Origin of the sequence: Tardiphaga sp. 862_B3_N4_1, assembly GCF_051811085.1 — a bacterium.
In the GTDB taxonomy this organism is placed as follows: Bacteria; Pseudomonadota; Alphaproteobacteria; order Rhizobiales; family Xanthobacteraceae; genus Tardiphaga; species Tardiphaga robiniae.
Genome location: NZ_JBPWQB010000001.1, coordinates 2,676,454 through 2,789,240 on the forward strand (window position 1 = coordinate 2,676,454; position 112,787 = coordinate 2,789,240).

At 62.3% G+C, this 112,787-nt stretch carries 112 protein-coding genes and 3 pseudogenes (1 of these 115 running past the window's edge); 41 read left to right on the forward strand and 74 right to left on the reverse strand.

Translation table 11 applies throughout. The annotated features are described in order from the left end of the window. The 4 genes from AB8B02_RS12630 to AB8B02_RS12645 form a co-directional block, all read left to right on the forward strand. On the forward strand, positions 1 to 738 hold the 3' portion of the coding sequence (locus tag AB8B02_RS12630) for a hypothetical protein (RefSeq protein WP_439064072.1). Its footprint begins 78 nt before the window's first position; the window shows 738 of its 816 coding nt (coding positions 79–816); its start codon lies beyond the left edge, outside the window; its stop codon occupies positions 736 to 738. A gap of 145 nt (positions 739 to 883) precedes the next feature. After that, entirely contained in the window at positions 884 to 1,639 is a 756-nt protein-coding gene (locus tag AB8B02_RS12635; protein WP_439064073.1) for a hypothetical protein, read from the forward strand. Positions 1,640 to 1,653: 14 nt separating this feature from the next. Next, on the forward strand, positions 1,654 to 3,498 hold the full coding sequence (locus AB8B02_RS12640; protein WP_439064640.1) for a type I secretion system permease/ATPase: 1,845 nt from the start codon (positions 1,654 to 1,656) through the stop codon (positions 3,496 to 3,498). Beyond that, positions 3,488 to 4,798: an HlyD family type I secretion periplasmic adaptor subunit gene (locus AB8B02_RS12645; RefSeq protein ID WP_439064074.1), complete on the forward strand. Its 1,311-nt coding sequence runs from the start codon at positions 3,488 to 3,490 to the stop codon at positions 4,796 to 4,798. Before AB8B02_RS12640 ends, AB8B02_RS12645 begins: the two co-directional genes overlap by 11 nt. A gap of 16 nt (positions 4,799 to 4,814) precedes the next feature. Here the strand turns inward: AB8B02_RS12645 and AB8B02_RS12650 are convergent, their stop codons facing one another. Then, complete coding sequence (locus AB8B02_RS12650) at positions 4,815 to 5,855, reverse strand: AraC family transcriptional regulator (RefSeq protein WP_439058642.1); 1,041 nt, start codon at positions 5,853 to 5,855, stop codon at positions 4,815 to 4,817. An 81-nt stretch (positions 5,856 to 5,936) separates the two neighbouring features. Between AB8B02_RS12650 and AB8B02_RS12655 the strand changes: the two genes are divergently transcribed. Next, entirely contained in the window at positions 5,937 to 6,572 is a 636-nt protein-coding gene (locus AB8B02_RS12655; RefSeq protein WP_439064075.1) for a hypothetical protein, read from the forward strand. A gap of 54 nt (positions 6,573 to 6,626) precedes the next feature. After that, positions 6,627 to 7,409: a methanethiol S-methyltransferase gene (gene mddA, locus AB8B02_RS12660; protein ID WP_439064076.1), complete on the forward strand. Its 783-nt coding sequence runs from the start codon at positions 6,627 to 6,629 to the stop codon at positions 7,407 to 7,409. A gap of 62 nt (positions 7,410 to 7,471) precedes the next feature. Here the strand turns inward: mddA and der are convergent, their stop codons facing one another. From der to AB8B02_RS12690, 6 genes are all read right to left on the reverse strand, one after another. Then, the gene (gene der / locus AB8B02_RS12665) at positions 7,472 to 8,857 is read right to left on the reverse strand and encodes a ribosome biogenesis GTPase Der (RefSeq protein WP_439058645.1); all 1,386 of its coding nucleotides are present in this window, start codon (positions 8,855 to 8,857) and stop codon (positions 7,472 to 7,474) included. Between the two features lie 53 nt (positions 8,858 to 8,910). Beyond that, positions 8,911 to 9,462, reverse strand: coding sequence for a hypothetical protein (locus tag AB8B02_RS12670; RefSeq protein ID WP_439064077.1), 552 nt, complete (start codon positions 9,460 to 9,462; stop codon positions 8,911 to 8,913). Between the two features lie 72 nt (positions 9,463 to 9,534). Continuing rightward, positions 9,535 to 10,188, reverse strand: coding sequence for a tetratricopeptide repeat protein (locus AB8B02_RS12675; protein WP_068731023.1), 654 nt, complete (start codon positions 10,186 to 10,188; stop codon positions 9,535 to 9,537). A 167-nt stretch (positions 10,189 to 10,355) separates the two neighbouring features. After that, positions 10,356 to 10,610, reverse strand: a complete 255-nt coding sequence (locus tag AB8B02_RS12680) for a hypothetical protein (RefSeq protein ID WP_147421720.1) — start codon at positions 10,608 to 10,610, stop codon at positions 10,356 to 10,358. 95 nt (positions 10,611 to 10,705) lie between these two features. After that, complete coding sequence (panB, locus tag AB8B02_RS12685; protein ID WP_439064078.1) at positions 10,706 to 11,554, reverse strand: 3-methyl-2-oxobutanoate hydroxymethyltransferase; 849 nt, start codon at positions 11,552 to 11,554, stop codon at positions 10,706 to 10,708. 4 nt (positions 11,555 to 11,558) lie between these two features. Continuing rightward, positions 11,559 to 12,143 carry an NnrU family protein gene (locus tag AB8B02_RS12690; protein ID WP_175366174.1) on the reverse strand — a complete coding sequence of 195 codons (585 nt, stop codon included), beginning with the start codon at positions 12,141 to 12,143 and terminating at the stop codon, positions 11,559 to 11,561. 150 nt (positions 12,144 to 12,293) lie between these two features. Here AB8B02_RS12690 and AB8B02_RS12695 point away from each other — a divergent pair, with 150 nt between their 5' ends. Further along, positions 12,294 to 13,289: a Bug family tripartite tricarboxylate transporter substrate binding protein gene (locus AB8B02_RS12695; RefSeq protein WP_439064079.1), complete on the forward strand. Its 996-nt coding sequence runs from the start codon at positions 12,294 to 12,296 to the stop codon at positions 13,287 to 13,289. A 216-nt stretch (positions 13,290 to 13,505) separates the two neighbouring features. Here AB8B02_RS12695 and AB8B02_RS12700 read toward each other — a convergent pair whose 3' ends face one another. Both AB8B02_RS12700 and AB8B02_RS12705 read right to left on the reverse strand, forming a co-directional pair. Next, positions 13,506 to 13,883, reverse strand: coding sequence for a hypothetical protein (locus tag AB8B02_RS12700; protein ID WP_439064080.1), 378 nt, complete (start codon positions 13,881 to 13,883; stop codon positions 13,506 to 13,508). 61 nt (positions 13,884 to 13,944) lie between these two features. Beyond that, positions 13,945 to 14,550, reverse strand: a complete 606-nt coding sequence (locus tag AB8B02_RS12705) for a hypothetical protein (RefSeq protein WP_439064081.1) — start codon at positions 14,548 to 14,550, stop codon at positions 13,945 to 13,947. A gap of 198 nt (positions 14,551 to 14,748) precedes the next feature. On the opposite strand from AB8B02_RS12705, the gene AB8B02_RS12710 reads away from it, so the two are divergent. Beyond that, entirely contained in the window at positions 14,749 to 15,414 is a 666-nt protein-coding gene (locus AB8B02_RS12710) for a VOC family protein (protein ID WP_439064082.1), read from the forward strand. A 98-nt stretch (positions 15,415 to 15,512) separates the two neighbouring features. Here the strand turns inward: AB8B02_RS12710 and AB8B02_RS12715 are convergent, their stop codons facing one another. Next, on the reverse strand, positions 15,513 to 16,790 hold the full coding sequence (locus tag AB8B02_RS12715) for a GGDEF domain-containing protein (RefSeq protein WP_439064083.1): 1,278 nt from the start codon (positions 16,788 to 16,790) through the stop codon (positions 15,513 to 15,515). 224 nt (positions 16,791 to 17,014) lie between these two features. Here AB8B02_RS12715 and AB8B02_RS12720 point away from each other — a divergent pair, with 224 nt between their 5' ends. Continuing rightward, on the forward strand, positions 17,015 to 17,473 hold the full coding sequence (locus AB8B02_RS12720; RefSeq protein WP_439064084.1) for an SRPBCC family protein: 459 nt from the start codon (positions 17,015 to 17,017) through the stop codon (positions 17,471 to 17,473). A 278-nt stretch (positions 17,474 to 17,751) separates the two neighbouring features. Here AB8B02_RS12720 and AB8B02_RS12725 read toward each other — a convergent pair whose 3' ends face one another. Next, positions 17,752 to 19,371, reverse strand: coding sequence for a peptide chain release factor 3 (locus AB8B02_RS12725; RefSeq protein WP_439064085.1), 1,620 nt, complete (start codon positions 19,369 to 19,371; stop codon positions 17,752 to 17,754). Positions 19,372 to 19,554: 183 nt separating this feature from the next. On the opposite strand from AB8B02_RS12725, the gene sugE reads away from it, so the two are divergent. Beyond that, positions 19,555 to 19,869, forward strand: coding sequence for a quaternary ammonium compound efflux SMR transporter SugE (gene sugE, locus AB8B02_RS12730; RefSeq protein WP_439064086.1), 315 nt, complete (start codon positions 19,555 to 19,557; stop codon positions 19,867 to 19,869). A gap of 6 nt (positions 19,870 to 19,875) precedes the next feature. Here sugE and AB8B02_RS12735 read toward each other — a convergent pair whose 3' ends face one another. From AB8B02_RS12735 to AB8B02_RS12775, 9 genes are all read right to left on the reverse strand, one after another. Further along, positions 19,876 to 20,892 (reverse strand): inorganic phosphate transporter, encoded by a 1,017-nt coding sequence (locus AB8B02_RS12735; RefSeq protein ID WP_175366181.1) that lies wholly within the window; start codon positions 20,890 to 20,892, stop codon positions 19,876 to 19,878. Positions 20,893 to 20,906: 14 nt separating this feature from the next. Next, positions 20,907 to 21,551 carry a DUF47 domain-containing protein gene (locus AB8B02_RS12740; protein ID WP_089264630.1) on the reverse strand — a complete coding sequence of 215 codons (645 nt, stop codon included), beginning with the start codon at positions 21,549 to 21,551 and terminating at the stop codon, positions 20,907 to 20,909. 277 nt (positions 21,552 to 21,828) lie between these two features. Next, positions 21,829 to 22,503, reverse strand: a complete 675-nt coding sequence (locus AB8B02_RS12745; RefSeq protein ID WP_439064087.1) for a class I SAM-dependent methyltransferase — start codon at positions 22,501 to 22,503, stop codon at positions 21,829 to 21,831. A 7-nt stretch (positions 22,504 to 22,510) separates the two neighbouring features. Beyond that, positions 22,511 to 23,479 (reverse strand): branched-chain amino acid ABC transporter permease, encoded by a 969-nt coding sequence (locus tag AB8B02_RS12750; RefSeq protein ID WP_439064088.1) that lies wholly within the window; start codon positions 23,477 to 23,479, stop codon positions 22,511 to 22,513. A 1-nt stretch (position 23,480) separates the two neighbouring features. Beyond that, on the reverse strand, positions 23,481 to 24,356 hold the full coding sequence (locus AB8B02_RS12755; RefSeq protein WP_089263899.1) for a branched-chain amino acid ABC transporter permease: 876 nt from the start codon (positions 24,354 to 24,356) through the stop codon (positions 23,481 to 23,483). Positions 24,357 to 24,422: 66 nt separating this feature from the next. Then, positions 24,423 to 25,643, reverse strand: coding sequence for an ABC transporter substrate-binding protein (locus AB8B02_RS12760; protein ID WP_089263898.1), 1,221 nt, complete (start codon positions 25,641 to 25,643; stop codon positions 24,423 to 24,425). A gap of 37 nt (positions 25,644 to 25,680) precedes the next feature. Continuing rightward, the gene (locus tag AB8B02_RS12765) at positions 25,681 to 26,904 is read right to left on the reverse strand and encodes an ABC transporter substrate-binding protein (protein ID WP_439064089.1); all 1,224 of its coding nucleotides are present in this window, start codon (positions 26,902 to 26,904) and stop codon (positions 25,681 to 25,683) included. A gap of 69 nt (positions 26,905 to 26,973) precedes the next feature. Further along, a complete protein-coding gene (locus tag AB8B02_RS12770) occupies positions 26,974 to 27,720 on the reverse strand; it encodes an ABC transporter ATP-binding protein (protein WP_089263896.1) in 747 nt (248 codons plus the stop codon). Continuing rightward, positions 27,713 to 28,468 (reverse strand): ABC transporter ATP-binding protein, encoded by a 756-nt coding sequence (locus AB8B02_RS12775; protein ID WP_089263895.1) that lies wholly within the window; start codon positions 28,466 to 28,468, stop codon positions 27,713 to 27,715. Before AB8B02_RS12775 ends, AB8B02_RS12770 begins: the two co-directional genes overlap by 8 nt. 404 nt (positions 28,469 to 28,872) lie before the next feature. Between AB8B02_RS12775 and AB8B02_RS12780 the strand changes: the two genes are divergently transcribed. After that, on the forward strand, positions 28,873 to 29,475 hold the full coding sequence (locus AB8B02_RS12780) for a hypothetical protein (protein ID WP_439064090.1): 603 nt from the start codon (positions 28,873 to 28,875) through the stop codon (positions 29,473 to 29,475). 3 nt (positions 29,476 to 29,478) lie between these two features. Here the strand turns inward: AB8B02_RS12780 and AB8B02_RS12785 are convergent, their stop codons facing one another. Further along, positions 29,479 to 29,826 (reverse strand): ArsC family reductase, encoded by a 348-nt coding sequence (locus AB8B02_RS12785; protein WP_120292243.1) that lies wholly within the window; start codon positions 29,824 to 29,826, stop codon positions 29,479 to 29,481. A 143-nt stretch (positions 29,827 to 29,969) separates the two neighbouring features. Beyond that, positions 29,970 to 30,545, reverse strand: coding sequence for a DUF308 domain-containing protein (locus AB8B02_RS12790; RefSeq protein WP_439064091.1), 576 nt, complete (start codon positions 30,543 to 30,545; stop codon positions 29,970 to 29,972). Between the two features lie 240 nt (positions 30,546 to 30,785). Between AB8B02_RS12790 and AB8B02_RS12795 the strand changes: the two genes are divergently transcribed. The 3 genes from AB8B02_RS12795 (at position 30,786) to AB8B02_RS12805 (ending at position 31,986) form a co-directional block, all read left to right on the forward strand. Next, entirely contained in the window at positions 30,786 to 31,199 is a 414-nt protein-coding gene (locus tag AB8B02_RS12795; RefSeq protein WP_089264628.1) for a MarR family winged helix-turn-helix transcriptional regulator, read from the forward strand. Between the two features lie 72 nt (positions 31,200 to 31,271). Continuing rightward, positions 31,272 to 31,430 (forward strand): DUF5993 family protein, encoded by a 159-nt coding sequence (locus tag AB8B02_RS12800; protein WP_175366187.1) that lies wholly within the window; start codon positions 31,272 to 31,274, stop codon positions 31,428 to 31,430. A 7-nt stretch (positions 31,431 to 31,437) separates the two neighbouring features. Next, the gene (locus AB8B02_RS12805) at positions 31,438 to 31,986 is read left to right on the forward strand and encodes a disulfide bond formation protein B (RefSeq protein ID WP_439064092.1); all 549 of its coding nucleotides are present in this window, start codon (positions 31,438 to 31,440) and stop codon (positions 31,984 to 31,986) included. Between the two features lie 54 nt (positions 31,987 to 32,040). Here AB8B02_RS12805 and AB8B02_RS12810 read toward each other — a convergent pair whose 3' ends face one another. Beyond that, entirely contained in the window at positions 32,041 to 32,955 is a 915-nt protein-coding gene (locus AB8B02_RS12810) for a hypothetical protein (RefSeq protein ID WP_439064093.1), read from the reverse strand. A gap of 140 nt (positions 32,956 to 33,095) precedes the next feature. Here AB8B02_RS12810 and AB8B02_RS12815 point away from each other — a divergent pair, with 140 nt between their 5' ends. Continuing rightward, complete coding sequence (locus AB8B02_RS12815; protein WP_439064094.1) at positions 33,096 to 33,758, forward strand: HD domain-containing protein; 663 nt, start codon at positions 33,096 to 33,098, stop codon at positions 33,756 to 33,758. A 9-nt stretch (positions 33,759 to 33,767) separates the two neighbouring features. Here the strand turns inward: AB8B02_RS12815 and AB8B02_RS12820 are convergent, their stop codons facing one another. Then, positions 33,768 to 34,274 (reverse strand): cytochrome P460 family protein, encoded by a 507-nt coding sequence (locus AB8B02_RS12820; RefSeq protein WP_439064095.1) that lies wholly within the window; start codon positions 34,272 to 34,274, stop codon positions 33,768 to 33,770. Between the two features lie 12 nt (positions 34,275 to 34,286). Next, on the reverse strand, positions 34,287 to 35,291 hold the full coding sequence (locus AB8B02_RS12825; RefSeq protein WP_439064641.1) for an alpha/beta fold hydrolase: 1,005 nt from the start codon (positions 35,289 to 35,291) through the stop codon (positions 34,287 to 34,289). Positions 35,292 to 35,545: 254 nt separating this feature from the next. Here AB8B02_RS12825 and AB8B02_RS12830 point away from each other — a divergent pair, with 254 nt between their 5' ends. Further along, the gene (locus AB8B02_RS12830; RefSeq protein WP_439064096.1) at positions 35,546 to 37,126 is read left to right on the forward strand and encodes a winged helix-turn-helix domain-containing protein; all 1,581 of its coding nucleotides are present in this window, start codon (positions 35,546 to 35,548) and stop codon (positions 37,124 to 37,126) included. Continuing rightward, entirely contained in the window at positions 37,123 to 37,614 is a 492-nt protein-coding gene (locus tag AB8B02_RS12835; RefSeq protein WP_439064097.1) for a peptide deformylase, read from the forward strand. The genes AB8B02_RS12830 and AB8B02_RS12835 overlap by 4 nt, the downstream gene beginning before the upstream one ends. A gap of 15 nt (positions 37,615 to 37,629) precedes the next feature. Here AB8B02_RS12835 and AB8B02_RS12840 read toward each other — a convergent pair whose 3' ends face one another. Both AB8B02_RS12840 and AB8B02_RS12845 read right to left on the reverse strand, forming a co-directional pair. Then, positions 37,630 to 37,923, reverse strand: coding sequence for a hypothetical protein (locus tag AB8B02_RS12840; protein WP_439064098.1), 294 nt, complete (start codon positions 37,921 to 37,923; stop codon positions 37,630 to 37,632). Next, positions 37,916 to 38,665: a DUF899 domain-containing protein gene (locus tag AB8B02_RS12845; protein ID WP_439064099.1), complete on the reverse strand. Its 750-nt coding sequence runs from the start codon at positions 38,663 to 38,665 to the stop codon at positions 37,916 to 37,918. The genes AB8B02_RS12840 and AB8B02_RS12845 overlap by 8 nt, the downstream gene beginning before the upstream one ends. 122 nt (positions 38,666 to 38,787) lie before the next feature. Here AB8B02_RS12845 and AB8B02_RS12850 point away from each other — a divergent pair, with 122 nt between their 5' ends. Together AB8B02_RS12850 and AB8B02_RS12855 are read left to right on the forward strand one after the other, a co-directional pair. Further along, entirely contained in the window at positions 38,788 to 40,008 is a 1,221-nt protein-coding gene (locus tag AB8B02_RS12850; protein WP_439064100.1) for a helix-turn-helix domain-containing protein, read from the forward strand. A gap of 30 nt (positions 40,009 to 40,038) precedes the next feature. Continuing rightward, a complete protein-coding gene (locus AB8B02_RS12855; protein WP_439058667.1) occupies positions 40,039 to 40,677 on the forward strand; it encodes a Vgb family protein in 639 nt (212 codons plus the stop codon). A gap of 30 nt (positions 40,678 to 40,707) precedes the next feature. Here the strand turns inward: AB8B02_RS12855 and AB8B02_RS12860 are convergent, their stop codons facing one another. From AB8B02_RS12860 to AB8B02_RS12895, 8 genes are all read right to left on the reverse strand, one after another. Next, positions 40,708 to 41,307, reverse strand: coding sequence for a YdeI/OmpD-associated family protein (locus AB8B02_RS12860; protein ID WP_439058668.1), 600 nt, complete (start codon positions 41,305 to 41,307; stop codon positions 40,708 to 40,710). 27 nt (positions 41,308 to 41,334) lie between these two features. Then, the gene (locus tag AB8B02_RS12865; protein ID WP_439064101.1) at positions 41,335 to 41,994 is read right to left on the reverse strand and encodes a TenA family protein; all 660 of its coding nucleotides are present in this window, start codon (positions 41,992 to 41,994) and stop codon (positions 41,335 to 41,337) included. 12 nt (positions 41,995 to 42,006) lie between these two features. Continuing rightward, complete coding sequence (locus AB8B02_RS12870) at positions 42,007 to 42,234, reverse strand: hypothetical protein (protein ID WP_439064102.1); 228 nt, start codon at positions 42,232 to 42,234, stop codon at positions 42,007 to 42,009. Between the two features lie 57 nt (positions 42,235 to 42,291). After that, on the reverse strand, positions 42,292 to 42,702 hold the full coding sequence (locus tag AB8B02_RS12875; protein WP_320444461.1) for an SRPBCC family protein: 411 nt from the start codon (positions 42,700 to 42,702) through the stop codon (positions 42,292 to 42,294). Beyond that, a complete protein-coding gene (locus tag AB8B02_RS12880) occupies positions 42,699 to 43,022 on the reverse strand; it encodes an ArsR/SmtB family transcription factor (protein WP_439064103.1) in 324 nt (107 codons plus the stop codon). The genes AB8B02_RS12875 and AB8B02_RS12880 overlap by 4 nt, the downstream gene beginning before the upstream one ends. Before the next feature lie 129 nt (positions 43,023 to 43,151). Next, positions 43,152 to 43,496: a Lin0512 family protein gene (locus AB8B02_RS12885; RefSeq protein WP_116664620.1), complete on the reverse strand. Its 345-nt coding sequence runs from the start codon at positions 43,494 to 43,496 to the stop codon at positions 43,152 to 43,154. Between the two features lie 91 nt (positions 43,497 to 43,587). Next, on the reverse strand, positions 43,588 to 44,745 hold the full coding sequence (locus AB8B02_RS12890) for a substrate-binding protein (protein ID WP_439064104.1): 1,158 nt from the start codon (positions 44,743 to 44,745) through the stop codon (positions 43,588 to 43,590). Positions 44,746 to 45,618: 873 nt separating this feature from the next. Further along, entirely contained in the window at positions 45,619 to 46,872 is a 1,254-nt protein-coding gene (locus tag AB8B02_RS12895; RefSeq protein WP_439064105.1) for a serine hydrolase domain-containing protein, read from the reverse strand. Between the two features lie 371 nt (positions 46,873 to 47,243). On the opposite strand from AB8B02_RS12895, the gene AB8B02_RS12900 reads away from it, so the two are divergent. Beyond that, positions 47,244 to 47,894, forward strand: coding sequence for a glutathione S-transferase family protein (locus AB8B02_RS12900; protein WP_439064106.1), 651 nt, complete (start codon positions 47,244 to 47,246; stop codon positions 47,892 to 47,894). An 18-nt stretch (positions 47,895 to 47,912) separates the two neighbouring features. On the opposite strand, the gene AB8B02_RS12905 is transcribed toward AB8B02_RS12900, so the two are convergent. The 5 genes and pseudogenes from AB8B02_RS12905 to AB8B02_RS12925 all read right to left on the reverse strand — a co-directional run bounded on the left by AB8B02_RS12905 (position 47,913) and on the right by AB8B02_RS12925 (position 53,596). Continuing rightward, positions 47,913 to 48,167, reverse strand: coding sequence for a hypothetical protein (locus AB8B02_RS12905; protein ID WP_439064107.1), 255 nt, complete (start codon positions 48,165 to 48,167; stop codon positions 47,913 to 47,915). Positions 48,168 to 48,247: 80 nt separating this feature from the next. Further along, a complete protein-coding gene (locus AB8B02_RS12910; RefSeq protein ID WP_439064108.1) occupies positions 48,248 to 49,120 on the reverse strand; it encodes a restriction endonuclease in 873 nt (290 codons plus the stop codon). 89 nt (positions 49,121 to 49,209) lie between these two features. Beyond that, positions 49,210 to 49,494: pseudogene (locus AB8B02_RS12915) on the reverse strand (glutamine-hydrolyzing GMP synthase); the annotation flags it as partial. A 106-nt stretch (positions 49,495 to 49,600) separates the two neighbouring features. Then, complete coding sequence (locus tag AB8B02_RS12920; protein WP_439064109.1) at positions 49,601 to 52,387, reverse strand: bifunctional aconitate hydratase 2/2-methylisocitrate dehydratase; 2,787 nt, start codon at positions 52,385 to 52,387, stop codon at positions 49,601 to 49,603. A 312-nt stretch (positions 52,388 to 52,699) separates the two neighbouring features. Then, positions 52,700 to 53,596, reverse strand: a complete 897-nt coding sequence (locus AB8B02_RS12925; protein ID WP_439064110.1) for a LysR family transcriptional regulator — start codon at positions 53,594 to 53,596, stop codon at positions 52,700 to 52,702. 262 nt (positions 53,597 to 53,858) lie between these two features. On the opposite strand from AB8B02_RS12925, the gene AB8B02_RS12930 reads away from it, so the two are divergent. Beyond that, positions 53,859 to 54,593 carry an SDR family NAD(P)-dependent oxidoreductase gene (locus tag AB8B02_RS12930; RefSeq protein ID WP_439064111.1) on the forward strand — a complete coding sequence of 245 codons (735 nt, stop codon included), beginning with the start codon at positions 53,859 to 53,861 and terminating at the stop codon, positions 54,591 to 54,593. A 109-nt stretch (positions 54,594 to 54,702) separates the two neighbouring features. Then, complete coding sequence (locus tag AB8B02_RS12935) at positions 54,703 to 55,302, forward strand: NADPH-dependent F420 reductase (RefSeq protein ID WP_439064112.1); 600 nt, start codon at positions 54,703 to 54,705, stop codon at positions 55,300 to 55,302. 261 nt (positions 55,303 to 55,563) lie between these two features. On the opposite strand, the gene AB8B02_RS12940 is transcribed toward AB8B02_RS12935, so the two are convergent. The 5 genes from AB8B02_RS12940 to AB8B02_RS12960 form a co-directional block, all read right to left on the reverse strand. Next, positions 55,564 to 55,728, reverse strand: coding sequence for a hypothetical protein (locus tag AB8B02_RS12940; RefSeq protein WP_439064113.1), 165 nt, complete (start codon positions 55,726 to 55,728; stop codon positions 55,564 to 55,566). 82 nt (positions 55,729 to 55,810) lie between these two features. Further along, positions 55,811 to 56,920 carry a Fic family protein gene (locus AB8B02_RS12945; protein WP_439064114.1) on the reverse strand — a complete coding sequence of 370 codons (1,110 nt, stop codon included), beginning with the start codon at positions 56,918 to 56,920 and terminating at the stop codon, positions 55,811 to 55,813. 196 nt (positions 56,921 to 57,116) lie between these two features. Beyond that, the gene (gene guaA / locus AB8B02_RS12950) at positions 57,117 to 58,724 is read right to left on the reverse strand and encodes a glutamine-hydrolyzing GMP synthase (RefSeq protein WP_231080413.1); all 1,608 of its coding nucleotides are present in this window, start codon (positions 58,722 to 58,724) and stop codon (positions 57,117 to 57,119) included. Positions 58,725 to 58,896: 172 nt separating this feature from the next. Then, positions 58,897 to 60,204 carry an RsmB/NOP family class I SAM-dependent RNA methyltransferase gene (locus tag AB8B02_RS12955; RefSeq protein WP_231080411.1) on the reverse strand — a complete coding sequence of 436 codons (1,308 nt, stop codon included), beginning with the start codon at positions 60,202 to 60,204 and terminating at the stop codon, positions 58,897 to 58,899. Positions 60,205 to 60,244: 40 nt separating this feature from the next. Then, complete coding sequence (locus tag AB8B02_RS12960; RefSeq protein ID WP_231080409.1) at positions 60,245 to 60,595, reverse strand: hypothetical protein; 351 nt, start codon at positions 60,593 to 60,595, stop codon at positions 60,245 to 60,247. 222 nt (positions 60,596 to 60,817) lie between these two features. On the opposite strand from AB8B02_RS12960, the gene AB8B02_RS12965 reads away from it, so the two are divergent. Further along, positions 60,818 to 61,456: an acriflavin resistance protein gene (locus AB8B02_RS12965; protein ID WP_439064115.1), complete on the forward strand. Its 639-nt coding sequence runs from the start codon at positions 60,818 to 60,820 to the stop codon at positions 61,454 to 61,456. Between the two features lie 70 nt (positions 61,457 to 61,526). Then, positions 61,527 to 62,378: a metallophosphoesterase family protein gene (locus tag AB8B02_RS12970; protein ID WP_231080407.1), complete on the forward strand. Its 852-nt coding sequence runs from the start codon at positions 61,527 to 61,529 to the stop codon at positions 62,376 to 62,378. A gap of 24 nt (positions 62,379 to 62,402) precedes the next feature. Here the strand turns inward: AB8B02_RS12970 and AB8B02_RS12975 are convergent, their stop codons facing one another. The 3 genes from AB8B02_RS12975 to guaB form a co-directional block, all read right to left on the reverse strand. Then, positions 62,403 to 63,425 carry an NADP-dependent oxidoreductase gene (locus AB8B02_RS12975; RefSeq protein WP_231080406.1) on the reverse strand — a complete coding sequence of 341 codons (1,023 nt, stop codon included), beginning with the start codon at positions 63,423 to 63,425 and terminating at the stop codon, positions 62,403 to 62,405. An 87-nt stretch (positions 63,426 to 63,512) separates the two neighbouring features. Further along, positions 63,513 to 64,139: a hypothetical protein gene (locus AB8B02_RS12980; RefSeq protein WP_089263866.1), complete on the reverse strand. Its 627-nt coding sequence runs from the start codon at positions 64,137 to 64,139 to the stop codon at positions 63,513 to 63,515. Positions 64,140 to 64,394: 255 nt separating this feature from the next. Beyond that, positions 64,395 to 65,882 carry an IMP dehydrogenase gene (guaB, locus tag AB8B02_RS12985; RefSeq protein WP_089263865.1) on the reverse strand — a complete coding sequence of 496 codons (1,488 nt, stop codon included), beginning with the start codon at positions 65,880 to 65,882 and terminating at the stop codon, positions 64,395 to 64,397. Positions 65,883 to 66,192: 310 nt separating this feature from the next. Here guaB and AB8B02_RS12990 point away from each other — a divergent pair, with 310 nt between their 5' ends. From AB8B02_RS12990 to AB8B02_RS13005, 4 genes are all read left to right on the forward strand, one after another. After that, positions 66,193 to 67,668: an MFS transporter gene (locus AB8B02_RS12990; RefSeq protein ID WP_115029190.1), complete on the forward strand. Its 1,476-nt coding sequence runs from the start codon at positions 66,193 to 66,195 to the stop codon at positions 67,666 to 67,668. Positions 67,669 to 67,671: 3 nt separating this feature from the next. Further along, a complete protein-coding gene (locus AB8B02_RS12995) occupies positions 67,672 to 67,935 on the forward strand; it encodes a hypothetical protein (RefSeq protein ID WP_231080404.1) in 264 nt (87 codons plus the stop codon). Between the two features lie 202 nt (positions 67,936 to 68,137). Continuing rightward, a complete protein-coding gene (locus AB8B02_RS13000; protein WP_439064116.1) occupies positions 68,138 to 68,674 on the forward strand; it encodes a TetR/AcrR family transcriptional regulator in 537 nt (178 codons plus the stop codon). A 66-nt stretch (positions 68,675 to 68,740) separates the two neighbouring features. After that, on the forward strand, positions 68,741 to 69,607 hold the full coding sequence (locus tag AB8B02_RS13005) for a DMT family transporter (RefSeq protein ID WP_439064117.1): 867 nt from the start codon (positions 68,741 to 68,743) through the stop codon (positions 69,605 to 69,607). A gap of 21 nt (positions 69,608 to 69,628) precedes the next feature. Here AB8B02_RS13005 and AB8B02_RS13010 read toward each other — a convergent pair whose 3' ends face one another. Beyond that, positions 69,629 to 70,339: an RlmE family RNA methyltransferase gene (locus tag AB8B02_RS13010; protein WP_068730972.1), complete on the reverse strand. Its 711-nt coding sequence runs from the start codon at positions 70,337 to 70,339 to the stop codon at positions 69,629 to 69,631. Between the two features lie 90 nt (positions 70,340 to 70,429). Beyond that, positions 70,430 to 71,494 carry a Ppx/GppA phosphatase family protein gene (locus AB8B02_RS13015; RefSeq protein ID WP_439064118.1) on the reverse strand — a complete coding sequence of 355 codons (1,065 nt, stop codon included), beginning with the start codon at positions 71,492 to 71,494 and terminating at the stop codon, positions 70,430 to 70,432. A gap of 217 nt (positions 71,495 to 71,711) precedes the next feature. Here AB8B02_RS13015 and AB8B02_RS13020 point away from each other — a divergent pair, with 217 nt between their 5' ends. Further along, positions 71,712 to 74,084, forward strand: a complete 2,373-nt coding sequence (locus AB8B02_RS13020) for a xanthine dehydrogenase family protein molybdopterin-binding subunit (RefSeq protein WP_439064119.1) — start codon at positions 71,712 to 71,714, stop codon at positions 74,082 to 74,084. Positions 74,085 to 74,172: 88 nt separating this feature from the next. On the opposite strand, the gene AB8B02_RS13025 is transcribed toward AB8B02_RS13020, so the two are convergent. Continuing rightward, positions 74,173 to 74,415 (reverse strand): hypothetical protein, encoded by a 243-nt coding sequence (locus tag AB8B02_RS13025; RefSeq protein ID WP_439064120.1) that lies wholly within the window; start codon positions 74,413 to 74,415, stop codon positions 74,173 to 74,175. Between AB8B02_RS13025 and AB8B02_RS13030 the strand changes: the two genes are divergently transcribed. After that, a complete protein-coding gene (locus AB8B02_RS13030; protein WP_244558270.1) occupies positions 74,414 to 74,674 on the forward strand; it encodes a hypothetical protein in 261 nt (86 codons plus the stop codon). The two genes, AB8B02_RS13025 and AB8B02_RS13030, sit on opposite strands and share 2 nt — an antisense overlap. Here the strand turns inward: AB8B02_RS13030 and AB8B02_RS13035 are convergent. From AB8B02_RS13035 to AB8B02_RS13085, 11 genes and pseudogenes are all read right to left on the reverse strand, one after another. After that, complete coding sequence (locus tag AB8B02_RS13035; RefSeq protein ID WP_439064121.1) at positions 74,671 to 76,791, reverse strand: sodium-translocating pyrophosphatase; 2,121 nt, start codon at positions 76,789 to 76,791, stop codon at positions 74,671 to 74,673. The two genes, AB8B02_RS13030 and AB8B02_RS13035, sit on opposite strands and share 4 nt — an antisense overlap. Before the next feature lie 358 nt (positions 76,792 to 77,149). Then, the gene (gene thiL, locus AB8B02_RS13040; RefSeq protein WP_439064122.1) at positions 77,150 to 78,148 is read right to left on the reverse strand and encodes a thiamine-phosphate kinase; all 999 of its coding nucleotides are present in this window, start codon (positions 78,146 to 78,148) and stop codon (positions 77,150 to 77,152) included. Positions 78,149 to 78,150: 2 nt separating this feature from the next. Next, the gene (gene nusB, locus AB8B02_RS13045) at positions 78,151 to 78,663 is read right to left on the reverse strand and encodes a transcription antitermination factor NusB (RefSeq protein ID WP_092144204.1); all 513 of its coding nucleotides are present in this window, start codon (positions 78,661 to 78,663) and stop codon (positions 78,151 to 78,153) included. A 19-nt stretch (positions 78,664 to 78,682) separates the two neighbouring features. Then, the gene (gene ribH, locus AB8B02_RS13050; RefSeq protein WP_089263855.1) at positions 78,683 to 79,174 is read right to left on the reverse strand and encodes a 6,7-dimethyl-8-ribityllumazine synthase; all 492 of its coding nucleotides are present in this window, start codon (positions 79,172 to 79,174) and stop codon (positions 78,683 to 78,685) included. Between the two features lie 211 nt (positions 79,175 to 79,385). Continuing rightward, positions 79,386 to 80,000, reverse strand: coding sequence for a riboflavin synthase (locus AB8B02_RS13055; protein WP_439064123.1), 615 nt, complete (start codon positions 79,998 to 80,000; stop codon positions 79,386 to 79,388). Beyond that, positions 80,000 to 81,154, reverse strand: coding sequence for a bifunctional diaminohydroxyphosphoribosylaminopyrimidine deaminase/5-amino-6-(5-phosphoribosylamino)uracil reductase RibD (gene ribD / locus AB8B02_RS13060; RefSeq protein WP_439064124.1), 1,155 nt, complete (start codon positions 81,152 to 81,154; stop codon positions 80,000 to 80,002). The genes AB8B02_RS13055 and ribD overlap by 1 nt, the downstream gene beginning before the upstream one ends. Continuing rightward, on the reverse strand, positions 81,151 to 81,633 hold the full coding sequence (nrdR, locus tag AB8B02_RS13065) for a transcriptional regulator NrdR (RefSeq protein ID WP_068732542.1): 483 nt from the start codon (positions 81,631 to 81,633) through the stop codon (positions 81,151 to 81,153). The genes ribD and nrdR overlap by 4 nt, the downstream gene beginning before the upstream one ends. A 72-nt stretch (positions 81,634 to 81,705) precedes the next feature. Continuing rightward, complete coding sequence (gene glyA, locus AB8B02_RS13070; RefSeq protein WP_184517620.1) at positions 81,706 to 83,007, reverse strand: serine hydroxymethyltransferase; 1,302 nt, start codon at positions 83,005 to 83,007, stop codon at positions 81,706 to 81,708. Between the two features lie 203 nt (positions 83,008 to 83,210). Then, positions 83,211 to 83,495 (reverse strand): BrnA antitoxin family protein, encoded by a 285-nt coding sequence (locus tag AB8B02_RS13075; RefSeq protein WP_120292169.1) that lies wholly within the window; start codon positions 83,493 to 83,495, stop codon positions 83,211 to 83,213. Next, a pseudogene (locus AB8B02_RS13080) lies at positions 83,485 to 83,743 on the reverse strand (BrnT family toxin). Before AB8B02_RS13080 ends, AB8B02_RS13075 begins: the two are co-directional and overlap by 11 nt. Positions 83,744 to 83,797: 54 nt before the next feature. Further along, the gene (locus tag AB8B02_RS13085) at positions 83,798 to 84,424 is read right to left on the reverse strand and encodes a glutathione S-transferase family protein (RefSeq protein WP_439064125.1); all 627 of its coding nucleotides are present in this window, start codon (positions 84,422 to 84,424) and stop codon (positions 83,798 to 83,800) included. A 222-nt stretch (positions 84,425 to 84,646) separates the two neighbouring features. Here AB8B02_RS13085 and AB8B02_RS13090 point away from each other — a divergent pair, with 222 nt between their 5' ends. Continuing rightward, positions 84,647 to 85,015 carry a nuclear transport factor 2 family protein gene (locus AB8B02_RS13090; RefSeq protein WP_439064126.1) on the forward strand — a complete coding sequence of 123 codons (369 nt, stop codon included), beginning with the start codon at positions 84,647 to 84,649 and terminating at the stop codon, positions 85,013 to 85,015. Positions 85,016 to 85,988: 973 nt separating this feature from the next. On the opposite strand, the gene AB8B02_RS13095 is transcribed toward AB8B02_RS13090, so the two are convergent. The 7 genes from AB8B02_RS13095 to AB8B02_RS13125 all read right to left on the reverse strand — a co-directional run bounded on the left by AB8B02_RS13095 (position 85,989) and on the right by AB8B02_RS13125 (position 90,902). Further along, entirely contained in the window at positions 85,989 to 86,210 is a 222-nt protein-coding gene (locus AB8B02_RS13095; RefSeq protein WP_068732570.1) for a hypothetical protein, read from the reverse strand. 35 nt (positions 86,211 to 86,245) lie between these two features. Next, on the reverse strand, positions 86,246 to 86,476 hold the full coding sequence (locus AB8B02_RS13100; protein ID WP_089263849.1) for a hypothetical protein: 231 nt from the start codon (positions 86,474 to 86,476) through the stop codon (positions 86,246 to 86,248). A gap of 123 nt (positions 86,477 to 86,599) precedes the next feature. Continuing rightward, complete coding sequence (locus tag AB8B02_RS13105) at positions 86,600 to 87,253, reverse strand: hypothetical protein (RefSeq protein WP_439064127.1); 654 nt, start codon at positions 87,251 to 87,253, stop codon at positions 86,600 to 86,602. Between the two features lie 136 nt (positions 87,254 to 87,389). Next, positions 87,390 to 87,749, reverse strand: coding sequence for a hypothetical protein (locus tag AB8B02_RS13110; protein WP_439064128.1), 360 nt, complete (start codon positions 87,747 to 87,749; stop codon positions 87,390 to 87,392). A gap of 200 nt (positions 87,750 to 87,949) precedes the next feature. Next, a complete protein-coding gene (gene ldtR / locus AB8B02_RS13115; RefSeq protein ID WP_068732529.1) occupies positions 87,950 to 88,462 on the reverse strand; it encodes a transcriptional regulator LdtR in 513 nt (170 codons plus the stop codon). A 339-nt stretch (positions 88,463 to 88,801) separates the two neighbouring features. Further along, positions 88,802 to 90,367, reverse strand: coding sequence for an AMP-binding protein (locus AB8B02_RS13120; protein ID WP_439064129.1), 1,566 nt, complete (start codon positions 90,365 to 90,367; stop codon positions 88,802 to 88,804). A gap of 55 nt (positions 90,368 to 90,422) precedes the next feature. Beyond that, positions 90,423 to 90,902: a DUF6163 family protein gene (locus AB8B02_RS13125; protein ID WP_231080385.1), complete on the reverse strand. Its 480-nt coding sequence runs from the start codon at positions 90,900 to 90,902 to the stop codon at positions 90,423 to 90,425. Positions 90,903 to 91,132: 230 nt separating this feature from the next. Between AB8B02_RS13125 and hemB the strand changes: the two genes are divergently transcribed. From hemB to AB8B02_RS13140, 3 genes are all read left to right on the forward strand, one after another. Continuing rightward, positions 91,133 to 92,194, forward strand: a complete 1,062-nt coding sequence (gene hemB, locus AB8B02_RS13130) for a porphobilinogen synthase (RefSeq protein WP_184517637.1) — start codon at positions 91,133 to 91,135, stop codon at positions 92,192 to 92,194. A 126-nt stretch (positions 92,195 to 92,320) separates the two neighbouring features. Continuing rightward, positions 92,321 to 92,902 carry an RDD family protein gene (locus tag AB8B02_RS13135; RefSeq protein ID WP_089263843.1) on the forward strand — a complete coding sequence of 194 codons (582 nt, stop codon included), beginning with the start codon at positions 92,321 to 92,323 and terminating at the stop codon, positions 92,900 to 92,902. Between the two features lie 99 nt (positions 92,903 to 93,001). Beyond that, positions 93,002 to 93,778, forward strand: coding sequence for an arginyltransferase (locus tag AB8B02_RS13140; protein ID WP_089263842.1), 777 nt, complete (start codon positions 93,002 to 93,004; stop codon positions 93,776 to 93,778). Positions 93,779 to 93,813: 35 nt separating this feature from the next. On the opposite strand, the pseudogene AB8B02_RS13145 reads toward AB8B02_RS13140, so the two are convergent. Next, positions 93,814 to 94,299, reverse strand: a pseudogene (locus tag AB8B02_RS13145) (divalent metal cation transporter); the annotation flags it as partial. Positions 94,300 to 94,641: 342 nt separating this feature from the next. Here AB8B02_RS13145 and AB8B02_RS13150 point away from each other — a divergent pair. Together AB8B02_RS13150 and AB8B02_RS13155 are read left to right on the forward strand one after the other, a co-directional pair. Continuing rightward, positions 94,642 to 97,968 carry an adenylate/guanylate cyclase domain-containing protein gene (locus AB8B02_RS13150; RefSeq protein WP_439064130.1) on the forward strand — a complete coding sequence of 1,109 codons (3,327 nt, stop codon included), beginning with the start codon at positions 94,642 to 94,644 and terminating at the stop codon, positions 97,966 to 97,968. A 19-nt stretch (positions 97,969 to 97,987) separates the two neighbouring features. Further along, complete coding sequence (locus tag AB8B02_RS13155; protein ID WP_371424942.1) at positions 97,988 to 98,668, forward strand: peroxiredoxin-like family protein; 681 nt, start codon at positions 97,988 to 97,990, stop codon at positions 98,666 to 98,668. Between the two features lie 347 nt (positions 98,669 to 99,015). Here the strand turns inward: AB8B02_RS13155 and AB8B02_RS13160 are convergent, their stop codons facing one another. Further along, entirely contained in the window at positions 99,016 to 100,410 is a 1,395-nt protein-coding gene (locus AB8B02_RS13160) for an Nramp family divalent metal transporter (protein WP_439064131.1), read from the reverse strand. Between the two features lie 154 nt (positions 100,411 to 100,564). Between AB8B02_RS13160 and AB8B02_RS13165 the strand changes: the two genes are divergently transcribed. The 5 genes from AB8B02_RS13165 (at position 100,565) to AB8B02_RS13185 (ending at position 107,159) form a co-directional block, all read left to right on the forward strand. Then, positions 100,565 to 101,824 carry an MFS transporter gene (locus AB8B02_RS13165; RefSeq protein WP_439064132.1) on the forward strand — a complete coding sequence of 420 codons (1,260 nt, stop codon included), beginning with the start codon at positions 100,565 to 100,567 and terminating at the stop codon, positions 101,822 to 101,824. A gap of 198 nt (positions 101,825 to 102,022) precedes the next feature. Continuing rightward, positions 102,023 to 103,156, forward strand: coding sequence for a TRAP transporter substrate-binding protein (locus AB8B02_RS13170; RefSeq protein WP_439064133.1), 1,134 nt, complete (start codon positions 102,023 to 102,025; stop codon positions 103,154 to 103,156). Positions 103,157 to 103,274: 118 nt separating this feature from the next. Next, complete coding sequence (locus AB8B02_RS13175) at positions 103,275 to 103,943, forward strand: TRAP transporter small permease subunit (RefSeq protein ID WP_120292142.1); 669 nt, start codon at positions 103,275 to 103,277, stop codon at positions 103,941 to 103,943. Further along, entirely contained in the window at positions 103,940 to 105,802 is a 1,863-nt protein-coding gene (locus AB8B02_RS13180) for a TRAP transporter large permease (protein ID WP_309945374.1), read from the forward strand. The genes AB8B02_RS13175 and AB8B02_RS13180 overlap by 4 nt, the downstream gene beginning before the upstream one ends. A 130-nt stretch (positions 105,803 to 105,932) precedes the next feature. Next, the gene (locus tag AB8B02_RS13185) at positions 105,933 to 107,159 is read left to right on the forward strand and encodes a multidrug effflux MFS transporter (protein WP_309945372.1); all 1,227 of its coding nucleotides are present in this window, start codon (positions 105,933 to 105,935) and stop codon (positions 107,157 to 107,159) included. Here the strand turns inward: AB8B02_RS13185 and AB8B02_RS13190 are convergent. From AB8B02_RS13190 to AB8B02_RS13200, 3 genes are read right to left on the reverse strand one after another with little or no spacing between them, the layout of a single operon-like run. Beyond that, positions 107,156 to 108,418 carry an adenylate/guanylate cyclase domain-containing protein gene (locus AB8B02_RS13190; protein WP_093761424.1) on the reverse strand — a complete coding sequence of 421 codons (1,263 nt, stop codon included), beginning with the start codon at positions 108,416 to 108,418 and terminating at the stop codon, positions 107,156 to 107,158. The genes AB8B02_RS13185 and AB8B02_RS13190 overlap by 4 nt on opposite strands. 51 nt (positions 108,419 to 108,469) lie before the next feature. Next, positions 108,470 to 111,637, reverse strand: a complete 3,168-nt coding sequence (locus AB8B02_RS13195; protein ID WP_439064134.1) for an efflux RND transporter permease subunit — start codon at positions 111,635 to 111,637, stop codon at positions 108,470 to 108,472. Next, positions 111,634 to 112,782 (reverse strand): efflux RND transporter periplasmic adaptor subunit, encoded by a 1,149-nt coding sequence (locus tag AB8B02_RS13200; protein ID WP_439064135.1) that lies wholly within the window; start codon positions 112,780 to 112,782, stop codon positions 111,634 to 111,636. Before AB8B02_RS13200 ends, AB8B02_RS13195 begins: the two co-directional genes overlap by 4 nt. Positions 112,783 to 112,787: the final 5 nt, after the last annotated feature.

Sequence of the window (112,787 nt, forward strand, 5' to 3'; positions counted from 1 at the left end):
TACAATGGAAACGGCTGGTTCTCCACCTCGTTCACCGGCCAGGATCAGTGGTCGGCCGGTGTCGATACCGAAGGAACCGACAATAATCTACCTTCCGTCATCATGAACATCCATGACTACAGCTATTCGCCCGGTACATTCAACGGCGACGTGGAATCGCTGACGCTCGGCCATAATCTTGAATATGTACCGGCCACGGATCTGTGGGTGCAAGATCAGGAACTGATCATCACCAATAGCAGTGGCTACATGCCCGTCACCACCACCTTCAATCAGGCGATCTATTCGCTATCGCATGGCGGGCTGGTCGATGGTGGGACGTTCTTCGGTCAGTCATTCGCGGGTCTGACCGACTACTTCGCCGAACAGGGCACGAACCAGACCGGCACGACAAACGATGACGTCCTTGTCAGTTTCGCCGGCGACGACGTTCTGACCGGCAATGGAGCTGTGCTGGTCGATACGTTCCTCTGGAACGCGAATTACTACGATACTGCCGCAGGTACAGCAGCACAGGGCTGGGGCGACGACGTCATCACGGACTTCTTCGACGGAGCCGACCAGATCCAGCTCTCCGGCTTCGGTTGGGCCAATGCCACGGCATTCCAGAGCGCCGGCGGCAGCCTGTCCGGCAATGTCATCACCTATGCCGACGCGACGAACGGGCTGACCAGCACCATCACAGTGAACTTCACTGGATCGGGCACGCTGGACTGGAGCGATATCGCCTTCGTCTAACAGGCTTCGCTGCGAACGGGCGGCCACGCGACCTGCTGACGCGACGCTGATGTCGCGTCAGCCCCTCCAATCGGGATCGCCTGCAGTGATCACGACACGCCGCTGAATCACGACGTCCCGACAACCCAAATTCTGAGGAACGACAATGGCACTGACTATCACCTATAGCGAAGCAAGCAGCAACCTGCCCGCTTATCTGGACAACTGGATCGACAATTTCGAATATCGCGGCACCGGAAATTTTAACGCCGTGAAGAACACCACCGACCAATGGTATGCCGGCACACGCATCGGCGGCGGCGTCGATAACGACAAGTCGTCGGTCATCGTGAGCGGTGATGACTTCTCCTATACGCCGGGCGTCATCGACGGCACGGTCACCAACCTGACACTCGGCAGCAATCTGGCCTATGTCGCGCCGACCGATCTGTGGGTCCAGGATCCCGGTCTGTCGATCGGATTCAGCGGCGCAACGCTGACGCCGGCCTTCGACGCCGCAATCACCGACCTCTCGCAGAACGGCAGCCTGAACGGCCTTTACGGCTACTTTGCCGAACAGGGCACCATCCAGACCGGCACGGCCGGCGACGATGTCATGCTGAGCTTCGGTGGCAATGACAGCTTCACTGGCGGTCTTGGCAACGATACGCTCGTTTTCGCCGACGGGTGGGCCAATGACGTCGTGCTGGATTTTCACGCGGCCGCAGGCGATTTCGACGTCCTCGACCTGCAGGGCGTGACCAACATCTCGAACTATGTCGACCTGTTCTTCAACCACAGCAACTGGTGGGACAATAGCAACGTGCTCACCATCACCGACGGCGCCAACTCGATCCAGCTCGATGGCTATGTCGGGACAGACATGCTTGGTCTGATCCTGGACGGCCACTTCACCGTCTGAGCAGAGCTGTCGTGGTGAAAGCTTCGCAGCGAAGTCCGTCGCAGCCATTGGCTGCGGCGGCCATCTCGCCACTCAAGCCCGCCATCGCGGGGATCGCCGTGATCAGCGGCATCGTGAACGTGCTCGCGCTGACCGCGCCGCTGTTCATGCTGCAGGTCTATGACCGTGTGCTGGCCAGCCGCAGCGTTTCGACGTTGATCGGCCTAGGTGTGCTGGCGGCCACGCTCTACGCTTTTCAGTCCCTTTTCGACATCATTCGATCGCGCATTCTGCTGCGCATCGGCGAGCGCTTCGATCATCAGTTGTCCGGCCGTGTGCATGATGCCGTTGTCGGCCTGCCGCTTGAGATGCCTTTGCCGGGCGATGGCCTGCAGCCGTTACGCGATCTCGACAATGTGCGCGGCTTCCTGTCCGGCCCCGGCCCGACCGCCTTTTTCGACCTGCCGTGGATGCCATTCTACCTCGCCATCTGCTTCGTGTTTCACTTCTGGATCGGCATCACGGCCCTCGTGGGCGCCGTCATCCTCGTATCCCTCACCCTTCTCACCAATGCCCGCTCCAGGGGACCCGCCCGCGAGACCGTGCAACACGGCATGTTTCGCAACGCGCTCATGGAGGCCAGCCGTCGCAATGCCGAAGTGGTGCGCGCGATGGGCCTCGGCGGCCGGATGGCCGCGCGCTGGCATCGTACCAATTCGGATTATCTGGCGGCCAATCGCCGGGCTGGCGATGTGGCGGGAGGCCTCGGTGGCGTCGCCCGCGCGCTGCGTGCGCTGCTGCAGTCGACCATGCTCGGTGTCGGCGCCTATCTCGTGATCAGGCAGGAAGCCAGCGCCGGTGTGATGGTGGCGAGTTCGATCATGATGGGCCGCGCGCTTGCTCCCGTGGATCTGGCCATCTCGACATGGAAGCCGTTCCTGATGGCGCGGCAGAGTTGGGCACGGCTCGACGAATTGCTGACCCGCATGCCGGAAGCCCCAAAGACGATGGCGCTGCCACGCGCGCATATCGATCTGCGCGTCGAAGCGATGACCATCGCGCCGCCCGGAGAGAAACGGCCGAGCGTCACGGGGCTGAGCTTTACCGTCTCCGCCGGAAGTGCTCTTGGCATCATCGGCCATAGTGGCAGCGGCAAGTCCACACTGGCACGCGCACTGGTCGGGGCCTGGCGACCCGCCAGCGGCAAGGTACGCATCGACGGCGCCAGCTTCGACCAGTGGGACCGCGAGATGCTCGGTCGCGATATCGGTTATCTGCCGCAGGGCGTCGAACTGTTCGATGGCACCATTGCCGAGAATATCTCCCGCTTCGAAGATGACCCGGACTCTGAGGCCATCGTCGCTGCCGCCAAGGCTGCCGGCGTGCACGATCTCATCCTGCGGCTGGAACATGGCTACCAGACGCGGATCGGCGAAGCCGGCTCCGCCCTGTCCGCCGGCCAGCGCCAGCGCGTCGGGCTGGCACGCGCGCTGTATGGCGATCCGTTCCTGGTCGTGCTCGACGAGCCCAATGCCAATCTCGACGTCGAGGGCGAAGCGGCGGTCATCCGCGCCATCGCCGCTATCCGCGAGCGCAAGGGCATTGCCATTGTCATCGCTCATCGTCCGAGCGCAATCGGCGCCGTTGACCTCGTCCTGGTGATGGAAGGGGGTCGTGCCAAGGCATTCGGTCCGCGTGCAGACGTCCTCAGCAAAGCGCTGAAGGCTCCCGCCGCCGCAGCACACGGCAGCGGCACGATGACGGGCCATGCGGCCACCGCGCGGTCTCCGGCGCCGCTACGGGTGATCGCCAATCCCGCCGACAAGTCGGGAATGAGCACACATCCTCACGACGATATGGAAGATCGCGATGTCCGATAGCAATGTCTCGGCGGTCTCCCACTCGATCCTGCGCCACCTCGGCATCGCCACGCTGGCGGGTGTTGTGCTGGTGGGCGGCATCGGCGGATGGGCAGCGGCAACCAATCTGGCCGGTGCGGTCGTCGCCGCAGGACACTTCGTCGTGGATACCAACGTCAAGAAGGTCCAGCACCCGACCGGCGGCGTGGTCGGCGAAATTCTGGTCCGCGAAGGACAGCGCGTGACTGCAGGCGACATTGTAATGCGCCTCGACGCGACGCAGACGCGCGCCAATCTCGCCATCGTTACCAAACGGCTCGACGAATTCGCGGTCCGACGGGCCCGGCTCCGCGCCGAGCGCGACGAGGTCGGCGTCATCGCCTTCCCCGACGAAATCAGATCACGCGCCGCCGATCCGGAGATCGCACAGCTCATGGCAGGCGAAAGCAGACTGTTCGAACTGCGCCGCGACGCCCGCCTCGGCCAAAAAGCGCAGCTTCGCGAACGCGCCCTTCAATACGGCAAGGAAGTGCGCGGCCTGGTGGCTCAGGAGGAAGCGAAAATTCGCGGCATCGGTCTGATCCAACGCGAACTGACAGGCGTGCGCGAACTCTGGGAGAAGGGCCTCGTGCCCATTCAGCGCATGATGGCGCTGGAGCGCGAAGCGGCAAACCTCGACGGCGAACGCGGCCGGCTCGTCGAAGCCCAGGCGCAATCCGGCGGCAAGATTTCCGAAACACAGTTGCAGATGATTCAGGTCGACCAGGACCTCCGCAGCGAAGTCGCCAGCAGCCTGCGCGACATCGAGGGCCAGACGGCGGAATATGTCGAACGGAAGGTGACTGCAGAAGATCAGCTCAAGCGGATCGATATTGTCGCGCCGCAAGGCGGACTGGTCCATGAGCTCGCGGTGCACACCGTTGGCGGCGTCATTTCGCCAGCCGATACCGTCATGCTGATCGTGCCCGACAGCGACAGGCTGGCGCTCGAAGTACAAATCAACCCGCAGGATATCGACCAGATACGGCTCGGCCAGCCTGCCGTGCTGCGCATGTCGGCCTTCAACCAGCGTACCACTCCCGAACTGAACGGCAGCGTCAGCCGCATCGCCGCCGACCTGACGCTGGATCAGAAGTCCGGGCTTTCCCATTACATCGTGCGGATCACCATCCCGCCGCAGCAACTGGCGCGCCTCGGCAAACTCGCCCTCGTTCCCGGAATGCCTGCGGAAGCCTTCATTCAGACCGGCGAGCGCACAGTCCTGTCTTTTCTGGTCAAGCCCATCGGCGACCAGATCGCACGATCATTTCGTGAGGAGTAGCTGGTTCAAGTCGAGTTCAGCCCCTGCGCATGGGGCTGGGATACGGCTTCGCCGACTTCGCGCCGTCACGCCAGCGCCCCGGCGCTATGCCGGTCACGCGCTTGAACGCGCGATTGAAGGCCGCCTCGGAATCGTAGCCGACGTCGCTGGCGATGACAGCAAGACTGTCGCCACCCGTTCGCATGCGCTCCGCTGCCAACTGCATCCGCCAGCTGGTCACATATTCGATCGGAGCCTGGCCCAACACCTCGTTGAAGCGCTCGGCGAGCACCGTTCGCGACGTGCCGCATTCGCGGGCCAGATCGTCGACCGTCCAGCGATGACCGGGATTTCCGTGGACATGCCACATGGCGCGTCCGAGCACGGGATCATTCAGCGCCGCGAACCAGCCATGTGCACTTGGCGGCAATCCCGCAGCATAGCGACGCAGCACCTCGACGAACAGCAGCTCCATCAGCCGGCCGAGCATGATCTCACTGCCGGGCGTCGCATCTTCGGTCAGTGAGAGAATTTCGCGCACCGTCGTGGCGAGAATCGCGCTCACCTTGTCGTCGCCGGCGCGATCGATCAGCATCGGCGGCAGGGTCCGAAAGACCGGAGAATGCAGCAACTCCGACGATTCGATGAAGCCGCAGACCATGCGGGTCTCCCGCCCTCCGCCGCCATGCTCGATCGTCCACATGCCGGATAGTGGACCGGCCCGCACCAGTTCCATCGCGGAACATAACTCCGCGCCGCCGCCGCTGTAGAACCTGTGCGTGTCGGCGAACGGCATCAGCAGAACGTCGCCCGCAGCAATGGTGCCTCGCTCGCCACTGGCGAGTTCGACGGTGCATTCGCCCGCCGCGATCAAATGAAAAATGCTGACATGGCGCAAATGCGCCATCGGAGTGCGTTCGTCGAAATGTTTCGGACTAATGAGGCCGAAGGGCTCGGTCAGGCTGGCGTTCAGAAATACCGATCCGCTGAGCCGGATCGACCGCAGCATATCTGCGAGCAAATCCCCGCCGCGATCAATATCCGGCGTCGCTGCAAATGATGGCGGTGTCTCGATCATGTGAGGTCCTGAACCTCCGATCATCGTCCGCAGCCCCAACCATGCGCGGCATGTGGCGCATTGTATCCGATGGAGACGATGATGATCAAGAAACGGCTGTCCAAAGCCGCCGATCGTAGCTTCCGCTTGATTGCAGCACTGTTGATGCGGCGCGCCATTGCGCGGCTAATCAGCATCGACGACAGATCGCTATCCAAGGCAGGAATATCACGCGCCGCGGTGGCCGAGTTCCTCGAGAGTCCGCTCCGAACCGACCCGCACCGCTTCTTCAGTAGCAAGCACGCGCAGCGCGATATGCAAGACGTAGATACCGCTCTTGAGTCGGGTCAAGTGTCGCTGCCCCAACCGGACCCGACTCAACATCTCGCAGATGAATCGATCGCTTTCGACGGCCACCGCGCGCAGATCGATACGCTGCACCGGGAAACCATCATGCGCGCGATCCGACAAATGGTGAGCTTCCGCATTCGGATACTTACAGCTGGCGTGCTCGTCGCCGTCGGCGCCCTGAGTGCTTGCTCTGGCATCCTGCCCGATCACCATGCGGCACAAATCCGCCGTGATCAGCCCGCGCGCTGTCAGTTGCGGCCGAATCTCATTCATCTATCGCCGATCATGCCGTCGGGCGAGCGCGTGGCCGAGGCATCTCTCCTCCCCAGCCAGCCGCGCAGCAGGCAACCCGAAGCGCGCGCCGGTCCTCCCGGACGGGCCGGCTAAGGAAACGCTTACGCTTGGTTCAAATCGACAAGACAACCAGCAAAGGATAGTTCCATGACCCGCTTCATTGCACTCATCTACGGGCTCGCGTCCTACGCGATCTTCTTCATCACGATCCTTTACGCCATCGGTTTCGTCGACGGAATGATGGTACCAAAAGACATCAACGCCGGAACGCAGGTTCCGTGGCTGGAAGCTGTGCTCGTCAATCTCGCTCTGATGTCGCTGTTTGCAATCCAGCACAGCGTCATGGCGCGGAAGTCGTTCAAGCAGTGGTGGACGCAATATGTCCCGGCGTCGGTCGAGCGCAGCACCTATGTGCTGTTCGCCAGTTTGAGCCTTCTGCTGCTGTTCTGGCAGTGGCGCCCGATGCCGGCGATCGTCTGGCAGATCGATAATCCGCAACTGGCCATGGCGATGACAGGGCTTTCCCTGTTCGGATGGGTCCTCGTCTTCACCAGCACGTTCCTGATCAACCATTTCGAGTTGTTCGGCGTGCAGCAGGTGGTGCAGAATCTGTCTGACCAGAAGCCATCTGCGCCGGTGTTTCGCACGCCGCTCTACTACAAGTTCGTGCGTCATCCGATCTATCTCGGCTTCATCATCGCCTTCTGGGCGACGCCGCTCATGACGGTCGGACATCTGTTGTTTGCGGCCGTCACCACCGCCTACATCTTCGTCGGGATCTTTCTGGAAGAACGCGATCTGGTCGAGCTGTTCGGCGACGACTATCGCCGCTACCGCGATCGGGTGTCGATGATCCTGCCGTGGCGCAAATCACAGCGTCCGCCTGCGCAGAGGCACGCCAATCCGTTCGGACTCAGCGGCGAGCGATAGCACACAAAATAGAAACGCCGGATCGCGTGCACCGCGATCCGGCGTTTTTTCTTGCTGGCTGATCAGTTCGGCCGCTTGCGCTTATGCGCGAAGGGATTAGCCTTTTCACGCAGCGTGATGCGGATTGGCGTGCCCGGCAGGTCGAACGCCTCGCGCAGCGTATTGGTGAGATAGCGCAGATAGCTCGTCGGCACCGCATCGGCGCGCGAGCAGAACACCACGAAGCTTGGCGGCCGTGCCTTGTTCTGGGTGACGTAGTTTAGTTTCAGCCGGCGACCCGATACCGACGGCGGCGGATTCTTGTCGATCGCATCCTCGAACCAGCGATTGAGGCCGGCGGTGGGAATGCGGCGATTCCAGACCGCGTAGGAATCCTGTATCGCCTTCATCAGCCGTTCCACGCCCTCGCCCATCAGGCCGGAGATCGCAACGACCGGCACCCCCCTGATCTGCGGCAACAAGTGATCGGCATCGGTGCGCAGCGCGCCAATCTGGCCGCCCTGCTTCTCGACCAGATCCCATTTGTTGACCGCAAGCACCAGCGCGCGTCCCTCACGCTCGACCAGATCGGCGATGCGCAGATCCTGTTCCTCGAATTTATTCTGCGAGTCCATCATCAGCACGACGACTTCGGCGAAGCGCACCGCGCGCAGCGTATCGGCAACGGAGAGCTTCTCCAGCTTCTCCTCGATGCGCGAACGGCGGCGTAGACCCGCGGTATCGAAGATGCGGAAGTCGCGGCCCTTGTAGTTGAGCTCGACCGAAATGCTGTCGCGCGTGGTGCCGGCTTCCGGCGAGGTCAGGAGGCGCTCTTCACCAAGCAGATAGTTGATGGTGGTCGATTTGCCGGCATTGGGGCGCCCGACGATGGCGACGCGGATCGGCCGCGTCTCGATCTCTTCTTCGGGAATGATGACGTCGTCATCGTCGAATTCTTCAGGCTCTTCGACCGGCTCCGGCATCAGCACGCGCAGCGCATCGTAGAGTTCGCCAAGGCCTTCGCCGTGTTCGGCGGAGACCTGGATCGGATCGCCGAGGCCCAGCGCATAGGATTCCATCGCGCCGACTTCGCCGTGCTTGCCCTCGCTCTTGTTGGCGAGCAGCAGCACCGGCTTGTTGGCGCGGCGCGCGAAATCCGCGAAGGCGCGGTCGTTCGGCGTTAGGCCCATGCGCGCATCGATGACGAAGAACAGCGCGTCTGCCAGCGCGATCGCCGTCTCGGTCTGTTCCTGCATGCGCGCGGTCAGTGAGCCCTTCGGGCCTTCATCGAGACCGGCGGTGTCGACCAGCGTGAATTCGAGATCGCCAAGCTTGCCCTCGCCCTCGCGGCGGTCGCGGGTGACGCCGGGGGTGTCATCGACAAGCGCGAGCTTCTGCCCGACCAGACGGTTGAACAGCGTGGACTTGCCGACATTGGGCCGGCCGATAATGGCAATCGTGAAGGACATAGGTGATCCGTGCGCCCTTTACGGACAGCCTGTCAATGAGAGGGCGCGCGAACTCAGCGCGAGAAACTACCCGACGGCACTGGTGCCGGGAATGGTGTGGTGGCCTGCTGGGCCGGCGCGGCTGCTGCCGGCTCATCCGGCGGCGGCGCGGTAGTGCTGCGGCGGCGGGCGACCTTCTTGCCTTGCGGCAGAGGCGGTGCGGCAGCCGTGCTGCCTTCCTCGGCGGCGGCGGCATCGGGATCGGCGGGCGCTGCGCCGTCCTGACGGACGGTGCCGACCTGAACGGAGCCACGGCTCTTCGCCTTGCGGCCCTTCGGCTCTGGCGTGCCCGGCGGCGGCTGCAGTGGGGCGGCTGCGACGGGCGCAGCCTCCTGCGCGCGCTGGCGCTCGACATTCTCCTTGTAGAGATCGCGCGGCACGCCCTGCTCAAGACCGGGGACGCCGTCGGGGAACACCGGCTTGCGGTCACCGGGTAGCTTCTTCTTGGTGTCCAGGAAGTCGAGCATGTCGGACGGGTCCCAGCCGGTCATGCTGCCGCAGCCCGAGAGCGCGCTGGACAGCGCGATCAGGACGGCGGCGGAAACGAGGCGTTGCATCGGGCGCATAGACGACTTCTCACTCAACTCGTGATCTGAACGATCGGCTTCAGGTCAGCTTTAATTCGGCTCTTGTCTTGCTCAGCTTTTCGCCGCGGGCGGCAGCAGCGCCTGCAGTGCTTCGGCACGGGTGCGCAGGCTCGCCGGCGTCTCCGCATCGTTGGACATCATGTCCAGCCACTGCCGCGTCGCCACGGCGTTGTTGGCCTTCCATGCCGACAGCGCCAGCAGCTCGCGCGCCGAATGGCGATAGGTGCTGGTATTGGTCGTCGCCGGCTCCAGGCGCGTCTGCATCGCCTCATAAGGCGTGGTCTCCAGCAGCAGGCTGCCGGCGCGGATGCGCGCGAGATCCTGCTCGGGTGCTGGAACGGTGCGGTCGGCGATGATGTCGTCATAGAGCTTCACGGCAGCCTGCGGGTCGCGCGAAGCAGCCTCGGCAGCGGCGCGCAGACGCGCCAGCGTACGGTAGCCGGACGGCGCCTCGGCAGCGAGCTTGGTGAAGGCGGCTTCCGCCTCGGCATGCTTGTTCTGCTCGGCCAGCTCGACCGCGCGGTCGAACGCCGCACCGGCCACGGCGGCCTTCTTGGCCTCAAGATAGCTGTAGCCACGCCAGCCGCCGACGCCGACCACGATCAGAATCGCGACTGCGATGATCAGGAGCGAATACTTCTCCCAGATCTTCTTGAGCTGCTCGCGACGCAGGTCTTCGTCGACTTCATTAAATAATTCAGACACTTAAAGGTATCCTGTCCCCGATGGGCCGCGCTCACCCCGAGCGGCGCCGGGCATATACGCTCCGGCATGGCGGCGGCGATACCCTAGCGTTATGGCGCTGGCAAGGCAAAGCCAGCGCGATCAAAGCGTTATCCCGAAATGCTTAATTTGGCTGGCGCCTGAAGGCGTCAGTTCATACCGCCGGCGCCGCCGCTGGTGCGGCCATTGGCATTGGACCCGGCGCTGTTGTCGCCGAAGGCCGAATTGGCGTTGTTGCCACCCAGCGCCGCATTGCCGCGCGTGTCGTTGAGCGGGCCGACGATCGGGCGCGGCTCCTCGACGCGATAATGGGGCTTGCGCTCCTTTTTGGCCGGATCCGCGTGCGAAACCGCGGGAAGCAGCGCCAAAACGGCGACAAAGCTCAGGAATTTCAAGGCCTTCATCATCAACATCCTTCGCATTGCCCCTGCTCTTTCAACCCCGGCCGGGCCGCAAAATTCCTGCGGAAATCCTGCGTTCGTCTTGCGTCAAACCTGCGTCAGCCCTTCGGCTTGCCGCCATAGACATGTTCCGGCCCCGGAAACGCGCGCGAACGCACATCGGTTGCGTAGCCCTCGATGGCGGCCTCGATCATCGGTCCAAGATTGCCGTAGCGCTTGACGAATTTCGGCACCCGCGCCGACAGGCCGAGCATGTCTTCGAGCACCAGCACCTGACCGTCACAAGCCGGGCTCGCGCCGATGCCGATGGTCGGGATCGGAATCGTCTCGGTGATCTTTCGCGCGAGTGGTTCGGCGACTGCTTCAATGACGACGGAGAACGCGCCGGCTTGCGCGATAGCAATCGCATCGTTCTGAATCGGACCCGGCGCGTTATCGCCCCGCGCCAGTGCCTCGGCCTCGGCCTTACCTTGCGAACGGAACGAACCGAGCGCTGCGATCGACTGCGGCGTCAGGCCGATATGCGCCATCACCGGGATGCCGCGCTCGGTGAGGAAGGCGATGGTCTCGGCCATGCGCGCTCCGCCTTCCAGCTTCACGGCGCCGCAATGGGTCTCTTTCAGGATGCGCGCGGCAGAATGAAACGCCTGCTCTTTCGAAGCTTCATAGGAGCCGAACGGCATGTCGACAACGACCAGCGACTGCTTCGAACCGCGCATCACAGCATGACCCTGCAGGATCATCATCTCCAGCGTCACCGGGATTGTCGTCTCAAAGCCATGCATCACATTGCCGAGCGAGTCGCCGACCAGGATCAGGTCGCAATAGCGATCGACCAATGAGGCCGTATGCGCATGATACGAGGTGAGCATCACGATCGGCTCGCCGTTCTTGCGCGCGAGAATATCCGGTGCGGTCTTGCGCTTGATGGCCGACTGAACTGACATGAACTTAAGCTCCGAACACTGGAACGCCGATCACCACCGGATGGAAGGCGAAACCCAAAGCGATATAGGCGACGACGCCGACCGCGACCGCAATCGCATCATTCATCGGACCGCCCACCGGGATCGGCGGACCGCCGGCGTCAGCGCGATGTTTCATCGAGATGCGATCGATCACCGCCCAGGCCAGGAAGGATCCGAACAGGATGATCGAGCCGAGATCGCCATTGGCGAGCAGATGCGCGGCGGCCCACAGCTTGATGCCGGCGAGCATCGGATGTTTCAGCGTGGTGTAGATGCGGCCGCGGATATAGGACGCAGTGACCATGATCACCGCCGGCAGCATCAGGGCGACGGTGATGTGCTTCATCGCCAGCGGCGGCGTCCAGACATTGATCCAGCCGGTCGCGCGATATTGCGCGAAGCCCCAGATGATCAGCGCGAGGCCGATAGCGGAGATCAGTGCAAAGCCGAGCTTGTAGACGCTCTCGCCCAGACGCGCGATCAACTGCGCGCGCGCCTCGCGCCTGATGATGAACAGGTGAATGCCGAGAAACAGCACGAGGCCGAGGATCATCACGATCAGTCCCATGATGTTCAGTCCTCTCGCCCGGGCGGTTGCGTGCCGGATGGGTTGCCCGCCCTGAAATTCCCACTATGGTCCCGCCCGGCCAGCGGATTTTAGCCGCCTTTGGCGCCGGTCAGACGGTTTCCGGGTATCACTTTTCAGGGGACGCACGCAATGCTGCGAAACGACACGACACCTGCCCGCTTTCGCCTTGCGCTCGCAGCGCTGTTGTTTGCGACGCAGCCCTTCGCAGCGCACGCGCAGGCGCCCGTCTGGCCGCCCAAGCTTGTTCGCATCATCGTGCCGTTCGGCGCAGGCGCGAGCCCGGACATCGTGGGTCGCGTGCTCGCCGACAGTCTGCAGACGCGGCATCCCGGCACCAATTTCGTGGTGGAGAATAAGCCCGGCGCCTCCGGCAATATCGGCACCGACGCCATCGCCAAATCCACGCCGGATGGTTCGACCATCGGCATCTCGCTCGGCGGCCCGCTCGCCATCAACACGCTGCTGTTTGCCAAGCTGCCCTACAATCCCGACACCGACATCGCACCGATCACTTTGCTGACGCAGCTCCCCAGCGTGCTCGCGGTGCCGACCAGCCTCGGCGTCAATACGGTCGCGGAATTCCTCGCCAAGGCCAAAGCCGATCCGAAGGGCCTCGGCTACGGCTCGATCGGCGTCGGCACGCTGTCGCAGCTCTGCATGGAAGCGATCGCGCAGAAGGCCGGCGCCAATATGGTGCACATCCCCTATCCGTCGTCACCCGCGGCGACCACCGCGCTGATCCGCGGCGATGTGCAGGTCGCATGCCTCCCCGCCATCGGCGTCACGCCGCAGCTCGCCACCGGCGCCGTGAAGATCCTCGCCGTCACCACCGCGAAGCGCTCGCCGTTCCTGCCGGATGTGCCGACACTCACCGAGAGCGGCATCGACGTGCAGTCCGACGCCTGGAATGCGCTGGTCGGCCCGGGCGGGCTATCGAAGGATGTGGTGGCGACGATCAATGCCGAAGTGACGCAGACGCTCGCCGAGCCTGCCGTGATCGAGAAGCTGAAGCTGCAGCTCATCACGCCCTCGCCGACCACGCCGGATCAGCTCCGCAGGCGCATGGCCGACGAGAAAGCGCTATGGGCCGAGGTGATCAAGGCGGCGAAAATCAGGATCGATTGAGGTCTAACCTCTCCCCGTTCTTTACGGGGAGAGGTCGCCGCGTCTTCGCGGCGGGTGAGGGGCATGGCTCGAGGCCTGCCACAAACACGCTCCCTCAGGTTCCGCTGACCGACCCGCGAGTCCACGCTTGCCTTAACACCGTACAAGGCCCCTCACCCGCGCGCTGAGATGCGCGCGACCTCTCCCCGCAAATGCGGGGCGAGGTAAGAAGCACCGTCACACGAACCGGCAGTTTCGCACAGTTTGCGCCATGCCGGACGACGACGAAGTCGGAATGCTGTAGCTCGCCTCGCTCGGCGTCTGGCCGCGTGCGGGGATGATCACCGTGCCATGGTCCTTCACCGAGCCCCTGGCGTTAGTTACCGTGACGTCGATGCCGCAGGCAATCTTGCGGGCGCAGTTGTTCTCGAAATCCATCTTGAACGAATACTTGCCGTTGTCCTGCCAGAAGCCGACATACTTGTCGCCGACGCAGGCCTTGGCTTCCTCGGTCCAGTTGTCGGGCTCGGGCCAGAACAACAGCGCGCTGCCGCCGGTGAGCGCACCAACAGCGCCAACAATCGTCGCAATCAACACGAACCTGCGTCCAAACATTGCCGCCTCCGGAGTGATTCCCCTTCGTCGCGGCGGGTGGCTCAGCGGTTCACGCCACACGTTACTTCCCGGACTGCTTCTGCAGCTCCCGGTTATCGACATAGCGGATCATGATCGGCCGCCCGGCGATGGCGCCGCCGAGGCCCTTGGTCAGCTTCAGCGGCAGGCAGGCATCGAGGGAGCCGTTGATGGCCTTGAGATAGGTGCCGCGCGTGTCCTGCGGCGCATCCTTGCTAGCAAAGGTCACGCGCGGCGGCGCGATGGGCGTGCCGGCCGTGTTGAACGAGAACATCACCGACATCTGCATGCCTGCACGCGCAACGTCCGGTGCGGGCGGCGACCAGCACGACCGCAAGCTGGCGAACAGGTCGCCAATCGTATCGAGATCATGATCAGGCCGGCGGTAGAGAGCCTGCTGATCACCCGGCGGCGCGCTCAGCACGGTGACCTGTAGGTTTTGCCCGATCGGATAATCGATTTCGGGAATGCACGGCCCGTGATCGAACACGCTACAGGTGGACGGCGTGCACGGCTCGCCATCAAGCACGCTGCACGGCCTGTGCGAGAAAGGCACTGCATCGCCCGCGCGCAGCCGCCGCGCCTCCGCCTGGCCAGCGAATGCCACCAGTACGCTGACGATCAACAGTAACGTGAGGTTCCGTGTCATTCGGACACCCTTGCAAATGCGCCCTCACCTGAAATGATACAGGCGTGTGGCGTCATCAAGATCGGGATGGGTCACAACTGCACGAGCAGACCAACAAACGGAACGCCGGCCAAACGACCGATTGCAGACATCGTTGCGCCTGCGCGCAGCCCGGCACCACACGTCGTCATCATCACACCCCGACCTCAGGAGACCGACATGAGCAGTCCCCAGGTGCATCGTGATACTTCCATCACTATGAAGCTCGAAATCGTCGTCATTCCCGTGTCGAATGTCGACACGGCCAAGAGTTTTTACGCAAATCTCGGCTGGAGGCTCGACGCCGACTTCGTGGTCGGCGACGACTATCGCGTGATCCAGTTCACGCCGCCGGGTTCGGATTGCTCGGTCATCTTCGGCAAGAACGTCACCGCCGCGACGCCGGGCTCGGCGCAGGGTCTGTATCTGATCGTCTCCGACATCGAGGCCGCCCGTGCAGACCTGCTCGGCCGCGGCATCAAGGTGAGCGACGCCTTCCACGCCGGAGATGTCAATGTCGGGCCGGACGAACCCTATTTGTTCGGGCGACTTCGGGTGCATGGCCCGGATCCCGCACGGGCCAGCTATCGCTCCTTCGCATCATTCAGCGACCCGGACGGCAACGGCTGGCTGTTTCAGGAGATCACCGCGCGATTGCCCGGACGTGTCGATGCCAGCGCCACGACTTTCAATTCATCTGCTGACCTTGCAGCCGCCTTGCGGCGAGCGGCGATCGCGCATGGTGAACACGAAAAGCGTACCGGCGGCCAGCATGACGAGAACTGGCCGGACTGGTATGCCGACTATATCGTGCGCGAGCAGAGCGGCGAGTCGTTGCCGACATAGCGGCCGTACTGCACAGCACATGGAATACATCACAGCTGAATCGTCTGACGCAAAGCTGGATGACTCGCGCACCCATCTTTGCGGAACCGAACTCGACGTCAGAGGCGAACGCTGTCCTGGTTCTGCAACTGCGGGAGCGCGTATCCGGATCCGGCGACAGACGCGTCGGCGGAGGCGCTCGATAGCGCATGGGAGATCGTGCGGTTGCGGCCGGTCCGCTTCGCTTCGTAAAGTCGCCCATCGACCCGCTTGTACAGGCTCGGCCAGCTATCTCCCGGCTGCAACGTCCCCACGCCGAAGCTCGCAGTGACCTGCCTCGCTCCACCCGGGACGGCAAAGCTGTTCTGCTCGATCGCGATCCTCAACCGTTCGGCATAATCAACCGCTTCCTGTTCGTCCGTATCCGGAAGGAACACCGCAAATTCCTCGCCGCCCAGCCGCCCGACAATGTCGCGTTTGCGCGACGCGTTGCGCAGCATGCGCCCCACCTCCCCAAGGACATCGTCTCCGACGTCATGACCGAGGGTGTCGTTGATGCTCTTGAAGTTGTCGATGTCGCACAAGGCGAGCGCAGCACGGCTCGGTCCGTGTTTGCGCAGATGGGCGGATACCCGTTCTTGAAAGCCGCGCCGGTTCAGGATGCCGGTCAACAGATCGAGATCGCGTTCGCGACGAAGATCGTCGATCATGTCGGACACCGCCGCGGCGAGGATGGCCAGCGCCAGGCCGGCGCCGAGCACGGCGAGCGAAAGCTGGAGTGCTTGCCAAAACATCGAATTGCTGAACGCGCTTCTGTCGACCGGCGCGGAAAATCCGACCGTGAGCAGGGTTCGCGGAAAAAAATGCAAACCAAACAGCAACAGCACCCAGAACAGAGCCCGATCGACATAGGGCCCGCGCGCCAATGCGGTGAGCCGCCCCGCTGCGATCAGCATCAGGAGGCCGTAGCCGAAATTCTGGATGTAGACCCGGGCGATGAGACTGCGATCGATATAAAAGAAATAGGCGAGCAGAAGAACGAAGCCGGCAAGGATCGCCATGTCGATGACCGGGCCGAGCCCCTTCCCCGACCGTACCAGAATGCCCTCCACGGCGGCGATAACCGCCGACGTGTAGAGCGCGCCCGAGACGATGGCATTGGGCCCCGCGCCGGGCGGCCAACTCAAAATCTGCGACATCGCACCGAGGGCAAACAGGACGCACGCGCCGGCCAGCAAGAGCAGGTAGTTGCGCTTCTTCTCGACGAGCCACGCGCAGACGAAGGCAGCTCCGAAGACAAACAATATTCCCGGCGTTATCAGTTGGAGCGTAGTCCTGACGATGACCCCATCCATCTCGCTCAAACTTTCCAATAGGCTCAGGTCGTCGTGACGCACGGCTTGGGCACCGGTACCTCGTAGCCAGAGAACACTATCAAATTTGATCGGAAATGCCTCAAATGCGAGTCGATGACGGGAACCGGGTTCGTCACGCCCGACGTTTGACCCGCGTACCCATCTTCCCCGACAAAGCCTCCACACAATACGCAGCGCCGTTGCGCACTCATCAAGAACAAGACCGTTCACAACTGCGCGAACAGACCGCGGAGGAACTGCCAGCCATGACCACACCCAAGACACCGACGCATCCGTTCGAGCGCAGCCACTCCATCGTGATCGCGGCTGCGCCCGAAGCCGTGTTCGACTACGTCACCAATCCGAAAACATGGCCGCAATGGCTGCCCTCCTCGCACGACATCGACTGCGAGGATCGCCCGATGCGGTTCGGCGACACGTTTCACGAACACTGGTCGACGCGGTCGGGCCCAGTTGCGCTGGACTGGCTGGTGATCGCCTGCGAGCGTCCGCGGCTCTGGATCGGCCTGACGCATATGAGCGTCACCGGCCCGATCGTGGTGCAGTATGTGTGCGATGTGGTGGATGGCGGGACGAAATTCACGCGGACCGTGCGTAACCCAGCGCGGCCGAAGGCACCAACGGCGGAAATGATTGCGCGGATCGACGAGGAAGCGGAGTTGGGATTAGGGAATATCAAGAGGATTGTGGAATCTCTTGCCTAAGGCTGCGGCCTGAAGGCCGCACAACTTCATATGCACTTCACGACTTAACTATGTAGGAGCGGCGGCCGATTCTCTGTTGCCTTCTGACAATAGTTGCGGACGCGCTTCGCGCGCAGGAATCTTTCTTTAAGAATTCAGCGATACGGTTCTCTCAAGCGGTTCATGTATTGCGTACCGCTAGCAGGTCAAGATCCGCCGGAGCGACCCGGCGGATCGTCCTGATTCTGTCGGGAGGCAGCTGCGTCGGCCTACGAAAGGCCGAGGTCAAACGCGTCGCCTCACCCCTGCTGCTTCACGTCCTTGATATCAGAGAACACGATCCCCTCCGCCCGTTCCTTCGTGTAGTTTAGATAGAAATCGTTCTTCGCCAGGAACACCGGATCGCCGTCGACATCATCGGCGACACCGGAATTGTTGTTGGACATGAAGGTCTCGAGCTTCTTCTTGTCATCCGACGAAATCCAGCGCGCCAGCGAGAATTCCGAGACTTCGAAACTCACAGGCAACTGATATTCCGCATCGAGCCGCGCCTTGAGCACGTCCAGCTGCAGCGGGCCGACGACGCCGACCAGGGCCGGCGCGCCGTCGCGCGGGCGAAACACCTGCACGACGCCCTCTTCCGACATCTGCTGCAAGGCTTCCTTCAGCTTCTTGGCCTTCATCGCGTCACCGAGACGCACACGTCTCACGATTTCCGGCGCGAATGACGGCACACCGATGAAGGTGATGTCCTCACCATCGGTCAGCGTGTCGCCGATCCGCAGCGTGCCGTGATTGGGAATACCGACCACGTCGCCGGCATAGGCTTCGTCCGCAATGGCGCGGTCCTGCGCGAAGAAGAACTGCGGCGACGACAGCGACATGTTCTTGCCGGTACGCACCAGTCTGGCCTTCATGCCTCTTGTCAACTTACCCGAGCACAGCCGAGCAAAGGCGATGCGGTCGCGGTGGTTGGGATCCATGTTGGCCTGGATCTTGAACACGAAGGCCGACATCCGGGGCTCGTCGGCCTCGACCTTGCGCAAATTAGATTCCTGCGCGCGCGGCGACGGCGCGAAACGGCCGAGGCCTTCCAAGAGATCGCCGACGCCGAAATTGCGCAACGCGCTGCCGAAATAGACCGGCGTCATATGGCCTTCGCGGAACGACTGCAGGTCGAACGGCTTGGAGGCTTCCTTCACCAGTTCGAGTTCGTCGGCGACCTCGCTGGCGTCGAGATTCGGATTGCGACCGGCCAGATCGGAAATCTCGATCTTCTCGGCCGCACCGGTCTTGGCGCCGCCGCCCTCTAACAGGCGGATGCCGCCGGTCTCGATGTCATAGGTGCCCATGAAATCGCGGCCGCGGCCGACCGGCCAGTTGATCGGCGTGGTGTCGAGCGCCAGCGTCTTCTCGATCTCGTCCAGGAGATCGAACACATCGCGGCTCTCGCGGTCCATCTTGTTGACGAAGGTGATGATCGGGATGTCGCGCAGACGACAAACCTCGATCAGCTTCAGCGTCCGCGCCTCGATGCCCTTCGCGGCGTCGATCACCATCACGGCAGAGTCGACCGCGGTGAGCGTGCGATAGGTGTCTTCCGAGAAGTCTTCATGGCCCGGCGTGTCGAGCAGGTTGAAGACGTGGCCCTGGAATTCGAAGGTCATCACCGAGGTGACGACGGAGATGCCGCGGTCGCGCTCGATCTTCATCCAGTCCGAGCGCGTGTTGCGGCGCTCGCCCTTGGCCTTGACCTGGCCCGCCAGGTTGATGGCGCCACCGAACAGCAGCAGCTTTTCGGTCAGCGTGGTCTTGCCGGCGTCAGGATGCGAGATGATCGCGAAAGTGCGGCGGCGGGCGACCTCAGTGGCAAGCGGGGAACGCGCGGCTGAGTCGGCGGAAAGGGCGATATCGGACATAAACGTGCCTGTGGCAGGGAAAACGGGCGCAATCAAGGGATTTTGGGCGGGAAACTGGCCGAAGTGGCGACCATCGGCCGCGTTGCGATCCGGCTGCGTGGGTCCCATATAACCCCTGCGAGGACGACCTCCAAATCATCATCATCCGCAGGGACGGCCCTGCCTGTTTACAGGGGTCATCCCATGGCTTGGCTATTGTTGTTCGTTGCGGGTCTGCTTGAAGTCGGCTGGGCCGTCGGGCTCAAATATACCGAAGGCTTCACCCGCCTCATCCCCTCCGTCCTCACCCTCATCAGCATGACCGCGTCAGTCGGCATGCTTGCCCTCGCGCTCAAGGAACTGCCGATGGGAACCGCCTATGCGGTCTGGACCGGCATCGGCGCGGTCGGTACCGCAGCGCTGGGCATGTACCTGTTCGGCGACCCGGCGACGGTGGCGCGGATCACCTGTATCGGGCTGATCGTGGCGGGCATTGCCGGGCTAAAGCTGGTGTCATGACCTGCGTCAGATAAAGCTCAGATGCAGCAGCTTCACGATCCAGTAAGTCGCGGCGGCGACGATTGCCGCGGCCGGGATCGTGATCACCCAGGCATAGACGATCGAACTCGCCACATTCCAGCGCACCGCTGATACGCGACGGGCTGCGCCGACGCCGACGATCGCACCGGTGATGGTGTGCGTGGTCGAGACGGGAACGCCGAGGAACGTCGCTGCGAATAGCGTCGCCGCACCGCCGGTCTCGGCGCAGAAGCCCTGCATCGGCGTGAGCTTGGTGATGCGCAGGCCCATGGTGCGGACGATGCGCCAGCCGCCCATCAGCGTGCCCAGCGCCATCGCCGCCTGACACGACAGCACGACCCAGAACGGCACGGAAAACTCTGTGCCGAGGTGACCCTGCGAGTACAGCAGCACCGCGATGATGCCCATGGTCTTCTGCGCATCATTGCCGCCATGGCCGAGCGAATAGAGCGAGGCCGAGACGAATTGCAGAATGCGGAAGGCGCGGTCCACGGCGAAGGGCGTCGAGCGCACCGAGGCCCATGACACGATGGCCACCAGCACCAGCGCCAGCAGGAAGCCCACCAGCGGCGACAGCACGATCGCCAGCAGCGCCTTGGACAGTCCGGTCCACAAGGCCGCAGAGAGACCTGCCTTGGCGACGCCCGCCCCGAGCAAGCCACCGATCAGCGCATGCGACGAGCTCGAGGGAATGCCGAGGCCCCAGGTGATCACGTTCCAGACGATGGCGCCCATGAGTGCTGCAAAGATCACCGCAGGATCGATGACGCTGGGCTCGATGATCCCCGTGCCGATGGTGTTGGCGACATGCAGACCGAACACCAGGAAGGCGATGAAGTTGAAGAATGCCGCCCACAGCACCGCATATTGCGGCCGCAGCACGCGCGTCGAGACGATCGTCGCGATCGAATTGGCAGCGTCATGCAAGCCGTTGAGAAAGTCGAACAGCAATGCGATGGCGATGAGGCCGATCAGCACCGGAAAGGCGAGCGTGGCGTCCACCTGATGGCCCTGCCTTATACTTGTTCGATGACGATGCTGTTGATCTCGTTCGCGACGTCGTCGAAGCGGTCGGCCACCTTTTCAAGGTGCTTGTAGATCTCGGCGCCGACCACGAAATCCATGGTGTTGGCGTCGCGATGCTTGAGAAAGAGCTCCTTGAGCCCGATGTCGTGCAGATCGTCGACGCGGCCCTCGAGCTTGCCGACTTCCTCGGTGATAGCGGTGAGCAGACCGACATTGTCGCCGATGGCGCTCATCAGCGGCACAGCGCGACCGACAAGGTTGGCACACTCCACCAGCAACGTGCCGATTTCGCGCATCGGCGGCTCGAACTGGCGTACCTCGAACAGCATCACCGCTTTCGCCGTCTGCTGCATCTGGTCGATGGAATCATCCATCGCCGTGATGAGGTTCTTGATGTCGACGCGATCGAACGGCGTGATGAAAGTGCGGCGAACGGCGGTCAGCACCTCGCGGGTGATGGCGTCGGCGTCGTTCTCGAACTGGTTGACGCGCTGGCAGTAGACCGGCGTCTCGTCGCCGCCTTCCAGCATCCCCGCAAGCGCCTTTGAGCCCTCGACCACGGTCACTGAATGGCGGGCGAACAGGTCGAAAAACCTTTCCTCCCGGGGCAGAAAGGACCGGAACCAACGCAGCATCATCTCATCCAACTGTCAGGAAAACGCAGCGACCGGACCGCCAGATGGCGGACATGGTCCCGCGGGGCCACCGCCGGGCGGCCCTGTGTCACACGGATGTCATAAAGCATTTCCGGCCAAGACGGGCAATCGCACACCTTTTAGGCCCGATCATCCACCGCTTTATGACAGCCTGCTTTTCCTAAGGCAGTGCCTGGATTTAGAGCGACCGCTTGAAGTAATGCGCGATTTCGCCATTCACGCTGCGGCGGAAAGTCGACCGCAGCCCCCTCGACAGCTACGCCCTGTAGGCGACCCAGCCCCGGAACGTGAACCCGGCATAGAAAAGGGCGATGTCGGTGAAGCCCGCGTCCCGCAGCAGGGCTTCGTCCTGCTCCGGCGACAGCAGCGGCAAGCGTTCGCCGATCGCCGAGATCGCATTCTCCGCATTGGCGGCCGGTACGCCGGATGCCGCCGCAAAAGCTGCGTAACGGGACAACCATCTGGCCTTTTCTCCGTCGTGCTGGGGAAAGCTGTGGTGGGCGACGACGAAGGGAGCACCCGGCTTGAGCCGCCGGTGCACCTCGGCCAGCGTGCGTCGACGCTCCTCCTCCGGGATGAAATGCAGGGTCAGGATGCAGGTCGCCGCATCGAACGGCCCCTCGGGCGCGCCGTCGATATAGCCTTCATGGAGATCGACGCGCGATGCAAGCGGACCGAGCATGCGCTTGGCCAGTCCCAGCATCTCGGCCGATGGATCGACGCCGCAAAAACGCCATCCAGGCCGCGTCGCCGCGAATGCTTTCAGCTCCAGTCCGCCGCCCGCGCCAAGCACGAGCACATGGGCGTCGTCCGGCGCTCGTTCCGCAAGGAGAATACCCGCCATCTGCTGCAGCCCAAGGAAGCCCGGCACTTGCCGCACCGGGCCTTCTGCATAGCGTGCCACCGCCTCCGGATCGGAGAAGTAGGACAACGGCGAACTACAGCGACCGCTTGAAGTAATGCGCGATTTCGCCAATGACGCCGCGGCGGAAGGTCAGCACGCAGACCACAAAGATCACGCCCTGGATCACCGTCACCCACTGGCCGAAGCCGGCGAGGTATTGCTGCATGGCGATGATCACGAAGGCGCCGACCACGGGACCGAACAGCGTACCGAGGCCGCCGACCAGCGTGATCAGCACGATTTCACCGGACATGCTCCAGTGCACGTCAGTGAGCGAGGCGTTCTGCGCCACAAACACCTTCAGCGCGCCGGCGAAACCGGCCAGCGTACCGGACAGGATATAGGCCAGCAGCTTGTACTGGTCGGTCTTGTAGCCCAGCGACACCGCACGCGGCTCGTTCTCACGGATCGCCTTGAGCACCTCGCCAAACGGCGAGTTGATGGCGCGGTAGATGATCAGGAAGCCCAGCGTGAAGCCGGCCAGGACCACGTAATACAGGGTGATCGGCTTCGAGAGATTGAACAGGCCGAACAGCGTGCCCTGCGGAATGCCCTGGATACCGTCTTCACCATGGGTGAACGGCGTCTGCAGATAAACGAAGTACAGGAGCTGCGACAGCGCCAGCGTGATCATGGCGAAATAGATGCCCTGACGACGAATGGCGATGAGACCAGTGATAACGCTGAGCGCGGCGGCGGCAACAACACCGACGACGATGCCGAGCTCGGGCGTCAGGCCCCAGACCTTCAGCGCATGCGCCGTGCAGTAGCCGGCGGTGCCCAGGAACATCGCGTGGCCGAAGGACAGCAGACCGCCGTAACCGATCAGGAGGTTGAACGCACAGGCGAGTAGCGCGAAGCAGAGCGCCTGCATCACGAAGAACGGATAGACGCCAGTGAGCGGCACGACCAGCAACAGCGCGGTCATGATCGCAAAGGCGACCATCTCGTCTTTGACGGTGCGGCGGGGTGACGGAATGGCGTTTTCAGTGATCGTTGTCATATCAGGCAGCCCGTCCCGTCAGTCCGGAAGGTTTCACAAGGAGCACCAGCACCATCAGCACGAAGACGACGGTGTTGGAGGCCTCGGGGTAAAAATACTTGGTCAGACCCTCGATGATGCCGAGGGCGAAACCGGTGATGATGGAGCCCATGATCGAGCCCATGCCGCCGATCACGACGACCGCGAACACGACGATGATCAGGTCCGCCCCCATCAGCGGGCGAACCTGGTTGATCGGCGCCGACAGCACGCCGGCGAGTGCCGCGAGACCAACGCCGAGACCGTAGGTCAGCGTGATCATCAGCGGCACGTTGATGCCAAAGGCGCGGACCAGCGTGGGGTTTTCCGTCGCGGCGCGCAGATAGGCGCCGAGCCGTGTACGCTCGATCAGGAACCAGGTCGCGATACAGACCACCAGCGAGAAGATAACGACCCAGCCGCGATAGATCGGCAGGAACATGAAGCCGAGATTCATACCGCCCTTCAGCGCATCCGGGATCGCGTAAGGCAGACCCGACGAGCCGAAATAATTCTGGAACACGCCCTGGATGATCAGCGCCAGACCGAAGGTCAGCAGCAGGCCATAGAGATGGTCGAGATTGGCGATCCATTTCAGCATGGTGCGTTCCATCACCATGCCGAACAGGCCGACCGCCAGCGGCGCCAGGATCAGCGCCGGCCAGTAGCCGATGCCGGCCAGATTGAGCAGGAAATATGCCGCAAACGCGCCCATCATATAGACGGCGCCATGGGCGAAATTGATGATGTTCAGCATGCCGAAGATCACGGCGAGGCCGAGACTTAACAGCGCATAGAACGAGCCGTTGATGAGTCCGACCAGCAATTGCGCAGACAGGGCCTGTAGATTGATCGACATGTTGTTCTCAACTCTTATCGCAGGAAAGTCTTGGCCCGGCAGAGTGACGCCGCCGGGCCAACGATCTTATTTCTTCAGCAGCGCACAAGTGCTCTTCTCGATCGGTGTAAAGGCCTGATCAGCTGGCACTGTACCGGCAAGCTTGTAGAAATCCCACGGCGCCTTCGATTCCGACGGCTTCTTCACCTCGAACAGATAGCCCGGGTGAATCTTGCGGCCATTGGCTTCGATCTTGCCCTGCCCGAACAGCGGATCGTCGGTCGGCAATTCCTTCATCTTGGCAACGATCTTCGCGCCATCATGCGGATTGCTGCCGAGCGCTTCCAGCGCCTTGAAGTAGTGGATCAAGCCGGCATACACGCCCGCCTGCACCATCGACGGCGGAGCGCCGTTCTTCATGCGCGCTGCGAACTTCTTGGAGAAGTCGCGGGTCTTGTCGTTCAGGTCCCAGTAGAAGGTCTCGGTGAAGCTGAGGCCCTGCGCGGTCTCGAGACCAATCGCCTTGACGTCGGTGATGAACAGCAGCAATGCCGCGAGCTTCTGACCGCCCTTGGCGATGCCGAATTCCGCCGCCTGCTTGATCGAGTTGGTGGTGTCGCCGCCGGCATTGGCCAGACCGATGACCTTGGCTTTCGACGACTGCGCCTGCAGCAGGAAGGAGGAGAAGTCCGCGGTGTTGAGCGGATGCTTGACGCCGCCGACCACCTTGCCGCCCGAGGATTTGACGACTTCCGAGGTATCGCGCTCCAGTGCGGCACCGAAGGCGTAGTCGGCGGTGAGGAAGAACCAGCTGTCACCGCCGGCCTTGACCATCGCCTGCCCGGTCGAATGGGCGAGCATGTAGGTGTCGTAGGTCCAGTGCACGGTGTTCGGCGAACACTGCGCATTGGTGAGATCCGACGTCGCGGCGCCCGAATTGATGTAGACGCCGTTCTTCTCCTTGACGATGTTGTTCACCGCCAATGCCACGCCGGAATTCGGTACGTCGACGATGGTGTCGACCTTGTCGACGTCGAACCACTGCCGCGCGATGTTGGAGCCGATATCCGGCTTGTTCTGGTGATCGCCGGAAATGATGTCGATCTTCCAGCCCTTGGCCATCAGACCGGAATCCTCGGCGGCCATTTGGGCAGCGAGCGTCGAGCCCGGGCCGCCGAGATCGGCGTAGAGACCTGACTGATCGCTGAGTGCGCCGATCTTGACAGTCTTATCCTGGGCCATGACGACGCCCGCCATGGCCAGCGAAAGCGCCGTGCCGAGAAGTGCGGTCGAAATCTTGTTTTTCATGACTTCCTCTCAATGATTTGGACGACGGGCTTCTAAATTAGGTCTTCTTCAAAAGCGGACAAGCACTCTTGTCGAGCGGCGTGAAGGCCTGATCGGCAGGGATCGTCGCCACCAGCTTGTAGTAATCCCAGGGTCCCTTCGACTCCTCAGGCTTCTTGACCTCGAACAGATAGGCCGGGTGCAGCTTGCGGCCGTTCGGCTGGATCGTGCCCTTGCCGAAGATGATGTCATCGGTCGGGGTCGCCTTCATCTTGTCGACGATCTTCAACCCGTCATGGGAGTTGCCACCCATCGCATCCAGCGTCTTGAAGTAATGGATCAGCGACGAATACACGCCGGCCTGCACCGTGGTCGGCATGGCCTTGTTCTTCATGCGCTCCTGGAAGCGCTTGGAGAACGACCGCGTGCCGTCATTGAGGTCCCAGTAGAAGGTCTCGGTGAAGCTCAGTCCCTGCGCAACCGGCAGGCCCAGGGCATGGACGTCCGAAATGAACATCAGCAGGCCGGCAAGTTTCTGGCCACCCTTGATGATGCCGAATTCGGAGGCCTGCTTGATCGAGTTGATGGTGTCGCCGCCGGCATTCGCTAGGCCGATCACCTTCGCCTTCGAGGTCTGCGCCTGCAGCAAGAACGACGAGAAATCGGCGGTGTTCAGCGGCGGCCGCACGCTGCCCAGCACCTTGCCGCCCATGGCGGTCACGGCGTTGGTGGTGTCGCGCTCAAGCGCGGTACCGAAAGCATAATCCGCGGTCAGGAAGAACCAGGTATCGCCGCCGCTCTTGACCATCGCGGAGCCGGTGCCGTTGGCAAGCTGATAGGTGTCATAGGCCCAGTGAATGGTGTTGGGCGAGCACTGTGCATTGGAAAGATCGGATGTGCCGGAGCCGGAGTTCAGATAGACGCCGTTCTTTTCCTTGACGACGTTGTTGACGGCGAGACCGACGGAGGACGTCGGCACGTCAACGATCACGTCGACCTTGTCGCGGTCGAACCACTGGCGCGCGATGTTGACGCCGATATCCGGCTTGTTCTGGTGGTCGCCGACCACGACGTCGATCTTCCATCCTTTGGCGGCAAGGCCGGAATCCTCGACGGCCATCTGCGCCGCCAGCGTCGAACCGACACCGGTTACGTCGGCATAGAGGCCGGACTGGTCGTTCAGCACGCCGATCTTGGCGGTCTTGTCCTGGGCAAACGCAAGCGAGCTTGCGCTCATCATCAGCGTAAAACCCAGCAGCGACGTCGAAACGACTTTTTTCATTCTGTGCTCCCTACCCGTATTGATGGTTGTGTCTATCGTCGGACCGTTGGCTCGGTCCGTTATTCGATATTAGACGCCGAGATACGTATGCAGCTTGTCCATATTCGCCGAGAGCTCGGAATTGGCGAAGCCATCGATGATCTTGCCGTGCTCGACGATGTAGTAGCGATCCGCCACCGTGGCAGCGAAACGGAAGTTCTGCTCGACCAGCAGGATGGTGAAGCCTTCCGACTTCAGCCGCGCAATGGTGTGACCGATCTGCTGGATGATGACGGGCGCCAGCCCCTCGGTTGGCTCGTCCAGCATCAGGAAGCGCGCGCCGGTGCGCAGAATGCGCCCGATCGCCAGCATCTGCTGCTCACCGCCGGAGAGTTTTGTCCCTTGGCTGTTGAGACGCTCTTTCAGATTTGGAAACAGCTCGAAGATCTGATCCAGAGACAACCCGCCCGGCCGGATCGTCGGCGGCAGCATCAGATTCTCTTTCACGTCGAGGCTGGAAAAGATGCCGCGTTCTTCCGGACAGAATGCGATGCCCTGCTTCGCGATCTTGTCCGACGAGGTCTTGATGATCTCGTTGCCTTCGAACTTTATCGAGCCGGTGCGCTTGCCGATGATGCCCATGATGGACTTCAGCGTCGTGGTCTTGCCGGCGCCGTTGCGACCGAGCAGCGTGACGACCTCGCCCGGCTTCACGTTGAAATTGATGCCGTGAAGAATGTGCGACTCGCCATACCAGGCTTCGAGATTCTCGATGCTGAGAATTGGATTGCCGGTTGCTGCAGTCGTTGCCGGTGCGGCCATTGTGATCTCAGCCATGCCCGGCTCCCAGATAAGCTTCCTTGACGCGCTCGTCCTTGGTGAGGTCGGCGTAGCTGCCTTCCGCAAGAACCTTTCCGCGAGTCAGAACGGTAATGATGTCCGACAGATTGGACACGACGCTGAGGTTATGTTCGACCATCAGGATGGTATACTTCGCCGAGATGCGCTTGATCAGCGCTGCGATCTTGTCGATGTCCTCGTGGCCCATGCCGGCCATCGGCTCGTCGAGCAGCATCATCTCGGGATCGAGCGCCAGCGTAGTGGCGATCTCTAATGCCCGCTTGCGGCCATAAGGCATTTCCACGGCGGGCGTATTGGCGAATTCGCTGAGGCCGACGTCGTCGAGCAGTTCAGCGGCGCGTTGATTGTACTGATCCAGCACGCTCTTGGAGCGCCAGAAGTCGAACGACGATCCATGCTGACGCTGCAGTGCAACACGGACATTTTCCAGCGCCGTCAGATGCGGAAACACCGCGGAGATCTGGAACGAACGTACGAGGCCAAGGCGCGCCACGTCGGCGGGCGCCGTCGCGGTGATATCCTTGCCCTTGTAGAAAATCTGGCCGGCGGACGGCTGCATGAACTTGGTCAGCAGATTGAAACACGTCGTCTTGCCGGCCCCGTTAGGGCCGATCAATGCGTGAATGGTGCCGCGGCGAACTTTGAGACTGACATCGCGGACTGCGAAAAAGCCCGCAAATTCCTTGGTCAATCCGTTGGTTTCGAGAATGAACTCATCGGTCAAGCAAATTTCCCCCATCGACCTTCCCGGCGTGTGTCTCCGCCAGTGGCCAACTTTTTGCGCAGCCGCATTTCGGGGAAAACTGAAAGTCATCCCCGCGCGGCCACATCGAGTGGCGCGAATATGCCGTCAACGCGACGGCGAACGCAAGGTGCAATGCGGCAGAATTGGGTGGACTGCCTGTCGCACCGACTTCGCCCTTAGTCGTAGGCAGTTAGCCCCCTGCGCATGCAGAAAGCAGAGTCCGCCTGCGACCGGTCCACCGTGCAGAACGCACCATCTGTTTGCGCCGCAAGGAGCTTTGAAAATCGCTCGTTAATTGTATTGCGAGGCGACTTCCCGCGTTCATTGATTATTTGCTTGCTGTACTCATACTACCCTCGATCGATATCAGGGGGATCGTTGCCGTGGACTTCCAGAGCGCCGACGCGTCCGTGGTGAAGTCCATTCGGCAGCGCGATCTGCTGAACTGCTGGCTACGGCTCTATGCGCCGCAACAGGCCCTGCCCGATATCGCCAACTATCGCCCGGATCGGATGGACGACGAACGTCCTGATCTCGTCGACTACATTGTTAATCACAGCACGGCACCGCCGCGGCTCATCATCGACAGCAACGGCACCCGCATGGCGAGCGCCTATGGTACCACCGGCAAGGGCCGCTATCTCGACGATTATCTCGGTCCGATCCTCGGTCCTGTCGTGCTGCCGGCCTATCATGAATGTATCGCACGCGAGTTGCCGACTTACACCGTCTCGATGATCGACGATGTCAACGGTCGTGTTGTCGCCTATGAGCGGATGCTGATGCCGTTCTCATCAGGCGATGGCGTCACCCATATCATCGCGTCGCTCAAGACGATCAGCGAGGACGGTGGATTCGAAATCAAAAATCTGATGCGCGGCCATCACACCGTGCCGGTGCCGAAACTCCGCGCGGTGATCGATCGCAGCCTGTCCTATCGTGCGCCGCACCGGCTCGCAGCCGGCGACGTCGTCGAGATCGACTGATCGCTATTTTACGTCTTTTGCGTAAATCTCCGGCTTGAAGCCAACCACAAGCTTGCCGCCAAGATCGAGCACAGGCCGCTTGATCATCGAGGGCTGCTCGAGCATCAGCGCGATTGCCTTGCTCTCGTTCAGACCTTCCTTGGCAGCGTCATCGAGCTTGCGAAACGTGGTGCCGGCGCGATTGAGCAGCGTCTCCCAGCCGACCTCCTTGGCCCAGCGCTGCAGCCGCGCCTTGTCGATGCCTTCGGCCTTGTAGTCATGGAAGCTGTAGGCGACGCCATGGCTGTCGAGCCAGACGCGCGCTTTCTTCATCGTATCGCAATTCTTGATACCGTAGATGGTGATGGCCATGAGATGTCGCCGTGCCTGCCAGGAGTGATCGTCGTTCTGACCTGACTAGCAGATCAGGCAGCAGCGGCTGACAGCAAATCCGCGATCATCCACAGAGGCGGCCGATGATGCTGGGGCCGGCATCATCGGTTTATCCTCAGATCTCAGGCCGTACGCCCGCGGTTCGCGAAGATCAACCACAGCGCCGACACCAGGAAATAGAAGGCGCCGAAACCGGCATAGGGTGCGACGTCCACGATTGTCGGCACTGTGGCGCCGCCCGCCTGCTTGACAAAGAACAGGCCGGCGGCGGTCGACTGCGCGCCGCTCAGGATCATCGCCCACTGCGCACCGAATGCGCGCCAGCGTCGAACGCCGGTCACGAGTTGCGCGAGGCCCGCCAATGCCGCCCAGACGCCGAACACCGCGAGTACGGCATTCATCCCCGTGCGCAAGGCGATGGCCACGGCCAGTGCGGCAATGAGGCTCACCCCCACATTCAGCGCCTGCGAGGGATTGGCCAGCAAGCCGCCGCTGCCCTGGGCATCGAACCAGTTCGCAAGGGCATCCCAGGCGGGGTAACTGACCAGCAGGATGGCGGCGGCCCCGGGCGACGAGACGCCAACGGTGAAGGCGGCTGCCACCCAGGCTGCCGCGACGATGCCGCGGACGAGGTAATAACGTGCGAGGTCTCCGCTCGCTACGGCCGGCAGGCTGGCGGTTCCCTGTGGGACGGTCATTCTGGTCTCCATCGAAGCTTGGACCGGGCGCTCTCCACCGGGCTGGCGGAAGAACCTTGGTCAAATTACATATTACGATAACTAATATCGCGATATGTTTATTGGCTCGAGCAGGCCGCCTTGTCCATATTTACTTATCGCGATATACGTTATTGTGATATCGACGTGAGGAGAGTTGCCGTGGTGCCCGCCGACATTCCGCTGGATCACCAGCTCTGTTTTTCGCTCTACAGCGCCAGCATGGCCATCGGCCGCGCCTACAAGCCGCTGCTCGACGCGCTCGAGATCACGTACCCGCAATATCTCGTGCTGAGCACATTGTGGGAGGGCGGCGCACAGAGCGTCGGCGGCATCGCCGACCGGCTGGCGCTGGAATCGAGCACGGTCACGCCGCTGGTGAAGCGGCTCGAACAGGCCGGCTTCGTCGCGCGCAAGCGCAATCCGGACGATGAGCGGCAGGTCGTCGTCAGCCTCACTGCCAAAGGCGTGGGTCTGCGCGAAAAATCCCGCTGCCTTGGCGAGACGTTGTTCGCCGCAGCCGGCATGACGCCGGAACGGCTGATCGCCCTGAACAGCGAGGTCCATGCCTTTCGGGATGCCGTGACCAACTACACCGGCAAGACAGGTGCGACCGTGGCGGAGACCGCCGACTGACGCAGATGACACGCGACAGGGCGCCAGCGAATCTGTCGTAAGATACCGGACACATTCAGCGCCGGAGCGACCATGGAGTTCACCGCACTTTTCCTGGCGATCGCCATCACCATGCTCGTCGCATGGTATGGCAGCCGCAGCCTCGCATTCTCTCTGTTCGCCGTTGTGCTGATTGCCTGCGTGGCGACCTTCCTGCACCACGCCACCGACGCGCTGAAACTGTCGTTCTGAGGCCATCATGACCTCACATCGCGCTATCGCCCTCAACGTCCTCGCACTCTACGCGCTCGCCGCGCTGCTCGCGGCCGCCTTTGCCGCCCAGTTCATTTTGGGCGAGCTGCCCTGCCCGCTATGCCTGCTGCAGCGGATCATGTTCGCACTGCTCGCCATAGGTCCGATCCTCAACATCCGCTTCGGCCCACGTCCCAGCCATTACGCGCTGTCGCTGCTCGCCGCCGTGGTCGGCGCCATCGTCTCGACGCGGCAGGTGCTTCTACACATCACGCCCGGCGATCCCGGCTTCGGCACCGCGCTGTTCGGCTATCACTATTACACCTGGGCACTGATCGGCTTCATCGCAGCCATCGTTCTGTTGTCGCTGGTGCTGCTGTTCGACCGGCAATTCGAGAAGGCCCCCGCTGCTCACTCGGCGCCCAGCGTCATCGCCCATGTTGCCGTCTGGCTCGTGATCGGCCTGACGGCTGCGAACGTCGCCTCGACCTTGCTCGAATGCGGCTTCAAGGCCTGTGCGGATGATCCCGTGGTGTATGAGCTACTGAAGCGATAGCGGCGTCGTTCCCCGCGGGTGCGAGCGACCTTACAAATGCGTTGAGCTGGCACGTCAGGACGACCAACCCGTATTGTCGTAGATCTCTCCGAACGTCTGAACCGCGATACAGTTGACTCCCATCGACTCCAAGAAAAAGAGCTTTCCGGCCTGCCTGTCGTCAGACATATCGTTTTTGTAAACATACCAAGCTGGATGAAAGCGCTCGCGAAACTTCTTGAAGTACTTGGCACGCTCAATAAGAAGCCAGCCGAGAAAGACTTCGTTTTCTTCAAGAGCCAAACCAAAGATGAGCAAGGGCTTATTGAATACAACATGAATCCAGGTATTCGCACCTGCCCAAATGCGACGATCCTTTGCTCCAAAGAGAGGGGCGGCGCCGCTGCGATGAAGCCAAGTCCGGGCTCGCTGAACCGACCCCATATAGTGGCTAAGTCCCAAGCGAATGCTGCGCTTGTATTTTACCATCCCGTTAATGTGCCAAACGCCGAAAGAAGCGCACGGATCAGTGATAGCTGTTTGGCTAAAGTGACACTCCCACGGGTAGTAGCTCGTAAATTTCGGATTTTGCGGACGCCAGAACTGTGCATTGACGGCATCGCTCAACACTTGATCGAAGTTCGTCGTGAGCACTGGAGTACAGTGTCGTACTGCCCAGTTCATGATCTTCCGGTGATGTGGGAGTACATCCCAACCGTCCAGGAGCGCACAAAATTGCTCCTGCAGAGCACCGATCTTACTCCCAGACAAGAGCTCCAGCACATCATAAAATTCTGTAAGCGTCGTGCCAGGTGGCACCTCAACAAGCCCGGGCGAGCACTCTTGAGCAATCTCGACGAGCAGCTGATCCCAGGAATTTACACGTTTCGATTCTACGTATCGGTGGATGCCGTTTCCGATGATCAGAGCCAAATTATCGCTGCTCTGCTCAAGCAAGGCGCTAAGGCTGTTGACGGGGTTATTGGCCACAATTCCTCATGATGCTGCTTCGGCGATAAAACGGCATACACACTCAGCCTTGCCGCCTGAGTTCTACCCGTTCGCAATCCGAATCTAATGACATCAAAACACGCTTGGCAACGCCCGGCGGCCAATCTAACAACGACGCCATGACTGAGATCACCGGTATCGCTGCCGCCTTCGCTCCGTTCGAAACGCTGGCCTCTTCACTTCTGCATCACATCGAGACCGATGACGGATCGCATGACGTCGCGCATCTGGCGCGTGTCTGGTCCAATGTCCGCGCCATCCAGAAGGCCGAGGGCGGCGATCCCGAGATCCTCGCGGCAGCGACGCTGCTGCACGACTGCGTCGCCGTCGAGAAGAGCTCACCGCTCCGCGCCAGTGCCTCGCGCCTCGCTGCCGAACATGCCGTGATCCTGCTGGCGCCGCTGGGCTGGACGAACGATCGGCTGGACCGTGTCGCCCACGCCATCGCGGCGCATAGTTTCTCGGCCAAGATCACGCCCGAGACGATCGAGGCGCAGATCCTGCAGGATGCCGACCGGCTGGATGCTATCGGCGCCATCGGCATCGCGCGCTGCTTCTACACCGCCGGGCGGATGCAGTCCCTGCTGTACGATCCCGAGGATCCCGCTGCACGCCGTCGCGCCTTTGACGATCGCAATTTTGCGATCGACCATCTGCCGGCGAAACTGCTGACGCTCGCGGACGGCTTCAACACCGCCACCGGCCGACGCATGGCACAAGAACGCCACGCGCGGACCGAGGCTTTCCTCACGGCGTTTCTGGCCGAGGTCGGCGTTTCGTGAAATGGGCGCTTACGGCGCCCACTTCGTGAACACGTAATCCCGCTCCTTCACGCGTGCCTCGTGACACGCAAAGCAGGTTTCGTGCTGTGCCTGATCCACCGGCTTGCCGTCGATGAAGCGGCCGAAGCCCCAGCCGCCTGACGCGGGGTATTTCTTCGAATCCTTCACCATGACCTGAACCGTGGTCGCGGCGCCGGGGATCGAGGCAGATTCGAATTCCGGCGACTGGGTGTGCTTCCAGGCGAGCTTCACCAGCACCGTGCCATCGGGAAACGGGAGCTGGCCGTCCCGATAGGCTTTGACGGCGATGTCGTTGCCGACCACGGCGCGTAATTCATTCAGAGGCTCGGCCTCCTGCGCCGGCGCGATCAGCTCCCATTTGCGGTAGCCATCGGGAAGCCCGACGCCATAGATCGGCGACAGGTTGGCGGGACTGACCGTGTTGGCGGCAAAGGCCGCCACCACCACGGATGACACCACGCCTGCTGCGAGGCTCGCTGCAAGAATCCATCGCATCGCGGCTCTCTCTCAGCGTGCCATCGCGTCGGCGTCGATGATGGCCTGGGCGAATTCACGCGGTGCTTCCTGCGGCAGGTTGTGACCGATCCCGCCATTCACCGTGCGATGCTCGTACTTGCCGGTGAACTTCTTCGCATAGGCCTTGGGATCGGGATGCGGCGCGCCATTGGCGTCGCCTTCCATGGTGATGGTCGGCACCGCAATCACCGGCCCCTGCGCCAGCCGCTTCTCCAGCTCATCATATTTCGCCTCGCCCTGGGCGAGTTCGAGCCGCCAGCGATAGTTGTGGATGGTAATGGCGACGTGATCGGGATTCTCGAACGCCTTGGCTGATCGGTCATAGGTGGCGTCATCGAAATTCCACTTCGGCGAGGCCAGCTTCCAGATCAGCTTGGCGAAGTCGTGCCGGTACTTGTCATAGCCCAGCCGGCCGCGCTCCGTGGTGAAGTAGAACTGGTACCACCATTCCAGTTCAGCCTTCGGCGGCAACGGCATGCGGTTGCCCTCCTGGCTGCCGATCAGATAGCCGCTGACGGCGACCAGCGCCTTGACGCGCTCGGGCCAGATCGCAGCCAGAATGTCGGCCGTGCGGCCACCCCAGTCGTAGCCGCCGACCACCGCCTTCTCGATCTTCAGTGCGTCCATGAACGCGACGATGTCGGTGGCGAGCGCTGCCGGCTGGCCATTGCGCACCGTCGCGTCGGAGAGGAAGCGCGTCCCGCCATAGCCGCGCAGATACGGGATGATGACGCGGTAGCCGGCCGAGGCCAGCAGCGGCGCGACATCCACATAGCTGTAGATGTCATAGGGCCAGCCGTGCAGCAGCAGCACAACGGGGCCGTTCGCCGGGCCGTCCTCGGCATAGGCGACGCTGAGGTCGCCGGCATTGATCTGCTTCAGCGGCTTGAACGACGTATGCGTGCCGCGCTTGATGGCCGGGAGCTGCTTGCCGGCCTTGGCGGCCTGCGCCGCGGCGGAGCCGATGCCGCCGAACGGGGCCGCGGCGATGCCCATGAGCGCCGCGCCCAGCAGGCTGCGGCGGTTGAAGTGGCTGGTGTCGCGCTTGTCATTCGTCATGGTGCAGGTCCTCCGGGCAATGACGGTTGAGGCCGTCGATATGCGGACCATGCCGCGGCGTGGCGGCATCCGCTTGAAGGATTCTTAGATTTTCTCTTGAGAAGGCCATGATTTATCGTTGAGACGGGGTGTGCTAGGGGAGGCTCCTGCGCACAAGGCCTTGGCGCGACAACAGGTATTGGACCCCTATCTTGCTGTTCCGGTTCGACGAATTCGTCCTCGACACTGACCGGCGGGAGCTACGGCGGGGCACGGACACGGTGGCGGTGGAGCCGCAGGTGTTCGATGTGCTGGAATTCCTGATCCGCGCGCGGGACAAGGTCGTCAGCCGTGACGATCTGCTGGCCGAAGTCTGGCACGGCCGCATCGTGTCCGAGGCGACGCTCAGCAGCCGGGTCAACGCGGCCCGCACGGCCATCGGCGACAATGGCGAGCAGCAGCGGCTGATCCGCACTTTACCGCGGAAGGGGTTTCGCTTCGTCGGCGAGGTCATCGAACAGACCGACAGCCCCTCTCCGTCCGTGGTGACAACGCCCGCAACTGCACTCCTGCCCGCTACCGCCGATCCCGCAGGTTTGTCGATCGCGGTGCTGCCCTTCACCAATATGAGCGCGGATCCCGAGCAGGATTATTTCGGCGACGGTATCGCCGAGGAAATCATCACCGCGCTGTCCCGCTGCAGCGGACTGTTCGTGATCGCGCGCAACTCGTCCTTCACCTACAAGTCCAAGCAGGTCGACATTCGCGAGATCGGCCGCACCCTCGGCGTCAACTACGTGCTCGAAGGCAGCGTCCGCCGCGCCGGCGAGCGGCTTCGCATCATTGCGCAATTGATCGACGCCCGTTCCGGTGCGCATCTCTGGGCCGACAAATTCGACGGCGACCGCAGCGATGTATTCGACCTGCAGGACCGCATCACCGAACAAGCCGTCGCCACCATCGAGCCGACGCTGCGCATCGCCGAAATCGAACGGCGCAAGCACAGCCGGCCAAACGCGCCTGATGCCTATGACCTGCTGCTACGCGCCTATGGATTCGAACACGACTTCACGCCGGCGAGCATGAGTGCGGCGCTGGATTGCCTGCATCAGGCGCTGGCGCTCGACCCGACTTACGCGCCCGCGATGGCAGCGGCCGCCTATTGCCATGCGCAGCGACATTTCCAGGGCTGGATCAGCCCGGACGACGCCCATCGCAGCGAAGGCCTGGCACTGGCGCATCGCGCCATTGAGCGGATGCCGAACGATCCGCAGATCCTCTGGATGGCCGCGTTTGCGATCTGGAATCTCGCCGAGCCACAGACGGCGAAGGACGCGGCCGTCGAATTGTTCAGCCGCTCGCTCGCGATCAATCCAAACTCCGCCACTGCACTTGCACTGGCCGGATGGATCGAGACCATGCGCGGGCAGCAGCAGACAGGCCGCGCTCTGCTCGACCGAGCGCGCCGGCTCAACCCGCTCGATCCACACGGCTGGTTCGTCTCCGGTGCGCTGGCCATCGCTGCGATCATCGACGAGAACTATCCGGAGGCGATCGCTTGGGCGGACAAGGCGCTGCTGCAGAATCGGCGTTTCGCCGTCGCACTCCGCGCACTCGCCGTGGCGCTCGTGAAAACCGGCGCGCACGAACGCGCCGCACAGGTGGTCGAGGAACTGCTCACCATCGAACCGGAGCTCACGGTCTCCGCTTTCTTTGCGCGCATCCCCGTCCCCGTCGAGTCCATGGCGCAAACCTATGCCGCCGCGCTGAAAGCGGCTGGACTGCCGGAATGAGTATCCGCCCGATCGTCCGCTATCCCGACCTGCGCCTCACGCGGCCGGCCGCTGATGTCACCGTATTCGACGATGCGCTGCGCGCGCTCACCGACGATCTCCGCGACACCATGCATGCCGCTCCCGGCATCGGCATCACCGCGCCACATATCGGTGTATCCCTGCGCGTCGTCGTGCTCGATCTCGGCGATGGCGCCAAGACCTATGTGAATCCCGAGATCGCATGGGCCTCGTCCGAACTGATCATGCATCAGGAAGGCAGTGTCTCGATGCCCGGTGTGAATGACGACATCCAGCGCCACGCCCGCGTACGGATCAGCTATCAGGATCTCGACGGCAATACGCAAACAGAAGAGTCCGACGGCCTGCGTGCGGTTTGCCACCAGCACGAGATCGACCAGCTCAACGGCATGTTCTGGATCCAGCGCCTGTCGCGCCTCAAGCGCGAGCGGCTGATCAAGCGGTTCGAGAAGTTGTCGCGCGCCTGAAGCGCGCCACAACCGTCACGTCCGCCACTGCGATTGGCGGTATCGGCCGGATATCAGCCTGAGCCAAGGCACGGTATGGAACAAACTCATCAGGGCATACATCACCGCCATTCCACTCCACGGCGATGCGCGCGACGCCGAACAGAGCAGGTCCGGCGAACTGCCATCGAACACACCCGTCAAAAGCGCCATCAATGCGAAGGCCGGTGCGGCCGCAAGGCATAGCCAGTCGGCGGCCGGCGCAAGACCACCCATTTTCCAGCGATAGGCCTTCGCACGATCCATGATATCGTCGATGGCGCTACTCATCGGTCTTCCGAAACGTGGCCTCTCCGGCGGCCGAGACCTCGACCCATTTCTTGTCGGGTGCAGCGCCAGCGACATAGTTGTCGTGCCAGTTCCACCATTTGTAGGTCGGAGTCTGCGGATAGCCTTCGGGCGAATCCTCCCAGACCTCCTGGCGGCCGAGCGGCGTCGCGTCGAGATAGCTCCAGGTGGTCCCCATCGCCTCGTCGCCGCGACTGTTGATGAAATAGGTGCGGAACACGCGGTCGCCGTCGCGGAAGAAAACGTTATGGCCGTGCCACTCGTCGACACCGAAGTCGGCGTCGAAACTGTCCGTGATGGTGACCCACGGCATCTCCCAATCCATCCGCGCCTTCAGGCGTGCGATGTCCGCCTGCGGTGCCCGCGAGGCATAGACGAGCGTGGTATCACGGGCATTCAGATGCGCGAGATGGGCGACCTGATCGGCACCCAGGGAACAGCCGCGGCAGGCGTGATCGGGCCAGCCGAACACCCCGGGCTCGAAGAAGGCGCGGTAGACGATCAATTGACGGCGGCCGGCGAACAGATCGCGCAGGCTGACCGTTCCGCCAGGCCCCTCGAAAGCATAGGCCTTATTCACTTCCATCCACGGCATCCGCCGGCGCTCGGCAGCGAGCGCGTCGCGCGCCCGCATGACAGCCTTCTCCTTCACGAGCATGTCCGTTCGCGCGGCCTCCCATGCCTGCGGTGACACAATCGGTGGTGTTTTCATCGGTGCCGTCATGGTCTTCTCTCCACTTTCGTCCATCGTCATGCGTTGCCGGCACGACTTGCCGGTTGATCGTCGTGAGGTAGATTAGGATCCGGCAATGGACGGGTGGGAGTGACAAGTGTGGCGGGATTTGAATGGACTCCCTGATCACCGCCGCAGGTCATGCGCTCGCGGCGGGTGATCCGCTGGGTGCCTTGAAGCGTGTTGCCTTGCGTGATGACGCGCCGGCGCTTGCGCTACGCGGCATCGCAATGGCGCAGCTCGGCGATTTTGCACGCGCGAAGGATCTCGTGAAACGGGCCGCGCGCGCCTTCGGTGCGAAGGAACCCGTGGCGCGTGCGCGGTGCATCGTCGCCGAGGCCGAGATCGCCCTTGTCTCACGCGATCTGAACTGGCCCACCAAGGCGCTCGACGCCGCGCGGCTGACGCTCGATGCCCATGGCGACCACGTGAATGCGGCCTATGGCGGCTATCTCGACGTCAGGCGCCTTCTCCTGATCGGGCGTCTCGACGAAGCCGAGCGAAAGCTCGGCGCGCTCGATCCCGCGCCTCTGCCGCCCGCCTTGCGTACGGCCCACGCGCTGGTCGTCGCCGGCATCGCGATGCGCCGCCTGCAGGCGAAAAAGTCACGCGCCGCCATTGCCGACGCGCAGCGTGCCGCCAGGCTCGCCCGCATTCCGGCGCTAACGGCCGAAGTGGACACTGCGTCCCGGCTCCTCGACGCTCCCGCTGCGCGTCTGATCGCACGTGGCGGCGAACGCGTGTTGCTGCTCGACGATGTCGAGGCGTTGCAGAATTCGAAAGCCATTGTCATCGATGCGTGCCGGCATGTCATCCGCTGCCAGAAGACAGAGCTGTCACTGGCCACCCGGCCCGTCCTGTTCGCCCTCGCCCGCGCACTTGGCGAAGCATGGCCTGCGGATGTTTCGCGCGAGACGCTGCTGGTACGCGCATTCCGCGCCAGACATGCCGATGATTCGCATCGCGCGCGGCTCCGCGTCGAGATGGGACGGCTGCGCAAACTGCTTGCGCCGCTGGCCGAGGTGCACGCGACCAAGCCCGGTTTTGCGCTGGTACTGCGCCGCGCCCGCGACGTCGTCGTGCTGGCGCGGCCGGTCGAGGAAGAACACGCCGCAGTGCTCGCGCTTCTCGCCGATGGAGAAGCCTGGTCGAGCTCTGCATTGGCGCTGGCGCTCGGCACCAGCCAGCGCAGCGTTCAGCGGGCACTCGACGAACTGGCGGTGGAGAATAAGGTGCAGCCGCTCGGTCGCGGTCGAGCACGCCGCTGGACGTCGCCATCCCTGCCAGGACTCGCGACGATGTTGTTACTCCCGCCGCCGCTGCCGGATCACTAGGGTCATCGTCACATCATCAAGGAGAGTTACATGACCAACTCAGCAGCCGAAATCATCCGCGAATATGGCCCCTTCGAGGGTGTCGACGGCGTGCACGGCGTCACCTATGACGGCACGCAGGTCTGGTTCGCATCCGGCGACAAACTCCACGCACTCGATCCCGCAAGCGGCAAGACGGTGCGCGCCATCGACGTCGCCGCTCATGCCGGCACGGCATTCGACGGCAAGCATCTGTTCCAGATCGCCGAGGACCGTATCCAGAAGATCGATCCGGCGACCGGCCGCGTGCTGAATACCATCCCTGCGCCCGGCGGCGGTGCCGACTCCGGCATGGCCTGGGCCGAAGGCACGCTGTGGGTAGGACAATATCGCGAGCGCAAGATTCACCAGATCGATCCCGACACTGGAAAGATCCTGCGCACCATCGAGAGCAACCGCTTCGTCACCGGCGTCACCTGGGTGGACGGCGAACTCTGGCACGGCACCTGGGAAAACGACGAGAGCGACATCAGGCGCGTCGATCCGCAAACCGGCGAAGCGCTGGAGAAGCTCGCACTGCCGGCAGGCAGTGGCGTCTCCGGCCTCGAGTCAGATGGTGCCGATCAGTTCTTCGCCGGCGGCGGAGCCAGCGGCAAGGTACGCGCGATCAGGCGGCCGAAGCGGAAGTGATCGGTAGCGTGAGCCGCGTCCCGTCGCGGCTCACTTCTTCCCCTGCGGATAGATCGTCTCGCCCTTCTTCAGCATCTCGACGAAGGCCGCAATCCGCTTCTTGCGGCCGGCTTCGGTCTTCATGTTGTGGACCCGAAATGCCAGCGAGAAGCGGTTCTGGGCGCTGAGCTTAGCCAGCATCGCACGGGCTTTCGGCTCGGCGTCGATCGCGGCCTGCAGATCGGCGGGGATCGCCATGTCCTTGCCGCTGCCATAGGCGCGATCCCAGCGGCCATCGGCCTTCGCCGCCTCAACATGGACAAGGCCGTGCTCGGTCATGCGCTCCTCCTCGACGAGGCGCGCAATGTTGTCGACATTGATCTTGCTCCAGACGCTCTTTTTGCCGCGCGGCGAATAGCGCTGCAGAAAGCTCGTCTCGTCCAGTCCCTTGCGGATGCCGTCGATCCAGCCCCAGCACAGCACGACATCAATCGCCTCCTTGGGCGTGATCGATGCGAGGCCGGATTTCAGCTTGTGAACCTTGATCCAGACCTCACCGGCCTTGTCGTGGTTCTTGCCGAGCCATTTATAGAAGGCGTCAGCGTTCTTAAACTCGCGCACATTCGCGGGATCGACTTTGACGGGTGCCATGCTCTGTCCTGACCGCTGCGCGCTGCGTTAGCGCGCGTCCAGCCCCATCTGCCAGAAATCAGCTTCCAGCCGCGACGCCTGGCCAAACAATTTGGCGAGCTCCGTAAAGCGCCGCTCGGTCATCGCACGCGCGGCGAGATCGTCGAGATGGCGGCGCGCTTTCACCGCGATATCCTGATAGGCCTCGCCGGCATATTCGCCGATCCATTCGCGATACGGATGATCGCCAAGTGCATCGGCACCGTCCGGCGCGAGCTTCTTGCCTATCTCGGCGTAACCGATCACGCAGGGCGCCAGCGCCACATGCAGGTCGAGCAGATCGCCGGCGGCGCCGCAATCCAGCACGAAGCGCGTATAGGCCACCGTCGCCTGCAGCTCGGGCGCAGCCTCGATATCGGCCGGCGACAATCCCCACCTCCCGCACAGTTTTACGTGAAGCTCCATCTCGCCGAGAATGGCCGCAAGTCCGCCTTGGGCCGCCTTCATGTCGTCAAGCGAGCGGCTCTTGTACGTCGCCAGCGCATAGGCGCGCGCGAACTGGATCAGGAACAGATAGTCTTGCACCAGATAGGTGCGAAACGCGGGCTCAGGCAGCGTGCCGGCGCCGAGTTGGCGGACGAAACTATGATCGACATAGCTGGACCAGTCATCGGCCGCAGCGGATTTGAGACGATCAAAAATATCCATGCGCATTCCAATTCACGCGTTCATCCGTCGACTGCCCTGCGTTGCTCTACGCCACTTTGTGGCATAGGGCAGCACGAACATATAGAGACCGCTGAACATCAACAGAAACAGCGGTGGCAGCGGCGAGAAGGTCACGCAGGCTGGCGGCTCGCCAAATCCGCGGACAGCGAAATTGGCGATGACCGTCACGGTGAAGGCCAGCGAGAGCCAGCGGTGTGCGTATCTGATCCATAGGCTCATGTTGAGTAACCCTCAGTGCAAATACGGAAGTGGCGTGAGATTCTGTGTCGGCCGAATTCAGTCCAGTCGCGCCAGAAGCTGCTCCATCGACGCCAGGAAGCGCGGCCATCCGAACTTGGCGCCCTGATAGGCTTGCTCCTGATCCGGTCGGAAGCCGATCTGCTCCATCCGCAGCAGCGTCCCGTTGCTCGAAGGTGTAAGGGTCCAGGTCACGACACTCTCGAGACCCAGGGCCTCCCACGTGTAAGCGAGCTTTTGGTTCGGCTCGACTTCCGTGACCCGGCAAGCGACCACGCCCCAGTTTGCGCTCAGATCAAAACGATGCCCGATGACGGGCTTGAAATCGTTTTTCATCAGCCACTCAGCGATCAGATGCGGCTGGGTCAGCGCGCGCCAGAGCTTTTCCGGCGCGTGGCCAAATTCCCGCTCGACGACGACAGAACGTGTTTCGGCTGCAGTATTGGTCAATTGTCCATCCTCTTCAGCAGTTGTTCGAGATCGCCGAACCGGCTCTCCCAGAACCCGGCCATCTGGCTGGTCCACTCGAGTATCGGCGCCAGGGCCGCCGGTTGCGATCGATAATGTGTCTGACGGCCGCTCTGGCGATCGAGCACCAGTCCCGCGTGCTTCAGCACGCCGAGATGCTTGGAGACCGCCGGCTGCGAGACGCCGGCTTGCGCGGTCAGTGCCGCGACGGTCTGCTCCCCGTCACGGCAGAGCCGTTCGAAGATCGCGCGCCGGGTCGGATCGGCGAGCGTCTTGAAGAGCACATCGAAGGTGTTTGGCATCGCAATCCATAACCCGTCAGCTATCGATTAGATCAATAACCGGCGAGCTATGGATTGGTCAAGCGCAAATTGGATGGAAGGGAGTTTTCGGGATCGCGGAAAGCGCGGGCGTCGTCCGAGGCGGCCGATCTACTTGCCGTCGTCGAGGCTCACCAGCACCGCCGCATTGGCGATGAGGATGCCGTCGCCGCCACTCTCGGCCGGAATATCGAGACCGCCTTTGACTGCGGTCACGGTCACAGTGCCGTAAGGCAATTCCTTCGCGACCGCCGCCGTGTCGACGTCGTCCGGATTCGGCACCGCGACGGTCACATCGACGAACATGTCATGCGGCGTCTTGCCGACCATCCGGAAGAAGCCAACGCTGGAATGGCGGATTGCATCGGAGACCGCGCGCTTCGCAGCCTTGGTGGCATCGCGACCGTGGACGTCGACGCCCATGCCCATCTCGGTGATACAGCGCACACGTGCCATCCGGTGTCCTTTTCGCTCATCCAGAATTATGTCGGTACCGACTTAAACAATCTCGCGCGACTTACACCAGCCGTCTGCTCACCAGTTGCGATCAGCGACCAGCCAATGTGCAACCCGGCTGCGGCGGAATTCTGCCGAGCGCACGGACGGTGACCAATTCACTGCCCTGCGTCTTGGCGATGAACATGCTCATGGTCGCATAGTGGTTCGCATCGATGGTGACCGTTCCAGTCGGCGACAGGATGGTGAGCCCGGCCAGCGCACCGACGATGGCCTCCTTGTCGACACGGCCCACTTTCTCGATCGCAGCCTTCAGCGCGATCAGCGTGTTGTAGTGGGTCATGACATAGTTCGACACCAGCACGTCATTGCCGGCTGAGGCCCGCACCCTGGCGACGAACGCCTTCATCTCCGGCGCGTCGCTGGTCGCCAGCGACGGCACGACGGTGATCATGTTCTGGCCCTTGCCCTTGAAGATGCCGAGATCGATCTCGGACAATCCCAGGAATGCAACCGTGGTCTCCTTGAACAAGCCCTGATCATCGGCCTGCCGGATGAAATCGATGCCGTCCCCCTTCAGCGCGAACAGCAGCACCTTCGGTTTGGCCGCCGCCACCTGCTTGATCAGCGGCGTGAAGTCCGTCTCGGTCCCCTGCGTATATTGCGTGCCGACGATGGTGCCGCCGAGCTTCTCGATCAGCGGCTTGGCTATATCGAACATCTGGTGCGGCCAGACGCGATCGGCGCCGAGCAGGAAGTAGGTGTTGCCGACAGCCTCGTTCACATAGGGCAGCAACTGGCCGAGATCCTGGTTCGGCACCGTGCTGAACGAGAAGATGTAGCGGCTGCATGTGCCGCCTTCGAAATTGGTGGCGTAAAGCAGCGGCGTCTTCGTGCTCTCGGCAAGCGGCCTGATCGCATTGAAGTTGGCCGAGGTGACAGGGCCGATAACCGCCACGACGCCGCTGTCGATCACCGACCGCATCGCGCTTTCGGCGGAGGCCGGCCGGGTCTTGTCATCGACATAGATGACCTCGAGCGGCCTGCCGAGAATGCCGCCCGCCGCGTTGATCTCCCTGGCAGCGAGATCGAGCCCGAGTTTTGCTTGCTCACCATAAAGTTCGACACCGCCGGAAAACGGCAGCACCGCGCCGACACGGATGGGATCCGCCGCCAGCGCTGCGGAGCCAAGCGCCAAAGGCCCCAGCAGGGATGCGAGCGTCATGACTCGTGCGACAAGTAATTTCATGCGCGATCCCCTCTGCCATGAGCTGCGCTATCGGCGCATCTGGACTCGCGGTCATGATTGCCCCGGAAAGATCGCAGCGCGCAAGAGGCGATCAAGACTCTGCCTGCTCAGGGCAACGCGGTCGACCTGGGCACGGGTACAGCAGGCGCGGGAGCGTCAGTGACTGGCGCGACAGGCAGCGGGGTTTCAGATACGTCCGTTACGGGAGCGGCAGCCACGGGCGCAACACTATCAGGGACAATCGACACAGGTGCTCCAGCAACGGGAGCCGGCGTGATTGCCACTGGCGCGCCTGCTGCAGGAGCGTCCCGAGCCACAGGGACAGGAGCAACCACCGGCGGCACCGCGGCATCGATCATCGGCTTGCAGAGCATCACGGCCGCGGCCGCTGAGGTCAATGCCGCCAGACTCTGGAGCTCCGGCGCTTGTCGGGGGTCCCCTGCCACGGCGGCCGCTTCGTCGCGAAGCCTGGCATTGCAGTCGCAGTTAGGAATGCCGCTCGCCGGTGTGCAGGCATCATGATTCATGCAGGCGAGATCGAGGGCATCGATGGGTGGTTTGCCCGGCCGGTTGCCGGCACCGCAGTAATTGCCATGAATCAGCGTCGCACCGTCAGTGGCGACAGCCGGATTGCTGCGGGCAGCCCGCGCGCCAGACGTCCGCTCCTGTGCATACAGAGGCGCCGTTGCGACGACGGTGCATGACATCAACAGCGCCGCACACGAGCAGCGCAGCCACGGAGCGATGGACAAGGGTTTTATCATTCTGGAGGGGTCCGCCTGGCGCCGACGGAAGATGTCGGCCGCCAAGCATACGCCCAACCTGCCCCAAGGTTCCCGACCGGGTTCCCTCGGGTTCCACGAACCCTGATGGTCAGCCCGCCATCAGTTCCTTCGCCAGCGCCATATAGGCCGGCAGCGTCACCGGATCGTTGGCGGCATTACCGGCGACCGGATGCGAGGCATAGCGCGCGATCACCATCTCGGCCTTCGGATCGATATAGAGCCCCTGCCCGTAGACGCCGCGCGCCATATACGCGCCGTGTTGATTGTGGGTCACCCACCACTGGTTGCGATAGGACGCGCCAGGCAGCGTGGTGTAGCCGGCCGGCTTGAACTTCTCGGGATCGGCGCCGCGCTCGATGTCCTCGACCACTGCGCTAGGCACGATCTGGCGGCCATTGAAGCGCCCGTGATTGCGCATCACCTCGCCGAAGCGCGCGAGATCGCGCAGCGTCGTCGACAGTCCGCCGCCGCCGCTTTCGGTGCCGATGCGGTCGACGTGATAATGCGCGTCCTCCTCCGCCCCCATCGGCGCCCAGATGCGCTCCGACAGAAGATCGGACAGCGTCATGCCGCTGGCGCGGCGGATGATCCAGGCCAGCACGTCGGTGTTGACGGTCTTGTAGGCGAACGCCTTGCCATGCTCGCCCTGCTTCTGCTGCGTGCAGAGAAAGGCGAAGATGTCGCTCGCGCCTTCGTAATCCGGAGGGATCGGCGCCATGCCATTGGCGCGCCGCAGCCCCCACACATCGGAATTCTTGTCCGTATAAACCTCGGTGTAGAGAAGCCCCGTGGTCATATCCATGACCTCATGCACATCAGCATCGCCAAAGGCCGTGGCCTTCAACTCCGGCACATAGTCGGTGACCGGTGCCTGCGGATCGATCTTGCCTTCCGCGACCAGAATGCCGGCCAGCGTGCCGGTAAACGACTTGGTCACCGACATCGCGATATGCGGCTTGTGCGGCTTCAGCGCGCCGGCATAGCGCTCGTAAATGAGTTTGCCCTTGTGCAGCACGGCAATGCCGTCGGCATAGGTCTCGTCAAACATGCGGGCAAACGTCATCGGCCGGCTATCCATGGTGGTCGACGCGATTCCGCCGATATCGCGCTCCGCGCGCGGCAGCACCGAAGCGCCGCCTGCGCCGCGCCAGACATTCACCGTCGGCACCAGCTGGCGGACATTGCTCCAAGCCCAACGCAGCTCGGGAAAGTTGCGGAACGAGCCGTCGTGAAATTGGATGGTCTTGTCCTGCGCAGGCGGAAAGCCCTTCATCCAGCCGAGCGTCTCGGGATCGGTCTCGGCGGCGGTGGGTACTTGGCTCGGTGCAGGCGCGTCAGACATGAAGGCTCTCCGGGAGGATGGTGAGCCAGTCGTAACATCGCGGAGAATGACGCACATCCCGCGTTTGAGCGGGGGTGCATTGATCAGTCGCATGTCGTCTGGCGACTGCTGCAGGCGACCGTCCTTCACTCGAACAGCCACCTCATCTTTGATCATTCTGAATCGAGCGTGTGACGCTCCGTAATTTCATCTCTAAGTTAGCAGCTCGCTCAATGGTCAATGCTCTCGGTTTCGAAGAATATCCGTAGTCCGGCGGGGTCCGATGACAGGTTCGGCCCGCGAAATTCCGCGGCCAAAAATCAAAATCGGTTGTCGGGAGAGGCGCCGCTCGTTCGTCCTGGGGATGCGAAACACCCAGGTGGAGAGAAACGATGCCCACGATTAGCGCCTTTGAACGATCTCCCGATCGCGGAAGGGGATTGGCGCGTGACATGAGCGTTCGCTGGGCGCTCGAAGAGGTGGGCCAGCCTTACGACGTCCGTCTACTGTCGTTCGCTGAGATGAAAGAACCCGCGCATCGCAGGCTTCATCCCTTCGGACAGATCCCGACCTACGAAGACGGCGATCTCATGCTGTTCGAGTCGGGGGCGATCGTCTTCCATATCGCGGAATGCCATCCGGGCCTGCTGCCAGACGATGCGAATGCCCGGGCGCGCGCGATCGCCTGGATGTTCGCCGCGCTCAGCACCGTAGAGCCGCCGATCGTGGAACGCGGAGCCGCCACGCTCACGGAGCGCGACAAGACCTGGTACGCGACGCGCCTGCCAATCCTCGACGATCGCGTTCGCGCCCGACTGGCAGACCTGTCCATCCGCCTTGGTGACGCCGACTGGCTCGACGGCAGGTTCAGCGCCGGCGACCTGCTGATGGTGACGGTGCTGCGCAGATTGAACGGATCAGGACTACTGGAGGACTATCCGAACCTCTGCGCCTATATCGCCCGCGGCGAAGCGCGGCCCGCCTACAAGCGCGCCTTCGCCGATCAACTGGCGGTCTTCACCGGCAAGCCACCGACCGGCTAACAAAAGTCCGCTCTGGGCTTACTCGAGCCTTTCATGGTCTGACCTGTGGAGGGCAGCAATGGATCGAAAGCGGGATCGGTGCCCGCAGATCGATCTTGCCCTCGGCAACCAGAATGCTGGCCAGCGTGCCGGTGAACGAATTGTCACTGACATGGCGACATGTGGTTTGTACAGCTTCGGCGCGCCGGCATACCGCTCGTAAATCAGTTTGCTCTCGTGCAGCACCGCGATGACGTCGGCATAGGTTTCGTCGAACATGCGAGTGAGGGTCATCGGTCGACCATCCATGGTGGTCGACGTCGATCCACCGGTATCGCGCGCCGCGCTCGGCTGGCGCAAACTAACGGGCAGAGCTAGTGGCTACCGAGGTGAGAACAGTATCCAAAATGCAATGAGGAAATCTGACGCGCGTATTCCTCTGCCAGCTCGGGCGCCACAGCTAAATTAAAGTCCGACACTTGTGCTGCCTTAATCATCTCAAAGAGATGCTGCGCATCAATACATTCCAATCGAATTCCTGCGAAACGTGCTTGCTGTTGAAGTCTTGACGCTCCGCTAGTGAAGGTTGACGTTGTTACAAAGACGCCTTGTGCGATGCCGTGCAGCAGCAGAGCACCCAAGAACGATCGTATCTCCTCGATACGAATTTTATTCTGGTGCCTTTTCACTTGGACTCCAAACGGAGAGCCAGCTTGATCGATTCCGAAGACGTCGATTCCGCCGTCGTGAGACTGCTTGGAAATTCTTGTCTGACACCCCGATGACTTGAAAACGCTTGCAACTATGTCTTCCATTTGACGAGGTTCTATCGACCATCGTCGCTCATAGCAGGCGCACAAGGCCTGCCGCATTTCTTTCACAGGGATGGCTGAAAGCGATGCCTGTTCGTTACGCAGGCACCCCGCGGCCCAATTAAACGTAATGAATGGGCGACAGGTCTCGTAGTGGATGCCTTGAACAATGCACCACCAGCCGCACGCAGCACATAGTCGAAACTGCACATCCTCGACGTGGAAGTCCGAACATATTTCAAGATTCTCTACGTAGTTGTCATCTATCCCTGAGACCGAATTGACGCGCAATTCATGCTCTTCTTTCAAAAGCGCTCGATCAAGTGGCCAACGATCGGGTATGGAAATCGCGACCAGCTTCGAGTTGCAGAACTCGCATCTTTCCTGAAACCATCGCACGTCGATTTGATCTGTCGAAGAGTTGTGGCGCCACATCTGCAAGCTCTCTGATCAACCAATCTAACGATGGTCCAGAACATCAGAGGCGGAGGCAGCGCAAACTGATGCTGGATCACGCGCTCCTTTCACTTCCATTCAAGCGTTACTGGCGGCTTGCTGGTGATGTCATACACCACGCGATTGACGCCCTTCACCTCGTTGATGATCCGCGTTGCGGTCTCGCCGAGAAACTTCATGTCGAAAGCGCAGAAGTCCGCAGTCATGCCATCGGTCGAGGTCACTGCGCGCAGGCCGACGACGTATTCATAGGTGCGGCCGTCGCCCATCACGCCGACGGTCTTCACCGGCAGCAGCATGGCAAAGGCCAGCCAGTTGGCGTCCTAAAGGCCCACCTTGCGGATATAGTCGATACAAATGGTATAGGCCTCGTACAGGATGCCCGCTCGCGTACCAGCCCCGGGGCGCGGCAGGCCTTCACCTGCCGCGCCAATTTTTGAACAGCTCTCGCTCTCCACCCTAGTAGTGGACGGACGCCCCCATCGCACCGATCTTGGGCGGTGCGAACTTCGTCAGGTCGATGCCTTCGACCGCGGCCTTGTATTCTTCGGCGCTCGGCGTGCGACCGAGGATCGCCGACAGCACCACGACCGGGGTCGAGGCCAGCAGCGATTCACCCTTCTTCTCGGTGGTGTCTTCCACGACGCGGCCCTGGAACAGACGGGTTGAGGTCGCCAGAACGGTATCGCCCTTCTCCGCCTTTTCCTGGTTGCCCATGCACAGGTTGCAGCCCGGACGCTCGAGATAGAGGATGTTCTCGTAGGTGGTCCGGTTCGCGGTCTTCGGCTTCACATCGTCGAATTCGAAGCCGGAATACTTCTGCAGGATTTCCCAATCCCCTTCGGCCTTCAGCTCGTCGATGATGTTGTAGGTCGGAGCCGCGACGACCAGCGGCGCGTTGAACGCGACCTTGCCTTCGGCCTTCTCGATGTTCTTGAGCATCTGGGCGACGATCTTCATGTCGCCCTTGTGCACCATGCACGAGCCCACGAAGCCGAGGTCGACCTTCTTGGTGCCGCCGTAATAAGAAATCGGACGGATCGTGTCGTGGGTGTAGCGCCTGGACACATCGGCGTTGTTCACGTCGGGATCGGCGATCATCGGCTCGTCGATGATATCAAGATCGACGACGACTTCGGCGAAGTATTTCGCATTGGCGTCCGGCGTCAGCGCGGGCTTCTCGCCCGAACGAATCTCGGCGATGCGCGCATCGGCCTTGGCGATCAGGCCCTTCAGCGTGCCCGCGGCATTGTCCATGCCCTTGTCGATCATGATCTGGATGCGCGACTTGGCGATCTCCAGCGACTCGATCAGCGTGTCGTCCTGCGAAATGCAGATCGACGCCTTGGCCTTCATCTCGGCCGTCCAGTCGGTGAAGGTGAAGGCCTGGTCGGCGAGCAGCGTGCCGAGATGGACCTCGATGATCCGGCCCTGGAAAACATTGTCGCCGCATTGCTTGAGCATCTGCGCCTGGGTCGCATGCACCACGTCGCGGAAGTCCATATGCGGCTGCATCGCGCCCTTGAAGGTGACCTTGACCGATTGCGGGATCGGCATGGTCGCCTCGCCCGTCGCCAGCGCCAGCGCCACGGTGCCGGAATCGGCACCGAAGGCGACGCCCTTGGACATGCGGGTGTGGCTGTCGCCGCCGATGATGATCGCCCAGTCATCCACGGTGATGTCGTTCAGCACCTTGTGGATGACATCGGTCATCGCATGATAGCTGCCCTTGGGATCGCGCGCGGTGATCACGCCGAAATTGTTCATGAAGCTCATCAGCTTCGGAATGTTGACCTGCGCCTTCTTGTCCCACACCGATGCCGTGTGGCAGCCCGACTGATAGGCGCCGTCGACGATCGGCGAGATGACGGTGGCCGCCATCGCTTCCAGCTCCTGCGCGGTCATCAGGCCGGTGGTGTCCTGCGAGCCGACGATGTTGACCTTGACGCGCACGTCCGAGCCCGCATGCAGCACCTTGCCGCCGAGCACGCCCACGGCGTTGCGGTTGAAGATCTTCTCGACCGCAGTCAGGCCCTGGCCTTCGACCGAGATCTCCTTGTTCGGAGCGAAAACCGGGGTCGGCTCGACGCCGAGCGTTTCGGCGGCAAAGGTCTGCAGCTTCTTGCCAAACACGATGGCATAGGAGCTGCCGGCCTTCATGAACTCCATCTTCTGCGGCGTGAAGGCGGCAGCGACGTCGACCAGTTCCTTGCCGTTTTCGTCGCACAGCTTCTTGCCCTTGGCATCGAGCGTCAGGACGGTGCCGGTATCGACCGCAAATTTCTGTTCGAGGACCGGGTTGCCGTCGTTGTTCAGGATCGGCTTGCCGTCCGCGTCGAGTTTCTTGACCCAGTTCTTGAGATTGACGCCGATGCCGCCGGTGACGTCGACGGTGGTCGCAAAAATCGGCGAGATGCCGTTGGTGCCGGCGACGACCGGGGCGAAGTTGACGAAGGGCACATAGGGGCTGGCCGGCTTGCCGGTCCACAGCGCCACGTTGTTCACGCCCGACATGCGCGACGAGCCCACGCCCATCGTGCCCTTTTCGGCGATCATCATCACGCGCTTATCGGGATGCTGCTTCTGCAGCGCCACGATTTCCTGCTGCGCCTGCGGCGTCATCATGCACTGGCCGTGCAGCTCACGGTCCGAACGCGAATGCGCCTGGTTGCCCGGCGACAGCAGGTCGGTCGAGATATCGCCTTCGGCGGCGACGTAGGTCACGACCTTGATCTCGTCCGCGACGTCCGGGAGCTTGGTGAAGAACTCGGCCTTGGCATAGCTCTCGAGCACGCCCTTGGCGACGGCATTGCCCGCCTTGAAGGCATCGCGCAGCCGGAACATGTCGGCGTCGTAGAGGAAGAACTGGGTCTTCAGAACTTCACCAGCCTGCTTCGCAAGCCCGGTATCACTGCCGAGCGTGACGTCGAGCAGCACGCCGATCGAGGGGCCGCCCTTCATGTGCGACAGCAGTTCCAGCGCGAAGGTCGGCGTGATTTCCGGGACGATCGCCTCACCGAGGATAATCTCCTTCAGGAACGCGGCCTTGACGCCTGCGGCGCTCGTGGTGCCCGGCAGGGTGTTGTAGATGAAGAATTTCAGGGCGTCGGCGCGGTATTCGCTGCCGGTGTCCTTGATCAGGGCGATGATTTCGCCGGTGAGCGCGCCATCGTCGATCGGTTTGGGAGCGAGGCCTTGAGCTTTTCTGCTTTCGATTTCAGCGAGGTAATCTGAATAGAGGCTCATCGTCATCCCAACGTCATGAGGTGGTTGACGCTGGAAACGCAGCGCCACCAACCGTTATTGTTAAAACCGGTCTAAAGGCGAATTCGGCTTCGAGTACGTCAATCGCGACCGACTGACAAGATACTGCATTGCAGTAAAAATAGCCCTTTAAATTCAGCGTTCAACGGTCAAAACATGACGGCAGGCATGCTTGCCGGGCTAAAATGCTGGTTCTCACCCGACCTGTCGCAAAAAAACTCTCCGAAGACACGTCCGAAAGGTCGGCCTGACCCGCCACCGTCAGCAAATTGGTGGTCGGCGACCCGCCGCGCGTCAGTCGCGCGATACGGACAGCCCCGCGAGCAGCGGCGCGTAGGCGGCGAGCCTTCCGGATACGAACTCGGTGAAGAGCCGCACGCGCTTCGTCTTGCGTGTCTCCCCCTGTGTAAGAAGCCAGAGCGTCCCATGCATGGGCAGGTCGGTGCCCGGCACCCTCACCAATAGAGCGTCAGCATCTCCGACGAAGCACGGCAGTTTTGTCATCCCGATCCCTTGCCTTACAGCAACGATCTGCGTCTCGGCGTCCGGGGTCCTGAACGGAACTCCCGTGGTGTGAACCTCTCCCTCGCGCGCCCAGGCCGGGAGTCCATGATTGTCTATGACGATCCACCGGATGGGATCAGGCGTGCCCGCACGCCACGCGGCTAGTCGATCGCGAGACATGTAGATACCGCTGAACAGCTCCGGTCCCTTCAGGCCGTGAAGATTGAGCGGCAGAGTCTTGCGGTTGGCGACAATGCGGATCGCCACGTCGGCCTCTCGGTTGGTCAGATTTGCCACCTCGCCGGTCGACATGATTTCCATCTCGATGTCCGGATGCAGACGCGCGAAATCGGCGAGATCCGGCATGAGCAGGTGTGTCGCGAGGAACGGTGGAAGCGTCACCCGCAAAAGCCCGCGCGCGCTCTGGTCGCGACCGAAGATGCGCGTCTCCAGCAAATGCGACGACGCTTCCATCTGGCCCGCGAACTCGAGAACCTCCTCGCCCGCAGCCGTCAGGCGGTAGCCCGAAGGCAGCTTTTCGAACATTTGCACCCCGAGGCGTGCCTCGAGCTGGGCGATGCGTCGCAACACGGTCGCGTGGTTCACCCCGAGGCGCTCGGCGGCAGCCCGCACCGAGCCTCCGCGCGCGACGGCAAGAAAATAGCGAACGTCATCCCAGTCGATCATGGTGCAATCCCGCACCGCACGGTGCGCCTTCCAAAGCCCGTATCTAACACATCGAACAGCGGCACGGGCAGTTCTCATAGCCTGTGCCAGCAAGCGCGACCCAATTCCGAACGGCGGACACCGATGGTCGCGGCTGGGGTCGTTCGTCCAGCCGGATCGATTTCGCACCACCGATGTGCGCGCTTCCGCACTCAACGCCTGACGCCGGCAGACCCATCTCGAGGTTCTCGGGGACAGTCCCGACACCACGACAGGAGAAGTTATGGGAAAGCTTGAAGGCAAGGTTGCAGTCATCACGGGTGGATCGAGCGGCATGGCGCTGGCGAGCGCCAAGCTGTTCGTCGAAGAAGGCGCCTATGTGTTCATCACGGGCCGGAGGCAGGAGGCGCTCGACGAGGCCATCAAGCTGATTGGCCGGAATGTGACCGGCGTGCGCGGCGACGCGGCCAATCTCGACGACCTCGACCGCCTGTTCGATACGGTCAAGCGGGAAAAGGGCAAGATCGATATCCTGTACGCGAGTGCCGGCACGGGCGAAGCCGTCCCACTGGGCGAAATTACCGAGCAGCATTTCGATGCGACCTTCGGCCTGAACGCGCGCGGCACGCTCTTTACTGTTCAGAAGGCGTTGCCGCTGTTCAACGATGGCGGATCGATCTTCATGACCGGGTCAGTTGCTTCGCTCAAAGGTTTCCCCGGTTACAGCGTGTATGCGGCGAGCAAGGCGACGCTGCACGCATTCGCACGCGGATGGCTCAACGAACTCAAGAGCAGGAATATCCGGGTGAACGTGCTGCACCCGGGACCGATCGCCACACCGATGCAGGACCTGGTTCTCACCCCGGAGGCGAAGCAGATGTTCGAATCCCTGATCCCGCGGGGAACGATGGGGCGCCCTGAGGAAATTGCGGCGGTCGCACTGTTTCTTGCGTCAGACGATTCAAGCTTCGTGAATGGGCTGGAGTTGTCTGTCGACGGCGGCTTCTCGGCGATCTGAAATCGCACCATCGTTCACCGCAGGACCTCTACGCGGGCGCCACCGCGGACCGAATAACCCGGCGCCCTCGAAGGCCGTGAATCAATATCAAAACAAATCGGAGAAGATTATGAGCTACGCAATTATCGGATTCGGCAAGATAGGCCAGGCCCTCGCCCACGCCTTCGCCCGCAAAAACATCGACGTGACCGTCGCGAGCCGCCGGCCGCCCGAGGCATTGGCGCAACAGGCCCGGTCGATCGGACCCACGGTCGTCGCCAGGTCGCTGCGGGATGCGCTCGAGGCCGACACCATCATCCTGGCGGTCCCTTTCGGCGAGCATCGCGAGGTTGCGAAGATCCTGCCGAGCTGGGACGGCAAGACGGTCATCGACGCGATGAACCTGTTTCCGGGCCCCGACGAGCCGGACGGTCTCCCGGGCTCCGCCGTCGTCGCGAAAGCATTCACCGGCGCCAGGTTCGTGAAAGGTTTCAATCACCTGGGCGCAGCCACCCTGGCGACCGATCCGGTCGTCGAGGGCGGGCATCGGGTCGTCTTTCTGTCTGGTGACGACGAGGACGCGATCACTCCCGTGGCGGCCCTGGCCAAGCAACTCGGCTTCGCACCCGTCAAGCTGGGAAAGCTCAACGAAGGTGGCGCGCTGGTGCACGCACGCGGCCGCACCTGGGGCCAGCTGATCTTCGAGGATTTTTTCAAGAAGCAGCAGTGATCGATTGACGACCGTGTGATCGACGCCGAGAACTGGTCGCGCGCTAACGTCTTCGAGCAGCGCGCGACCGAATATCTGAAGGCCACAAAGTCGCGAAGGTTGGGGTGGGCCTGACGGCGTTGGGCGCCGTTCGCAGAGCGGAGAGACGCCCGACAGAGCGTCAAATCTGCGGGTCGCCTGGAATTGATCGACCGCTTATCGATGGCCTAGGATTCGTGCGCGTGTCCTCTACTATCCGATGCTACTCGACGGTACTCCGCTTCACTCCCACTCGATCGTGGCCGGCGGCTTGCTGGTGATATCGTACACACCCGGTTGACGCCCTTGAGCTCGTTGATGATGCGGGTCGCCGTCTCGCCCAAAAAACTTCATGTCGAAGGCGTAGAAGTCCGCGGTCATGCCGTCGGTCGAGGTCAAGGTGCGCAAGCAGTAGGATGCCCATAACGAAGCGATAGCGTGGGCCATTCTTGATTTGTGCGAATAGGCTTCACAATTTCATGCTGTGAGCTTAGGCCGCTCCTTCGATAGCCATTTGAATCAAAGATTCCAGCGCTGAGTAATCGTCTGTATCAGCCATCTTCAACGCCTGATAGTACGCGGCTCCACGATCCAGAAGCAAATCTTCGTTCAATCCAAATAGGTCGCGTGCTTGGAGCGACAAGAGTGCTCGAGCTAGGCGACCATTCCCGTCTATGAAAGGGTGAACCGCCAGAAAGTTATGGAAGAATCGTGCCAATGCCGGAACAGCCCGACGATCCAACTCAGTAGCTAAAGTTGGATATTCCCGATTCCATCCTTCAATCAGTGTTTGAAGCAGGCCCGGGACTTTGTCCCAACTGGGACACTCCAAGTCGACATTCGATTGGCCCGTCGGGTCGATAAGCCAAACTTGGGTTTGGCGGAATTGACCCGCATAGGCTGGATCGGTCGGAAGAAGCAGCCGATGCACATATCGGACAAAACTCGTTGATAGTCGGCTGGACAATGCTTCAGATGGAATACGATCAAAGCTTTTGGAAGCAGCAGATCCTGACTCTTTGATCATTTGAGCGATGTCGTTCGTCGGCTTATCCGTACGTACTGCGTCTGCGACGACAGCCATCGTCTCTACAAGAAAACCCATCTGCGCTTTTGCGATGCTAGCGACTTGGCCTGTTAGCCGGTCGATTGCCTGAGTGTGGACTTTCAGGGCGGCAGCAGTCGATGCATCGGCGGCGGCGAAGAAAGCCGATTGTTCCTCCGATGTCAGGGCAATTCCTAGGTGGCGTAGTCTCAAGCCATAACCCTGAGGCGAATCCAGCACTACACGAAGATACTCGCGGTGATGGATCAGGCACCTTTGGCCCTTTTTCCGCGCTAGCTCTTCAAGCACTGCACGCTCCCCGGGCGTGAGTTGCTGATTTGTCATGAAAATGAAGCCGTCCCGTTTGCGACGCAACGCGGCAGTCAAATCCGCCCCAAATTTCTTCTTCGTAACTGCGAAACTCAGATCATTGTTCGAAAAGTAGCAGGCGGCGACGAACATAATCTCATCCTTGTCGCAAAGGATATCCTTTCCGCCATCTGGCCCTCCCAACGGCGACTGTGGATCGACATTCAAAAAGCCTTCTAGACGCAATATATCAGCGCATATCCTCTCCGCGGCCGTCGATTGCCGGTCCCACATTCGGAGAGCATTGCCGGTTGAAACGATAGGCGTGTCAGGCAGCGGTTATCTCCGTACGAGGCGGATTGAATATTCAATCAACGAAACAACAGATAATCCTTAATCTTTTTCGATACTTCGCCAGTGCGTCTGAGGTACCCTATGCTCCTCACTCCCACTCGATCGTCCCCGGCGGCTTGCTGGTGATGTCATACACCACGCGGTTCACGCCCTTCACCTCGTTGATGATCCGCGTTGCAGTCTCGCCGAGGAATTTCATGTCGAAGGCGTAGAAGTCGGCGGTCATGCCGTCGGTGGAGGTCACGGCGCGCAGGCCGACGACGTATTCATAGGTGCGGCCGTCGCCCATCACGCCGACGGTCTTCACCGGCAAGAGTACAGCGAAGGCCTGCCAGATGGTGTCGTAGAGATCGGCCTTGCGGATCTGGTCGATATAGACGGCATCGGCCTCGCGGAGGATGTCGAGCTTCTCGCGCGTGATCTCGCCGGGGCAGCGGATCGCGAGGCCGGGGCCCGGGAACGGATGGCGGCCGACGAAGATGTCCGGCAGGCCGAGTTCGCGGCCGAGATCGCGGACCTCGTCCTTGAACAGTTCGCGCAAAGGCTCGACCAGCTTCATGTTCATGCGGGCCGGAAGGCCGCCGACATTGTGGTGCGACTTGATGGTGACTGAAGGTCCGCCGGTGAAGGAGACGCTCTCGATCACGTCGGGATACAGCGTGCCCTGCGCGAGGAAATCCGCGCCGCCGATCTTCTTGGCCTCGGCATCGAACACGTCGATGAACAGACGGCCGATGGTCTTGCGCTTCACTTCGGGATCGGTGACGCCTTCGAGCTCGCCGAGGAACGTCTTCGATGCATCCACATGCACCAGCGGGATGTTGTAGTGGTGCCGGAACAGATCAACGACGGTCTTGGCCTCGTCCTTGCGCAGCATGCCGTGATCGACGAATACGCAAGTGAGCTGGTCGCCGATCGCTTCATGGATCAGCACAGCGGCCACAGCGGAGTCGACGCCGCCGGAGAGACCGCAGATCACCTTGCCCTTGCCAACCTGGGCGCGGATCTTCTCGATGGCTTCCTCGCGGAAGGCGCGCATGGTCCAGTCGCCGGTGAAGCCGGCGATGTTGCGCACGAAGTTGCGGATCAGCTTCGCGCCGTCGGGCGTATGCGCCACTTCCGGATGAAACTGCATCGCGTAGAATTTTCTGGTGTCGTCGGCGATGATCGAGATCGGCGAGCCCGGCGCCTTGGCGACGGCGCGAAAGCCGTCGGGCATCTTGGTGACGCGGTCGCCATGGCTCATCCAGACGTCGTATTTGCCACCCACTTCCCACACCCCGTCGAACAGCGCGCAGGTATCGGTGATCTCGATGGCGGCGCGGCCGAATTCGCGATGATGCCCAGCCTCGACAGTGCCGCCGAGCTGCTGCGCCATGGTCTGTTCGCCGTAGCAGATGCCCAGCACCGGCACGCCAGCGGTGAGGATCGACAGCGGCGCCGACGGCGCGTTGTCGTCGAGCACCGAGGCCGGGCCGCCGGACAGGATCACGGCCTTCGGCTTCATTTCGGCGAAGGCAGCCTCCGCCTTGTTGAACGGCACGATTTCGGAATAGACGCCCTCCTCGCGGACGCGCCGCGCAATCAGCTGCGTCACCTGAGAGCCGAAATCGACGATCAGAATCTTGTCATGCGCCGAGGCCACATGGGGTGACGGATCGGCGGGCGAAACGGAGCTTTTGCTGGGGGCTGTCATAGCGAGGAATTACGCGACTCACGGCGGGGTCGCAAGGCTGAAAAGGCTGTCATGGCAGCCCTGCACCGGCCTATCCCCGTCATTGCGAGGAGCCCTTGCGACGAAGCAATCCAGTCTTCGCTTGTGGCCTTCTGGATTGCTTCGCTGCGCTCGCAATGACGGCGAAGGGGTCTCAGCCTACCGGCTGGCGCTTCATCACCGACACGAAAAACCCGTCCGTTCCCGTCTTCCGCGGGGTCATCAGCAGGCCTTCCGGGCTCTGATAGGTCGCCGCGGCGAAATCCTCGGCTTTGTCCCACAGCACCGACATCACCTGCGCCGGCGGGACCACCGAAAACTCCGGCTGGCGGGCGGTAAAGGCGCGGATCTGGTCGCGGTTTTCCTGGGGAAGCACCGAACAGGTCACATAGGCGATCCGGCCACCCGGCTTCACCAGCGCCACCGCGCGGTCGAGGACCTCGGCCTGGTCCTTGATCCGGACCTCGAGGGCGCCCGGCCGCATCCGCCATTTGGCGTCGGGATTGCGGCGCCAGGTGCCGGTGCCGGTGCATGGCGCGTCGATCAGCACGAGGTCCGCGGAGTTGTGAATGTCGCTCAGCGTATCATCCGGGCCCTTCGGGGTGCGGATATCGGCATTGTGGATACCGGCGCGCGACAGCCGCTCGTGGATCGGTGCGAGCTGGCGCTTGTCGGCATCGGTGGCGATCAGCCGGCCCTTGCCCTGCATCATCGCCGCCAGCGCCAGCGTCTTGCCGCCGGCGCCCGCGCAGAGGTCGATCACCTGCTCACCCGGCTTGGCACCGGACAGCAGGGCCGCGAGCTGCGAGCCCTCGTCCTGCACCTCGATGCCGCCCTTGATGAAATCCTCCTCGGCATGGATGCCGGGATTGCGCGCATCGGCGCCGAGCTCGATGCGTAGCCCCAAAGGCGACCAGAGCGTTTCGGTGGCGCCGAGATGGCGCAGCGAGCCCAGCACCTTCTCGCGCTTGGCCTTCAGCGTGTTGACGCGCAGGTCCAGCGGCGCGCGGCTGGCCATGGCGGTGGCTTCCGCCACGCGATCGTCGCCGAATACATCGGCCAGCTGGCCGTCGAGCCATTCCGGATAATCGCCGGCGATATGCGCCGGTGCATCCGCCACCGTGCGCGACGCCAGCGCCGAACGCTCCGCGTCAGACAGCGGCGCCGGCGCAAAACCGCTGCCGTCACAGAGCGCGGCAATCGTATCGACATCCATCCTGCGCTCGGCCTTGAGCATGCCGAGCAGCCGCGCCCGCGACGTGTCGTCGTCCATGATCCAGGCGCTGGAGGCGCGCCGCCGCAGCACGTCCCAGACCAGCCCGGAAATCCCGGCCCGGTCGCCGGAGCCGGCGAAGCGGTGCGCGGTGCCCCATTCCTTCAGCGCCTTGGCGGCGGGGACACGCTGGGTGTCGATGGCCTCGATCACTTCGATCGCGGCGGAGAGGCGTGCGGCGGGAGTCATGGCAATCTTTCAACGGAGAGAGGCGCGACGCCGCTCCCGATCAGATCAGGAGAAGCATCCGTAGCGCGAAGTAGAACCACATCGCCAACAACACAAGCGCGCTGGCGAGCCAGGCCTGCGATCCCCGGCTATTGGCAATGAATCCGGTGCCCACGAAGCGGGCGATCACGAAGATCCAGGACAGGCAGACCAGCACCAGATCGATCTTGCGCAGCGGCAGGCCGATGGCGATCAGCGCATAGAACAGCAGATCGAGCTGCGGAGCGGTATTCGGCAGATCGCCGGCGTCGTTGCGGCTCAGCAGGCCGCCGCGCCGGCCGGTCCAGAAGAACATGCCCAGCGTAATCGCCACCAGCACGAAAACCGGCAACAAAACCCATTGAATCGACATTGAAATTTCCTCAGCCCGGGGAATTCAGAGCCGCGCGGCACCCCGCTCGCGCTACAGACCCGCCCCTTGGAACATGACGATTAACCGGCCCAAGAGTTCCATATGAGTTCCATATCGGTTCCATGCAGGTTCCATTGAACCGGCTGGGCGGCCCTCGACACCCATTTGCAGGCGCTGCCCGGCGGCGCGCCAGCCTCAAGAGTTCTGCCCGTGAGCTCCGCCATGGCCTATCTCGATGCCCTCTTTGCGATGCTGACGCCCGGCGACCCGGACAGCTGGGCCGGCCTCACGATGTCGGCGTTGGCCGGCGCCGCCGCGGCGCTCGCGGTGGCCATCCTGCTGAATCTCTATTTCCGGGCCCGATATCGCTCGGTCCATGACGTGGTCCACCACGGCGTCGCGGCGCTGGCCGTGCTGGGCCTCCTGGCCTTCGCCGCCACCGACATGCGCCACACGGCACTGGGCTATCTCGGCATCAATCCGACCAGACCCGCCGTCGAATTCGAAATCCGCCTGCCCGACGCGGTCGCGGCGAAGATCATCGCGGAAGCCACGCAGATCGAATTGCATACCGACCGCAACCAGGCCCTCGCCGCCATCAGCGAAGGCCCGACTTTCACGAACAAGGGCGAGAGCATTCTCAGGGGTACCGTGCCGCTGAAATTTCGCACGGCGCAGCGTGTGATGATCGTGAACGTGCCGGGCGAAGCACCGCTGATATTCAAACTGCGGCTGGCCGCAAGCCCGAGCCACTCGACTGAATTCAGCCCGTGGCATCTGGTCGATCACGTGAGCGCTTCAGCCAGTGCAGGCAAGACGGCCCGCAACGACGGCTATGCAATCAGATATCGCGTGATCTAACCTTTCGGTTGCACAAGCCATCTGGCTGACATCCGGAACGGCTACACTCCCCACTAGAGGAGTTCCCGCCATGTCCGAATTCCGCTTGATCCAGATCACCGATACGCATCTCGGCGCAGGCTTTCCGCAGTTCGCCGCAAATTTCCAGCGCGTCTGCGCGTTCATCGACGCGGCAAAGCCAGACCTCGTCATCAATAGTGGCGACCTTGCCTTCGATGGCCCGGGCCATCCCGATGACCTCGCCTTTGCCAGGTCACTGCATGACGCCCTTCCCGTCGCCTGCCGCTATCTGCCGGGCAATCACGACATCGGCGACAACCCGACTCTGGTCGCCCCGCCGCCAAGCCAACTGATTTCCGAGCAGAACCGGCAGGCATTCGTCTCGGTCTTTGGACACGACCACTGGCGCTTCAACGCGGCCGGCTGGTGTTTCATCGGTCTGAACTCGTTGATCATGAATAGCGGGCTCGCCTGCGAAGAGGAACAGTTCGACTGGCTCGCCTCGCAACTGGCGGGCCTGAACGGACGGCCGCTGGCGCTGTTCATCCACAAGCCGCTATTTCTGAATGCACCGGACGATCCGGAACTGGCCGCAACGTCGATCCGCTACGTCCCGATGCCGGCGCGCCGGCGTCTCATCGATCTGCTTGACCCTGTCGATCTGCGGCTCGTCGCCTGTGGTCATGTGCACCAGCGGCGCGACACCATATGGCGCGGCGTCAGGCACATCTGGGCGCCCTCAAGTAGTTTCATCATTGGTCCGGAGGACAAGCAGGAGACGATCGGCGTCAAGGAAGTCGGGCTCGTGGAATACAGTTTCCAGCCCGACGGCTTTGAAGTGCGTCACCGCCGCGCGCCGGGCCAGACTGACATCGATCTGTTCACCGTCATCAATGCGGACGGCACGGTGCGCCCGCAGTGATGACAGCCTGAAGGCGTATTCGCCTTACGCCTTGTCGGCGCCGACACGCACGAGCTGCTTGCCGAAATTCGCGCCCTTCAGCAGCCCCATGAACGCCGTTGGCGCGTTATCGAGACCTTCGGTGACGTGCTCCTTGTACTTTACCTTGCCCTCGCGCACCCATTGCGACATGTCACGCAGGAAGTCGCCATGCATCGACGCAAAGTCACGCACGATGAATCCGCGGAAGTTGAGGCGCTTGGTGAGCACGTTGCGCATCATCGCGCCGGCCCATTTCGGCGCCTCCGACGTCGTATCGTTGTATTGTGCGATCAATCCGCAAACCGGAATGCGCGCGAAGAAGTTCAGCAGCGGAAACACTGCCTCGAACACCGCGCCGCCGACATTCTCGAAATACACATCGATGCCGTTGGGGCACGCGGCCTTGAGCTTTGCCGGAAAATCCGGATCGCGATGATCGAGGCATTCATCGAAGCCGAGTTCTTCCTTCACATAGCGGCACTTGTCGGCGCCGCCCGCGATACCGATGGCACGTGCGCCCTTGATCTTCGCAATCTGGCCGACCGCAGAGCCGACCGCGCCGGAGGCTGCGGCAACGACCACAGTTTCGCCGGCCTGCGGATTTCCAATGGCAAGCAGGCCGGTATAGGCGGTCATGCCCGGCATCCCGAGAATGCCGACGGCCGTCGAGATCGGTGCCAGCTTCGGATCGAGCTTGCGCAGCCCCTTGCCGTCGGAGATCGCGTGGGTCTGCCAGCCGGCATGAGCCAGCACGATATCGTCCTTCGCGAAACCCGGATTGTTCGAAGCGATCACCTCGCACACGGTACCGCCTTCCATCACGCCATCCACCGGCACCGGCGCGGCATAGGACGGGCCGTCATTCATGCGGCCGCGCATATAGGGATCGAGCGACAGCCAGATCGTGCGCAGCAGCACTTCGCCCTCACCCGGCGTCGGCACCGCATAATCCTCGATACGGAAATTCGATGGGCCGGGCTCACCGTGTGGGCGCGATGCGAGAACGACGCGTTTGGCTGCTGACATGGGAATTCTCCGTTTCTATTTCTTGATCGCAAAAAAATGCGGCGCGCGATGATCGCGCGCCGCATTCAAAACGTAAACCGGCAAATATCAGGCCGTGATCTTCGCCAGCACCTTGTCGAATGCTGCAGCTGCGCTGTCGAGATCCTTGAAGGACAGACCGCCGTCGGCCGACTGCTTCTGCGCCGCCGTTGCCGTCGGACGGATTTCAGCCACGGGCTTGCCGCCGTCGAGCATCGTCAGCGGTGCGATCACCTGAAATTCATGCGCCTCGATCGGCTGATCCTTGAGCAGGAACACGCTGAGCGACGCGATATCGGTGCCGCGACGATAGGAGATGTAGCGATCGACTGCGACCGAGCCATCGCGCTGCATGCCGCCGAGCTTGGCATGGCCATCGGAGCCGAGCAGCTTGTGCGCCTTGAAGCCCTTCACGCCTTCGGACTTCGCCTTGGCGGTCGCTTCGGAGAGATCGTATTTCTCGGCCATCGCCTTGCCGACCGTGGCGAGCTCCGCCGACATGTCATGCTCGAACTGCTTGGCCTCGCTGCGCGGCTGGCCGATCCTGCGCGGCTTGTCGGCATTACGCTTGGCGAGCTCGGTGGTGCAAAGCTCAACCAGCGCCGTGACCTCGCGGCGTGTGGCGTTCTCACGCAGGTTTTTCAGTTGCGCGGTGTCGAGAGCCGCAATGCGTTCGTCCGTCCATTCAATGGCCATAGTATCCAACGTTCTTTTCTGCGGGTGTTACTTCGACGCGTGACGAGGTCATTGTCGAAAATGAGCATCACAACGCGGCGCGGAGCCAAGCTCCGCGGCCGGGTTCGTCCGGCCCTGGAAATCCATAACGGGACATCCATGGCCGACAGCGCACGTGACGCGCGAACAATAGCGCGTTTTCGCCGATCTGTGGGGCTCAATTTAGGCAGCGATGCCTATGCGGCACTGCGAAAGTGCCGCATATCACGCATATAGTTAAGCGCCGCCCGGATAGTTCGGGCTTTCACGGGTAATCGTCACGTCATGCACGTGGCTTTCCCGCAGGCCGGCGCTGGTGATGCGGACGAATTCTGCCTTGTCGTGGAATTCGGTCAGCGTCTTGGCGCCCACATAGCCCATGGCGGCGCGCAGGCCGCCGGCGAGCTGATGCATCACATTGGCCACCGGGCCCTTATAGGGCACCTGGCCCTCGATGCCTTCCGGCACCAGCTTGAGCGTGTCCTTGATGTCCTGCTGGAAGTAGCGATCCGCCGAACCGCGCGCCATGGCGCCCACCGAGCCCATGCCGCGATAGGCCTTGTAGGAACGGCCCTGCCACAGGAACACTTCGCCGGGGGTCTCGTCGGTGCCCGCGAGCAGCGAGCCGACCATGGCGATGTCAGCGCCGGCAGCGAGCGCCTTGGCGAGATCGCCGGAGAATTTGATGCCGCCGTCGGCGATGATCGGAATGTTGTGCTTCTTCGCGGCTTCCACCGCATCCATGATCGCGGTGAGCTGCGGCACGCCGACGCCGGCGACGATGCGTGTGGTGCAGATCGAGCCCGGGCCGATGCCGACCTTGATCGCATCCGCACCTGCATCGATCAGCGCCTGCGCGCCTTCGGTGGTGGCGATGTTGCCGGCGATCACCTGCACGGAGTTCGAAATCTTCTTGATGCGCGTGACGGCTTCCAGCACGCGCATCGAATGACCATGCGCGGTGTCGACAACAACGACATCGACGCCCGCATCGATCAGACGTTCGGTGCGCTCGAAACCACCCTCGCCCACAGTGGTTGCGGCAGCTACACGCAGACGGCCCTGCGCGTCCTTGCTGGCAAGCGGATGCGCGACGGCCTTGTCCATGTCCTTCACGGTGATCAGGCCGACGCAGCGATACTGATCGTCGACGACGAGCAGCTTCTCGATGCGATGCTTGTGCAGCATGCGCTTGGCTTCATCCTGGCTGACGCCTTCACGCACGGTGACGAGATTCTCGTGCGTCATCAGTTCGGAAATTTTCTGGTTCGGATTGCTGGCGAAGCGCACGTCGCGATTGGTGAGAATGCCGACCAGCTTGCCGGGGACGTCCTTGCTCGCACCGGTGACGACGGGAATGCCGGAGAAGCCGTGCTCGCTCATCAGCGCCAGCGCTTCGGCCAGCTTGGCATCGGGGCCGATGGTGAGCGGATTTACCACCATGCCGGATTCGTACTTCTTGACCTGCCGGACCTGCGCGGCCTGGCCCTCCGGATCGAAGTTGCGGTGGATCACGCCGAGACCGCCGGCCTGCGCCATGGCGATCGCCATGCGGGCCTCGGTGACGGTATCCATCGCCGATGCGATGATCGGAATATTGAGCGGAATGGCACGGGTGGCGTGGGAGCGGATATCGGCGTCGGAAGGCAGGATGTCCGACAGGCCGGGCTTCAGCAGAACGTCATCGAACGTGTACGCTTCGCGGATCTTCTGAACGACTGCCATTGCCAACTCCATGCGGCGACCTCGGGATCGCGGTAGAAACCTCTGGATGCACCAATTCGACGGCGGCGCAGGACACCGTCGTCGAATCTGAACCCATAAGTAGGATTGGCGGTGGTCGATAGCATGCTGCTGCACGAAATCAAAGCGTTTGGCAGCCATGCACAGGGATTTTAGGCGTTTTCGGCCTCCAGCCGGGCGGGCGCAGTCACGGATGATTTAGGAGGTATTCGGCCTCTCGCAATAGCCCACGCCCCGGCAGGATGTTAAAGCGCCCGCAGCTTGGGCACTCGTAAGAATCATCAATAATTTCATGAATAAAGAACGCCTGATCCCGCTCATCGTCGCCTCCGCCTTGTTCATGGAAAACATGGACTCCACGGTGATCGCGACCTCGCTGCCGGCCATCGCCGCCGATATCGGCACCAGTCCGCTGACGTTGAAGCTGGCGATCACCTCCTACCTGCTCTCGCTCGCGGTATTCATTCCGGCATCCGGCTGGACCGCCGACCGGTTCGGCGCACGCGCCGTGTTCTCCATCGCCATTGGCGTGTTCATGATCGGCTCGATCGGCTGCGCGCTGTCGCAATCGGTCACGCATTTCGTCATCGCCCGTATCATCCAGGGCCTCGGCGGCGCCATGATGACGCCGGTGGGACGCCTCGTGCTGCTGCGCTCCATCGACAAAAGCGCGCTCGTCAGTGCCATGGCGTGGATGACGGTGCCGGCGCTGATCGGCCCGGTGATCGGACCGCCGCTGGGCGGTTTCATCACCACCTACTTCTCGTGGCACTGGATCTTCCTGATCAATATCCCGATCGGCTGCCTCGGCATCTATCTTGCGTTGCGCTTCATCGATCCGATCCGCTCGGAGGATCCGGAGCGCTTCGATCTGCTGGGTCTGGTGCTGGCCGGCGTCGGGCTCGCCGGCATTGCCTTCGGCCTCTCGGTCGCGGGCCTCAATCTGCTGCCATGGCCGATCGTCGCCGCACTGGTCGGCATCGGCACGGTGTCCATGACCCTCTACGTGATCCACGCCCGGCGCACCGCGTCCCCGGTGCTGGACTTCTCGCTGATGCGGCTGGTGACCTTGCGCGCCGCCATCATTGGCGGCTTCCTGTTCCGGCTCGGCATCGGCGCATTGCCGTTCCTGCTGCCGCTATTGATGCAGGTCGGCTTCGGCCTGTCGCCGTTCCAGTCGGGCATGGTGACCTTCGGCTCGGCAGTGGGCGCCATGGGGATGAAGACATTGGCGGCGCGCATCATCCGCGCCTTCGGCTTCCGCAATGTCATGACCGTCAACGCCGTGGTGAGTTCGGTATTTCTCGCCGCCTGTGCGCTGTTCACGGTGACCACGCCGCTGATGCTGATCCTGATTATCCTGGTGGTCGGCGGCTTCTTCCGCTCGCTCGAATTCACCGCGATCAATACGGTTGCCTATGCCGAAGTCGAGACGGCGCAGATGAGCCGCGCCACCACGCTGGTCAGCGTCAACCAGCAGCTGTCGATCTCCGCCGGCGTCGCGATCGGTGCATTCTCGGTGGAATCCACCATGCTGATGCGCGGCATGACCGAATTGTCGGCTGCCGACTTTGCACCGGCCTTCCTCGTGGTGTCCGTGATCTCGGCAGCCTCGGCCTGGTTCTTCTGGCAGATGCCGGACGACGCCGGCCACGAAATCTCCGGCCGCAAAGTGATCGATATCGCCAGCCGCAAGGGCGAGGCAAAAGCCGCTGTCAAAGCGGCCAGCGAAGGCACCGCAGATGCAAGGGATCAGAAGCTGGGGTGAGTTGTGACGCGCTCGCAATGGGCCATAGGTCTCGCCACGATCGTCCTCACGATCATCGCCGGCGTCATGTCGTTCGAATATGTGAACAGGCGATTTCCGCCGAAGCCCGCGCCCATTGAGCAGGTGACCGCGCAGGATGCCAAAGAGCAGACCGATCCGGATGCCGCTAAAACACCGCCAGCCTGCGTCGAGCGCGATGGATCCTGGCGAAACTGGTCATGGCCGAACGTGCCGATGCTGTCGCCGAAATGCGAGAGCGCGAAGTAAATCATCCGACCGCAAGATGACGAGAGCCGACAGATCGCTCAAAGCGCGCCCTGTCACAAACTCCCCCTCCCATCACCTTAAGCTGTCATTTGCAATTAATGACCAATCGGTCCATATATCACCAATGGAACATCATTCCCCTGTGCGGTTGCCGCGCGGCCGCCCCCGAGGTTTCGACACGGAAGCTGCCATCGAGCGCGCCATGAACGTGTTCTGGTCGCGCGGCTATCATGCCACGGCGCTTCCGGACCTTCTTCAAGCGACGAACCTCTCGCGTGGCAGTCTCTACGCCGCCTTCGGTGACAAGCGCGGACTCTTCCTGCGTGCGCTCGATCGCTACATTGCCGACGCCCTGCTACGAATCGACATCGAACTCGACCCGCGTGGCGCGCCAGTCGCTGGCCTACGGGCCTACCTTGCTGGTTACGTCGATCGGACGAGTGGCGCCAATGGTCGCCGCGGATGCCTGCTGGTCGCGACAGCCATGGAGTTGGGTGGCCGCGACCCGGAAGTCGATCGCCGCCTCGGCGGCTTTTTCAAAGCTATGGAGACCAAAGTAGCCAATGCGCTGTCGCGCGCGAAGGCCGCAGGCGAGTTGGCTCATGGTGTCGAGCCCGCAAGCGCGGCGCGACTGCTGGTCTGCTTCGTCGAGGGGCTGCGTGTCGTAGGTAAAACACGTCCGACACGAAGCACATCGCAAGCCACCGTTGACGCTCTTCTCGAACGCTTCATCAGGTAACGCGTCAAGGCGTGGCTGGTTGAGCGCACCTATATCTGGACCGAACAGTCTTGAATGGAAAGTGTCATGTCGCTCATCCAGATTGTCTGCGCGGTGATGGTACCCTTGCTTTGGGGTTATCAGTTCGTGGTCATCAAGGTGGGCATTGTGGAATTTCCGCCGCTTTTCTTCCTTGGCCTGCGCTTTCTGGCTATGGCATTGCTGCTCGTTCCGTTCGTCAAAAAGCCTGCACGTCAGGAACTCAGCCCTGTCGCCGCGATCTCGGTCTTTCTTGGTGGGCTGAACTTCGGCCTCTTCTATGTCGGCCTCGCGCTCGGCTCCGGAAGTGTTTCGGCCGTCGCATATCAACTCGCCACGCCCTTCACCATCCTGTTGGCTTGGCCGCTGCTCGCGGAGAGACCGTCTCTCGTAACGTCTAGTGGGGTGTTGCTGGCATTTCTCGGCGTGGTCGTGCTTGCAGCGGGGCCTGGTGTGTCTGCGAACGCTATTCCGATTCTGCTGGTGGTCGGGGCAGCACTCGCCTTCGCGGTCGCCAACGTCTTAACGAAGCGGCACGGACCCTTCGACCCCTTGATGTTGACGGGCTGGTCCTCTCTCTTCACGGTGCCACAGGTGATGCTGATGTCGTTTGTCCTTGAAGATGGACAATTGACGTCCCTCGTCACGGCGGATGAACGTGGTTGGCTCGCGCTCGCCTACACCGTTTTCATCGGAGGAATTGTTGGATTTAGCCTTTGGTTCTGGCTCATCGCTCGCTGCACCATGGGCCGCGTGGCGCCATTCGGTTTGCTTCTTCCGGTCTTTGTCCTGATTTCAAGCGTGCTGTTCCTTGACGAGCATATCACTCCAACGTTGATTGTCGGGGCGCTGCTCGCCATCTCCGGTGTTGCCATCACACAAGTGAGATCGAGCGCTCTACCAAATCGGACTTAGAGTCGCCTATGCGCTCACGACCTAGTTGTCGTGCTCACCGAGCCGGTGATCACCTGCCACGCCGCGAAAACCCATGGCCAGCACGTAGCGCTCCGACGAGTCCTTGCGGCTGGCGGCTGGCTTCACATGTTTCACCGTCGCGAAGTCGCGCTTCAGCTGGGTCATCAGCGTGGCGTCGGCGCCGCTCTGGAACACCTTGGCGACGAAGGTGCCGCCGGGCTTGAGCACGTCAGCGGCGAAGGCCGCAGCATCCTCGACGAGGCCAACGATGCGCAGCTGATCGGTCTTGCGATGGCCGGTGGTGTTGGCCGCCATGTCGGACATCACCACGTCGGCGAGACCGCCCATCATCGCCTTCAATCTGTCGGGCGCATCATTGTCGAGAAAGTCCATCTGGGCGAAGGTCACGCCGACGATCTCCGGCATTTCCAGGAGATCGATGGCCACCACTTGCCCCTTGCCCTCGGCCGAGCCGACGCGCCGCGCCGCGATCTGGCTCCAGCCGCCAGGCGCAGCGCCGAGATCGACCACGGACAGGCCGGGCTTCAAGAAGCGGTACTTATCGTCGATTTCGATGATCTTGTAGGCCGCGCGCGACCGCAGGCCGTCCTTCTTGGCCTGCTGCACATAGGGGTCATTGAGCTGGCGGTCGAGCCAGAGCTTCGACGACAGTTTCATTCTGCCGGCGCTCTTGACCTGGATCCGCAGGCGTCCGGTGGTGTCTTTGGCCATGGTCTCGTGCTTGCTTTCAGCTATTCGCGTTTCCCTTAGCACGGCATGGCGGGAAACCCGAATATTCGCTCTGAATCGGGAAAATCAGGCTCAGGACGCGCGGATCGCGCCATCCTCGCGCATCATTTCCACCAGCATGCCCTCGCGCAGCCCCCGATCCGCCACACGCAGCCGCGGCAGGGGGAACGCGTTGCGGATGGCGTCCAGAATGGCACAGCCACACAGCACCAGATCGGCACGGTCGGGGCCGATACACTGGTTGGCGGCGCGTTCCGCATAGGTCATGTCGAGCAGCCTGGAGATGGTCTCGTCGAGCTCGGCATTGCTGAGCCAGATGCCGTCGATGCGGCGGCGATCGTAGCGCGCCAGCCCCTGATAGACGCCGGCCAGCGTGGTTACTGTGCCCGAGGTGCCCAGCATATGCATGCCGTCGAGATCGCCGGCATGTTCGGCGGCGAACGGCGCCACGTGCCGGGCGACCTCCGCAATCATCTGCGTGTAGCTCTCGCGGGTGACGTGCTTGCCGCCGAATTTCTCGGCCAGCGTCACCACGCCGAGCGGGATCGACATCCACGCCTTGATCAACGGCTTGCCCAAGGGATCGGTGGGATCACGCTCGATGCGCACCAGTTCCGACGAGCCGCCGCCGATATCGAACAGGATGGCGCCGCGGCCCTGCGGATCGATCAGCGGCGAGCAGCCAATCACAGCCAGCGCCGCTTCGGTCTCGCGATCGATGATCTCCAGCGTGATGCCGGTTTCGCGCGCCACCTGGTCGAGAAACGCGTCCGAATTCGAGGCCGCGCGGCAGGCCTCGGTTGCGATCAGCCGCAGCCGCTGTGCGTCCCGTGCGCGGATCTTGTCACGACAGATGCTGAGCGCCGAAATCGCACGGGCAATCGCGGCGTCGCTGATCACGCCGGATGTCGAGACGCCCTCGCCCAGCCGGATGATCCGTGAAAACGAATCGACCACGCGAAAACTGTCGCCCGTGGGACAGGCGATCAGGAGACGGCAATTATTGGTTCCGAGATCGAGCGCGGCATAGGTGTTGGCGCATGCGGCTTCGCGCCCGCCGTCGGCCAATACCGCAACCAATCCCTGCACACCCTCGCCCGGCCCATGGCCGCCGCGAAGCCGCGTGTCATCATCCATTCAATCTGTCTTTCCGCGACCGTTCCGGCCGGCGTGGAAACCTTCTTGGAAATATCTTTCACGGAAAGTTTAGCAGGGCACAGGATCAGCGCAACCTTGGCGCACCCCCATGCCCAATCGTCCGTTGTCGTACAGGTCACGCTGCCTTATCTCAGGGACTTACAGGGGCGCGCCCCCGCGCCAAATCCTGGAATCATCCACATTTGATGGATTCATCATGCAAGATTTTACCGGCTCGCCCGTCGACAATGCCATCGCCATGCAGAAATACGGGGTCGGCCAGCCTGTCCGCCGCAAGGAGGACGACACCCTCGTCCGCGGCAAGGGCAAATATACCGACGACGTCAACCTGCCCGGCCAGCTCTATGCCTGGATCGTCCGCAGTCCCCATGCCCATGGCGTGATCCGCGGCATCGATACCGAGGCTGCCAAGGCGATGCCGGGTGTCCGCGGCATCTGGACCGGCCGGGATCTCGAAGCCGCCAATTATGGCCCCTTCACCTGCGGTCTGCCGCTGAAGAGCCAGGACGGCACCCCGCTGTTCCAGACCAATCGCCATGCTTTGATGACCGACAAGGTGCGCTATGTCGGCGACCCCGTCGCCTTCGTGGTGGCTGAAACAGTCGCGCAGGCGCGCGACGCCGCCGAAGCCGTCGTCCTCGATATCGACGCCCTGCCCGCCGTCACCGATTGCGAGGCCGCAACGAAGCCCGGCGCGCCTGTTCTCTACGACCACATCCCGAACAATGTCGCACTCGACTATCACTATGGCGACACCGCCGCCGTCGAGGCGGCATTCGCCTCTGCCGCCCATGTCACCAAGCTCGACATCGAGAACACCCGCGTCGCCGTGGTGTCGATGGAGCCACGCTGCGCGCTCGCCACTTACGAAAAATCCGGCGGCCGCTACGTGATCCAGGTGCCGACCCAGGGCGTCGCTGGCAACCGCAATACGCTGGCCAAGCAGCTCAACGTCGCGCCCGACAAGGTCCGCATCCTCACCGGCAATGTCGGCGGATCGTTCGGCATGAAGAACATCAGCTATCCCGAATACATCTGCCTGCTGCATGCGGCGAAGGAACTGGACAAGCCGGTGAAGTGGCTCGACGAGCGCTCCTCCAGCTTCCTGTCCGACAGCCAGGGCCGCGCCCAGGATATCCATGCCGAACTCGCCCTCGACAAGGACGGCAAGTTCCTCGCGGTGCGCCTGAAAGGCTACGGTAATCTCGGCGCCTATATCACCGGCGTGTCGCCGAGCCCGTTGTCGCTCAACACCGGCAAGAATCTCGCCAGCGTCTACAAGACGCCGCTGCTGTCGGTGGACATCAAATGCGTGCTCACCAACACCACGCTGATGGGCGCCTATCGCGGCGCCGGGCGCCCCGAGGCCAACTACTTCATGGAGCGCCTGATCGATCGCGCCGCCGACGAGATGGGCATCGATCGCTTCACGCTGCGCAAGCGCAACTTCATCAAGCCGTCGCAGTTGCCCTTCGCGGCCGCCTCCGGCGTCACCTATGACAGCGGCGATTTCCAGGGCGTGTTCGAAAAGGCGCTGGCAATTTCCGATCACGCCGGCTTCGCCAAACGCAAGAAGGACAGCCGCAAGAATGGCAAGCTGCGCGGCATTGCGGTGGGCTCCTATCTCGAAGTCACCGCTCCCCCCTCAGGCGAACTCGGCAAACTGACCTTCGGCGAAGACGGCACCGTGACGCTAACCACCGGCACACTGGATTATGGCCAGGGCCACGCTACGCCTTTCGCACAGGTGCTGTCGGCGCAGCTCGGCGTGCCGTTCGACGCTATTCGCCTGGAGCAGAACGACAGCGACCTCGTGCGCATGGGCAATGGCACTGGCGGCTCGCGTTCGATTACCGCCTCGGGCCAGGCCATCGTCGAGGCGTCGGATCTCGTCATTGCCAAGGGCAAGGCTGCCGCCGCACATCTGATGGAAGCGTCCGAAGCCGATATCGAGTTCAAGGCCGGCCGCTTCACCATCGCCGGCACTGACCGCTCCATCGACATCATGGAACTGTCGCAGCGTGTGCGCGAGGGCAAGATGCCGGACGGCGTACCCTCCTCGCTCGACGTCGACCACACCTCATCGGACGTGCCCTCGACATTCCCGAACGGCTGTCACGTCGCCGAAGTCGAGATCGATCCCGACACCGGCGTGCTGACCATCGTCAATTACGCGGCGGTCAACGACTTCGGCACCATCGTCAATCCGATGATCGTCGCCGGCCAGTTGCATGGCGGCGTGGCCCAGGGCATCGGCCAGGCGCTGATGGAGAAAGTCAGCTATGACGCGTCGGGCCAGCCGATCACCGGCTCCTTCATGGACTATGCGATGCCCCGCGCCGGCGACATTCCGCTGATGCTGGTCGGCGATCATCCCTCGCCGGCGACGACCAACCCGCTGGGCACCAAAGGCTGCGGCGAAGCCGGCTGCGCCGGCTCACTCTGCACCATCGTCAATGCGGTGGTCGATGCACTCAGCGACTACGGCGTCACGCATATCGACATGCCGTTGACCTCCGAGCGCATCTGGCGCGCCATCCAGGACGGCAAGCAGAGCAAGGCGGCGTAAGCCCGACCAACTCAACAAAAAGCCCCGCGATCACATCGCGGGGCTTTTCTGTGTCGTCTACGCTAACGCGCCGTGGCCGACAGGACCCCTAGCTCTTCGTCCCGTATTTCCGCGCGAAATCCCGCCCGGATCGCGCGATACAAACAGCTGCCTGACTCTGATACATCGAGCCCTCGTTCTTCTCTGCGATCTTATCGCATTTCGCACGCGCCTTCTCATAGGCCGCCTTGGTCGCGGGCAGCGCCTTCGGCAAGAACCGTGGTTCGCATTTCGACAGCACAATGGTCGAGAACGCATTATCGCCGGACGAACCGAGCTGGCAGAGTTCCATGATCCGATATGCGCCTTCGCAGCTGAACTCGGCCTTCATCGCGGCCTCAATGGCCTGGTGGAGGCCGCCGGCCTTCGCTTCGGCTGCATCACTGATGGGGCATTTTTCTGCGGCGGCGAGAACAGGCGTTGAAAAAGCAAACACCGCGAATAAAGCAACGCCAATTCCACGCATCGTTTTCGTCTTTCAAAATGACCAAAAAAGAAAGTCCCGCGGCTTTCACCGCGAGACTTTTACATTGGCCGTTGCCGCCGTCTAGTGCGCGAGAATCGCCAACAACAGGAGCGCCACGATGTTGGTGATCTTGATCATCGGGTTCACCGCGGGGCCTGCCGTGTCCTTGTAGGGATCGCCGACGGTGTCGCCGGTCACCGCAGCTTTATGAGCGTCGGAGCCCTTGCCGCCGAAATGACCGTCCTCGATATACTTCTTGGCATTGTCCCAGGCGCCGCCGCCCGAGGTCATCGAGATCGCCACAAAGAGACCCGTGACGATCACGCCAAGCAGCATCGCGCCGACCGCGGAGAATGCCGCCGACTTGCCGACTGCGCCGCCGCCGGCAATGGCGTAGATGATGAAGTACACCACGATGGGCGACAGCACCGGAAGCAGCGACGGGATGATCATTTCCTTGATCGCGGCCTTGGTCAGCAGATCCACCGCGCGGCCGTAATCCGGCTTGTCGGTGCCCTGCATGATGCCCGGCTTCTCGCGGAACTGGCGACGCACTTCCTCGACGATGGCGCTGGCTGCACGGCCCACCGCCGTCATGCCCATCGCACCGAACAGGTATGGCAGCAGACCGCCGAACAGCAGACCGACCACCACATAGGGATTGTTCAGCGAGAAGTCCGGCAGCACATCCTTGAAGTACGGATACTTCGCGGCATTGGCGATGAAGAATTTGAGGTCTTCATTGTAAGCCGCGAACAGCACCAGTGCGCCGAGGCCTGCCGAGCCGATGGCATAGCCCTTAGTGACCGCCTTGGTGGTGTTGCCGACCGCGTCGAGCGCGTCGGTGGCCTTGCGGACTTCCTTCGGCAATCCGGCCATTTCGGCAATGCCGCCGGCATTGTCGGTGACTGGACCGAAGGCGTCGAGCGCCACGATCATGCCGGCCAGCGCCAGCATCGTCGTGGTGGCAATCGCGATACCGAACAGGCCCGCGAGGCTGTAGGTGACGAGAATGCCGGCGATGATGACGATCGCAGGACCCGCTGTCGACTCCATCGAGATCGCGAGACCCTGGATCACATTGGTGCCGTGACCGGTGACCGACGACTGCGCGATGGACTTCACCGGACGATAGTCGGTGCCGGTGTAGTATTCGGTGATCACGATGATCAGCGCCGTGACAACGAGGCCGGCGACGCCGCATTGGAACAGCGCCAGACCCGTATACTTCACGCCGGCCAGCGGACCGAAACCGATCAGCCAGTAGATCACGGCGGCAACGCCAAACAGTGACAACACGCCGGTGGCGATCAGGCCCTTATACAGCGCGCCCATGATCGACTGGCTGGCACCGAGCTTGACGAAGAACGTGCCGGCAATCGAGGTCAGGATGCAGATGCCGCCAATGGCGAGCGGCAGCGTCATCATGTTGACCAGCAATGGCGAGCTCGCGAAGAAGATCGCCGCCAGAACCATGGTGGCGACCGCGGTCACCGCATAGGTCTCGAACAAGTCGGCGGCCATGCCGGCGCAGTCGCCGACATTGTCGCCCACATTGTCGGCGATCGTTGCCGGATTGCGCGGATCGTCTTCGGGAATCCCGGCTTCGACCTTGCCGACGAGATCGCCGCCGACGTCAGCGCCCTTGGTGAAGATGCCGCCGCCGAGACGGGCGAAGATCGAGATCAGCGACGCGCCGAAGCCGAGCGCCACCAGCGCATCGATCACGGTGCGGCTGTTGGCAGCGAGGCCGAGGGCGTGCGTGAGATAGGCGAAGTAGATGGTGACGCCGAGCAACGCCAGACCCGCCACCAGCATGCCGGTGATGGCACCGGCCTTGAAGGCGAGTTCGAGGCCGCCGGCCAGCGAGATCGTCGCCGCCTGCGCGGTGCGGACATTGGCACGCACCGACACGTTCATGCCGATGAAGCCGGCTGCGCCCGACAGCACGGCGCCGATCAGGAAGCCGAAGGCCACGAGCATGCCGAGGAAGTAAGCCAGCAGCGCGAAGATCACGACGCCGACGATGCCGATGGTGAGATATTGTCGCTTCAGATAGGCCTGTGCGCCCTCTCGCACGGCCTCTGCAATTTCCTGCATCCGTGCGTTACCCGCATCGGCCTTCAACACAGAACTCGTCGCCCAGATCGCGTAAACGATCGACAGTGCCCCGCAGAGCACGATCACCCACAATGCTGTCATGGAATCTGCCTCAGTCCTTCCTGCCCGGCGCCTTGTTAGTTGGCGCATAAAAAGGAGGCCTGCCCAGCACGTGAGGACGGCCTCTCGTTTGATGAGCATGGCAAAATCGGTATCGCCGTGCAACGCTGCCAATGGGCTAATGCAGGATTTTTGGAGGGGATGTAGGGGGAAGAGGAACGTTGGCCTTTCGGGTGTCATCCCCGCGGAGGCGGGGATCCATAACCTCAGGCCGCTCAATTAAAAGGAAGGCCTCTCCGTCCTGCGTTGAACAGCTCTCAAGAGTGTATGGGGCCCCGCCCCGCGCACGCCTTCGGCGTGCTAGGCGGGGACGACACGGAGATTACTTCCAGAGCTGTTCCTAGAAGTGGCTGTAGGACAGGCGCTTCAACACGATGTCCCTGCCCGCCTGGTCGACGAAGCGGGGCGATGACGCACCTGCAACAATTGTCCCGATGACCGCGACCCGCACGCCCGCCTGGTGCGCGGCCTGCACGAAACCGGTCGTGCGATTCTCTGGGATGGTGCAGAGGACTTCGTAGTCGTCGCCGCCGGCAACGACCGTTTCGAGACCGATCACACCGCGATCCAGCAGTGCTGCCGCCGGATCCGACAGCGGAATAGCCGATGCATCGATGACGGCAGAGATGCCCGACACCGCACAGAGCTTGGCGAGATCGCCGGCCAATCCGTCGGAGACATCCATCGACGCCGTCGCGAAATCGCGCACCGCAAATGCCAGCGCGTTGCGTGGCTGCGGCACGCGATAGCGTGCCACGAGCGCGTCACGCGCGTTGCTGTCGCCAGTCAGCGCCGCCGCGACCGCGCCGCCTTTCAGCGCCGCAAGGCCAAGCGCGGCATCACCGATCATGCCACTCACGACCACGCGGTCCCCCACCGCCGCGCCGTGGCGGCGGACCATCTTGCCCACCGGAACGCGTCCGAAGGCGGTGACTGAGACCATCAGCGGCCCCGGCGTCGAGACCGTATCGCCGCCGAGCAACGCACAGCCGAATATTGCGATGTCTTCGCCGAGACCGCGCGCGAACTCCGCCAGCCACGCCTCATCATGTGTCCGCAGCGCCAGCGTCAGCACGAAGCCTGCCGGCGTGGCACCCTTGGCGGCGAGGTCGGAGAGGTTCACCCGCAGCGCCTTGCGCGCGATGGTGTCCGGGGGATCGTCAGGGAGAAAGTGCACGCCTTCGACGATGGCATCGGTGTTGACGACGATATCCTCGCCGTCGGCCTTGAGCACCGCGGCGTCGTCGGTCAGGCCGAACGCACCGGGATCAGTCGCGAGCGGCTTGAAGTAGCGCGCGATCAGGGTGTCTTCGCCGGATGCGTTGGACCCGGCTGACATGGTCAGTGTCCTGCGCGCGAAAACTCTTCCGCGCGAAACTGCCGGGCGATCTGGTCGAGCACCGCATTGACCATGCCGGTCTCGTCGCCTTCGACGAAGGCATGCGCAACGTCGACATATTCCGACACCACGACACGGCCGGGAATGTCCTTGCGATGTTCCAGCTCATAGGCGCCGGCGCGCATCACCGCGCGCAGGATCGCCTCGATCCGCTGCAGCGGCCAGCCTCTGGAGAGCGCGTCGTCGATCAGCGGATCGAGCTTGTTCTGGTCGCGCACCACGCCGGACACGATGTCGCGGAAGAACGCCTCTTCGGCCGGGAGATACTGGTCACCCTCGATCTCGCTGCCGAGCCAGAAGCTCTCGAACTCGGCGAACACGTCGTTGATGCCGGAGCCGCCCACATCCATCTGATAGAGCGCCTGCACGGCCGCGAGGCGCGCGGCACCGCGGCGGTTGGCCTTGCGGTCGCCTTTGGGGATCGGCTTCTTGAAGTCCGCTTTCTTGTCAGCCATTTTCTTCTCAGACATCGGCTCAGGCCTTCGCCAGACGGCGCTTGATGCGCAGCACGGACAGTGCCGCACGGGCCGCATCGCCGCCCTTGTTCAATTCACCGGCGCGCGCGCGCGCCCAGGCCTGCTCGTCGGTATCCACCGTGATGATCCCGTTGCCGAGGGGCAGCCGCAGATCGACGGACAAATCCATCAGCCCGCGCGACGACTCCATCGAGACGATCTCGAAATGGAACGTCTCGCCGCGCACGACACAACCCAGCGCAATTGCCGCTTCATAAGGCTTGCCGCTTTTCGCGGCAGCATCGACTGCAATCGCGATGGTCGAGGGAATTTCCAGCGCGCCCGGCACCGTCAACACGTCATGGGTGACGCCGGCTGCCTTCAGCTCGACGATCGCGCCTTCCAGCAGTGCATCCTGAATGTCGTCATAGAACCGCGCCTCGACGATCAGGACGCGCGCGCCCGTGATGTCGGTCTGGTCCTGCAAATGAGCGCGTCGCGCGTCTGCCATATCTCAACCTGTTAAAAACGTTGAACATCTCCAAGAATGAAGATTGTCAACAACGCGTGTTTGTAGTCGTCGCGGGCAGTGAAGCCAAGGGCAATACTTGGCAATTTAGCGCCGTCATGCCCGGCGCATGCCGGGTATCCACGTCTTGGCCGGGCACGAAGACGTGGATGGCCGGGACAAGCCCGGCCATGACGGCCGAGAGGTCGGAACCTTAAACAGGCATTTCGCTGAGCCGCGCCGCATAGCGGGCCATCAGATCGACCTCGATATTGACCTCGGCGCCTGCTTCCCACGCCTTGCCCAGCGTGGTGACGCTCAGCGTGTGCGGAATGATCAGCACGGCGAACTGCACGTCATCGACGGTATTCACCGTCAGCGACACGCCATCCAGCGTGATGGAGCCCTTGGTGGCGATGAAACGCGCCAGTTCGCGCGTGGTGCGGAAGGTGATCCGCGCCATGTCCGGCAGGCTCTCGCGCGATACGATGGTGGCGATGCCATCGGCATGGCCGGCGACGATATGGCCGCCAAGCTCGTCGCCGATCTTCAGCGCGCGCTCGAGATTGAGCCTGGTGCCCAGCTTCCAGTGCTTTGCCGTGGTCATGCCCAGCGTCTCGGCGGCAGCGTCAACGTCGAACCAGGTTTTGCCATTGGCCACGCCGGAGCCGACCACTGTGAGGCAGACGCCGTTGCAGGCGATCGAGGCGCCGTCGGCGATGGTGGTCTGGTCGTAGTCGCAGAGAATGCGCAGCCGGTGGAGCTGGCCCTGCGCCACTTGCGTAAGGCTCTCGATCTCGCCGATGTCGGTGACAATGCCGGTGAACATTAGCTTCTTTCGTAGATGGTCAGAGTGTCGTTTTCGATCGTCTCGCTAGCACGCTGCACGAAGTCCGGCGACCCGGTGATCGCCGATAGCGGCAATGCATCCAGCGCGGCGATGCCACCCTCGCCGATCTCCTTCGGCCCGCGAAACAGCCAGACCTCGTCGACCAGCCCCGCCGTCACGAAAGACGCCGCGACTTTCGATCCGCCTTCCACCAGCAGCTTCGTAATGCCCTTCTCCGACAAGCTATGCAGCACGGCGAGCAAATCCAGCCCCGGCGGCGGCGCGGTCGTGGTCGGCACGCGCAGCACCTGCGTGCCGGCAGCGCCCAGCGCCATCGCGGCGGGGGCTTCCGACAGGCTGGAGGTCATCACCCACAGCGGCGTCGTACGCGCCGAATGCACCAGTCGGGTATTACCGGACATGCGCAGCGCACGGTCGAGCACCACGCGCACCGGCGAGCGCTTCATCATGCCCGGCAAGCGACAGGTCAGTTCGGGATCGTCAGCGATGACGGTGCCCATGCCGACCAGCACCGCATCGCATTGCGCCCGCAAGAGATGCACGCGCGACCGCACCATCTCGCCGGTGACGGCGACCGGCTTGTGACCGGCTGCCGCGATCTTGTCGTCCGGCGACACCGCGAGCTTCAACACGACATGCGGGCGCTTGTCGCGGATACGCCGAAAATGCCCGGCGTGATCGCGCGCGGCCTGTTCGGCGCAGAGCCCGACATCGACCCTGATGCCCGCCGCACGCAGCCGCGCATGACCTTGGCCCGCCACGTCCGGATTGGGATCTTCAATCGCCGCGACGACGCGCGCGATGCCCGCAGCGACGATCGCATCCGCGCAAGGCGGCGACTTGCCGAAATGCGAGCATGGCTCCAGCGTCACATAGAGCGTGGCACCGCGTGTGGCCTCGCCGGCCTGCGCAAGTGCGACAGGCTCGGCATGGGGACGGCCGCCGGGCTGCGTCCAGCCGCGGCCAATAATAACACCGTCCTTCACGATGACCGCGCCGACCGCGGGATTGGGCCATGTCCGGCCCTGCCCGCGCCGGCCGAGCGTCAGCGCCAGCTGCATGAAGCGCAGGTCGGTTGCTTTCGCGTCGGCAGATTTTTGAGCGTATTGATCTTCCAGGATCCGGAAGATCATTTTCGGACCACCACCGGCCGGCCGTCGTCATCGGCATGCAATTCGCCGAGCACGGCCTCGAAGTCCTTGGCCTCGCGAAAATTGCGATAGACCGAGGCGAAGCGCACATAGGCGACGTCATCGAGCCCGCGCAGATGCTCCATCACGATCTCGCCGATGGTCTCCGACGAAATCTCCGCCTCGCCGCCGCTTTCCAGCTCGCGCACGATGGCCGAGACCATGGTCTCCACCCGCTCCGGATCGACCGGGCGCTTGCGCAGACTGATCGACAGCGAACGCACCAGCTTGTCGCGGTCGAACGGGACGCGGCGGCCATTGCGCTTGATCACCGTGAGCTCGCGCAGTTGCACGCGCTCGAAGGTGGTGAAGCGGAAGTTGCAGGTGACGCATACGCGCCGCCTGCGGATCACGGCGGAATCTTCCGCGGGACGCGAGTCCTTCACCTGCGTATCGAGGCTATTGCAGTTCGGACAGCGCATTCCAAAGAACCTTCCAGACACTCGTTCCTGCGCGACCTTCTGACCGCGCAGGTCTCCGCCTCGTAGCAGGCCTTACTGATAGATCGGGAAACGATCCGTCAGCGCCTTGACCTTCTCCTTCACGGCCGCTTCGACCAGCGGCGCACTGCCGTCGCCGGACTGCGCCACCGCGCTCAGCACTTCGGCAATCATCTCGCCGGTTGCCTTGAATTCGGCAATGCCGAAACCGCGCGTGGTGGCGGCGGGCGTGCCGAGACGGATGCCCGAGGTGATCCACGGCTTTTCCGGATCGAACGGCACGCCGTTCTTGTTGCAGGTGATGCCGGCGCGGACCAGTGCCTTCTCCGAGACGTTGCCCTTCAGGCCCTTCGGCCGGAGGTCGACGAGCATCAGGTGGTTATCGGTGCCGCCCGAGACAATGTCGTAGCCCTGCGCGCGCAGCGTTTCGGCCAGCGCCTTGGCATTCTCGACAACGTTCTTGGCATAGACCTTGAAGTCCGGCTGCAGCGCTTCCTTGAAGGCCACGGCTTTCGCCGCGATGACATGCATCAGCGGGCCGCCCTGCAGGCCCGGGAAGATCGCCGAGTTCAGCTTCTTGTGCAGCGCCTCGTCATTGGTGAGGATCAGGCCGCCGCGCGGGCCGCGCAGCGACTTGTGCGTGGTCGTCGTCGTGACATGGGCATGCGGCACCGGCGAGGCATGGACGCCGCCGGCAACGAGGCCCGCAAAGTGGGCCATGTCGACGAGCAGATACGCGCCGACGCTGTCGGCGATCTCGCGGAAGCGCTTGAAGTCCCACGAGCGCGAATAGGCCGAGCCGCCGGCGATGATCAGTTTCGGCTTCACCTCCTCGGCCTGCTTGGCGATCGCATCCATGTCGAGGATCTGGTCGTCCTTGCGCACGGTGTAGTGCACCGGCTTGAACCACTTGCCGGACATGTTGACGGGCGAGCCGTGGGTGAGATGGCCGCCGGCTGCGAGGTCGAGACCCATGAAGGTATCGCCCGGCTGCAGCAGCGCCAGGAACACCGCCTGGTTCATCTGGCTGCCGGAGTTTGGCTGCACATTGGCGAACTGGGCGCCAAACAGCTTCTTGGCGCGTTCGATGGCGAGGTTCTCAGCGATATCGACGAATTCGCAGCCGCCATAATAGCGCGCGCCCGGATAACCCTCGGCATATTTGTTGGTCATCACCGAGCCCTGCGCCTCCATCACGGCGCGGCTGACGATGTTTTCCGACGCGATCAGCTCGATCTCGTGACGCTGGCGACCGAGTTCACCCTTGATCGCCTCGGCAATCTCGGGATCGGCCTGAGCAAGCGTGGCGGAGAAGAACGAGTCGGGCGCGGAGCCGGTTTTGGCCGAAGTGGTCATAGGGCAATATCTCCACCGCCGCGGCCTTCTTTCGGCGTGCGGACGGTCACGAGTGGCGATCAGGAAACGGTGCCCCGAATACCATATCTGGCTGGCGGGGCCAAGGTTTTGCGCTTCAGGGCGCGATATTTAGGCAGCAGCGGCAAATGCGGCGATTGCACATGCCGATTGCCTACCGCCCGAAGTAAACGGCGATTCCGCCCCTATCGCTTGACGCCCGCCGCCTTACGCAGGACCTCGTCGATCTTCGATTGCCAGCCCGGCCCCTTAGACTTGAAATGGGTCAGGACGTCCGGACTGAGCCGCAGCGACACGAGCGTTTTGGTGGGCGCCTTGTTGGGACCACGCCCCTTGCGGATCGATTTGGCCAGATCCGGCAAGGCTTCAGCAAAGGGCTTAGCCTTGGCAAAGTCGTCCTTCGTCAATTCCGGGGTGTCGCTGACCTCTCGCATATCTTTGGCGCTATAACCCCGCTTTTTAACGGTCATTGTAGAGCCTCCTCTCATTCTTACTGGCGGGACGCATGCTAATCACGCTCAAGGCCTCCTTTCCGAGAACCACGAACACCACCACAATGACGCCGCGGATATTCCGGCCGATGCCAATCCAACGCTTGGCTTTCACCTGTGACGGCAACCAGAGCGCTTTCGAAAAAGGCCTCATCGAGATCGGCGAAATCCAACCCGTGCTTGTCTAGGTTGGCGAGACGCTTCGGCTCGTCCCAGAGGATTTTCATGACTATAATGTATCTACATTATAATCATCGGTCAACGTCCGAAGTGCTCCGTCCCTATTTCGCCAGCCGGTATACCCCGCCCTTCTCCACGCTGCGCTGGAACGCCGGGCGGGCATGCATCCGGCCGATCCAGGCGGCCAGATCGGGATAGGCCTTGAGCCGGTCGAAGCTGCCGGCAACCTCGGCGACGAAACTCATCTGGATATCCGCGCCGGTCAGGCTGTCGCCGACAAAGAACGCGCGGCCCTGCAGCGCCCGGTTGGCATGACCGAGATGCCGGGCCATCTCGCTGTCGATCCGCGGCCGCAACGGCGCACCGGCCTCCTTCAGGCGAGACACGTAGAGATTGAGCATCAGCGGCAACATCGCCGAGCCCTCGGCATAATGCAGCCATTCGAGATAGGCCTCATGCTCCGGAGTGCCCTCCGCCGGCCGCATCGCGCCCTTGCCGTAGCGGCGGATGACGTAGTCGACGACGGCTGCGGATTCCGCGATGGTCACATCGCCGTCGACGATGACAGGCGACTTGCCGAGCGGATGCACCGCCTCGAGCTCCGGCGGCGCCAGCCGCGTCTGCGCATCGCGCTGATAGGTTGTCAGATCGTAGGGCGCGCCGAGCTCTTCCAGCAGCCAGATGATCCGCTGCGAGCGGGAGTCGTTGAGATGATGAAGCGTAAGCATGGGCGTGTCCTTGTGTTGTCCCCGGCCCGATCTGTAGACCGTCGGCGTGAGAGAAGTCTTCGAGGATTATCGCGCGGAAACAGCGAACAAGAAAATCTTCACGAGCTTTTCCATGCTAGTTTGCCGGTAAGGCGACTGTCTGTCGTTGTGGAGAGGTTCGGCTCTCCTTCCCCTCTGCACCAAGCCAAGCCGCCAACCTGAGGCCTATCGCAGGAGGTTGAGATGGACGATGTACGGGCCGCCCTGGAGCGTCATTGGACTGCATCGGACGCGAACGATTTCAATATCGAACATGACATCTACCATGAGGATGCGATGCTTTATTATCCCCAATCGGGGGAACGCATCCGCGGTCGGCACAACATTCAGATGAGCCGACTTGTCCAGCCAAATGAGAAACGTTTTACGGTTCGGCGGATTATCGGCAGCGGCGAATTATGGGTCACCGAATTCATCCTGACCTATGACGGTATACCATCCTACGCGGTAAGCATCATGGAGTTCCGCGACGGACGGGTGGCCAACGAAACGCAGTATTTCGCCGATCGGTTTGAACCTGCGGTCTCGCGCGCGCATCTTGTCGAGCGATAGTTCGAGTGGCAGAACCGTGACGACAGTGCTTCGATGAGCACATATGCGATGAGCGCATCGCGTCCCGCTCGTCATTCCGGCGCGCGACTAGGGCTTGCCGGACGCCACACTTGTCATTCCGGGGCGCACGAAGCGGCGCAGCCGCGTAGTGCGAACCCCAGCCACTCCAATTGGAGCGGCTGGGAATCTCGAAGTGTTTGGCACGATAGGAGACTCCCATGCTGAGATTCCGGGTTCGCCTGCGCGAAGGCGCGCAGCCGCCCTCAGGCAAACCAATTGGTTCGCCGGGGAATGACAGTGTGGGGCGGCAAGACAGTACCCAAACATTTTTTCCTATTCCCCATTGACTGCATCCCTAACTTGATTATATTCTCCTCCGTCCTGCCCCACCGAGAGGGGCGATCGCGATCGTCACGTTCGCGGGGTGGGATGCGGTGGACGCCGGAGATGCGGCGTCGCGCGGTTCACGGGTGACGTCTGTCTTCGGGCAGGACGGATCTGCGCCAGCACTGCCACTGGCAAGGAGACGGCTGGCCTTGAGATGGAAAGAATCCTGGACAGTGTGACGGACGACCAATTCGAAACGCGTTCGGCCCAGTCGCTTGAGGCTCCCTTCCCATCGCCTTGGGACTTTAATTCGCGATCGGAGCGTTCGTCGAGGCAAAGTGCAAGCAACCGAAAAAACACCGCATGCGGAACGTCGGGCACTTGCTCGGCGCCTCCGAAAGTCCTGATGCACTCTAACCCTGCGGAAGACCGCATCGCATCAGGCCCAAGGGTGCAACGGGCACCCGGCGTTCCGCACGCCCTCTCACAGGGGGCCGGGAATGCAGGAGACGACGGCGCCCCCGCGCTGCAAATAACAGGGGTGATGACGCATGTCTGAAGGGTAGTAGCTGTTTGAAATTTGAATCTGATGAAGCCCTGGACAGGGCGCCAGCGCTTAAACGCAGCGCTATTGCGCCCTACTCCCTCAAAGGCCGGTAAACCCGGCCTTCACCGGATCGTTGCTGCCATCGAGCTCACGCAAATAGGTCAAGCCGAACACCGTCAGCCGGTGCGGATCCTTCTCGCCACCGTCGAACAGCGACTGCACATAGTCGGTCACCTTGGTGCGGGCTTCGTCGGATGCAGCCTGCGTGCGGCTCATCATCAGGTCATAGGTGTGCATGATGCGGTCGATGGCAATCTGCATGTCGTCATTTTCCCCGTTGGACATCAGAAAACCGGCTACGCGGCTTCAGCCCGTGCAGCCTGGAATTGCGCGATCGCTCTGTTCGCAAGGCGAAGCTTGTTGTCTTCGCCGCGATGAAACATCCGGACGATGATTTCGAGCAGCCGATCGTTGGTGAGATAAGTATCGGGGATCGCGCCGGACTTGCGCAGGTAGTTCGCAGCGATGGCATAGGCGTCGCCCACCGCCTCGACATTCATCACTTTCAGACCGCGTTCGACCAGCATGACTTGATCCCTTCTGACGAAGCGATAAGCCGCGAGAATGGAACCGGTTCCATCGACATGGAAGAAAGTTGTGAGACTGCTACTGAGCGATCTAGGCGAATCGAGAGCTTAGCCAAGCAATAGTCACGCAAGACGATTGCCGGACAGATCGAATTTTAGGCCTTCTGGCATATTCACGCCGACCAATTTAAACGGTTCGGGTGTGACCCACGACCTTTCCAACATGGCGCGAACTTTAAAAGCCAAGCTTATCGTCTGCTTTATTTCGTCGTCAGAAAAGGCTCGGCTGTTGTTTTCGTAAAGGCCGTATTCTCTCAAGTCTCTAAGGATATTAGACCGCACAAAGTGCAGCAATAAATGAGCCGCCGCTATATCGGGACAGGACCTCTGATCCTTTTGCTCTTCATCGCTCAGGCTATGAGGTTGCGTACGCGCAATCCAAGATGCGATGTCTTCTGTGCTATTGCTCGGGAATTCATCCGCGTAGCGCTTTGCCATCGTTCGGACGAAGAATGAGCCGAATGCGTAGTTCATTATATGGCCAGCAAGGGCATCCTGACGCTTTGCATGTGCATTCGTCTTGCCGCCAAAGATGCCCATATGCACCTCTGCATCGGGATACGAGACTTTTGTCAGAACTTCGACAAATTCGCCCATTTGCTCAAGCGCAACTACTATCAATGTGGCAGCGGAACGCGCCCTATCCTGCGCGTGCAAATAGGCGGCATCGGAGACGAGCCGTTCGGCGTTAGCGAGATAATCCTTTGGTGTCGCCACTGCTCTCTCAGAGAGTTTGCTCCAACTTGCCTACAGCAAGCTTACGTGTTGGGCAGCACGATTGCAATTTCTGAGACTTAAAATTCAAGTTGGTCGGCGGCAATTCCACTCCTGCTTGGCACGAGTGACGAATCGCTCACGCCGCCTTCACGCTTTCCGTTGGTTTATTTGACAGCCACGAACACACGGCGGCTGGAATTGCGCCGATCAGACCGAGTGCCACGAGTTGCTTGCTGGAGCCGAGAAGCAAGGCCATCGCCAACACTGACAGCCCGTAGGCAAGAAGTGTCGTCGTCATGACCGCAGGCATGGACGTCCTGGCAATCAGCCAGTCGAGCAAAGCGACCAGGAGCCCCGGCACAATAAAGACGAGATACATGAACACCGGCCCTGTACCGCTATCCACCGCTGCGCCCGTCAGGACGTACGTCACTGCGTAGAACGCGACAGTCGCAACGGCAGGAAAGAGGAGCAGAAAGATCAACAAGCGCTTCATGAAATCATCTCCAATATCTCTGTGTCTGTCTTGGAGGTGTTTTCGTTCAGCAAGCGTGGGATGCGCGTAACGCCAAAGAAAAAGGCGCCCTGCGAGGGCGCCTTGATCAATTTCAGTGTCGCATGCGTCTTGCGCGCATTTCGATGTGCTTTCGGAGGGCAATCCGTCGGCAGTGGTTCGGCGACTTGGAGGTCGAAGTCTCAGAGACGATACAGGATCTGGTCGGTCCAGAAGCGCTCGAGGCGGTGCAGCGACTTGTTGAGGGTCGCGAATTCCTCGTTGGAGATGCCACCGACCTGCTCGACCGTCTTGACGTGCTTCTGATACAGCGCGTCGACGATGTGGCGGATTTCCTGGCCCTGCGCCGTCAGACGGATGCGAACCGAACGACGATCGACGCGCGAGCGCTGATGATCGAGGAAGCCGAGTTCGACGAGCTTCTTCAGGTTATAGGACACGTTGGAGCCGAGATAGTAACCACGGGTGCGCAGCTCGCCGGCGGTCAATTCCTTGTCGCCGATATTGTAGAGCAGCAGTGCCTGGACCGAATTGATATCAGCGCGGCCGCGGCGATCGAATTCATCCTTGATGACGTCGAGCAGACGGCGATGCAGACGCTCCACCAACGTCAAGGCTTCCAGATAAAGCGGCTGAACCGGCGCCTGGCCCGGAACGAGATCGACGCTTTCCACCGTCGCAACGGTCTTCATCATGACACTACCCCTGTTGTCGTTTTTATCGACTTATTCGACGAAACTTGTGTCCCGTCTGATAGGGCCAACTTAAGGGGGAGCGTTTGAAGAACCGCTTAAATAAGACAATAAAGAGATCATGAATTTGAGACAGTGAATCTGAGATTAAGCCGGTGAAACAAGGGGTTTTCGCAAGGTTTGATTCACGCTGCAGAGCCCATGTTCCAGCTTTGTCCGCCCGATCTGTCGCATAGCGGAACAGCTTCCGTAAAATTCGAAACACTCGCGTAAGGTTCGTAACCGGGGTGTTAGGGTGACCGAAGTCTTACCGCCAACGCCCCGAAAATTAATTCGACAATTTTACGCAACTCCGCGCGTTCGCCCGTCCCAATAGGGCGCGCGCAATGCCTTGCGATCGATCTTGCCGAGCCCCGTCACGGGGATCTCACTGACGAAATCGATGGTCTTCGGCGACCACGGCGCGCCGCGCTTGTCTTTCACATGCGCCTGAAGTTCCTCCACGGAATTATTCGCGCCGGCTTTCAGCACCACGAAGGCCTTCACCGCCTCGCCCCACTTCGCATCGGGAATTCCGATGACCGCAGCGGACGCCACCGCATGATGCGCCATCAGGGCATCCTCGACTTCACGCGGATAGATGTTGAAGCCGCCCGAGATGATCATGTCCTTGGTGCGGTCGACGATATAGAAGAAGCCGTCGCTGTCCTTCACCGCGACATCGCCGGTGTGCAGCCAGCCACCTCGAAACGCGTCTTCGGTGGCATCCGGCCGTTTCCAGTAACCATCCATCACCAGCGAGCCGCGCACGCAGATCTCGCCGGGCTCCCCTGTCGCCACTTCGCGCATCTCGGCATCGAACAGTTTGACCTCGACCATCGGATTGGCGCGGCCGCAGGAGCCGAGACGGCCCGGCTTGCTGTCGTCGTGATCGATCTTGCGCATGGTGGTGATGATCTGCGGCGCTTCGGTCTGGCCGTAGAGCTGCACGAACACATTGCCGAAGATGCCTACGCCCTCGCGCAGCCGGTCCGGCGACATCGGCGCCGCGCCGTAGACGATCATCTGCAATGACGACATGTCGTATTTGGCGCGCAGCTCCGGCGCGTCGATCAGCGCATAGATCAGCGTCGGCACCAGGAAGGTCGCGGTAATCTTCTCCTCATGCACCACGCGGCAATAGGTTTCCGCATCGAAACCCTGCACCAGCCGTGCGAAACCGCCGCGCAGCATCACCGGAAACAGCGTGATGCCGGCGGCGTGGCTGATCGGCGTCGCCGCGAGATAGCGGATATCGGCCGGCCAGTCCCAGTCCGCGTAGATCGCCAGCGACATCGCCACCAGCACGCGATGCGGCAGCATCACGCCCTTCGAACGGCCCGTGGTGCCACCGGTATAAGCCAGCCAGCAGATATCGCCGGTGCTGCTCTCGTCCACCAGCGGCGCCGGCGTCGCATTGGGCAGTTCGGCCAGCAGATCGCGCGCGCCATCGAGCGCGCCGAAGGACAGCAAGTGTTTCAGGCCCGGCACGCGGCTGCGCAGCGAGAGGCCGCGCGCGGCGAACTTGCCGGCCTCCACGATCAGCGCGGAGATCTCGGCGTCCTCGAGAATGAAGGCGTGGTCGTCCTCGGCGGCCATGGGATGCAGCGGCGTGTAGCGCAGGCCCATCACGGCGGCGGCGGAAATTGCGGCCCAGCTCTCGGCGCGGTTGCCGGAGAGAATGGACAGCGCATCGCCCCTCTTCAGGCCAAGGCTGCGGAACAGGCTGATGAAACGCGCGACCACGTCGCCGAATTCGCGGTAGCTCCAGCGGACATGGCCGTCCGCGAGCGCGGGCTGGTCGCCATAGCGGGCGATGGCGCTGACGATGATGCTGCCGGCGGTGCCGCCGGAATAAAGCTGGTTCAAAATGACCTCCCTGAATGCAGGGCCTTCTGCGAGGCCTCTGCTTGACGTCCTGAGCCTATGGCGGCCGTTCGCGCGCCGCCATCCATGCCAGCGCAAGGTAGCCTGCGAGAAACGCAGCCTGGACGCCGACGATCAGGAGGTTGCCGCCATAGATGGTCGGAAACATCAGCTCGATGACCGCCATGGACACCACGGTCGTCAGCCAGACGACGGCGCCCCATGGCGTCGCGAGCCAGAGGCCGACGGCGCTGACCAGTTCGATGACGGCGAAATAGACCGTGGCGGTCTGCCAGCCCATGGTCTGGACCTCGAAGGCGTCATCCTCGGTGCCGACAAAGCCGGTAACCTGCGCCCAGTGATAAAGGCCCTGCATCATCGAGACGACGGCCATCACGCGCAGGAACAGGACCAGGCGCCGGGTCCAGATGTTTTCGTCGGATTCGATGCGTCCGGACGAGATCGCCGCAACCGACATGGCATGGTCCCGCGACGTGGGCTCTCTCGACCCGAGGTCGCGCGGCATCTGCTCAGACATGCGAATGCGATCTCACGGATGGGAACTGGACGTTTGGGCGACGGTTCAGGCGATTCATGGGGGCTTTTTGTGAGCCTTTGGGCCTGCAAAATCAATGACCCAGCCCGTCACGTCACGCGCGCATGACGTGCATGATCGCGGTGACGCCGGGACATCGAGGTGCTAGACTTAGAACAGGTCGAATTTAAGGGGCTTTCGACCTCACGAAGGCCCGCGGGAGAGACGGTATTATGGCAATCAAGTTCGGGCGCCCCATCGAATTGCGCGATCACGCCCCCCGCCCGGCCACTTATGATGCCCCCTCCCTCGGCCTGACCACCCGCCCCCGCCGTAACCGCAAGTCCGAATGGGCCCGCCGGCTGGTCCGCGAGAACGTGCTGACCACCGACGACCTGATCTGGCCGCTTTTCGTGATCGACGGCGACAACCAGCGCGCGGCGATTGCCTCGATGCCCGGCGTGGAACGCCTCAGCGTCGATCAGGCAGTGCGCGATGCCGAGCGTGCCATGAAGCTGGACATCCCCTGCATCGCGCTGTTCCCCTATACCGACCCGTCGCTGCGTGACGAGATGGGCACCGAGGCCTGCAACGCCAACAATCTGGTTTGCCAGTCCGTGCGCGCCATCAAGAAGGAATTCCCCGACCTCGGTATCCTCTGCGACGTGGCACTGGATCCGTTCACCAGCCATGGTCATGACGGGCTGATCCAGAACGGCAAGATCCTCAACGACGAGACCGTCGCCGTGTTGGTCCAGCAGGCGCTGGTCCAGGCCGAGGCCGGCTGCGATATCATTGCGCCATCGGACATGATGGACGGCCGTGTCGGCGCGATCCGCGAGGCGCTGGACGAAGCGGGATTCCTGGACGTGCAGATCATGGCCTATGCCGCGAAATATGCCTCGGCCTTCTACGGCCCGTTCCGCGATGCCATTGGCTCGGCCAAGACGCTAACCGGCGACAAGCGTACCTATCAGATGGATAGCGCCAATTCCGACGAGGCGCTGCGCGAGGTCGAACTCGATCTCGCCGAAGGCGCCGACATGGTCATGGTCAAGCCTGGCATGCCCTATCTGGATATTGTGCGCCGCGTGAAGGACACGTTCGCGGTTCCGACCTTCGCCTATCAGGTGTCCGGCGAATACGCGATGATCATGGCCGCCGCGAACAACGGCTGGATCGACGGCGACCGCGCCATCATGGAAAGCCTGCTCGGCTTCAAGCGCGCCGGCGCCGATGGCGTGCTGACTTATTTCGCGCCACACGCCGCGGAACGCATCAAGGCTGCGCGCTGAGCGCATCCGCGCTCAAGCCACGCCTGATTTACGTCATGGACAGTCTGTAACGATTCCGCACACTTGTTGCGCGGTCTGGTGATATCCATGTGATGGACCGTGAGGATGCAAACGGAGGGATGCGTCATGTCTGATACCGGCCCGAATGCTGGCGGCCCCAACAACGGAAGCTGGCAGGGCGACACCTGGCGCAGTGCCGGTACCCCGCCCCGCGCCCATGCCTTCGATCCCTATGCGCAGCCGGATTTATTCCGCGGCGTGTTGATGCGGCGCGTTGTCGCCTTCCTGATCGATCTCGTGGTGCTGTCGATTCCGATCGTGCTGGCTTGGGTTTTCATTCTCCTGTTTGGCGTCGTCACCCTCGGCCTCGGCTGGGCGCTGTTCTGGCTGATCTCGCCGGCGACGGTGATCTGGCCGGTCGTCTATTACGGCATGTCGCTGGGCGGCCCGCATTCGGCCACCGTTGGCATGCGGATGATGGACCTGCAGATGCGCACCTTCAGCGGCACGCCGGGCTACTTCGTGCTCGGCGCCGCGCACGCGGTCCTGTTCTGGGCCTCGGTGTCGCTGCTCACGCCGCTGGTGCTGGTGGTCGGCCTGCTCAATGGCCGCCGTCAGCTGCTGCATGACCTCGTGCTGGGAACCGTGGTGGTGAATAATTCCGTGGTCCGCGCCGCTTACGCCCAGCCGCCCGGCCGCGCCTACTAACAACCACTAAGAACGCCAACTTGGCCGGGCAAAGCGATTGACCGTTTGCCCGGCCGGCGCGATGCTACGCCAAACTGCTTCGGAGACCGACGGCAACCCGTGACCCAGCACTCCCGCGACACTCCGCAATTCTACCTCACGGCGCCGTCGCCCTGCCCCTACCTGCCGGGCCGGCACGAACGGAAAGTTTTCACCCATCTGGTCGGCGACAAGGCCGGCGATCTCAACGACCTGCTCACCCATGGCGGCTTCCGGCGTAGCCAGTCGATTGCCTATCGCCCGGCCTGCGACCAGTGCCGCGCCTGCGTCTCCGTCCGGGTCATCGCCAATGAATTCAAGCCGTCGCGCAACTTCCGCAAGATCCAGGCACGCAATGCCGACGTGATCGGCGAGCAGCGCAGCGCGGTGCCGACCTCCGAACAGTATTCCGTGTTCCGCGCCTATCTCGACCAGCGCCATCGCCATGGCGGCATGGCCGACATGACCGTGCTCGATTACGCGATGATGGTCGAAGACAGCCACGTCGAAACCCGCATCATCGAATATCGTCGCCGCGGCCCCGATACAGGCATCACCGGCCGCGGCGAGGACCTGCTCGCAGTCGCGCTGACCGATGTGCTCAGCGATGGGCTGTCGATGGTGTATTCATTCTTCGAGCCCGGTGAAGAAAGCCGCTCGCTCGGCACCTTCATGATCCTCGACCACATCGCCCGCGCCAGGCGGCTCGGCCTGCCTTACGTCTATCTCGGCTACTGGATCGAAGGCTCCAAGAAGATGGACTACAAGGGCCGCTATCTGCCGCAGCAGCGGCTGGCGCCATCAGGATGGCTGCGCGTGGACGCGACCGGCGAAACGATGCCCGAGCCGCAGGATTAGCTGGCCCGGCCGCGGCCGCCCGGGATTTCAGGTCTTCAGCCGAAAAAGGTGTCGTAAAGCAGTTTGCAGTTCAGGATCACGATGATGCCAGCGATGATCCATGCCACCGTGGCGACCGACCGCGAAATTACGAAGTCACCCATCTTTCGCCGATCCGAGACAAACCGCACCAGCGGGATGACTGCAAATGGCAATTGCATCGACAGGATGACCTGACTGAAGACGAGGAGTTGTCCGGTGCCGCGTTCGCCATAGAGCGCAGTGACGACCACGACCGGAACGATCGCGATGCCGCGCGTCACGAGCCGGCGCGCCCAGTTCGGCAGGCGCAGCCGGAGAAAGCCTTCCATCACGATCTGGCCGGCCAGCGTTGCCGTCACCGTCGAGTTGAGACCGGATGCCAGCAATGCGATCGCGAAAAGCGTCGATGCGATGCCGAGGCCTAGCAACGGCGACAACAGCTCGTAAGCCTGACCGATCTCAGCCACATCGGCATGACCTGACGTATGGAACGTCGCGGCATCGAAGGAGTGCCGTCTGCAATCGTCAAAACTGGTCGATCCGATCGTCACGCGCCACATTGCTCTGGCGATGTCGCGTCATGGAAGCCTGACGCTGGCATGCCGGACTGTCATGGAGCTCACGCGGGAGATCGCGAAATCCAGCGCGGCAGGACTACGCCGCGCGTAGTCGAGGCCCGATCAGCGGCATCGATGATCCCGGTCGCGCATGCGCGCTGGCAGGGCCGCAGCCATGGCTTGCTCTTCCGGCGCCAAAAGCCCATTGTTACCAAGGATCCAGGGCCTGTTCGACGAGGTCCAGGATTAGATCGTGCCATCGCGGCTTCCGCGAGGTCTTGATCCATGAACTGCTCGTGTTGCGGTTTCGAGGTTCAGAGCGGCTTTGCGTTCTGCCCAAAATGCGGCGCGAAGCAGCCGGACCCATGCCCCAGTTGCGGCTACGCGTGCGCACCGGATTTTGCGTATTGCCCGAAATGCGGCGCCCGCGTCGATCACGCCCCCAAGGCCGGCAACCAGCGGGAGCCGTCATCGCCAACAATTCCGGCGACGGTCACGACTAGCGCCCGTTCACCGGCGCTGATGCTTGTCGAGCCCGAGCGCACACCCCGGCGGACGCTCCATAAGGTCGACAGCGAAGCCAACCGCCGCACCATCACGGTGCTGTTTGCGGACCTCAGCGGCTTCACCACGATGAGCGAACGGCTCGACCCGGAAGTCATGCAGGCGTTTCAGAACGAATTATTCGAGGAACTGACCGCAGCCGTGCAAAATTTCGGCGGCTTCGTGGACAAATTCATTGGCGATGCGCTACTCGCTCTGTTTGGTGCGCCGGCCGCGCACGAGGACGATCCTGAGCGGGCACTCCGCGCGGCCCTCGACATGATCAAGCGCACGGCGTGCTTAAGCGAACGCTCGAAGATATCCGCCGGATCGCCGCTCATGCTTCATATCGGAATCAACACCGGGCACGTGGTTGCGGGTGGATTGGGCGCAGGCGTTGCCAAGTCCTATTCAGTGACCGGCGACACGGTGAATACCGCTCAACGCTTGCAGTCGATGGCCCCCCCGGGCGACGTGCTGGTGGGACCGCTGACCTACCGCCTCACCCGGCATGCATTCTCGTATGAATCTCTCGGCGACGTTGCGCTGCGCGGCAAGGCAGGCAGCGTCCTGGTCCATCGTCTGAGGGGCCCGCTCGAGACACCGCGTGCGGCACGCGGACTCGAGATACTGGGCCTGAGCGCGCCGCTGATCGGGCGCGACGCGGAGATGGCCCGTATGATGGGGTGCCTTGACCTGGCGTGTAACGGAGCTGCCCAGCTGATGCGGCTGGTTGGCGAAGCCGGCATCGGAAAATCGCGCCTGGTGGATGAATTCGCTACCCGCGCTCGCGATGAGGATCGCTTCGCAGGCGTGGCGATCCGGCGGGCCGCTTGCTCGCCGCTGGGCGAGCAATCCTACGGTGCTCTTGCCGCAGTGCTGCGCAGCGCCTACGGCATCGCGCACAAGGCTTCGGCGGCAGAGGCGCAAGCCAAGCTAGCCGAAGCGTTGTCGGGGCTTGGCATGGCGGCCGAAGAGGTCGAGCGGCTGATGCCCCTCTATTTTTATGTTCTTGGTCTCGGCGACCCCGACGACGCCCTGCAGCACGTTGAACCGGAACAGCTTCGACGGCAGATTTTTTTCGCGATCCGCACCGTCTTCGAACGGCGTCTGGCCCTATCGCCCCTCCTGATCATTGTCGAGGACCTGCACTGGGCCGACGCCGTATCGCTTGAGGCGCTGCGGTTCGTAATGGATCGGCTGGAGCGCGGGCGGCTGATGCTATTATTCACACACCGGCCGACACTTGAAATGGACCAGCTCGACTCAAGTCGAATTAGCCATACAACACTGCGGCTGGCACCCCTTGGCATCGCCGACGGACAAAAGCTGCTCGCGGCGTTCTTCGGTGACGGTTGGAATGGATCATCCGGCAATCTGTTCAATCGAATTCTTGAACGCGCAAGCGGGAATCCGCTGTTCGTTGAAGAAATCATACGCGGTCTCATCGAAGCTGGCATTTTGGAACGTGACGGCTCGCATTGGCAGATCAAGTCAGATGAAGCGGCCGCTGACATCCCGGCGAGCATTCAGGCGCTGCTGCTCGCGCGAGTGGACCGACTGCCACACGGCGTGCGCAGGTTGGCTCAGGAGGCAGCGGTCATCGGGCCGCGCTTTGATGCGGCCCTTCTCGGTGCCACAGCGACCGACCCGGCGAAAGTAGAGGCAGGGCTTGAACTGCTATGCGACGCCGAGATCATTGAGGAGATCGCGGGCGCAAACTCGATTTCGCTGCAATCCTATCGTTTCACGCAAACCATGCTTCAGGATGTGATCTACCAAAACCTCCTTCTGCAACGGCGCATTGAGATGCATGGGCGGATCGGTGCTGCCCTGGAGCGGCTGTGCGGAGATGATCCGGAGCGGCTCGAAGACCTCTCCCTACTGGGACATCATTTCAGCCTCAGCGCGAGCAAGCCGAAGGGTGCACATTACCTGAGCGCGGCCGGCGATCGCGCACGCGCGATCTATGCCAACGACGACGCCATCCGCCTCTATCAGCAGGCCCTCGCCGTCTTGTTGACCGCTGGCGATCAAGGACCGGAACGGCTTGTGCTATACGAACGAATTGCGGACCTGTGTGGAGCGGCGGGCCGGCGTGACACGGCCGACGAACATTACCAGACGGTATTGGAGGCCCACCGCGCGGCCGGGGACCGCGCCGCCGGAGCGCGGATACTTCGCAAGCTTGGCCGTTTGATGTGGGATGCCGGCAAACGAAACGGGGCGGAGGCGCATTACGCCGAGGCGGCTGCGTTGCTCGAAGGAACGGACGCGCCGATCGAGTGGGCGCACCTGTTACAGGAGCGCGGCCACCTCGCGTTTCGCATCGGCGATCATGCTGCGGCCGCGAGATGGGCAGACGATGCGCTTGGCTACGCTCAATCCGTGCCGCCGGAGGTAGACAAGCAAGCCGGACTAGAAGCGGCTCGCGCCACCGCGGAGGCACTTAATACCAAGGGGGTTGCATTGGCGCGGCTGGGCCGAAGCCAGGAGGCCGTTCGCGAGGTGGAGCGAAGCGTCGCAGTTGCCGAAGCCGCTGGCCTTCTCAGCGCAGCCTGCCGCGGCTACACCAATCTTGGCGTGCTCTACACGATGATCGATCCGGCGCAAGCCATGGAAGTATGTCGGCGCGGTCTTGATGTCGCCCGCCAGATCGGCGATCTCGGTTTTCAGGCGCGTCTCCTTGTCAATCTCGCTGTCGCCTGTTGCACCTTCACGGACAGGTGTGCCGACGAAGGCGTGCCGGCGGCCGAAAAGGCGATCGAACTCGACCGCTCGCTTGATCAGCGCGAACATCTCGCTGTGCCATTGATTGTGCTCGGGCAAATTCATCAATGCCATGGCCAGCCGGAACTCGCCGCCCGCTGCTACAATGAAGCAATTGAGGTGGCGCAGGAAACGGGCGAGCCCCAGCAGCTCTTTCCATGCTATGATGGTCTCGCGACGCTGAACCTCGATCGAGGCGACATGCCTGAGGCCGAGCGGTATTTTGCTCTGGCGCACGATGTCTGCGCCCGGCACGGGCTTAATCCCGAAGCGCTGGTCGTACTGCCATTTCTTGATTAGCAAGTAGAGGAGGTTGACCATGTCTGAGCATCATGTCGATGGGTTACTCCACCCGGGCGACCGCGCACCGAACATTGTGCTGGATGCGATCACACGTGACGGCAAGATCGCGCTTGATGACTTTCGCGGCCACAGCCCAGTACTGGTCGGCTTGTTTCGAGGTCTGCACTGCCCGTTCTGCCGGCGCCATCTCGCGGCCCAGGCGCAACTTGACCCGGCCCTGCGCGAGAAAGGCGTCGAGAGTCTCGTGGTGGTCAACACGCCTATCGACCGTGCGCGGCTCTATTTCCGGTATCATCCCTTGCCCAATCTGCTCGCCGCGTCCGACCCCGAGCGCGTCTCGCACCGCGCGTTTGGCTTGCCCAATCTCGAGTTCACGGAGAGCGAAACCGAATGGCCGCGCAAGCTGGGTATGAACGCCGTCATGAGCATGCGGATGGACATGCCGGGCGAGCTGCCCGAGCCGATGAATCCGATGGCGGCGGCTGATCTTCTCAACACCAAGGACGGCTACGAAATAACCGAAGCCGACGAGCACATGCTGGCAACTGGCCAGGGTCAGCTCTTTGGCCAATTCCTGCTTGACCGGGAGGGCATCGTACGTTGGAGCTTTACCGAAGTTCCTGAGGGTGGCCATCGCATGTTCGGGGCTCCCACTCCGCGAGAGCTGATGTCGGCGGCTTCCGAGGTTGCAGGCTAAGGCATTTCGCTCAACGTCGCCTTGGAGGCCGTTTCACTCAGCCTGCAAACGCATATTGTCGCCGAAGGAAGCATCTACGCTTTGCTGGGACCCTATGCAGTCGCCGCGGCATCGAAGGATGTGCCGTCTGCAATCGTCGAAACTGGTCGATTCGGTCGTCACGCGCCACATTGCTCAGGCGATGTCGCGTCACGGAAGCCTGACGCTGGCATGCTGGACTGTCATGGAGCTCACGCGGGAGATCGCGAAATCCAGCGCGGCAGGATTACGTCGCACATAGCCACAAAGGCCAGTCCCCTTCACCAAAGTTGGTGGCATCATCTGCAGCTGCCTTAAATTTCAAGGCTTCAGCCGAAAAAGGTGTCGTAAAGCAGCTTGCAGTTCAGGATCACGATGATGCCAGCGATGATCCATGCCACCGTGGCGACCGACCGCGAAATTACGAAGTCACCCATCTTTCGCCGATCCGAGACAAACCGCACCAGCGGGATGACTGCAAATGGCAATTGCATCGACAGGATGACCTGACTGAAGACGAGGAGTTGTCCGGTGCCGCGTTCGCCATAGAGCGCAGTGACGACCACGACCGGAACGATCGCGATCCCGCGAGTCACGAGCCGGCGCGCCCAGTTCGGCAGGCGCAGCCGGAGAAAGCCTTCCATCACGATCTGGCCGGCCAGCGTTGCCGTCACCGTCGAGTTGAGACCGGATGCCAGCAATGCGATCGCGAAAAGCGTCGATGCGATGCCGAGGCCTAGCAACGGCGACAACAGCTCGTAAGCCTGACCGATCTCAGCCACATCGGCATGACCTGACGTATGGAACGTCGCGGCGGCGACGATGAGGATCGCCGCGTTGATGAACAGCGCCAGCATCAGCGCGATGGTGCTGTCCGTCGTCGCCCACTTGATCGCGTCGCGGCGGCCTGCATCGGTGCGCGGATAGGCACGGGTCTGCACGATCGACGAATGCAGATAGAGGTTATGCGGCATCACGGTTGCGCCGATAATGCCGATCGCAATGTAGAGCATTTCGGGATTGGTCACGATCGCGGTGGACGGCAGGAAGCCGCTCAACACGGCAGCCACGGGCGGCGCCGCAGCGACAATCTGAACCGTGAAACAGACCGCGATGACGATGAGCAGCGCGATCACGAAAGCTTCGAGAAAACGGAAACCCTTGTTCATCAGCAACAGCAGCAGAAAGGCATCCAGCGCAGTGATGAGCGCACCCCCGATCAGCGGAATGCCGAACAGCAGCTGCAGCGCAATCGCGGTACCGATCACTTCCGCCAGATCGCAGGCGATGATCGCCGTCTCGCAGGCCAGCCACAGCATGATGTTGACCGGCCGGGAAAAGCTGTCGCGGCAGGCCTGCGCCAGGTCGCGGTCGGTGACGATGCCCAGACGCGCGGCCAATGCCTGAAGCAGGATCGCCATCACGTTCGACAGCAGGATCACCGAGAGCAGCGTGTAGCCGAATTTCGAGCCACCTGCGAGATCGGTCGCCCAGTTGCCGGGGTCCATATAGCCGACCGAGACCATGTAACCCGGTCCCGCGAATGCCAGCAGCCGCCGAAACCAGTGCCCGCCGATCGGAACCGGGATCGACGAATTGACTTCCGAAAGGCTGCGCCGGAAATCTCCGCCAAGGCCGGAGCGCCAGCCGGCCGCGTCTGGAACGCTGCCGGGGATTGGAGACGTTGACGAATCGGGCGAGGTTTTCGGCGAAAGTGCATCCATCAGAGCTCAATAGAGCAATCTCTCCCTTGTTGCAACTCATTTGCAACTGCATCTAGCCGGTTGGTGGGCACTCCTTGTCACGGCGTGTGCTCAGTAATCGGGTGGCTGCGTGCTCGTCCGGACCCCATGGTGGCTGTCACAGACAGGAATCACCATGCCCCGCACGCCGACTGACCGACTGCCACCAACCTTCAACCGCCTCGCCTGGTCGAACCTCGCGGCGCAGTCGGCCGAGCAGATCGCACTGGCGGCGGCGCCGATCGTCGCGGTGCTGTTGCTCGGCGTCGGCGAAGGCCCGACCGGATTGCTGCAGACCGCGCTGACCCTGCCCTTCGTGCTGTTCGCCATTCCCGCCGGTCTGCTCGCCGACCGGATGTCGCGCCGCACCCTGATGGCCGGAGCTGAGGCGCTGCGCGCGATCGCACTGTTGCTGACGCTGGGGCTGATCTGGTTCGGCGCGCTGACGATGCCGCTGCTCGCTTTGCTCGGCTTCGTCGCGGTGTGCGGCACCGTGGTCTACAGCGTCGCCGCGCCCTCTCTTGTGCCATCGCTGGTCGTGCCGCAATTGCTTGGCGCGGCGAATGCGCGGATCGAACTCGCGCGCACCGCGGCTTTTGCGAGTGGTCCTGCCATCGGCGGCGCGCTCGTCGGCTTCACTGGCGCCGCGCCTGCCTTCGGCTTTGCCGCAGCGCTGTCGATCATCGCTGTCGCGTTGCTATCGGGCATCCACGAGCCTACGCGCACGACAGTACAGCGACGCAATCCGGTGCAGGACATCGCCGAAGGTCTGTCCTTCGTCTGTTATCACCAGTATTTGCGACCGGTCTTCATCACGCAGTTCATCTTCAGCGCCGCATCCTTCATGGTGCTGGCAGTGTTCGTGCCTTACGCGGTTCGCCGTCTCGGCCTCTCCGCCTCCGGCGTCGGCGTGACACTCGCGATGTATGGCGTGGGCATGGTGATCGGCGCACTGCTGGCAACACGTGTGATGAGACGGTTGCCGTTCGGCACCGTGATCGCGCTTGGCCCCGTCACCGGCTTCGTTTCCGCCGTTGTGATGGCACTGACCACATGGATCCCCTCGCCGGCTTTGGCGGGCCTGAGCTTCTTCCTGCTCGGCGTCGGTCCGATCCTGTGGGTGATCTCCACCGCGACGTTGCGACAGTCGGTAACGCCGCCGAGCCTGCTCGGACGCGTCTCCGCGATCAACATCCTGAGTTACGGCGCCCGTCCGATCGGAACCGGGATCGCGGCCGTTGTCGGCGGGCTCTATCACGCGGAGGCGTGCCTCTACCTCGCCGTCGCGGGTTTCGCCTGGCAGGCCGTGGTGATCCTGACCTCTCCGGCGGTTACACTGGAACGGCAGCCGGACATGGTCGGCGATGTGACCGGATACGTTCCGACGAAAGTCTAACAGGCTTGGTGTAGTTCATCTGTAGTTCGCACTCGCTCATGATCTCCCCGCACCGCAGCACGGATAGTTAGTGTAGTTACGCCGCGTCGAAGCGTCGCAGCAAAGCGAACTTTCTTGCCAAAGCGGCAAGCAAGCCTTTGTCTTGTCACCAATCAACAAGGTCAGTCCGCAAAAGGACGACCATTCGGGGAGAACACAATGGCTTCATCCAAGGACAGGACTCCGTCTCGGCGCCGTTTTCTGAAGGTCGCCACCGCCGGTGCCGCTGCAAGCGTCGTCGCACCGGCAATCGCCCGGGCGCAGGGCCCGATCAGCATGCGCTGGCAGAGCACCTGGCCGGCCAAGGACATCTTCCACGAATACGCGCTCGACTACGCCAAGAAGGTCAACGACATGACCGGTGGCGACCTGAAGATCGAGGTGCTTCCGGCTGGCGCCGTAGTCCCGGCCTTCGGCCTGCTCGATGCGGTTTCCAAAGGCACGCTCGACGGCGGCCACGGCGTGATGGTCTATCACTACGGCAAGCAGACCGCGCTGGCGCTGTGGGGCTCTGGCCCGGCCTATGCGATGGATGCCAACATGCTGCTAGCCTGGCACAAATTTGGCGGCGGCAAGGAGCTTCTGGCAAAGCTCTATGCATCGATCAACGCCAATGTCGTGTCACTTCCCTACGGACCGATGCCGACCCAGCCACTCGGCTGGTTCAAAAAGCCGGTGACCAAGGCCGATGATCTCAAGGGTGTGAAATTCCGCACCGTCGGCATCTCCATCGACGTGTTTACCGGCCTTGGTGCAGCAGTGAACGCATTGCCGGGCGGCGAAATCGTCTCGGCGATGGATCGCGGCCTGCTCGATGCGGCCGAGTTCAACAACGCTTCGTCGGACCGCATCCTTGGATTCCCCGACGTATCCAAGACCTGCATGCTGCAGAGCTATCACCAGAATGCCGAACAGTTCGAAATCCTGTTCAACAAAACCAAATATGACGCTCTGCCCGAGAAGCTGCGGGCGATCATCGCGGGCGCCGCCGATGCGGCCGGTCAGGAGATGTCCTGGAAGGCCATCGACCGCTATTCGCAGGATTATGCGGAGATGCAGAGCAAGGACAAGGTCAAGTTCTACAAGACGCCGGACTCGATCCTGCAGAAGCAGCTTGAGGTCTATGACGAGGTCGTCGCCAAGAAATCGGCCGAGAATCCCCTGTTCAAGGAAATCTCCGAGTCCCAGCAGGCCTTCGCCAAGCGCGCCACGCAGTGGGAGCAGGACACGGTCGTGAATCGCCGCATGGCCTACAACCATTACTTCGGCCCGAACGCGAAGAAGAAGACCTGACGCCATCAGGCGCACATATCCCGCATCATCCGGGACTTTCTCCCGGATGATGCTTTGTTGTTGCCTGATATCGCCGATCTTCACCTACCCACATGTCCTGTAGACTGGCCTCCATGAAATGACCGCCGAGCGTTTCCTGCAATCCATCGACGGTATCAGTACATTCGCCGGCAAGGCCGCGGCCTGGCTCATTTTGGGATTGATGGGCCTCGTCTGCGCCGAAGTGTTCAAGCGCTATATGCTGAACATGCCGACGGCATGGATCTTCGACGCGTCGAACATGCTCTATGGCACGCTATTCATGCTGTGCGGCGCCTATACGCTGGCGCAGAACGGTCATGTCCGTGGCGACTTTCTATACAGCTCGATGCGGCCGCGCACGCAGGCCTCGCTCGATCTCGTTCTCTACATCGTGTTCTTCCTGCCCGGCATTGCCGCGCTGGTCTATGCGGGCTGGGACTATGCGGGCGACAGCTGGCGCATCCGCGAGCATTCCAACGTCACGGCGGACGGACCGCCCGTCTATCATTTCAAGGCAATGATCCCGCTCGCCGGCGCGTTGCTGTTGTTGCAGGGCATGGCTGAAATCACCCGCGCCGCGATTTGCCTGAAGACAGGGGTGTGGCCGAGCCGGCTCAAGGACGTGTCCGAAATCGATGTCGTCGAGGAGCAGCTCGCGCATAGCGAACACGTCGATGATGACGTGCGCAGGAACGCCATCGCGCAGGCGCAGGAGATCGAGGAGAGCGCACGCCAGCGCGGCATGGGCGGGGAGACGCAAAAATGAGCGATCCTGCACTCGGCCTCCTGATGCTCGGCCTCATCGTTGTCGTGATCATGCTGGGCTTCCCCACGGCCTTCACGCTGATGGGTCTCGGCATGTTCTTCGGCTTCTTCGCCTATTACCGCGCGGGTGAGTCCTGGGCCGACAACCACATCTTCGACCTGATGGTCCAGCGCACCTATGGCGCCATGACCAACGACGTCCTGATCTCCATTCCGCTCTTCGTGCTGATGGGCTATGTGATGGAACGCGGCGCGCTGGTCGACAAGATGTTCTATTCGATCCAGCTCGCCTTCCGCCGCGTCCCGGCCTCGCTGGCGGTGGCGACGCTGATCGTCTGCACTTTCTGGGGCATAGCATCCGGTCTGGTCGGCGCTGTCGTCGTACTGATGGGCGTGATCGCCTTCAATCCGATGCTGAAGGCCGGCTATGACGTCAAGCTGGCGTCCGGCGTGATCACGGCCGGCGGCACGCTGGGCATCCTGATCCCGCCATCGGTGATGATCATCGTCTATGCCGCGGTCGCCGGGCAGTCTGTCGTGAAGCTCTATGCCGCTGCGATGTTTCCGGGCTTCTTTCTGGCCTTCCTCTATCTCGTCTACATCATCGGCTGGGCGCTCATTAACCCCAAGATCGCGCCGAAGCTGCCCGAGAGCGAAACACGCGTGCCCGTCCGGCCGTGGATCGCCGATCTGCAGCAAGCCTATTCGCACCAGATGCTGCCGGCTTTGCTGACGGCAGCCGTGGCGCCGTCGCGCGCGATGGCCCTGACCATGGACGGCGCACGGATCACCTATGCGACGATCCTGAAGAATCTCGGTTTTGCATTGGTGCCACTGATCCTGGCGCTGACCACGCTATGGGCCGCGTGGTGGTATGTCGTCATCCATCCGCAGCCCGACGCCCCCGCACCCGCCGCGATCACCGAGCGGGTTCAGTCCGGCGACGCCAGCACCGCCACACCTGAAGAAGAAAAACTGGAGGAGCTGGGCGCCGCCCAGTCCGGCTCGGCAAAAGAGAGTGAACCGGAAGTGTTGCAGCAGATGGGCAATGCCGATTTGCAAAACAGTCCGACGAATGCGCCGGTCGATGCCGGGCCGCCGCCGGAATTCTACACCTACTTCGCCTTCACCGCAGCCATCATCGCCCTGATGCTGTTCTATTATTACTGGACCATGGGCGCCGCGCAGTTCGAGGTATTGCGACTGCTGACATCGTCCGTGATGCCGCTCGGCATTCTGACCGCCATCGTATTGGCCGTGATCCTGCTCGGCATCACGACGGCAACGGAGTCCGCCGCCGTCGGTGCCGCCGGCGCGTTCCTGCTCGCCTTCCAGGCGCGGACGCTGGACTGGAAGCGCACCAAGGAGGCCGTATTCCTGACCGCCAAGACCACATCCATGGTGTGCTGGCTATTCGTCGGATCGGCGCTGTTCTCCGCGGTGTTCGCCATTCTCGGCGGACAGGCGCTGCTGGAGAGCTGGGTATTGTCGCTGAACCTGACGCCGGTCCAGTTCATGATCCTGTCGCAGGCGATCATCTTCATCCTCGGCTGGCCGCTGGAATGGACGGAGATCATCGTGATCTTCGTGCCGATCTTCCTGCCGATGCTGAAGCATTTCGGCATCGACCCGATCTTGTGGGGCGTTCTCGTCTTCGTGAACCTGCAGGCCGCCTTCCTGTCGCCGCCGGTCGCGATGTCCGCCTTCTATCTGAAAGGCGTCGCGCCATCGCACGTGACGCTGAACCAGATCTTCTCCGGCATGATGCCCTATATGCTCATCGTCATCATCTGCATGGTGCTGATGTATATCTGGCCCGGCCTGACGCTGTGGCTGCCGAATTACCTCTACGGCAACTGATCCATCAGCCTCGACCACCGCCGGGAACGCGGCAGTGGCACTCACGTCCTCCCGGAATACCGCATGACTGCCCTGCTCTTTGCAGCTCGCTTTATATGATGTACATCATTTATAAAATGAGGATCATCATATGACCGACCGCACGGCAGACGCCATGGCAGACACCCCGCCGCAGGAAGCATCCTCCACCGCACTGCAGATCGCAGTCCTCGCGGGGCTGGCCTCGATGGGTACCCTGGCGACCAACATTCTCCTGCCATCGCTGCCACAGATGGCGGTATCGTTGCAGGTAACGACGCCCGCGGTCACGGCATCGATCACCGTGTTTTTGCTAGTCTTCGCGCTTGGCCAATTGCTGGTCGGACCGATCTCCGACCGTTACGGGCGCCGCATGCCGGTGCTGGCCGGCTTCGCTGTCTTCATCATCGGCAGCATCTGGTGCGGGATCTCGAATGATCTTCCTTCGCTGCTGATCGGCCGCGCGATCCAGGCCGCCGGTGCCTGTTCGACCTCGGTTCTCTCGCGCGCGATCGCCCGCGACCTGTTCAGCGGCGCGGCGCTGGCACGCGCACTCACCTTGGTGATGATCGCGCAGGCAGCAGCCCCCGGCTTCTCCCCGCTGCTCGGTGGCGGTCTCGATTATTTTTTCGGATGGCGTTCAGAATTTGTTTTCGTCGGCGCCTTCGCTGTGTTGTCGGCTCTCAGCTATGTCCTGGTGCTCGGCGAAACCCACAACACGACGCGCATCCCGCTCAATCCGCTCGCCGTCAGCGCAACCTATCTCAAGCTCTCGGTGAACCGCCATTTCCTGATCCCAGCCGCCACAGTTGGCCTGATCATGGGAGGACTGTTCTCGATCTTCTCCGCAGCACCTCGCATTCTCATTGAGGGCTACGGCTTCACACCGATTGCGCTCGGGCTGTTCTTTGCGGGCACCGTGCTGGTCGTGTTCGGCTCGGGCATGCTGGCCGCCCGCCTCGCCCCGCGCTTCGGGCTGGATCGGGCCATTCGCTATGGATTGCTGATCGCGTTCATCGGCAGTATTGCGGTGCTCGCAACCGCCTACTTCCACGGCAACGTTGTCACCTTCATCGCCGCGACTTGCGTGTTCCTGCTGGGCATGGGCGTAGTCAATCCGCTCGGCACGGCGCAGGCGCTGTCGCCGTTCGGCACCCATGCCGGCGCCGCCTCGGCACTGCTCGGCTTCTGGCAGATGATGGGGGCCGCGATCGGCGTATCCCTGTCGGCCATGATCGTGCCGCAGGCCGCATTGGCGCTCGGCATCGTCCTCGGCGCGGCCTGCCTGATCGCCATCGTGCTCTACGCGATGCGCCAGCAAACCACGGCAGTCAGCTAACGGGCCAGATAGCGCTCATAGCCGCCACGTACGACCTCGTCGCTGTCGATCTCGGGATCCAGCGTATAGAGGTCCTGCGCGCGGCCAATGCCGCGCAAGGCGTAGCGGCCCGTGGAGACCAGATATTTGCGGCCAGCTGCGTCGAGCCCGGCCTGGAACGCGGACGAGGTCAGCAGCGGCCGATCGACCGACGAGCACATGGAAGCGATGCGGCTCACCTCATTGACCGAGGGACCAACCACGGTGAAATCGAGCCGCTCGTCGCTGCCGATATTGCCGTAGAATACCTCACCCTCATGCAGACCGACATAGGCCGTCGTGACCGGCCGGTTCGCCGCTAGTCGTTTCGCATTCAGCTTGGCGATATTCTTGCGGAACTGATGTTCGGCGCGCAAGGCGTTGCGCTTCGCCTTCACCATGTCGTCGCCGGTGAACATCGCCAGAATGCCGTCGCCGATAAGTTTGAGCACGTCGCCGCCGACATCATGGATCGCAGCGATCGAGGCTTCGGCATAGTCATTCAAGAACGGGATGATCTCGTCCGGTCCAATCGCCTCGCTGATCCCCGTGGAGTTGCGCAAGTCGGAAAACCACAACACCGCATTGATACGCTCGGTGACGCCTCGCGCGATCTTGCCGCGCAGAACCTGTTCGGCGGCATCGCGGCCGAGATAGACGCGGCCAAGCGTGCGCGCGATCTCCATCTGGGCTCCCGACTTGATGGCGAGACCGAGCATCGGCACCAGTTCGCGCAGCGCCGACATCTGGCGCTCGTCGAACCCGTCTTCATGGCGCGTGGCCCAATAGGAATAGAGGCAATCCATCTGCCCCATCGAGCCAGCCTCGCCGAACTTGTGCAGGAACACGGCGCCATGGCGGTGACCGCCTTCCTGCAAGCTGCTGACCATCGAGAAGCGGTCGGCGATCCCGGGCGCGTGCAGATCGAGCCGCAATTCGTCGTGCCCCTCTTCCAGCATGTGGAAGAATACCGATCGTCGCCAGTTCGCGGCAGCCTCGCCGATCTCGGTCGAGCCGTATTCGAACACGTCGCTCTCGTTGCTGGCCGTGTCGTTCCAGCGGAAGCCACGGCCCTCGAAGATCGGATGCAGCGTGTCAATGAAGACTAGGCCACGGGATACATCGATGCCGCCGGCACGGCAGCGCTCGCAGAAGCCACGGATCAGGTCGTTTTCGGGAAGGCCGGTCAGACCCTCGCCGACCAGCCAGCTCATCAGTTCAATGCGTGCGGCAGTTTCCATGAGACACTTGTAGGATGGGTTGAGCCTTTGCGAAACCCATCCTGCGGCGCTTTAACCATGCGCGCCTTGCTTCTTGGCGTGAACCTCGACGGAGCCGGGGAACAGGCGCCGGATCAGGATGTAGAAGACCGGCGTGAAAACGAGGCCGAAGATCGTGACGCCGATCATGCCGAAGAACACCGCAACACCGACGGCCTGACGCATCTCCGAGCCGGAGCCCGACGAGATCACCAGCGGCAGCACGCCGAGAATGAAGGCGAAAGACGTCATCAGGATCGGGCGGATACGCAAACGGCAGGCCTCGATCACGGCTTCGAGCTGGTTGCGGCCTTCCTGCTCGATGTCGCGGGCAAACTCGACGATCAGGATCGCATTCTTTGCCGCCAAGCCGACCAGCACGACGAAACCGATCTGGGTGAGGATGTTGATGTCCTGCCCCATGATGCGTACGCCGATGGTGGCCGCGAGCAGGCACATCGGCACGATCAGGATGATCGTGAACGGCAATGTCCAGCTGCCATATTGCGCGGCCAGCACCAGGAACACGAACAGCACGCAGATCGGGAAAATATAGAGACCCGCATTCGCGCCGGTGGACTGCTGATAGGACAGATCGGTCCATTCGAAGGCAAAGCCGCTCGGCAGCGTGTCGTCCGCGAGCTTCTTCATGGTCGTGAGCGCCGTCGCCGAACTGGTGCCCGGCAGCGTGTCACCTTGCAACTCGGACGACGGATAGAGATTATAGCGCGCGACGCGGTCCGGACCTGCCGTGTCGCTGAAATTCACGACACTGCCCAGCATCACCATGTTGCCCGCGCTGTTGCGGGTCTGCAGCCGCGCCAGATCCGCCGTTTCCTTGCGGAACGGATAATCCGCCTGCGCGGTGACGTGATAGGTGCGGCCGAGAATGTTGAAGTCGTTGACATAGGTCGAGCCGAAATAGGTCTCGATCGCCTCGGTCACATTCTGCATGGGCACGCCGAGCATCTGCGCCTTCTGGCGATCGATATCGACGAACACCTGCGGCGTGTTGGCGGAGAAGGGCGAGAACACCGAAGTCAGGCCCGGCGCACGGCGCGCGGCATTGACGAGTTCATCGGTCGCCGCGGCCAGCAGCTGCGGCCCCCTGCCCTGACGATCCTCGATCCGCATGGCGAAACCACCGCCGGTGCCGATGCCCGGCACCGCGGGTGGCGGCAGCACGATGATGAAGGCGCCTTCGATCACCGAGAGGCGCTTGCGCAATTCAGCCGTGATGGCTCCCGCGCTCAGCCCCTTCTTGGCGCGCTCCTCGGGATTCTCGAACACGGGGAACATGGCGGCCGCATTGCCGGCCTGGGTGAAGGTCGCGCCGGACAGGCCAGCCAGCGCCGGCATGCGCGCGACACCGGGCGTATCCAGCACGATGCCTTCGATCTGCTTGACGATCGCCGTCGTGCGCGCCAGTGATGAGGCACCGGGCAATTGCGCGACCACGATGACATAGCCACGGTCCTGCGCCGGAATGAAGCCTTGCGGTGTGGCGTAGAGCAGCCAGCCGGCGGAGCCGATCAGGGCGACATACAAGATCAGCATCAGCGCCGAATGTCTGATGACAAAGCCTGCGAGGCCACCATAGGCATGCGACAGGCGGTCGAAACCGCGATTGAACACGCCGGTGAACGCCGCCCATCCTCGTGCCAGAAAATTCCAGCTCGCCGGCGGCTTCTTCTCGTGATGCGGCTGCAGGATCAGCGATGCCAGTGCCGGCGACAGCGTCAGCGAACAGAAGCATGAGATCGCCGTTGCGACCGCGATCGTGATGGCGAATTGCTGGAAGAACTGTCCGGAGATGCCGCCGAGAAATGCCGTGGGCACGAACACCGCGCACAGCACCAGCGCGATCGAGATCAGCGCGCCGCCGACCTCGTCCATGGTCAGCAGTGCCGCGTCGCGCCGGCTCATGCCGTCGCCGAGATGGCGCTCGACATTCTCCACCACCACGATGGCGTCGTCGACGACAATGCCCACCGCGAGCACAAGTCCGAACAGAGTAAGATTGTTGATCGAGAAGCCCAGCGCGGCCATCACAGCGAATGTGCCGACCAGCGACACCGGAATGGCGATGATGGGAATGATCGCCGGCCGCCAGCCCTGCAGGAACACCAGCACGACGATGACCACCAGCACCATGGCTTCATAGATAGTCTTGATCAGCTCCGAAACCGACTGGGCGATGAATTCGGTCGGGTTGTAGCCGATATTGTAGTCCAGCCCCTTTGGAAAATCGGCCTTGAGCTTCTTCATCTCCTCTTCGATGTTCTTCGCGGTCGCCAGCGCGTTGGAACCCGGACGCTGATAGACCAGCATGGCCACCGCTTCCTTGCGCAGCAGGAAGCCGTTGGTGGTCGACGACAGCGCGCCTATCTCGACGCGCGCGACATCGCGGAGACGCACCAGACGGCCATCGTCGCCGGCTTTCAGTACGATGTCCTCGAACTGCCGCGGCTCCTTCAGACGACCGGTGAAGGTCAGGTTAGGCTGAAACGCGCGATCTGCAATCGGCGGCTCGGCGACCTGGCCGCCCGCAATCTGCAAATTCTGCGCGCGAATGGCAGTCAGCACGTCGCCTGCGGTCATGCCCAGCGTGGCAATCTTGTCAGGATCCAGCCACAGCCGCATCGAATAATCGCGCGCGCCGAAGATGGTAATGTCGCCGATGCCATCGAGGCGCAGGAGCGGATCGCGGACCTGACGCAGCGCGTAATTCGAAATGTAGAGCTGGTCGTAAGTGTCGTTAGGCGACAGCATGAACACGACCATCATCAGGTCGGGACTGTTCTTGCGGGTGACGACGCCGTTGCGCTGGACCTCCTCCGGCAGCCGCGGCTGCGCGATGGCCACGCGGTTCTGCACCAGCACCTGGGCTTTATCCAGATCGGTGCCGAGCTTGAAAGTCACGGTGATGTTGAGCTGGCCGTTCGAGGTGGCCTGGCTGTAGATATACAGCATGTCCTCGACGCCATTGATCTCCTGCTCGATCGGCGTCGCCACGGTATCCGACACAGTCTGTGCCGATGCGCCGGGATATTGCGTGGTCACGACCACGGTCGGCGGCGCCACTTGCGGATATTCCGCAACCGGCAAGGTCGTGTAAGCAAGCGCGCCGACGATCAGCAGCACGATGGAGAGCACCATCGCCAGGATGGGCCGGTTGACGGAGAGGCTGCCCAGATTCATGGCTTTGTGCCAGCTGCTGGTGCGGGCGTCGCGGCAGCCATCTTCGGCGCCACCTTGGCGCCCACACGGGCGCGCTGAATCCCGTCGACGATTACCCGATCGTCGGGTTTGAGCCCTTCCCTGATCACCCGCAATCCGCCATCCAGCGGCCCGAGTGTCACAGGCCGCGCCTCCACCGTGTCATCGGCTTTCACCACCATCACGATCTTGCGTGATTGATCGTTGGCAACCGCCGCATCAGGAATCAACAGCGCTTCATATTCGCCGCTGGCAATGACCCGGACCCGGGCGAACTGGCCCGGCAGGATGGAGAGGTCCTTGTTGTCGACAATAGCACGACCGCGCAGCGTGCCGGTGCCGACATCGAGCCGATTGTCGAGGAAATCCATCTTGCCTTCATGCGACGGCTTGGTTTCGCCGACCAGCGTGATCTGCACGGGATTGGGCGTATCGCGCGAGCTCGGCCGCTTGCCCTCAAACCACAGCTTGCTGTTGCGGACGTAAGTGGCTTCATCGGTGTCGAAATAGACGTAGATGGGGCTCAGCGACACGATCGAGGTCAGCAGCGTCGCGCCACTCTCGCTGCCTTGCACCAGGTTGCCGACTGTCACGAGATGACGGCTGACGCGGCCGGCGATCGGCGCGACTACCTTGGTATATTCGACATTGAGTTGCGCTTGCTTCAGCGCACCTTCGGCCTGCAGCGTCGCTGCCTGCGCGGCAGCTATTGCCTGGCTGCGTTGATCGACGATATTTTCGGAGATCGCCTGGGTCTTGATCAGCGTGGTGGCGCGCTCCAGCTCCTTCTCCGCCAGCACGACCTTGGCCTTGGCATCGTCGAGCTGGCCCTGCGCCTGCTCTGCTGCAGCCTGATACTGGCGCGGATCGATTTCGTACAGCAGATCGCCGACCTTGACGACGGCACCATCCGTGAAAGCAACCTTGGTAACGAAGCCGGTTACGCGGGCGCGGATCTGCACCTGTTCGATCGCATCGAAGCGGCCGGTGAATTCATCCCAGTCGGTCGTGACCTTCTTGGTGGGATTGGCGACCGTGACCGGTGGCGGCGGAGGTGCAGCGGCCTCTTCCTTCTTGCCGCAGCCGGCGAGCAGGAGAAGAGCCACAACAGGCGCTGCGACCGACAAACACG

Coding starts and splice junctions, on each gene's coding strand:
- AB8B02_RS12900 (WP_439064106.1), top strand. CDS start 47,244: ATGCCCACGATTAGCGCCTTTGAACGATCTCCCGATCGCGGAAGGGGA.
- AB8B02_RS13160 (WP_439064131.1), bottom strand. CDS start 100,410: ATGGATGCACTTTCGCCGAAAACCTCGCCCGATTCGTCAACGTCTCCA.
- guaB (WP_089263865.1), bottom strand. CDS start 65,882: ATGGCAGTCGTTCAGAAGATCCGCGAAGCGTACACGTTCGATGACGTT.
- AB8B02_RS12710 (WP_439064082.1), top strand. CDS start 14,749: ATGAGCAGTCCCCAGGTGCATCGTGATACTTCCATCACTATGAAGCTC.
- AB8B02_RS13110 (WP_439064128.1), bottom strand. CDS start 87,749: ATGAAGCGCTTGTTGATCTTTCTGCTCCTCTTTCCTGCCGTTGCGACT.
- AB8B02_RS12760 (WP_089263898.1), bottom strand. CDS start 25,643: ATGAAAAACAAGATTTCGACCGCACTTCTCGGCACGGCGCTTTCGCTG.
- AB8B02_RS13180 (WP_309945374.1), top strand. CDS start 103,940: ATGAGCGATCCTGCACTCGGCCTCCTGATGCTCGGCCTCATCGTTGTC.
- AB8B02_RS12840 (WP_439064098.1), bottom strand. CDS start 37,923: ATGAGTAGCGCCATCGACGATATCATGGATCGTGCGAAGGCCTATCGC.
- AB8B02_RS12930 (WP_439064111.1), top strand. CDS start 53,859: ATGGGAAAGCTTGAAGGCAAGGTTGCAGTCATCACGGGTGGATCGAGC.
- AB8B02_RS13010 (WP_068730972.1), bottom strand. CDS start 70,339: ATGGCCAAAGACACCACCGGACGCCTGCGGATCCAGGTCAAGAGCGCC.
- AB8B02_RS12855 (WP_439058667.1), top strand. CDS start 40,039: ATGACCAACTCAGCAGCCGAAATCATCCGCGAATATGGCCCCTTCGAG.
- AB8B02_RS13000 (WP_439064116.1), top strand. CDS start 68,138: ATGAACGTGTTCTGGTCGCGCGGCTATCATGCCACGGCGCTTCCGGAC.
- AB8B02_RS13155 (WP_371424942.1), top strand. CDS start 97,988: ATGTCTGAGCATCATGTCGATGGGTTACTCCACCCGGGCGACCGCGCA.
- AB8B02_RS13125 (WP_231080385.1), bottom strand. CDS start 90,902: ATGTCTGAGCAGATGCCGCGCGACCTCGGGTCGAGAGAGCCCACGTCG.
- AB8B02_RS12885 (WP_116664620.1), bottom strand. CDS start 43,496: ATGGCACGTGTGCGCTGTATCACCGAGATGGGCATGGGCGTCGACGTC.
- hemB (WP_184517637.1), top strand. CDS start 91,133: ATGGCAATCAAGTTCGGGCGCCCCATCGAATTGCGCGATCACGCCCCC.
- AB8B02_RS13170 (WP_439064133.1), top strand. CDS start 102,023: ATGGCTTCATCCAAGGACAGGACTCCGTCTCGGCGCCGTTTTCTGAAG.
- AB8B02_RS12690 (WP_175366174.1), bottom strand. CDS start 12,143: ATGGGACTGATCGTGATGATCCTCGGCCTCGTGCTGTTTCTCGGCATT.
- AB8B02_RS13020 (WP_439064119.1), top strand. CDS start 71,712: ATGCAAGATTTTACCGGCTCGCCCGTCGACAATGCCATCGCCATGCAG.
- AB8B02_RS13135 (WP_089263843.1), top strand. CDS start 92,321: ATGTCTGATACCGGCCCGAATGCTGGCGGCCCCAACAACGGAAGCTGG.
- thiL (WP_439064122.1), bottom strand. CDS start 78,148: ATGTCAGCCGGGTCCAACGCATCCGGCGAAGACACCCTGATCGCGCGC.
- AB8B02_RS13055 (WP_439064123.1), bottom strand. CDS start 80,000: ATGTTCACCGGCATTGTCACCGACATCGGCGAGATCGAGAGCCTTACG.
- AB8B02_RS12650 (WP_439058642.1), bottom strand. CDS start 5,855: ATGATCGAGACACCGCCATCATTTGCAGCGACGCCGGATATTGATCGC.
- AB8B02_RS13025 (WP_439064120.1), bottom strand. CDS start 74,415: ATGGAACTCTGCCAGCTCGGTTCGTCCGGCGATAATGCGTTCTCGACC.
- AB8B02_RS12825 (WP_439064641.1), bottom strand. CDS start 35,291: ATGGGCATCGCCGCGGCCCCGTTCGGCGGCATCGGCTCCGCCGCGGCG.
- AB8B02_RS12990 (WP_115029190.1), top strand. CDS start 66,193: ATGAATAAAGAACGCCTGATCCCGCTCATCGTCGCCTCCGCCTTGTTC.
- AB8B02_RS12835 (WP_439064097.1), top strand. CDS start 37,123: ATGAGTATCCGCCCGATCGTCCGCTATCCCGACCTGCGCCTCACGCGG.
- AB8B02_RS12700 (WP_439064080.1), bottom strand. CDS start 13,883: ATGTTTGGACGCAGGTTCGTGTTGATTGCGACGATTGTTGGCGCTGTT.
- AB8B02_RS12815 (WP_439064094.1), top strand. CDS start 33,096: ATGACTGAGATCACCGGTATCGCTGCCGCCTTCGCTCCGTTCGAAACG.
- AB8B02_RS12755 (WP_089263899.1), bottom strand. CDS start 24,356: ATGTCGATCAATCTACAGGCCCTGTCTGCGCAATTGCTGGTCGGACTC.
- AB8B02_RS12970 (WP_231080407.1), top strand. CDS start 61,527: ATGTCCGAATTCCGCTTGATCCAGATCACCGATACGCATCTCGGCGCA.
- AB8B02_RS13165 (WP_439064132.1), top strand. CDS start 100,565: ATGCCCCGCACGCCGACTGACCGACTGCCACCAACCTTCAACCGCCTC.
- sugE (WP_439064086.1), top strand. CDS start 19,555: ATGGCTTGGCTATTGTTGTTCGTTGCGGGTCTGCTTGAAGTCGGCTGG.
- AB8B02_RS13185 (WP_309945372.1), top strand. CDS start 105,933: ATGACCGACCGCACGGCAGACGCCATGGCAGACACCCCGCCGCAGGAA.
- AB8B02_RS12920 (WP_439064109.1), bottom strand. CDS start 52,387: ATGAGCCTCTATTCAGATTACCTCGCTGAAATCGAAAGCAGAAAAGCT.
- AB8B02_RS12880 (WP_439064103.1), bottom strand. CDS start 43,022: ATGCCAAACACCTTCGATGTGCTCTTCAAGACGCTCGCCGATCCGACC.
- AB8B02_RS12935 (WP_439064112.1), top strand. CDS start 54,703: ATGAGCTACGCAATTATCGGATTCGGCAAGATAGGCCAGGCCCTCGCC.
- nusB (WP_092144204.1), bottom strand. CDS start 78,663: ATGGCTGACAAGAAAGCGGACTTCAAGAAGCCGATCCCCAAAGGCGAC.
- AB8B02_RS12785 (WP_120292243.1), bottom strand. CDS start 29,826: ATGGCCATCACCATCTACGGTATCAAGAATTGCGATACGATGAAGAAA.
- AB8B02_RS12750 (WP_439064088.1), bottom strand. CDS start 23,479: ATGACAACGATCACTGAAAACGCCATTCCGTCACCCCGCCGCACCGTC.
- AB8B02_RS12910 (WP_439064108.1), bottom strand. CDS start 49,120: ATGTGGCGCCACAACTCTTCGACAGATCAAATCGACGTGCGATGGTTT.
- AB8B02_RS13090 (WP_439064126.1), top strand. CDS start 84,647: ATGGACGATGTACGGGCCGCCCTGGAGCGTCATTGGACTGCATCGGAC.
- AB8B02_RS12955 (WP_231080411.1), bottom strand. CDS start 60,204: ATGACTCCCGCCGCACGCCTCTCCGCCGCGATCGAAGTGATCGAGGCC.
- AB8B02_RS12770 (WP_089263896.1), bottom strand. CDS start 27,720: ATGGCTGAGATCACAATGGCCGCACCGGCAACGACTGCAGCAACCGGC.
- AB8B02_RS12860 (WP_439058668.1), bottom strand. CDS start 41,307: ATGGCACCCGTCAAAGTCGATCCCGCGAATGTGCGCGAGTTTAAGAAC.
- AB8B02_RS12890 (WP_439064104.1), bottom strand. CDS start 44,745: ATGAAATTACTTGTCGCACGAGTCATGACGCTCGCATCCCTGCTGGGG.
- AB8B02_RS12905 (WP_439064107.1), bottom strand. CDS start 48,167: ATGACCCTCACTCGCATGTTCGACGAAACCTATGCCGACGTCATCGCG.
- AB8B02_RS12960 (WP_231080409.1), bottom strand. CDS start 60,595: ATGTCGATTCAATGGGTTTTGTTGCCGGTTTTCGTGCTGGTGGCGATT.
- AB8B02_RS12800 (WP_175366187.1), top strand. CDS start 31,272: ATGGAGTTCACCGCACTTTTCCTGGCGATCGCCATCACCATGCTCGTC.
- AB8B02_RS13095 (WP_068732570.1), bottom strand. CDS start 86,210: ATGCAGATTGCCATCGACCGCATCATGCACACCTATGACCTGATGATG.
- AB8B02_RS12865 (WP_439064101.1), bottom strand. CDS start 41,994: ATGGATATTTTTGATCGTCTCAAATCCGCTGCGGCCGATGACTGGTCC.
- AB8B02_RS12635 (WP_439064073.1), top strand. CDS start 884: ATGGCACTGACTATCACCTATAGCGAAGCAAGCAGCAACCTGCCCGCT.
- AB8B02_RS12670 (WP_439064077.1), bottom strand. CDS start 9,462: ATGCGCCCGATGCAACGCCTCGTTTCCGCCGCCGTCCTGATCGCGCTG.
- AB8B02_RS12740 (WP_089264630.1), bottom strand. CDS start 21,551: ATGCTGCGTTGGTTCCGGTCCTTTCTGCCCCGGGAGGAAAGGTTTTTC.
- AB8B02_RS12765 (WP_439064089.1), bottom strand. CDS start 26,904: ATGAAAAAAGTCGTTTCGACGTCGCTGCTGGGTTTTACGCTGATGATG.
- AB8B02_RS12895 (WP_439064105.1), bottom strand. CDS start 46,872: ATGTCTGACGCGCCTGCACCGAGCCAAGTACCCACCGCCGCCGAGACC.
- AB8B02_RS12725 (WP_439064085.1), bottom strand. CDS start 19,371: ATGTCCGATATCGCCCTTTCCGCCGACTCAGCCGCGCGTTCCCCGCTT.
- AB8B02_RS13035 (WP_439064121.1), bottom strand. CDS start 76,791: ATGACAGCATTGTGGGTGATCGTGCTCTGCGGGGCACTGTCGATCGTT.
- AB8B02_RS13015 (WP_439064118.1), bottom strand. CDS start 71,494: ATGGATGATGACACGCGGCTTCGCGGCGGCCATGGGCCGGGCGAGGGT.
- AB8B02_RS13005 (WP_439064117.1), top strand. CDS start 68,741: ATGTCGCTCATCCAGATTGTCTGCGCGGTGATGGTACCCTTGCTTTGG.
- AB8B02_RS12925 (WP_439064110.1), bottom strand. CDS start 53,596: ATGATCGACTGGGATGACGTTCGCTATTTTCTTGCCGTCGCGCGCGGA.
- AB8B02_RS13030 (WP_244558270.1), top strand. CDS start 74,414: ATGATCCGATATGCGCCTTCGCAGCTGAACTCGGCCTTCATCGCGGCC.
- AB8B02_RS12980 (WP_089263866.1), bottom strand. CDS start 64,139: ATGGCCATTGAATGGACGGACGAACGCATTGCGGCTCTCGACACCGCG.
- AB8B02_RS12680 (WP_147421720.1), bottom strand. CDS start 10,610: ATGAAGGCCTTGAAATTCCTGAGCTTTGTCGCCGTTTTGGCGCTGCTT.
- panB (WP_439064078.1), bottom strand. CDS start 11,554: ATGTCAGTTCAGTCGGCCATCAAGCGCAAGACCGCACCGGATATTCTC.
- AB8B02_RS13150 (WP_439064130.1), top strand. CDS start 94,642: ATGAACTGCTCGTGTTGCGGTTTCGAGGTTCAGAGCGGCTTTGCGTTC.
- AB8B02_RS13085 (WP_439064125.1), bottom strand. CDS start 84,424: ATGCTTACGCTTCATCATCTCAACGACTCCCGCTCGCAGCGGATCATC.
- der (WP_439058645.1), bottom strand. CDS start 8,857: ATGTCCTTCACGATTGCCATTATCGGCCGGCCCAATGTCGGCAAGTCC.
- AB8B02_RS12655 (WP_439064075.1), top strand. CDS start 5,937: ATGATCAAGAAACGGCTGTCCAAAGCCGCCGATCGTAGCTTCCGCTTG.
- mddA (WP_439064076.1), top strand. CDS start 6,627: ATGACCCGCTTCATTGCACTCATCTACGGGCTCGCGTCCTACGCGATC.
- nrdR (WP_068732542.1), bottom strand. CDS start 81,633: ATGCGCTGTCCGAACTGCAATAGCCTCGATACGCAGGTGAAGGACTCG.
- AB8B02_RS12845 (WP_439064099.1), bottom strand. CDS start 38,665: ATGACGGCACCGATGAAAACACCACCGATTGTGTCACCGCAGGCATGG.
- AB8B02_RS12975 (WP_231080406.1), bottom strand. CDS start 63,425: ATGTCAGCAGCCAAACGCGTCGTTCTCGCATCGCGCCCACACGGTGAG.
- AB8B02_RS12645 (WP_439064074.1), top strand. CDS start 3,488: ATGTCCGATAGCAATGTCTCGGCGGTCTCCCACTCGATCCTGCGCCAC.
- AB8B02_RS13175 (WP_120292142.1), top strand. CDS start 103,275: ATGACCGCCGAGCGTTTCCTGCAATCCATCGACGGTATCAGTACATTC.
- AB8B02_RS12805 (WP_439064092.1), top strand. CDS start 31,438: ATGACCTCACATCGCGCTATCGCCCTCAACGTCCTCGCACTCTACGCG.
- guaA (WP_231080413.1), bottom strand. CDS start 58,724: ATGACAGCCCCCAGCAAAAGCTCCGTTTCGCCCGCCGATCCGTCACCC.
- AB8B02_RS12795 (WP_089264628.1), top strand. CDS start 30,786: ATGGCCATCGGCCGCGCCTACAAGCCGCTGCTCGACGCGCTCGAGATC.
- AB8B02_RS12790 (WP_439064091.1), bottom strand. CDS start 30,545: ATGACCGTCCCACAGGGAACCGCCAGCCTGCCGGCCGTAGCGAGCGGA.
- AB8B02_RS12870 (WP_439064102.1), bottom strand. CDS start 42,234: ATGAGCCTATGGATCAGATACGCACACCGCTGGCTCTCGCTGGCCTTC.
- AB8B02_RS12695 (WP_439064079.1), top strand. CDS start 12,294: ATGCTGCGAAACGACACGACACCTGCCCGCTTTCGCCTTGCGCTCGCA.
- AB8B02_RS13075 (WP_120292169.1), bottom strand. CDS start 83,495: ATGACCGTTAAAAAGCGGGGTTATAGCGCCAAAGATATGCGAGAGGTC.
- ldtR (WP_068732529.1), bottom strand. CDS start 88,462: ATGATGAAGACCGTTGCGACGGTGGAAAGCGTCGATCTCGTTCCGGGC.
- AB8B02_RS12705 (WP_439064081.1), bottom strand. CDS start 14,550: ATGACACGGAACCTCACGTTACTGTTGATCGTCAGCGTACTGGTGGCA.
- ribH (WP_089263855.1), bottom strand. CDS start 79,174: ATGGCAGACGCGCGACGCGCTCATTTGCAGGACCAGACCGACATCACG.
- ribD (WP_439064124.1), bottom strand. CDS start 81,154: ATGATCTTCCGGATCCTGGAAGATCAATACGCTCAAAAATCTGCCGAC.
- AB8B02_RS12720 (WP_439064084.1), top strand. CDS start 17,015: ATGACCACACCCAAGACACCGACGCATCCGTTCGAGCGCAGCCACTCC.
- glyA (WP_184517620.1), bottom strand. CDS start 83,007: ATGACCACTTCGGCCAAAACCGGCTCCGCGCCCGACTCGTTCTTCTCC.
- AB8B02_RS12965 (WP_439064115.1), top strand. CDS start 60,818: ATGGCCTATCTCGATGCCCTCTTTGCGATGCTGACGCCCGGCGACCCG.
- AB8B02_RS13195 (WP_439064134.1), bottom strand. CDS start 111,637: ATGAATCTGGGCAGCCTCTCCGTCAACCGGCCCATCCTGGCGATGGTG.
- AB8B02_RS12820 (WP_439064095.1), bottom strand. CDS start 34,274: ATGCGATGGATTCTTGCAGCGAGCCTCGCAGCAGGCGTGGTGTCATCC.
- AB8B02_RS13190 (WP_093761424.1), bottom strand. CDS start 108,418: ATGGAAACTGCCGCACGCATTGAACTGATGAGCTGGCTGGTCGGCGAG.
- AB8B02_RS12850 (WP_439064100.1), top strand. CDS start 38,788: ATGGACTCCCTGATCACCGCCGCAGGTCATGCGCTCGCGGCGGGTGAT.
- AB8B02_RS13100 (WP_089263849.1), bottom strand. CDS start 86,476: ATGCTGGTCGAACGCGGTCTGAAAGTGATGAATGTCGAGGCGGTGGGC.